The organism is Rhodococcoides navarretei (genome assembly GCF_038069675.1).
GTDB lineage: Bacteria > Actinomycetota > Actinomycetes > Mycobacteriales > Mycobacteriaceae > Rhodococcoides > Rhodococcoides navarretei.
The window spans coordinates 1773545-1888887 of record NZ_JBBPCN010000001.1; the positions used below are offsets into that span (position 1 = coordinate 1773545).

A 115343-nucleotide genomic window follows, 5' to 3' on the forward strand; every position below is an offset into this window, starting at 1 on the left:
GCTCACCACGGCGCGAATGACTGCCGCCGACGCCATCGCGGTCGGATTCGCCGATCACTACATTCCGTCCGACAAGTTGGACGACTTCTACTCGGCACTCGAGACGGTCGGCGTCGGCGAGGCCGTAGCGACGTTCAGCGAGCCTGCACCGGAGTCCACGGTCGAAGGCCAGCAGGAATGGATCGACGAGTGTTACGCCGGCGACGACGTTCAGGGCATCGTCGACGCTCTTGCCGCCAGCACAGTGCCCGAGGCGCAGCAGTCGGCGGAGGACATTGCGTCCAAATCGCCTGTGTCGCTGGCAGTGACACTGAGATCGCTGCGCCGGGCAGCGACGCTGCCGACGCTCGAGGCGGTACTCGACGAGGAATACCGCGTGTCGGTCGCGTCGCTGTCCAGCCACGACCTCGTCGAAGGAATTCGAGCACAGGTGGTCGAAAAGGACCGCAATCCGCAATGGCAACCGCGTACGTTGGCAGACGTCACGCCCGAGGACATCGACCGGTACTTCCTACCTCTCGGGGACGCGGAACTGGGCCTGTCGAACGCACACACAGAAGGTGAGCAGTCATGAGCGAGAAGACGATCGGCTTCATCGGCCTCGGCCACATGGGTGGGCCGATGGCCGCCAATCTGGCTGCGGCCGGCTACACGGTGCAGGGCTTCGACCTGGTGCCCGCCGCGCTGGAGCAGGCCGCGAAGGACGGCGTCACCGTGGTGGAGTCGGCCGTGGCCGCCGTCGCCGATGCCGACATCGTCATCACGATGCTGCCCAACGGCAAATTGGTTCTCGGGTTGTACGCGGACCTGCTGCCCGAGGCGGCACCGGGAACGTTGTTCATCGACTCCTCGACCATCGATGTCGCCGACGCGCACGCCGCGCACACGCTGGTGCACGAGGCCGGCCACAGAAGTCTCGACGCGCCGGTCTCGGGCGGTGTCGGGGGAGCCGCCGCGGGAACGTTGACCTTCATGGTCGGCGGATCGGAGGAGGATTTCGCCTCTGCTGCAGCAGTTCTCGACGTCATGGGCCGCAAGGTGGTGCACTGCGGCGCGGCGGGCAACGGTCAGGCCGCCAAGATCTGCAACAACATGATTCTCGGCGTGTCGATGATCGCCATCAGTGAGGCGTTCGTGCTGGGGGAGAAGCTCGGTCTGAGCAACCAGGCGCTCTTCGATGTGGCGTCGACTGCGTCCGGTCAATGCTGGGCACTGACGACCAATTGCCCGGTGCCCGGTCCCGTTCCGACGAGCCCGGCCAACAACGACTACAAACCCGGGTTCGCGGCAGCGCTCATGGACAAGGACCTGAGCCTGGCTGCCAATGCACTGCGGGACAACGGCGTCGAGGGTGTTCTCGGCCTCCAGGCTGCCGAGCTGTACGCACGATTCAAGGGAACCTCCGGGGGCGGCACCGACGTCGACTTCTCCGGCATCATCAACGACATTCGCGAACGCTCGAACGGAGCAGGCCTGTGAGTGACTACCAGACAATTCTGCTCGAGCGTCGAGGCCGCGTCGGCATCATCACGCTCAACCGTCCCAAGGCGTTGAACGCGCTCAACTCCGAGTTGATGCGCGAGGTCGTCTCGGTGGTCGAAGAACTCGACGCGGACACGGGCATCGGTGCAATCCTCATCACCGGTTCCGAGCGGGCCTTCGCTGCCGGTGCCGACATCAAGGAGATGCAGCCCAAGTCCTACATGGACGTGTACCTCGACGATTTCTTCGCGGCATGGGATCGACTGGCCTCGGCGCGAACGCCGTTGATCGCGGCGGTGTCCGGTTACGCACTGGGCGGTGGGTGCGAACTCGCGATGCTGTGCGATGTACTGATCGCATCGGACACTGCGGTGTTCGGACAACCCGAGATCAAGCTCGGCGTCATCCCGGGAATCGGCGGGTCACAGCGCTTGACGCGAGCGGTGGGCAAGGCCAAGGCCATGGAGATGTGCTTGACCGGTCGCAACATGAAGGTCGAGGAAGCCGAGCGGGCAGGGTTGGTCTCACGCATCGTGCCGGTCGCGGATCTCCTCGACGACGCCATCGCGACCGCAACCACCATCGCCGAGATGTCGCTGCCGGTCGCCATGATGGCGAAGGAGGCAGTGAACCGATCGTTCGAGTCGAGCCTTCGTGAAGGTGTTCTGTTCGAACGCCGCGTGTTCCACTCGACGTTTGCCACGGAGGACCAGAAGGAAGGAATGTCGGCCTTCATCGAGAAGCGGACGCCGAACTTCCAACACCGGTAGGGCTCCGCTCCCGGGGTCGCCCTACCTGTCGGGGGACAGGAGGGCGGCACCGCGGGCCGAGACCAGTTCCGGCATCGGAGGCACCAGGGTCGTCAGGCCGGTCCGCAATTCGAGCGACCGCGCGATCGAGGTCATGTTCGCACCGCCGCCCACCACGACGATCGACTGCGGTCTGGCACCGGACAATTGGATGGTCTGCTCCACCAGCATGCCCGCGTACCGCACCGGTCCGGCGATGAGATCGTCCACGTCGCGTCGCGTCAACACATGTCGCGCAGTGCCGGATGGATCAGTGGTGCTGACGACGGAGTCGACGCTCAGCTGCTCCTTGATGGATCGGCTGGCATCGATTCCGATGCGTACACCGTGGGACGAGAGCAGCCTGCGAACCGAATGATCGAGGTCGTCGCCGCAGAACGTGGCAGTGCGCCGCGTCATGAGAGTGCGAGTGGACGCGAGATCGATGACGGTAACCGTGGTTCCGGTGCTGCCGATATCGCACAACACGGTGACGCCGTGATTGGGTACAAGCCCGATGAAACGCAGATAGCGCACTTGCGCAGCGGTTTCCGGAACGAGCGACGCCGTGCGGGCCGTACCGCGGGTGGCTACCGTGCCAGGATCGGTGGTCACTCGGTACGCGATGGCGGAGAACTGCACCGGCAGTGACATCGTCGCGGCGATGGAATGGATGGCGTCGACGCCGGTGGCGATCGTGGTGGACAACGACTGCCCCGGGGCACGGCGCACCGTCCGCGATACGATGGGTGTGCGGTGGGGGCTGTCCAGATACGTCAATATCGCGCGTGCACCGTGCGCACCCGCCCCGACCCCCAACACCAGCACCCCGCCCCGCCCTTCAGCAGATCGACTCCGCCTTGCTCGCAGAGCAATTGCACCACGAACGGTACGGGTGTGCCATTGTCTTGTGACGAGTCACCATCGAACTCAGAACGATGTGGTGATGTCATCACTGTCGAAATCGCCTGCATCCGAACGCAGTTCCGCCAGGATTCGGACGAGCGCCAGCAACTTGTCGCGTGCCAGCCCGGGGCGCGCGAACACCAGCGAGTTCAAGCGCTCGGTGGCCTCGACGGCCAACGTGCGTCCCTCGTCGGTGATTTCGACCAACGTGGTGCGTCGATCGCTCGGATGTGGGATGCGTCGAACGTATCCGACGGATTCGAGGCGGTCGACAGCATTGGTCACGCTCGTGGGATGCACCTGCAGACGCGCACTCGCCTTCGCCATCGGCAGAGCGCCGTTCTTGGTGAACGTCAACAAGGTGAGTAATTCGTAGCGCGAGAAGGTCAGTCCCGTCGGCTTCAACGCTTCCTCGACCCGGGCCAACATGATCTGCTGCGCGCGCATCAACGACGTGACTGCGGCCATACCGTCGGCGGCATCGGACCACCCGTGCTCGGTCCACTGGCGGTGTGCCTCTGCAATGGGATCGAGGGGAAGCGGAGACGGTGCTGGCATACCGACCATCCTCCCACGGTGTCCGGTTCGTGCGTCTACCGAATCTCCACGCGAGGTACGGCAAGTGGAACCCGATCGGTGATCGCCGCGCGGGCGCGCGAGATCTGCTCTCGGGCTTCGGCCGTACGCACAGAGTCCGTGTCGCCGGTTGCCAACGCACTGTCCAGAAGCGTCAGTTGGGTCAGTACGGCATCGACGTTCTCGGTTGTCCGGGCGGCACGGCCCACTCGCTCGGCGAGGCGAATGCCGGCCTGCACCACCATCGGGCTACCGGTGCCGTAGATCCGCACCGCGTCGAGGGCATGATCGATCAGCGGCGGAACGGCCACGCGGCGAACGATCACGCGCACGGTCCCGTCGGTGTCACAGCGTGCGCGGTGGGGCCTTGGGCGCTGGACGACCGCGACGAGCCCGACCGAGAGATCGTCGAGCGCGTTGCGTGCGGTGTACGGGTCGTTGACTCCGGTCGACAGCGCACGCACCGCCATTTCCGTCATCTGTTCGACGGCGAACGCAATATCGTGCCGAGGTGTTCGACTGGTGCCGATAGCGAACGAGCCTCGAATTCGATCGACCGCGTCCTCTGAGATGTCTGCGGAGCGGTCGGCGAGGATATCGGCGAGCGGCTCTCCCGCGACGACGTGCTCACCTGGTGCGCGATGAATTTCGACCAAGGTGCCGCTGTCGGTGGCGATCTCGAGCACCCCGCGTTCGTCGATGTCGATGATCACCCCGGACTCCTCGGCGAGGATCGTGGTGTAGACGGGCGGCTTGACGACACCCTCCGCCGAGGCGGCGTCGTCGGGTTGTTCGAGTGGGTACAGCTCGTCGACAGTTTCGGAGAGCTCGTCGCGAACCCGACCGGACAGCGTTGCCACCTGAATCGACTGGGCGATGTGATGAATGAAGTAGACGAGCACACCCACGTCGACCACCGCGAGCGCGACGGCAACGTTGACGGCTATGTCCGGCACGAAGACCGACCCGTCGGATTCGATCGAGCGAATCGACCGCAGCACCATCAGTGAGTACAGGAACGTGGCACCGAAAATGCCGAGCACCACCTGGTTGCCGCGATCCGCCATGAAGTTGCGCACCAGGCGGGGGCCGTACGAGGAGCTGGCCGTGGCGAGAACGGAGATGGTGATGGAGAACGACGTCGCGGCCACACCGAGCATGGACCCGCCGATGGCACCGAGGATGTCCCGGCTGCCGCTGGCACCCACGCGATAGAGCAGCGAACCCGTCAGTTCCATGCGGCTGTCCAGCAGATAGCGATCGAGACTCACCAAGGCCTGCGCGAGCACCAGTGCGACAACTCCGAGGACAGCGGGGATGAACCAGAACGATTCCCGTAGCTTCGCCATGTGTTCCTTCATGACGCACAGTCTTCCCTCGGGCGTCCGAATCAACCCTCGACACTCGAATTACGATGATCGCTGGGTTGTTTCCCTCGGTTCAGGCGAGCAGAGCCGGCTTGCGTGCCACGGTCACAGCCCAGTCCGCATCGGCGCGCCATGGCCGCAGATCCCACGTGGCGAATCGGTGCTCGAGGACGAAGCCGACCGCCGCCAGATCCTCGTCGAGCATGCCGACGGTGTACTCGCGATCGGTGGCGAACCCGGTGACGAACACACCGCCGTCGGTCAGGTGTGCCCAGATGCGTTGCAGCGCTGCACGTTCGGTACCGGGCTCCATGAAGACGAGGACGTTACCTGCCGCGACAGCCGCGTCGAACGTTCGTCCCAGATCGAACGTCGTCAGGTCGGCGACATGCACGTCGAGTTCCGGGCGCGCTCGGGCGGCTTCCACCAGAACCGGATCGAGATCCACCGCAGTCACTCGATGGCCGCGGCGGGCGAGTTCGGCACCGAGCCGGCCGGTGCCGCATCCGGCGTCGAGGATGCTCGACGCGGGGGAGACCACCGCGTCGAGCATGCGGGCCTCGCCGTGGAGATCGACGCCGCGTTCGGCCAGGCGGTCGAATCGCTCGATGTATCGCTTGGAATCGTCTGCGGAGTTCTCGGCTTGCCAGCGTGTGGTCACTCCGTGAGGGTAGGTCAGGACAGGGCGTCGAGGGCCGACCGGGCTTCCACGACCCGCGCGCGGGCGGCCTCGAGTGCCTCCGCTGTCGACTCCGCCTGTTCGACGCTGGTCTCGTTTGCTTCTCGCGCAGCCTGCGCTCTGGCTCTGGCAGCCGCCAGTTCGGCCTCGATCTGCTCCACTTCCGCTGCAGCGCTGCGTAGTTCGGACGCCGTTCTGTCGGTGTCGGCCCGAGCGTCGTCGGCTTCGGTTCGAGCGGTATCGAGGTCGGATTCGGCCGATTCGAGTTCTGCTAGCAGTCGGTTCCGTTCGGCTTCGGTGAATTTCTGCCCGTCGGCCTCGGTCTCCGGGGGCGCCGGGTCGGACTCGTCTTCGTCGTCGGGCGGGTCGGGAACAAGGGAGAGCAGTGCAGGCCCGAAGCCGCTGTAGGTTTCGGCCGTAACGGTGCGGCCCGCTCGTACGCGGTCGCGAATCTCGGGATCGGCCATCGCCGCGTTCAGGGTGTTGGAGATCTCGCGCGCAGCGTTGTCGCCGACGGTCGCCCCGAGGTCGCGTCCCAGCGAGACGGCTCGATCAGACAGGGCGCGTATCGAAGTGCTTCGAGCAGTGGACAATTCACGCAGTCGGGGGCCGTCGCCGCGCTGCTGGGCTCGTTCGAGCTGTTCACCGAGGTCGAGCAGTTCCGCCACGGCCGATTCGTCTCGCCGAGCGAGTGTGTTCACCAACCAGGCCACGACAGTGGGCTTGCGGAGGGCACCGATGCTGGCGGCACCGGACTTGTCTCCGGCCTTCTTGAACCGAGTGACGTATGCGGCGCGATGCGAGACGAAATCAGCGGGAGGGAGCGAATACAGATCGTCGACGACGGTCTCGAAAGGGGGGAGATTCTCGGACATCGAAGTCCACCGTCTCGTTCGAGCAGCCACCGTACGTCGATGACATGCGTGAAAGATGTGTGCCCCCGGCAGGATTCGAACCTGCGGCCTTTCGCTCCGGAGGCGAACGCTCTATCCCCTGAGCTACGGGGGCGCACCGGCTTCAGCCGATGTGCCTGTTGGGCTGTACGAAAGACTAGCGCATGCGTGACCGGAGTCGAAATCACCCCTCGGGCAGCGGCTGCGCACCCTTCTCGGCGAGCATCTGCTTCATCAGCGTCGACTCGCTGGTCTGAGTCGCAACCATGGACTCGGCCAGGTTGATCACCGCGGGCGACTGCGCGTGAGTCTGCGCGTACTCCATCATCGCCAGGCCGCCCTCGTGGTGGCGCAGCATGAGCTGCAGGAACATCACGTCGACATCCGTGCCCGTCGCCTGCCGAAGCGCGGCGAGCTCCGTCGAACTGGCCATGCCGGGCATTGCCCTGGTGGGATCCGATGATCCGGGGTCCATGGACATCCCGCCCATCGAGTGCCCGTGCGAGTCGTCCTCGGTCATCCAGGTCATGTAGCCGTCGGTCGATATCGGTGCGCGGTCCCACAGAGCCAACCAACCCTGCATCTGGCCCACCTGATTCTGCTGCGAGGTGAGCATGTCGAACGCCAGGCTCTTGACGGCCTGATCGGGAGCATTGGTCAATGCCACCGCCGCCATCTCGATGGCCTGGTTGTGGTGCACGGTCATGTCCTGTGCGAAACCGACATCGACCGAGTTCGCGGCAGGCGAGCTGTCATCGTCGCGGAACGGATTCCCCACCAGAAAGCCCAGCGCGAACCCGATCGCCAGGACGGCGATCAGGGCCAGCGCCACCAGCGCGGTGCGCTGACTCGGCTTCGTCGTGGACATGGTGTGTGCCGCATCCTCGGTCGGTGTCGGTGCGGTCATCAGCTGGCGGGGATCTGGAGATCGCTGGGCAGCTGCATCCCGCCCGCTCCACCGGTCTCGCTGGCGTCGGGAGTGATCCCGGCACCGTCCATCGGCACCGCGTCCGGGCCGGGCGCGGAGGCGTCGAACAGCGGCGGGTTGTCCGGATCGAAGGCATTGTCACCCGTGCCCGGTACCGATGCGCAGCTGGCACCGACCTCCGGGTAGGCGAAGCGGTTGAGGCGCAGTGCCGAGATGAACTGGCTGATGCGCTCGTCGTCCACGCTGTCGAGCTTGAGCTGGTGGCCCCAGGATTGCAGCGAGACCGGGGAGTCGAGGCCCGGGTACGGCGACATCATCATCTGCGTTTCACCGTCGACGCGATCGGCCAGTGACTGGACCTGGTCCGCGTTCAGATCGTCGGGGTTGTACGTGACCCAGACGGCACCGTGCTCGAGGGAGTGCACGGCGTTCTCGGTGCGAATGGCCTCGGGGTAGACGATTCCCGTGCAGGTGGCCCACACGGCATCGTGCGGTCCACCGAACGGCGGCGTCTGGTCGTAGGCGACCCGTTGCGTGCGCCCGACGTGCAGCGCCGCGGGGTATTCCTGCACGGTCACGCCCTCGATGCCGGTCGACGGATCCTGATTGGCCTCGCTGGGCGCGAACTTCTGCGCCTCGGCTCGATCCTGGTACTTCGGATACAGATTGATGCCGAGGCCTGCGACGAGACCGACGACCACTACGACACCGGCAACCGTCAGCCAGGGAATCTGCCTGCCCGTGGCGGTGGGCACGCCACCCTTCTTCTTGCGAGCTGACTTCTTGTTGGCTGCGTTGATGGCTTTGTCCGCCTTCGCAGCCGACTTGTTCTGACTGCCTTTGTCGGGACCCGTTGGCATCGCTGTAGTTGCTCTCTCAGTCGAGGAAAGGTGGTGGTCGTTGGCGCTGGTGAAGCGTATCTGCTGGTGACGGCGTTGATCGAGGGCCGTCGGTGCAGAGCGCCCTCACTGTACGTTCTCAGTCTGAGAGCGCGCTCAGAGCCCGCGTGGACCGCATCGACCGAGGGGGCTCGCGGGCAGACGGGCAGTGGATGCGAGTTCGCCGCGCACCAGCCAATAGGATAGCTACCTGTGACTCCCGCCGATCTTGCCGAACTGCTGCACGCGACCGCCGCCAAGGTGCTTGCCGACCGCGGCCTGGACGCATCCGTTCTCCCTGCGAAGCTGACCGTCGAGCGTCCCCGCAATCCCGAGCACGGTGATTACGCAACCAACGTGGCCCTGCAGGTCGCGAAGAAGGCCGGAGCCAATCCCCGGGACTTCGCCGGCTGGCTCGCCGAGGCGCTCGCAGCCGATGCCGCGATCGCCGACGCCGACGTCGCGGGCCCCGGATTCCTCAACATCAGGCTGGCCGCTGCAGCGCAGGGCGAGATCGTTGCCCGCGTCCTCGCCGCAGGATCGGCATTCGGCAACGGATCCTCGATGGCAGGCAAGAAGGTCAACCTCGAGTTCGTCTCGGCCAACCCCACGGGTCCGGTGCACCTCGGTGGAACCCGATGGGCAGCCGTCGGCGATGCACTCGGTCGCATCCTGACCGCCCACGGGGCAGAGGTCACCCGCGAGTACTTCTTCAACGATCACGGCGCTCAGATCGCGCGCTTCACTCACTCGCTCATCGCCGCCGCGAAGGGTGAGCCTGCACCTGACAACGGCTACGCGGGCGAATACATCGCGGAAATCGCAGCGCACGTGCTTGCCGAGCGACCCGACGCGCTCGCGCTGGACACCGAGGCACAGGAAGAGGCGTTCCGGTCCATCGGCACCGAGCTGATGTTCGATCGGATCAAATCGAACCTGCACGAGTTCGGCGTCGACTTCGACGTCTACTTCCACGAGAACTCGCTGTTCGAGTCCGGAGCCGTCGACAAGTCGGTCGAGTACCTCAAGACCTCGGGGAGCCTCTACGAGGACGACGGGGCCTGGTGGCTGCGGTCCACCGATTTCGGTGACGACAAGGATCGCGTCGTCATCAAGAGCGACGGCAACGCCGCCTACATCGCGGGCGACATCGCCTACTTCCAGAACAAGCGCCAGCGCGGCTTCGACCTGTGTATCTACATGCTGGGGGCCGACCACCACGGATACATCGGGCGGCTCAAGGCGGCCGCGGCTGCGTTCGGTGACGACCCCGAGACCGTCGAGGTGCTCATCGGACAGATGGTCAACCTGGTCCGCGACGGCGTTGCCGTGAAGATGAGCAAGCGCGCCGGAACCGTCATCACCCTCGACGACCTGGTCGACGCCATCGGCGTCGACGCCTCCCGCTACGTCATGATCCGCTCGTCCGTCGACTCCAGCATCGACATCGACCTGGCCCTGTGGGCGAGCGCGAGCAACGAGAACCCGGTGTACTACGTCCAGTACGCCCACGCCCGCCTTGCCTCGCTCGCGCGCAACGCCGCCGAGCTGGGCATCAGTGCGGAGCAGCCGGATCTGAGCCTGCTCACCCACGAGCAGGAAGGCGAGCTGATCAGGACGATCGGCGAGTACCCACGAGTGGTGGCCAGTGCCGCCGAACTTCGCGAACCACACCGGATCGCCCGCTACCTCGAAGAGCTGGCGGGGGCCTACCACCGTTTCTACGGTGCGTGTCGAGTACTTCCACAAGGAGACGAGGAGCCCGGACCTGTGAACACCGCACGACTGGCGTTGGGGAACGCGACCCGGCAGGTCCTGGCCAACGGCCTCGAACTGCTCGGGGTCAGCGCACCGGAGCGCATGTGAGCGCACATCCGGCAGGACCCAAGCATGCCGATGCCCCCGCGAAAGAGTCGATGTCCCATCGCCCAGCCGACGCGTCGGAGATGACGACGCTGCCCGAGCAGGTGTGGCCCCGCAACGCCGAGCGCGACGAGGACGGCACCGTCCGTCTCGCCGGAGTGTCGGTCACCGATCTCGCGGAGCAGTACGGCACACCGTTGTTCGTCATCGACGAGGACGACTTCCGTTCGCGCTGCCGTGAAATGGCCGCCGCCTTCGGGGCGCCCGAACGAGTTCACTACGCCTCCAAGGCTTTCCTGTGTGGAGAGATCGCGCGGTGGGTGGCCGACGAAGGGCTCTCCCTCGACATCTGCTCCGGAGGCGAGTTGGCCATCGCGTTGGCCGCCGGATTCCCGGCTGACCGAATTGCCATGCACGGCAACAACAAATCGGTCGCCGAGCTCGAGGCGGGCGTGCGCGCGGGCGTCGAGCATGTGGTGCTCGACTCCAACATCGAGATCGACCGTCTCGACGGCGTTGCCGGCGCGGCCGGTGTGGTGCAGGACGTTCTGATTCGGATCACCGTCGGCGTCGAAGCCCATACGCACGAGTTCATCGCCACCGCACACGAGGATCAGAAGTTCGGCTTCTCGCTCGCCGACGGCTCGGCCCTCGAGGCGGTGCGGCGCGTGTTCGCTGCCGACAACCTTCGCCTCGTGGGACTGCACAGTCACATCGGTTCGCAGATATTCGAGGTCGACGGCTTCGAGCTGGCTGCGCACAAGGTCATCGGATTGCTGCGAGACATCGTCTCGGAGTTCGGCGTCGACAAGACCGCACAGATCTCGACGCTGGATCTCGGTGGCGGCATGGGTATCTCGTACGTGCCGAGCGACGATCCGCCCCCGGTGGAGCAGCTCGCGGCGAAGCTGACGGCCATCGTGAAGACGGAGTCCGCCGCAGTAGGACTGCCGGTGCCGACGATCGCCGTCGAGCCCGGCCGCGCCATCGCCGGACCGGGCACCGTGACGCTCTACGAGGTCGGCACGATCAAGGATGTCACCGTCGACAAGTCGACGCGCAGGCGCTACATCAGCGTCGACGGCGGAATGAGCGACAACATTCGCACCTCTCTGTACCAGGCCGAATACGACTGCCGACTGGTCTCGCGGTCGAGCGATGCCGAGGCCGTCGTGGCTCGGGTGGTCGGAAAGCATTGCGAGAGTGGCGACATCGTCATCAAGAACACATGGATGCCGGCAGACGTCGGTCCGGGTGACCTGCTCGCCGTAGCGGCCACCGGGGCCTACTGCTACTCCATGTCCAGTCGCTACAACCTGCTCACGCGGCCCGCTGTGGTTGCGGTCAAGGACGGGCATTCGCGCCTGATCCTGCGGCGGGAAACCATCGAAGATCTGCTCAGCTTGGAGGTTCAGCCATGACATCGAAGCCGATAGGCGTCGCCGTACTCGGACTCGGAAACGTCGGTAGCGAGGTCGTCCGTATCCTCACCGAGAACGCCGAGGACTTCGAGGCGAGAATCGGTGCGCCGCTGGCGATTCGAGGAATCGCTGTGCGTCGAATCGACGGCGATCGTGGAGTGCCGGCCGAGTTGCTCACCGACGATCCGGCCGAACTGGTCGGCCGCGACGACGTCGACATCGTCGTCGAGGTGCTCGGTGGGATCGACATCCCCCGCAAGCTGGTGCTGTCGGCCCTCGAGAAGGGCAAGTCCGTCATCACGGCGAACAAGGCTCTGCTGGCCGAGTACACCGGAGAGCTCGCCGACGCGGCCGAGAAGTCCCGCGCGGACCTCTACTTCGAGGCCGCGGTGGCCGGAGCGATTCCGGTTGTTCGCCCGCTGATGCAGTCCCTCGCGGGTGACCGCGTGAACAAGGTCGCGGGCATCGTCAACGGCACCACCAACTTCATCCTCTCGGCCATGGACGAGACCGGAGCCGATTACGCCGAAACTCTCGCCGAGGCAGGGCGTCTGGGCTACGCCGAGGCCGACCCGACCGCCGACGTCGAGGGCTACGACGCTGCATCGAAGGCTGCCATCCTGGCGTCCATCGCATTCCATACTCGGGTCACGGCCGGCGACGTCTACCGCGAGGGCATCAGCAAGATCACCTCGGACGATCTCGAAACCGCGAAATCCCTTGACTGCACCATCAAGCTGCTGGCCATCTGCGAGCGGATCGTCACGCCCAAGGGCAAGGAGCGGATCTCCGCTCGGGTCTACCCCGCGCTCGTTCCGCTGAACCACCCGTTGGCGTCGGTGAACGGTGCGTTCAACGCCGTGGTCGTCGAAGCAGAGGCCGCCGGACGCCTGATGTTCTACGGCCAGGGTGCAGGCGGTGCTCCGACGGCGTCTGCGGTGCTCGGGGATCTCGTGATGGCCGCACGCAACAAGTTCTACGGCGGACGGGGCCCGCTCGAATCGAAGTACGCCAAGCTCAAGGTGGCCCCCATGGGTGACATCCTCACTCGCTACTACGTCAGCATGCAGGTCGCGGACAAGCCCGGCGTTCTCGCCACGGTGGCGGCCGAGTTCTCCAAGCGCGACGTCAGCATCTCCACGGTGCGTCAGCAGGGCTCGGGTGACGGAGCCAGGCTCGTCGTCGTCACGCACCTCGCGGCCGATTCCGCACTGTCCGACACCGTCGCATCCCTCGAGCAGCTCGACGTCGTCGTGCACGTCGCCAGCGTTCTCCGATTGGAAGGCACCACCGTATGAGCGTCCACACCCCCTGGCCCGGCCTGATCGAGGCGTACCGATCGCGTCTGGCGATCGGCCCGGATTGGAAGACCGTCACGCTGCGCGAGGGCGGCACCCCGTTGCTGCCGGCCGGTCACCTGTCCGAACTGACCGGGTGCACAGTGCATCTGAAGGTGGAGGGTCTCAACCCCACCGGCTCCTTCAAGGACCGCGGGATGACCATGGCCGTCACCGACGCGCTCGCCCGAGGCCAGGAAGCCGTTCTCTGTGCCTCGACCGGCAACACCTCGGCCTCCGCAGCCGCCTATGCGGCCAAAGCCGGAATGAGCTGTGCGGTACTTGTTCCGCAGGGCAAGATCGCCATGGGCAAGCTGGCCCAGGCAGTCATGCACGGAGCCAAGATCATTCAGGTGCAGGGCAACTTCGACGACTGCCTCGAACTGGCTCGCAAGACCACGGCCGAGTTTCCGACCATCGGTCTGGTCAACTCCGTCAACCCCGTCCGCATCGAGGGCCAGAAGACCGCGGCCTTCGAGATCTGCGACGCCCTCGGCAACGCACCGGACATCCATGCACTGCCGGTCGGAAACGCAGGCAACATCACCGCGTACTGGCGCGGCTACTCGGAGTACTTCCGTGACGGTCTCACCACGCGCACGCCACGGATGCTCGGAGTCCAGGCCGCAGGTGCCGCTCCTCTGGTTCACGGTGCACCGGTGAAGGATCCGGAAACGATCGCCACCGCAATCCGGATCGGTTCGCCCGCATCCTGGAACGGTGCCGTCAACGCCAAGGAAGAATCCAACGGTGCATTCCGCGCGGCGACCGACGAGGAGATTCTCGAGGCGTACCGATTGATCGCGAAGACCGAGGGCGTGTTCGTCGAGCCCGCCTCCGCGGCCAGCGTCGCCGGGCTCCTCGCAGCCCGAAAGGAAGGGTGGCTCGAGCCAGGGCTGACCGTCGTGTGCACCGTGACCGGGAACGGACTCAAGGATCCCGATACAGCACTCTCGGGAATGCCTGTCGTAGAACCGATTTCGGTCGATCCCGTCGCTGTCGCGGCTGCGCTCGAGCTGGCCTGAGTTGACGGAATCCCCGGCAATGACGACGACACTCCCCATCGGGCTCACCGTGACCGCGCGCGTCCCGGCGTCCAGTGCCAATATCGGACCCGGATTCGACAGTCTCGGAATAGCTTTGGGGCTGTACGACGAGATCGAGGTCACGACCACCGCGTCGGGACTGCGGATTCACGTCGACGGTGAGGGTTCGGCGGACGTGCCGTGGGGTCCGACGCATCTGGTGGTGCGCGCCATCGAGCGAGGGCTCGAAGCTGCCGGAGTGTGGGCCGATGGCCTGGATATCCACTGCCGCAACGTGATTCCACACTCGCGCGGGCTCGGTTCCTCGGCCTCGGCTGTGGTCGGTGGGCTCGCTGCCGCGAACGCGCTCGCCGCGAAGGTGGATCCGGCGCTCGCGCTCTCGGAGAGTCAGCTCGTCCAACTGTCGTCGGAGTTCGAGGGTCATCCGGACAACGCGTCGGCGAGTTGCCTCGGTGGTGCCGTGGTGTCGTGGAGCGAACCGCCCAATGCCAGTGTGACGGCGCGGAAGTACGCAGCCGTTCGGCTCGAGGTGCATCCGAGTATCAAGGTTGTCGTGCTCGTACCGTCCGAGCGCTCGTCGACCTCGCATACCCGGGGTCTGTTGCCCGAGTTGGTGCCCCACCGTGACGCGGCCTTCAACGTGAGCCGCAGTGCACTCGCGGTGGTGGCGCTCACCGAACGGCCGGATCTGTTGATGTCCGCGACGGAGGACCTGCTGCATCAGGGTCAGCGCGCTCAGGCGTTACCGGACACCACACGGTGGATCGCCGCACTCCGCGCGCGGTCCATCGCTGCGGTCGTCTCGGGCGCTGGGCCGACGGTCATGGCGCTGTGCACCGAGGAGTTTCCGGCCGATCTGCGCGACGCCGCGTCGGCCGAGGGGTGGCGGGTACTCGACCTGGAGGTGGCCGACGGAGTGACCATCACCTGACAAACGCCGAGTAGGGTTCTTGCCGAGTGGGGACAACGGCGCTATGGTGAACCCTGTCCGTACATCGTGCGCTTCAGACGCCGGTTTCGTCAGGGCAATCAGGTCGCTGTATTCGGGGGATTCAAACGTCCGAGTGATGTGACGCTCCTGACTCGATCCTCCCCGTGGTTCTCCGCGGTCACGGATCGATGGTGTCGTCGACGGAGTGCGTCGAACATGAACGGCAATATCCGAGTTCGGCAGAACGTCGAACTGCGGAACGAACCCTCGGCTGCGCATCGAGCGAGCGAGGGAAGGAAAGGACCTCCGTGACCGATACGGAACTTATCTCTGCGCCCGAAACGTCACGACGACGTGCGGGCCTGTCCGGAATGGTTCTCACCGAGCTACGCAGCCTCGCTGGTGAACTCGGTATCAAGAGCGTTTCCGGTATGCGCAAGGGCGACCTGATCGCGGCTATCACCGAGCGCCAATCGGGCACCACGCCGGCCAAATCCGCTGCGCCGAAGTCCGACGCAGCCAAGTCCGACGCACCGAAGTCTCGACGCGCTGCTGCGTCGACACCGGTTGCCGACGCACGACCCGCAACCGAAGCTGCTCCCGAGCCTTCGGCTGCGGATGCGCCGGTTGCCGAGACGTCGGACGCAGCACCCGAAGCAGGCCGTCGCACCCGGGGCCGCCGTGCTGCGGGTCGCCGCGCAGGTGCGCCCGACCGGTTGCCATTGGACGGCAGCGCGGACACGGCCGCATCGGCCCCCGCGACCGCGGATTCGACCGTTGCAGCGGAGACCACCGATAAACCGGACGAGTCCGGCGACAACGCCGCGACGGAGCGGCCACGCCGCAGCCGCGGTGAGCGAAACCGTCAGGACGGTGCCGAGCGCGAACCGCGTGACACCGACAACGGCAACCGCAACCAGAACGACCGCAACCAGGGTGACCGCAACCAGGGTGACCGCAACCAGGGTGACCGCAGCCAGGGTGACCGCAGCCAGGGTGACCGGGACGGCGGCAATCGCGACAACGCGGGCCGCAACCAGGGCGATCGGGACAACTCGAACCGCGACTCCAACCGTGAGAACGGCAACCGCAACCAGAACGACCGTGGCGGGCGCAATCGCAATCAAGGCGACGGTCGCAACGACAACCGCAACGAGGGTCGCAACAACGGTCCCCGTGACAGCCGCGACAACGACCAGGACGACGACGGTGAAGGCCGCGGACGTCGGGGTCGTCGGTTCCGTGAGCGGCGTCGTGGACGCGATCGTGGCGAGGGCAACGACGGTGGCGGCGGACGCGAGCGCGACACCGAGATCCGCGAGGACGATGTTCTTCAGCCGGTAGCCGGCATTCTCGACGTTCTCGACAACTACGCGTTCGTCCGTACCTCGGGCTACCTTGCCGGACCGAACGACGTCTACGTGTCAATGAACCTCGTTCGCAAGAACGGTCTTCGTCGCGGCGATGCTGTGACCGGAGCAGTTCGAGTGGCACGCGAAGGTGAGCAGTCGAGCCAGCGGCAGAAGTTCAACCCGCTCGTGCGATTGGACACCGTCAACGGGGGAGAGGTCGAGGCCGCCCGCAAGCGTCCGGAATTCGGCAAGCTCACCCCGCTGTACCCCAATCAGCGGCTGCGTCTCGAGACCCAGCAGAACATCCTCACCACGCGCATCATCGACTTGGTGATGCCGATCGGCAAGGGCCAGCGTGCACTCATCGTCAGCCCGCCGAAGGCAGGTAAGACAAGCGTTCTGCAGGCTATTGCCAACGCGATCGCCATCAACAACCCCGAGTGCTATCTGATGGTCATCCTCGTCGACGAGCGTCCCGAGGAAGTCACCGACATGCAGCGCTCCGTCAAGGGTGAGGTCATCGCCTCGACGTTCGACCGGCCGCCGGGCGACCACACCGCGGTAGCCGAGTTGGCGATCGAACGTGCCAAGCGCCTGGTCGAAGCCGGCCAGGACGTCGTTGTTCTGCTCGACTCGATCACCCGTCTGGGACGTGCGTACAACAACAGCTCCCCGGCTTCGGGCCGAATCCTGTCCGGTGGTGTCGACTCGACCGCGCTGTACCCGCCGAAGCGATTCCTCGGTGCGGCTCGAAACATCGAGCACGGCGGATCGTTGACGATCATCGCCACGGCCATGGTCGAAACCGGATCCACCGGCGACACCGTGATCTTCGAGGAGTTCAAGGGCACCGGTAACGCCGAGCTCAAGCTCGATCGCAAGATCGCCGAGCGCCGCGTGTTCCCGGCCGTCGATATCAACCCGTCCAGCACCCGCCACGACGAGCTGCTTCTTGCTCCCGACGAGGCGGCAGTGGTGCACAAGTTGCGGCGCGTGTTGTCCGGACTCGACTCGCATCAAGCCATCGACCTGCTGGTCGATCGCCTGAAGAAGAGCAAGAACAACCTGGAATTCCTGATGGAGGTCTCGAAGACCGCGCCGGGCGGCAACAACGACTGATCGGGTGTTTCCCGGATCTTTCGCCCGGGGAACAAGTCGGCAGGTGCGTGCGTTGTAAGCATCTGTCGGCACAGAAGTACCGACGATTAGCAGGGCGGATGCACGCTCTGGCATAATCAACGGCCGAGTCCGGTTCCGGTTCACGTCTTCGATCGGCGAAGGCGACCCGGCGACCATTACAAAGAACGGTAAGGACACCATGAAGGCAGGAATTCACCCCGACTACACACTGACGACAGTCGTCTGTGGTTGCGGCAATACTTTCGAGACCCGAAGCACCACCGACAAAGAGCGCATCAGCGTCGAGGTCTGCTCGCAGTGCCACCCCTTCTACACCGGCAAGCAGAAGATTCTCGACACCGGCGGCCGCGTCGCTCGCTTCGAGGCTCGCTACGGCAAGCGCGCCGGCAAGAAGGCCGACGCAGACAGCTAGCTGTTCCGCCGACGCCCGTCCTGTGATTCACAGGACGGGCGTCGGCTTTTTTGTGTCCACATCCAGTTGCACCCGCGTTCGAGAGTGAGTCATCCCCATGGCGAGAACAGTGAAGCCTTCGGCCATCGACGACATCCTCGCCGAACACTCCGGGCTCGAGCAGCAACTGGCCGACCCAGCTCTGCACAACGACCCGTCCGCGGCCCGAAGAGCAGGCAAGAGGTTCGCCGAGCTGGCACCCATCATGTCTGCACACACCAAGCTGACGTCCGCGCAGGACGATCTCGAAGCCGCGCGAGAGCTGGCCGCCGACGATTCGTCGTTCGCGGCCGAGATCCCCGACCTCGAGGCGACCGTGGTGCAGCTCGAGCAGACGCTGACCGATCTGCTGGCACCACGTGACCCGCACGACGGCGACGACATCGTAATGGAGGTCAAGTCGGGTGAGGGCGGCGAGGAATCGGCGCTCTTCGCGGCCGATCTGGCGCGGATGTACGTGCGCTACGCAGAACGCCGCGGCTGGCGCGTCGAGGTTCTCGACGCAAACGTCTCGGACCTGGGTGGATACAAGGACGCGACGTTGTCGATCAAGACCAAGGATCCGCTCGACGGCGTGTGGGCGCGGCTGAAGTTCGAGGGCGGCGTCCACCGCGTGCAGCGAGTGCCGGTGACCGAATCGCAGGGGCGCGTGCACACCTCCGCGGCCGGCATCCTGGTGTACCCCGAACCCGACGAGGTCGAGGAGGTGCAGATCGACGAGTCCGACTTGCGCATCGACGTGTACCGGTCATCCGGCAAAGGCGGCCAGGGCGTCAACACCACCGACTCCGCAGTCCGGCTCACGCACCTTCCCACGGGCATCGTGGTCACCTGCCAGAACGAGCGCTCGCAGCTGCAGAACAAGGCGCGCGCGATGCAGGTGCTTGCCGCTCGTCTGCAGGCAGCAGCAGAAGAAGCGGCCGACGAAGAGGCCTCGGCCGGTAGGGCCAGTCAGGTGCGCACCGTCGACCGCTCCGAGCGAATCAGAACGTACAACTTCCCCGAGAATCGCATCACCGATCACCGGATCGGCTTCAAGGCCCACAACCTCGACTCACTTCTGGACGGTGAGATGGATGCGCTGCTCGACGCGCTGGCCAAGGCGGACCGAGATGCGCGAATGCAAGCAGAATAGTTGCGGCACATAGCTTTACAGAGTTCGCCGGGCTGATTCACCGATCGGTGCGATACCCTGGCGGCCAGGTTCGACACCGTACCAGCGCCCGAGAGGCACACCAGAGATGAACCAGGCCTTGACCCCCGCAGGCGAGAACGCCGTGTCCGAGCTGTCGTCGCGCTACGGCATCTCGACCGATGCCGTTCGTACGATGCTCGACGCCGTCAACAACGGCCGCGGCACCATGGCGCAGTTCAACATTCCCGAGCTCGGAGGCAGCGGGCAGTGGATGCGTGGCGGCATGACCATGGTCGGCAACATGTTCGATCACGGGCTCAAGAGCCGGGTCGACGGTCTCTGCCGCGATCTGTCTGCAGTGTTGGCGCAGCACCAGGTGTACCCGCCGAGGGAGGCCGGTAGTTCGTCCTTCGGTGGCAACTCGTTCGGTGGCGGCTCGTGGTGGCCCTCGGACCTCGGTGCGCCGAGTTCGAGCGGTGGCCAGAACGGCTCGCAGTACGCAGTGTTCCCGGGATCTCGACGCCTCGCCGTGTTGGTCGGCGGCGAACTGGCCGTGTACGACACTCTCGATCACTCCATCGGCGGAGTCCAGCAACAGCAGGGCGGCGGACCGGGATCACTGGAGTTCACCAGCCAGTACGGCACGTTCACCGCAGGCAGCCTCCCTCGCGTCGACCAGCAGTCGAGCGGAACGAACACGCAGAACCAGTCGGCACCGCAATCCGCTCCGCAGACGTACACGCAACCGTCCTCGCCGCAGCAGTCCTCGAATCAGTCGTCTCAGGGCAACCGGTCGGGCGTCGACATCTCCGACATCACGGCTGCGATCGAGGCACTCGCAGGGTTGCACGCCAAGGGATTCCTGACCGACGACGAGTTCTACGCCAAGAAGTCGGAGTTGCTGGGACGGGTGTGACCGCGCTGTCGGTGGCTCGTGGCAGTCTGTACGGGTGAGTCGCAAGCCGCTACGTCTGGCCATCCTGGAAGCAACATCGATGCTGGAGGCGGCCGGTGTGCCGAGCCCACGGGTCGACGCAGAACTGCTTGCCGCGCACCTCGTGGGCGTGGAACGGGGCCGTCTCGGTCTGGTGCCGCTCGTCGAGCCAGAGCTTGTCGAGGCATATTTCCGCACTGTCGAGCAACGCGCGAAACGCATTCCGCTGCAGTACATCACGGGCACGACCTCGCTGGGCAACATCGACGTCGAAGTAGGCCCAGGAGTCTTCGTACCGCGTCCGGAAACGGAGTTGCTGTTGGCCTGGGCTCTCGCGTTCCTCGAGAACGTCGACCACCATCCGCCCGTGATTCTCGACCTCTGCACGGGTTCGGGTGCCTTGGCGTTGGCGATCGCCAACGCTCGTCCGGACGCCGTCGTCCATGCCGTCGAGCTGGACCCGTCGGCGTTGGCGTGGGCCCGTCGCAACGCGGATCTTCGCAGCGGACACGGCGATACGCCGATCACTCTGCACCACGGCGACGTCACTGCTCGTGACCTGTTGACCGAACTCGACGGTGCAGTCGACATGATCGTCGCGAACCCGCCCTACATCCCGGAGGGCGCACATCTCGATCCCGAGGTGATCGATCACGACCCGCACATGGCGCTGTTCGGTGGCGCGGACGGATTGTCGGTCATCGAACCGATGATCGGCAATATCGCCCGCTGGCTTCGAATCGGGGGCGGTGTCGCGATCGAACACGACGACTCCAATGGACACGAGGTGGCGGCACTGCTGTCCCGACGACGGGTGTTCACCGAGGTCACCGCGCATCCGGATCTCGCGGGAAGGCCCAGGTTCGTCGTCGCCGCACGGGCCCACCCGGCCCAAGCCTGACGACAGGAACGGCAGGCGGGAGACACCTGACATCACTTCGTTATCGAAGGTGGAAGGATGGTCGCCGTGAGTACCGTCTACGACTGTCGTGAAGCCGATGCGCGCGCTGCCGGATTGACCGCGGCCCGCGGTGCCCTCAAGTCCGGTCGACTCGTCGTCATGCCTACCGACACCTTGTACGGGATCGCCGCCGATGCATTCGACGGCAGCGCTGTCACGGATCTGCTGCGTGCCAAGGGCAGGGGACGCGATATGCCGGTTCCGGTGCTCGTCGGTTCGTGGAACACCATCGACGGCTTGGTCCAGAGCGTCCGACCGCGGACCCGAGACCTGATTCGCGCCTTCTGGCCCGGCGCGCTGAGCATCGTGGTGCAGCAGGCTCCGTCCCTGGCCTGGGACCTGGGTGATGCTCAGGGAACCGTCATGCTGCGGATGCCTCTGCATCCGGTTGCGCTCGAGCTGCTGCGTGAGGTCGGCCCGCTCGCAGTCTCCAGCGCCAATATCTCCGGAAGTCCACCGGCCACCACGGTGACCGAGGCGCGAGACCAGCTCGGCGGCTCGGCCGCGGTCTACCTGGACGGGGGACCCGCCGATCACGCGGTGGCGTCGACCATCATCGATCTGACGAGCGATCGAGCACGAATCCTGCGGGTCGGTGCCATTCCCACCGACAAGATTGCCGAGGTTCTCGGGGTCACCGCCGAAAGCCTGGTCCCGGGAGCGTCCTGACATGCCCGTCCGTCCCGCATGAGCGTCGAGGTACTGGCTCAGTCGAATCTGGGTGCAGGCGTTCCGATTCGCGAACTGCTGCTGGTCTTTCTCACGGCCGCTGTGGTCACGTTCTTCGCCACCGGCGGAGTTCGGGTGGCGGCGATCAAGTTCGGTGCTGTCGCCGTTCCTCGTGATCGTGACGTCCACGTGCAGGCCACCCCGAGGCTCGGGGGAGTGGGGATCTACGCAGGAATGCTGGCTGCGCTGCTGTTCGCGTCGCAGTTGCCTGCGCTGGCTCGCGGGTTCGACGTCGCCTACAACCGCGACATTCCGGCCGCCCTGGTTGCCGGCTTCGTGATCGTGCTGGTCGGCGTCATCGACGACCGATGGGGTCTGGACGCCCTGACCAAGTTCGTGGGCCAGGTGACGGCGGCGGGAGTCCTCGTCATCATGGGTGTGAGCTGGGTCGTGCTGTATCAGCCGTGGGGCGGCGAAGAGGGACAGCCCGGAACCACGCTCGTACTGGACCAACTGCAAGCCGGACTGGTGACCGTTCTGATCACCGTCGTGATCGTCAACGCGATGAACTTCGTCGACGGGCTCGACGGGTTGGCCGCGGGCCTCGGGCTCATCTCTTCGGTGGCGATCTGCATCTTCTCGGTGGGGCTGCTGCAGGAGCAGGGTGGAGACGTCGGTGTCTACCCGCCCGCGCTGATCGCAGCAGCGCTGGCAGGTGCGTGCCTGGGATTTCTGCCGCACAACTTCCAACCCGCTCGCATCTTCATGGGCGATTCGGGATCCATGCTGATCGGGCTGACACTGGCCACGGTCTCGACGAGTGCCTCGGGGCGGATCCCGTTGACGGCGTACGGACCACGCGATCTGCTGGGTCTGTTGTCGCCGCTTCTGCTGGTCGGGGCCGTCATGCTCATCCCCATACTCGATCTGCTGCTGGCTGTGATTCGCCGCACCAGGGCCGGACGCAGCCCCTTCAGCCCGGACAAGATGCACCTGCATCATCGACTCCTGCAAATCGGTCACTCGCATCGACGGGTCGTGTTGGTGATCTACCTGTGGGTCGGTGTCCTCGCCTTCGGGGCCGTCGGATCGTCCCTGCTGGACCGGCGGATAGTGGTGCTCCTGGTGGCGGCCGGTCTGGTGTTCGCGCTGGTCGTGACCGCTGTGCCCACGTTGAGGGTGGATCGATCTCGAGGCTCGGCACCCCGACGCGAGGGACGGGGCGGCTGATCCCGTCGGCTGTTCGTAGTCGCGTGCTGGGTACCCTCGACAACTGTGACCTTCACTCCGCAGTCCATGCCCGACCAATTCGCGCCGCTTCGCGCCGCGGTTCGATACGGACTCATCGGACTGGTGGTGCTGACGGTGGTGAGCGTCGGCATTGCCGTCGCTGCAGCCGGAACGCCCGGCCTATGGGGATCGCTCATCGGTGTGGCCATCGGCGGAGGCTTCGTGATCACGACGGCATTGTCGGTTGCGCTCACCACACGTTTTCCGGCCTCGGCCGTCGGGGCACTGCTGCTCGGCGGTTGGTTGGTGAAGATGGTGATTGCGCTGATCGTGCTGGTTGCGCTGAAGGACGCCGACTTCTACAACCGCTATGCGTTGGGACTGACCATTCTGGGAGCGCTCGTCGTCGTCCTCGGCGCAGAGGTCTTCGGGGTCGTCAAGACCAAGGTCGCCTACGTGGATGCGGTTCCGGCGGAGGACAACACCGACAATCGGTAGTACGACAGGCTGTCGTAATCGGTTAAGCTGAGGGCCGCCTACACAACGTCGTAGTTCTGTTGATAAAGTTTGCATCAAGCGGCGGGCAAGACTGGGACGAAAGAGACTTTTTCCCCGGACTGGACCCCCGCAGGTAGCAGTCAGCGTGAGCTTCCTTACAGTAGGCCCGGAGTCATCGACTTCGGCAACGTAAGGTTCCGCCTGAGAGTTGCCGAGTCGACGTGAGTCGCCGACACCCGACAGACGCTTGGCCGATGAAGACCGGGCCTCAGCCTCTGACGATTGCGAGCCGATTTTCGTCGACTTGATAGATCGTCATTGTCCGATCGAACCGCAGTCGCTAGCCGGCTGCGGCCCGAACACGGGAGAGACCGCTGAGCGTCACCACCCTGGCTGCGGAATACAGTCCGCCGTCACTATCCGATTTCTTTCCTCCCGCGGTGCTGTTCGAGGGGACTCCGTTCGAGCTCGACAGACTGATGCTCATCCGCATCCTGATGTCGGCGATTCTGATCATCTTCATGGTGGTTGCCCTCCGCAGCCCGAAGATCGTTCCGCGTGGTCTTCAGAACGTCGGAGAGATCGCTCTCGATTTCGTTCGGATCCACGTCGCAGAAGATGTGCTCGGGAAAGAACAGGGACGCCGATTCCTGCCCGTCATCATGACCATCTTCTTCACTGTGTTCGCGGTGAATGCGAGTGCCGTCATTCCGTTTCTGAACATCTCGTCGAACGCACGCATCGGCCTACCGATCGTGCTCGCTGCGGTTGCGTACGTCGCGTTCATCTACGCCGGTGTGAAGAAGTTCGGTGTCGGGAAGTTCGTCAAGGGCACCATCGTCATTCCGGGCATTCCTCCGGCGATGCACGTGCTGCTCATCCCGCTGGAGTTCGTCTCGAACTTCGTGCTTCGCCCGTTCACGTTGACGGTGCGTCTGCTCGCCAACATGCTGGCCGGCCACATCATGCTCGTGCTGTTCTTCAGCGCGACCCAGTTCTTCCTCTTCGAGGCGTCGGCCGGGCTGAAGATCTTCGCGGCACCCTCGCTCATCATGGGCTTCCTGTTCACGTTGTTCGAGATGCTGGTGATCTTCCTCCAGGCCTACATTTTCGCGCTGCTCACGGCGATCTACATCGATCTGTCGCTGCACGCCGACTCGCACTGACCGACCAACTGACCGAACCAGCTACACCGCCACCTCCGACACCCGGATGTGGACCGAAGAAAGGGAACGGAAAACCCAATGAGCCTTGAAGTTCTGGCCCAGGCGCAGGAAATCACCGCAAGCGGATACGGCGCCATCGGCTACGGCCTCGCAGCGATCGGTGGTGGCATCGGCCTCGGCCTCGTCGTCGCCAAGAACATGGAAGCAACCGCTCGTCAGCCCGAGCTGGCCGGTCAGCTCCGCACCACCATGTTCCTCGGCATCGCATTCACCGAGTCCCTCGCCCTGATCGGCCTCGTCGCCGGCTTCATTCTCTGAGAGCGCGATGACAAACGCGATTACGTTGCTGGCGGCGGAGGGGGAGGAATACAACCCTCTTCTGCCCGCAACCTACGACATCGTTTGGTCGCTCGTCTGTGTCGCAGCAATCGGCTTCCTGTTCTGGAAGTACGTTGTGCCGCGCTTCACCAAGGTTCTCGCTGAGCGTTCCGAGCTCATCGAAGGCGGAATCAAGAAGGCAGAAGAGGCACAGGCCGAAGCCAAGGCGGCACTCGAGCAGTACCACGCTCAGCTGGCCGACGCCCGTTCCGAGGCCGCGCAGATCCGTGAGGAAGCGCGCACCCAGGGACAGGCAATTCTCGCCGAGATGAAGGAAAAGGCGCAGGAAGAAAGCGACCGGATCGTGGCCGCAGGCCACAATCAGCTCGTTGCTCAGCGTCAGCAGATCGTCACCGAGCTTCGGGGAGATCTGGGACGCACGGCCGTCGAACTCGCTGAGAAGGTCATCGGAGAGCAGTTGTCCGACGACGCGAAGCGTTCAAGTTCGATCGATCGCTTCCTCAACGAGCTGGATTCCGTCACCGCGGACTCCGCAGCCGGAAAGTGAGTCGAACCATGTACGCAACTTCTCGTGAGGCACTCGCCCGCACGCGGTCGGTTGCCCACGAAGCTCTGGGGTCCGCGTCGGCAGGCGAGGCAACAGCCGTCGCTGCTCAGACCGGTGCCGAGTTGTTCGCCGTCGTCGAGACTCTCGACGCGCAGCGCACGTTGCGTACCGCTCTCGCCGATGCGTCGGTCGAGGGCGTTCGGCGAAGCGATCTGGCCGGAGAGGTCTTCTCCGGCCAGGTGTCGAGTGCAACGGCGACGATCGTCAAGGCCGCAGCCGGCGAAAGCTGGTCCACCGCTCGTGACCTGCTGAACTCACTGGTCGAGCTGGGACGTGAAGCTCTGCTTCGCGCCGCTGCCGATCAGGATCAGTTGGACACGGTCGAGGACGAGCTGTTTCGGCTCGGGCGGATCGTGGCAGCCAACCCGCAACTCGAGCAGGCCCTGTCGGATCGCTCGAAGCCGTCGCAGGCCAAGCGGGAACTGCTCGGTCGCTTGTTGTACGGCAAGGTCACCGCGGTCACCGAAGCGCTCGCAGTTCAGGCTGTGACGCGTCCGCGGAAGGCGGCTCCCGCCGACGTGCTCAACGGATTGGCCGATCTGGCCGCCGAACAGCGCGACCGTGCGGTTGCACACGTTCGTAGCGCAGCCCCACTGAGCGACAGTCAGCTCGAGAAGCTGACGGCAACCTTGACCCGCACATACGGCAAGCAGGTCACGGTGCACGTCGAGGTCGATACCGAACTGCTCAGCGGACTTGTCGTTCGTATCGGCGACGAGGTCATCGACGGTAGCGGGGCAGGCCGCCTCGCTGCATTGCGAAAGACGCTCAAATAGTCCGACACGGACACAGTAACGAGAAGAAGCGTCTCGACTTTCGAGACATTTCACCCCGCGATCATTTGAAGGAAGAGCAGGAAACACTATGGCGGAGCTGACGATCTCCTCCGACGAGATCCGTAGCGCGATCGATAACTTCACCGCGAGCTACTCACCGGAGTCTTCCCGCGAGGAGGTCGGCACGGTTACGGACACGAGCGACGGAATCGCTCACGTGTCCGGATTGCCGTCGGCGATGTCCAACGAACTCCTGGAATTCCCCGGCGGAGTCCTCGGTGTCGCGCTGAACCTGGATGCGACCGAAATCGGTGCCGTCATCCTCGGTGACTACGAGCACATCGAAGAAGGCCAGGAAGTCAAGCGCACCGGAGACGTGCTGTCGGTCCCCGTGGGCGACGGCTACCTCGGCCGCGTCGTCGACCCCCTGGGCAAGCCCATCGACGGCCTCGGCGACATCGAGTCCTCCGAGACCCGCGCCCTCGAACTGCAGGCTGCCTCGGTGCTCGAGCGCCAGCCCGTCGAGGAGCCGCTGCAGACCGGCATCAAGGCGATCGACGCCATGACCCCGATCGGCCGCGGCCAGCGTCAGCTCATCATCGGCGACCGCAAGACCGGCAAGACTGCGGTCTGCATCGACGCGATCCTGAACCAGAAGGCCAACTGGGAGAGCGGCGACGACAAGAAGCAGGTTCGCTGCATCTACGTCGCCATCGGCCAGAAGGGCTCCACGATCGCAGGCGTCAAGGCTGCACTAGAGGAGCAGGGCGCACTCGAATACACGACCATCGTCGCGGCTCCCGCGTCCGATTCGGCCGGCTTCAAGTGGCTCGCCCCGTACACCGGCTCGGCCATCGGCCAGCACTGGATGTACCAGGGCAAGCACGTCCTCATCGTGTTCGACGACCTGACCAAGCAGGCCGAGGCGTACCGCGCCATCTCGCTGCTGCTGCGTCGTCCGCCGGGCCGCGAGGCATACCCCGGTGACGTCTTCTACTTGCACTCCCGTCTGCTGGAGCGTTCGGCGAAGCTGTCCGACGAGCTCGGTGGCGGATCGTTGACGGCACTGCCGATCATCGAGACCAAGGCCAACGACGTCTCCGCGTACATCCCGACCAACGTCATCTCCATCACCGATGGTCAGGTCTTCCTGGAATCGGACCTCTTCAACAAGGGCGTCCGTCCCGCCATCAACGTCGGTATCTCGGTTTCCCGAGTCGGCGGCGCTGCGCAGACCAAGGGCATGAAGAAGGTCTCCGGATCCCTTCGTCTCGAGCTTGCTCAGTTCCGTGAGCTCGAAGCCTTCTCGGCGTTCGCATCCGATCTCGACGCAGCCTCCAAGGCACAGCTCGAGCGCGGCGCACGTCTGGTCGAGCTGCTCAAGCAGGATCAGTACGCCCCGGTTGCCGTCGAAGATCAGATCGTCTCGATCTGGCTCGCCGGCCAGGGCACGTACGACTCGGTGCCCGTGGGCGATGTTCGCCGCTTCGAGACCGAGCTGCTCGAGGATCTGCACCGCAACGCCAGCGGCGTCTACGACAGCATTGCCGGTGGCAAGGCTCTCGACGACGACAACCAGAAGGCACTGACCGAAGCGACCGAGAAGTTCAAGGCCGGCTTCGTGGACTCGGACGGCAACCGTGTCGTCAACGAGGCCGAGGCAGACACTCTGAACGCCGACGAGGTCAGCCAGGAGCAGGTCAACGTCACCCGCAAGACAGTCAGCAAGTAGGCCGGCGATGACAGGTGACATGACGAGCACAGAAGGGAGCGTGAACAGCTAGATGGCAAGCATTCTCGAGCTTCGCTCCCGCATCAAGTCGGTCAACTCGACCAAGAAGATCACCAAGGCACAAGAGTTGATCGCGACATCGCGAATCACCAAGGCGCAGGCCCGCGTTGCCGCATCGAAGCCGTACGCGGAAGAGATCACCAAGGTGCTCTCCGCGTTGGCGAGTGCATCGAGTTCCCTCGATCACCCGCTGCTCAACGAGCGACCCGAGCCCAAGCGTGCAGCGGTTCTAGTCGTGACCAGCGACCGCGGTATGTGCGGCGGCTACAACTCCAACGTGCTCAAGGAGACGGAGGAGCTGTTCCAGCTGCTCCGCTCCGAGGGCAAGGATCCGGTCATCTACGTGCTCGGCGCAAAAGGCCTGGGCTACTACACATTCCGCGAGCGGGACGTGAAGGGTGCGTGGACGGGCTTCTCGCAGGAGCCCGGGTACGCCGACGCCGCCAAGGCGAGCAGGCACCTGGTCGAGTTGTTCATGGCCGGGTCTGGCACCGAGGTCGACGCTCCCAACGGTGAAGGCACCGTCGAGGGCGTGGACGAGTTGCACATCGTCTACACCCGCTTCGTGTCGATGCTCACGCAGAAGCCCGAAGTTCGCCGGATGGCACCTCTCGAAATCTCGTACACCGACGAGGAGTTCGAGATGGGTGCAGACGCGTTGAGCGACTCGCCGACCGCAGATGTGCAGGCACAGTACGAGTTCGAGCCGGAGGCAGGAACTCTGCTTTCGGCGCTGTTGCCCAAGTACATCAGCACCAGGATCTACGCGTCGTTGCTCGATGCAGCAGCGTCGGAGTCCGCGGCGCGTCGTACCGCCATGAAGGCAGCGACGGACAACGCGAACGAATTGGTCGAGACCTTGAGCCGTCAGGCCAACCAGGCTCGGCAGGCCCAGATCACCCAGGAAATCAGCGAAATCGTCGGTGGCGCCAACGCGTTGGCCGACAGCGCAGGAAGTGACTAAGCAATGACCGCAGCAGTAGCCCAAGAGAACGCGAGCGGAGCGGACACTCAGTCCGGCCGTGTCGTTCGGGTCATCGGCCCCGTTGTGGACGTCGAGTTCCCGCGCGGCTCGATTCCCGCATTGTTCAACGCCCTCAACGCAGAGATCACTCTGCCGACCGTGGCCAAGACCCTGACGCTCGAGGTCGCACAGCACCTCGGCGACAACTTGGTTCGCACCATTTCGATGCAGCCCACCGACGGACTCGTCCGCGGCACCGCAGTCATCGACTCGGGCAAGCCGATCTCGGTTCCCGTCGGTGACGTCGTCAAGGGCCACGTGTTCAACGCCCTCGGTGACTGCCTGGACACGCCCGGACTCGGCCGTGACGGCGAGCAGTGGGGCATCCACCGTAAGCCACCAGCCTTCGATCAGCTCGAGGGCAAGACCGAGATCCTCGAGACCGGTATCAAGGTCATCGACCTTCTGACCCCGTACGTCAAGGGCGGAAAGATCGGTCTGTTCGGTGGTGCCGGTGTCGGCAAGACCGTGCTGATCCAGGAAATGATCACCCGTATCGCACGCGAGTTCTCGGGCACCTCGGTGTTCGCAGGAGTCGGCGAGCGCACCCGTGAGGGCACCGACCTTCACCTCGAAATGGAAGAGATGGGCGTCCTCCAGGACACCGCCCTCGTCTTCGGCCAGATGGACGAGCCGCCCGGCACGCGTATGCGCGTGGCGTTGTCGGCACTGACCATGGCGGAGTACTTCCGCGATGTTCAGGGACAGGACGTTCTGCTGTTCATCGACAACATCTTCCGCTTCACCCAGGCAGGTTCGGAGGTGTCGACTCTTCTCGGTCGTATGCCGTCGGCCGTCGGTTACCAGCCCACGCTGGCGGACGAGATGGGTGAGCTCCAGGAGCGCATCACCTCGACCCGTGGACGGTCGATCACCTCGCTGCAGGCGATTTACGTTCCCGCCGACGACTACACCGACCCGGCGCCGGCCACGACGTTCGCGCACCTCGATGCGACGACCGAGCTCTCGCGTCCGATTTCGCAGATGGGTATCTACCCCGCTGTGGACCCGCTGAGCTCCACCTCGCGCATCCTCGAGCCCGGCATCGTCGGTGCGGAGCACTTCCGCGTCGCCAACGAGGTCAAGCGGATCCTGCAGAAGTACAAGGAACTGCAGGACATCATCGCCATCCTCGGTATGGACGAGCTTCAGGAAGAGGACAAGGTTCTGGTCGGCCGCGCACGCCGCCTCCAGAAGTTCCTCGGCCAGAACTTCATCGTTGCCGAGAAGTTCACCGGCGAGGCCGGTTCGGTCGTGTCGCTCTCCGACACCATCGAGGCGTTCGACAAGGTCACCAAGGGTGAGTACGACCACCTTCCCGAGCAGGCCTTCAACAGCTGTGGCGGTCTCGACGATGTCGAGGCAGCCGCGAAGAAGATGGCCGGAAAGTAGACCGACGTGACTTCTTCCGAGAAGAGCGGCATGGAGGTCTCCCTGGTCGCTGTGGAGCAAAAGCTGTGGTCCGGTACCGCGACCATCGTCAGCGCTCAGACCACCGAAGGTGAGATCGGCATCATGCTGGGCCACGAGCCTGTCCTCGGGCAGTTGATCGAGGGCGGTACGGTGTCGATCACGACCACGGACGGCGAGAAGCTCATCGCAGCCGTCCACGGTGGATTCCTGTCGGTGACGGGCAAGACGGTCACCGTGCTGGCAGAATCGGCCGATTTCGCAGACGACATCGATGTCGAAGCGGCACGGGCTGTAGTGACAGAGAACGGGGACGACCTCGAGGCCATCGCTGTGGCCAAGGGACGTATCCGCGCTGTCGAGCGGTCCTAGGTTCACGAGAAGCCGCGACGAGACCTGCGATGCACACCGGATTGATTGTTCTGATCATTCTGGTTGTGCTGCTCGCAGGGCTCGTCGCGGCTTTTGCGTACCGTCTGATGGTTCTCAGGCGTGGGGGCACCGCGGCGATCATGCGAGTGTTGCCGTCGGAGGGTGGCACCGGTTGGCGTCACGGCATCATTCGGTACGGCGACAACACGCTGGTGTTCTTCAAATTGTCGAGCCTGCGTCCCGGCCCCGATCATCGGTTGGGCCGGCAGGACGTTCACGTGGGGGATCGACGAGCACCACGGGACACCGAGTTCGACATCATGACCTCTGACATCGCAGTGTTGGAGCTGTCCGATGGCGGAAAGAACTACGAGATAGCGCTGGACAGAAGTGCGTTGACCGCTTTCCTGTCCTGGGTGGAGTCGCGGCCATCGGGCCGTTCGCGGCGCCGCCGACCGGCGGCCTGATCAATTCCCGTCGGTAGTCGGCTCGCTCGACGCGCGGCTCGATCCCGGAACCCACTGGACATCGCCTTGGGGGTTGGCGTGGCGGCTCAGAATGAACAAGAGATCCGAGAGTCGGTTGAGGTACTTCGCCGGCAACGCACTCGTCGTGTCCGGGCTTGCGTGCACAGCAGCCCAAGCCGATCGTTCGGCGCGGCGGGCCACCGTTCGCGACACATGTAGCAAGGCTCCCAAAGGCGTTCCACCTGGCAGGATGAACGACGTCAGTGCGGGCAGCTCCTCGTTGAATTCGTCGCACCAGCGTTCGAGGCGGTCGACGTAGCTCTGATCGATGCGCAGTGGAGGGTATTGCGGATCCTCGACGACCGGAGTGGAGAGATCGGCCCCCGCGTCGAACAGATCGCTCTGAATGGTTCGGATCACCGAATACACTGATTCGGGCGGGTTGCCCAGCGCGAGAACGACTCCGAGGCTTGCATTGGTCTCGTCGCAGTCGGCGTAGGCAATGAGGCGTTCGTCGTTCTTCGACACTCGCGAGAAGTCGCTGAGCCCGGTGGTCCCGTCGTCGCCGGTTCTCGTATAGATGCGGGTGAGGTGAACGGCCATGCGGGCTACGGTACCGCGCGGGTGTCGGTCGGTCCCGCTGGCTACGCTGTCGAAGTGAGTGAACGCTTTTTGGTCAACGGTGGTAACCGCCTCGTCGGTGAGGTGGCGGTCGGGGGCGCGAAGAACAGCGTCCTCAAGCTGATGGCGGCGGCGCTGCTGGCCGAGGGCACCAGCACGATCACGAACTGCCCCGACATCCTGGATGTACCGCTGATGGCAGAGGTCTTGCGCGGGCTCGGCTGTGAGGTCGAATTGGACGGTTCGGTCGTCCACATCACCACTCCGGCCATGCCGAAATATCATGCCGATTTCGCGGCAGTTCGCCAGTTTCGAGCCTCCGTGTGTGTGTTGGGACCGCTGGTTGCGCGGTGCAAGAGAGCCGTCGTTGCACTGCCCGGTGGCGACGCGATCGGTTCGCGACCCCTCGACATGCACCAGTCCGGTCTCCAATTGCTGGGCGCGCGTAGCGAAATTCAACACGGATGCGTGGTCGCAGAAGCAGACGAACTGCGCGGGGCGAACATCAGACTCGCGTTTCCGTCCGTGGGTGCCACCGAGAACATCTTGATGGCTGCTGTCCTTGCCACCGGGGAGACGGTGATCGACAACGCGGCGCGTGAGCCGGACATCGTCGACGTCTGCAACATGCTCAACGAGATGGGTGCCGACGTTCGCGGTGCAGGCACATCGACCTTGACCATTCGTGGTGTGAGCGCGCTGAAGCCGACGACCCACAAGGTGATCGGCGATCGTATCGTCGCCGCGACCTGGGGAATCGCCGCCGCGATGACGCGTGGGGACGTTCGAGTGCGCGGGGTCAATCCGAAGCACCTGTCGTTGGTGTTGGACAAACTGAGGTCGGCCGGGGCCGAGGTCACCAGTGAGCCTGACGGCTTTCGCGTCGTTCAGCACGAGCGTCCGCGGGCGGTCAATTTCGCGACGCTTCCGTACCCGGGGTTTCCGACCGACCTCCAGCCGATGGCCATCGGGCTTGCAACCGTCGCCGACGGCACGTCGATGATCACCGAAAACGTCTTCGAGGCACGATTCCGGTTCGTCGAGGAGATGATCAGACTCGGGGCCGACGCTCGCACAGACGGCCACCATGCCGTGGTCCGCGGTGTGCCGCAGCTGTCCAGTGCGCCGGTGTGGTCCTCCGACATTCGGGCGGGGGCGGGCTTGGTACTCGCAGGACTGGTGGCGGACGGCACGACCGAGGTGCACGACGTGTTCCACATCGACAGGGGCTATCCACGGTTCGTGGAAAATCTGACCGCTCTCGGAGGGAGCATCGAGCGGGTCAGCTGACCAGCCTGCTTTCGAGGACGTCGACCAGTACTCGCAGGGCACGATCGAATTGATCGTCCGCCACCGAGCCGTAGCCGACGACGATCCCACCCTCGGTGGTGGGCGACCGCGTCGAATGCTCGAGGGTGGGCAGGTCGATCCCGCTCGCTGCACAGTCCGACGCGACGTGGCGCGCCACGTCGGTGTCGAGCACGAGAACGGTATGCAGCCCGGCGCCGACTCCTCGAAGTTCGCCGAATCGAGAGAGCGCGGCGGCGACGACGCGGTCACGTGCCCGATAGATCCGACGCGCGGTGCGTACGGATCGGTCCCATTCGCCGTCGCGTAGCAGTGAGTTCATGGCGTATTGGATGGGAACCGATGGGTAGTCACCGATTGCGCCACGTGTGTCGGTGATGTGCTCGACCATCGACGGGGGAGCCACCATCCATCCCAGTCGCACGCCGGCACCCAACGTCTTCGATACGGTTCCCAAGTAGACGGCGCGGTCCGGAACGAGCTCGGTGATTGTAGGCAAAGGTGCTATGCCATAACGGAATTCGGAATCGTAGTCGTCTTCGATGATGGTCGATCCAGTGCTTCGTGCCCAGTCCGCCAGTGCACGCCTGCGACTGATGGGCATGAGCCCGCCGGTGGGGTACTGGTGTGAGGGGGTGACATAGATGGCAGGGGTCCTCGGAGGTGCAGATCCAAGCTCTTCGACTACTAGGCCTTCACGGTCGACAGGGACATCGTGAACGGACCACCTGCGGTGGGTCGCGAGGGCGGCGGCTGATCGATATCCCGGATTCTCCAGTGCGAGAACATGTTCGACACCGACGTTCGCTGACAGTGCGCCCAGTGCCAAGTCCAGACCGTGGATGCTTCCCGTGGTGACGACGATCGAATCCGCGGTGGTGTGCAGTCCACGTGCACGGCCCAGCAGGTCCGCGATGCGTGTTCTCAGGTCGAGCAAGCCTGCCGGATCGGGGTAGTCGCCGGGCGGGGGCGATACGCCGACATCTCGCCAGGCCCGCTTCCACGCTTCGGACGCGCGCGGGGGAGTCCACGGTGTTCCGGGTCGGAGCGAAATGCGCTGAGCAACCGGTGGGTTTTCTTGTGCTCGGCGTGGGCTGCGGCGCGATCGAACGGCATGCGGCACATCTCGGACGTAAGTGCCGGATCCGCGACGTGCATCGAGCCAACCTTCGGCCACGAGCTGCTGGTACGCCTTCTCCACCACCGCGCGAGCCAAGCCCACTTCGGTGGAAAGCGCTCTGGTGCTGGGCAATCGGGTGCCAGGCGCAAGCTCGCCGCGATCGATGGCCGCGCGGATACCGTCGGCTACTTGAACGGGCAACGTACGACGGTCGGCGCGATCGACCGTGATCGACAGCGAATTCGGCGGCAAGGTCATCGTGCATCACCTGTCGAGGGAGGTAAGTGGCCTAGCAAAGTCACCACTTATTGGACCATGACAGTGAGCCAACCGAGCGGGATCCTGTAGTCATGACGACCGACGAATCACTCCTGTCCCCGATGCCCAGAACCACGGTGATCCGTGGTCGGCAGCGCGCGCGAGCAGAGCGATCGGCATTGCTGGACGTTCTCCGCTCGGCTCGCCTCTGCCATCTGGGCGTAGTGGTGGAGAACGTGCCGCGTGTGCTTCCGACCGTGTTCGGCGTGGATCCGGACGGCCCGGACAGGGACGGAACTCTGTACCTGCACGGCTCGGTCGCCTCTCGCAGCCTGATCGAGGCAACGGCGCAGGACATCTGCGTGACGGTTACCGTCGTCGACGGGTTGGTCCTGGCTCGATCCGCGTTCCATCACTCGATGAACTATCGAAGTGCGGTCGTGGTTGGGCGGCCGCGTCGAGTAGAGGACGAGCAGGAGCGAATCCGCGCTTTGGACGCAATAGTCGATCAGGTCGTCCCGGGTAGAAGTGCACACCTGCGTGCGCATACGAGGAAAGAAGTCGCAGCGACCAGCGTGCTGGCGCTTTCGTTGTACGAGGCATCGGTGAAGGCACGTGCCGGCGGACCGGTCGACGATGTGTCCGACATTGTTGCCGGGGGAGTCTGGGCGGGTGTTGTGCCCATCGGTGACAGCGTCGGGCGTGCAGTACGTGCCGATGACGTGGAACCACACCTTGCAGAGCCGGAGCACGTAGTTGTGTTGTCTCGCTCCTGAAACCGGTGTCGACAGTAATTTCCGCAGATATGGCTGGCGTCACACGAAAGGATGTGTCGGCGGAACGGAGCAGGCTGGAGCATCCATGTGCTCGGACCTGCATGGATGCGTGCACAAGCTCGATCAACCAGCCGATTTGCGCGCATGGGGTTGGTGGCGTAGCTTTTGTCGAGTCAGAGCGACGGACACCGACCTGGTCTTCACGGACTGGGATACGAGGTTGGACGTGTGGCCTGGCAGGTTTTATCCCCCAAGAGTCGGGCCTTGTGTCCGAGACCAAGCTGGGATAGGCTGGAACAGTTGCCCTGGAGGCCTTCGGACAGTGTGTCCGTGGGTCGAGAGTGTGTGCGTGTTCTTTGAGAACTCAACAGTGTGTCGATGAATGTCAGTGCCGAATTTTATTTGGTGAAAGCATTCGATGTATCAGCCATCCGCTTGTGGTGGTTGTTGTCGGGTGTTGTTTTGAAATGCTAGTTGAGTTTTTTTGCTAGTGATTTGACTTGATGTCTTTGACTGATTCGCAGCCCTTTTCGGGGGTTGTTGTTTCGCAGGTCTTTTACGGAGAGTTTGATCCTGGCTCAGGACGAACGCTGGCGGCGTGCTTAACACATGCAAGTCGAGCGGTAAGGCCTTTCGGGGTACACGAGCGGCGAACGGGTGAGTAACACGTGGGTGATCTGCCCTGCACTCTGGGATAAGCTTGGGAAACTGGGTCTAATACCGGATATGACCGCATGCCGCATGGTGTGTGGTGGAAAGATTTATCGGTGCAGGATGGGCCCGCGGCCTATCAGCTTGTTGGTGGGGTAATGGCCTACCAAGGCGACGACGGGTAGCCGACCTGAGAGGGTGACCGGCCACACTGGGACTGAGACACGGCCCAGACTCCTACGGGAGGCAGCAGTGGGGAATATTGCACAATGGGCGGAAGCCTGATGCAGCGACGCCGCGTGAGGGATGAAGGCCTTCGGGTTGTAAACCTCTTTCAGCAGGGACGAAGCGTGAGTGACGGTACCTGCAGAAGAAGCACCGGCTAACTACGTGCCAGCAGCCGCGGTAATACGTAGGGTGCGAGCGTTGTCCGGAATTACTGGGCGTAAAGAGTTCGTAGGCGGTTTGTCGCGTCGTTTGTGAAAACCCGGGGCTCAACTTCGGGCTTGCAGGCGATACGGGCAGACTTGAGTGTTTCAGGGGAGACTGGAATTCCTGGTGTAGCGGTGAAATGCGCAGATATCAGGAGGAACACCGGTGGCGAAGGCGGGTCTCTGGGAAACAACTGACGCTGAGGAACGAAAGCGTGGGTAGCAAACAGGATTAGATACCCTGGTAGTCCACGCCGTAAACGGTGGGCGCTAGGTGTGGGTTCCTTCCACGGGATCTGTGCCGTAGCTAACGCATTAAGCGCCCCGCCTGGGGAGTACGGCCGCAAGGCTAAAACTCAAAGGAATTGACGGGGGCCCGCACAAGCGGCGGAGCATGTGGATTAATTCGATGCAACGCGAAGAACCTTACCTGGGTTTGACATACACCGGAAAACCGTAGAGATACGGTCCCCCTTGTGGTCGGTGTACAGGTGGTGCATGGCTGTCGTCAGCTCGTGTCGTGAGATGTTGGGTTAAGTCCCGCAACGAGCGCAACCCTTGTCTTATGTTGCCAGCGCGTTATGGCGGGGACTCGTAAGAGACTGCCGGGGTCAACTCGGAGGAAGGTGGGGACGACGTCAAGTCATCATGCCCCTTATGTCCAGGGCTTCACACATGCTACAATGGCCAGTACAGAGGGCTGCGAGACCGTGAGGTGGAGCGAATCCCTTAAAGCTGGTCTCAGTTCGGATCGGGGTCTGCAACTCGACCCCGTGAAGTCGGAGTCGCTAGTAATCGCAGATCAGCAACGCTGCGGTGAATACGTTCCCGGGCCTTGTACACACCGCCCGTCACGTCATGAAAGTCGGTAACACCCGAAGCCGGTGGCCTAACCCCTCGTGGGAGGGAGCCGTCGAAGGTGGGATCGGCGATTGGGACGAAGTCGTAACAAGGTAGCCGTACCGGAAGGTGCGGCTGGATCACCTCCTTTCTAAGGAGCCTCTTCGCTCGGATGCACTGCTGAACAGTCAGCAGACGATCCAGCGACAGAAACCGTTTAGTCCTCATATGTAGGGCTGCGGTGCTCACGGGTGGAACACTGACAACCAGATCCTGTAGAACGCGAAACCATGTTTCGCCGGCAGGAACTATATCGATGCACTGTTGGGTCCTGAGAGAACACGCGAGTGTTTCTTTCAAGGCAAGACATATGCAGGCTGTCATGGCTGGTTCTATCGGCTGAGGGATGAAAGTTTCTCGGTGTCTGAGGGTGGCGTGAACATGGTGGTGTGTGTGTTGTTTGAGAATTGCACAGTGGACGCGAGCATCTTTGTTGTAAGTAATGAAGAGCGTACGGTGGATGCCTTGGCACCAGGAGCCGATGAAGGACGTAGGAGGCTGCGATAAGCCTCGGGGAGCTGTCAACCGAGCTGTGATCCGAGGGTGTCCGAATGGGGAAACCCAGCACGAGTGATGTCGTGTTACCTGCACCTGAATATATAGGGTGTGTGGAGGGAACGTGGGGAAGTGAAACATCTCAGTACCCACAGGAAGAGAAAACAATAGTGATTCCGTGAGTAGTGGCGAGCGAAAGCGGATGAGGCCAAACTTTGTGCGTGTGATACCCGGCAGGGGTTGCGTATGGAGGGTTGTGGGGTTTGCATTGTCGATTCTGCCGGATCGGCCGACAGTGAGAAATTGTGGTGTTAGTCGAAGTGGTCTGGAACGGCCTGTCGTAGAGGGTGAGAGTCCCGTAGACGAAAACACTGCAACTGTCGTTGTGAATACCCAAGTAGCAGCGGGCCCGTGAAATCTGCTGTGAATCTGTCGGGACCACCCGATAAGCCTGAATACTCCCTGGTGACCGATAGCGGACTAGTACCGTGAGGGAAAGGTGAAAAGTACCCCGGGAGGGGAGTGAAATAGTACCTGAAACCGTGCGCTTACAATCCGTCAAAGCTGGTGAACAGTTTGTTCTGTTGCTGGTGATGGCGTGCCTTTTGAAGAATGAGCCTGCGAGTTAGTGGCATGTCGCGAGGTTAACCCGTGTGGGGTAGCCGTAGCGAAAGCGAGTCCGAATAGGGCGTATCCACGTTTGTGGTGTAGTGGCGTGTTCTAGACCCGAAGCGGAGTGATCTACCCATGGCCAGGTTGAAGCGACGGTAAGACGTCGTGGAGGACCGAACCCACTTAGGTTGAAAACTGAGGGGATGAGTTGTGGGTAGGGGTGAAAGGCCAATCAAACTCCGTGATAGCTGGTTCTCCCCGAAATGCATTTAGGTGCAGCGTCACGTGTTTCTCGCCGGAGGTAGAGCTACTGGATGGTCTAGGGGGCCTACAAGCTTACCGAAATCAGCCAAACTCCGAATGCCGGTGAGTGAGAGCGTGGCAGTGAGACTGCGGGCGATAAGGTTCGTAGTCGAGAGGGAAACAGCCCAGATCGCCAGCTAAGGTCCCTAAGCGTGTACTAAGTGGAAAAGGATGTGGGGTCGCGAAGACAACCAGGAGGTTGGCTTAGAAGCAGCCACCCTTGAAAGAGTGCGTAATAGCTCACTGGTCAAGTGATCCTGCGCCGACAATGTAGCGGGGCTCAAGTACACCACCGAAGCTGCGGCACTCACACAACAGCCCCATGCAAGTCTGCGGATTTGTGTGCAGGTGTGTGGGTGGGTAGGGGAGCGTCGTGCAGCCATGGAAGCATCGGAGTGATCCAGGTGTGGAGGCTGCGCGAGTGAGAATGCAGGCATGAGTAGCGAAAGACGAGTGAGAAACTCGTCCGCCGAATGACCAAGGGTTCCTGGGCCAGGTTAATCCGCCCAGGGTGAGTCGGGACCTAAGACGAGGCCGACAGGCGTAGCCGATGGACAACGGGTTGATATTCCCGTACCCGTGTAACCGCGCCCATGGTGAATCAGTGACACTAACCACCCTGAATCCATATGACTTGCCACCTTCGGGTGGCCGGCGTGTGGTGGATGCGTGGGACCTGATCTGGTAGTAGCCAAGCGATGGGGTGACGCAGGAAGGTAGCTGGGCCAGTCAGTGGTTGTACTGGTGTAAGCCTGTAGGGCGAACGGTAGGCAAATCCGCCGTTCATCAAGCCTGAGAGGTGATGCGTAGCCGATTGAGGCGAATTCAGTGATCCTATGCTGCCGAGAAAAGCCTCTAGTGAGTTGTTACACGGCCCGTACCCCAAACCGACACAGGTGGTCAGGTAGAGAATACTAAGGCGATCGAGATAACTATGGTTAAGGAACTCGGCAAAATGCCCCCGTAACTTCGGGAGAAGGGGGGCCCTGTCCGGTGACGGAATTTACTTCCTGAGCTGGGTGGGGCCGCAGAGACCAGTGAGAAGCGACTGTTTACTAAAAACACAGGTCCGTGCGAAGTCGTAAGACGATGTATACGGACTGACGCCTGCCCGGTGCTGGAAGGTTAAGAGGACCGGTTAGCCAGTGATGGCGAAGCTGAGAATTTAAGCCCCAGTAAACGGCGGTGGTAACTATAACCATCCTAAGGTAGCGAAATTCCTTGTCGGGTAAGTTCCGACCTGCACGAATGGCGTAACGACTTCTCAGCTGTCTCAACCATAGACTCGGCGAAATTGCATTACGAGTAAAGATGCTCGTTACGCGCGGCAGGACGAAAAGACCCCGGGACCTTCACTACAGCTTGGTATTGGTGTTCGGTTCGGTTTGTGTAGGATAGGTGGGAGACTGTGAAGCGGTGACGCCAGTTACTGTGGAGTCGTTGTTGAAATACCACTCTGATCGTATTGGATACCTCAACCTCGGACCATGATCTGGTTCAGGGACAGTGCCTGGTGGGTAGTTTAACTGGGGCGGTTGCCTCCTAAAATGTAACGGAGGCGCCCAAAGGTTCCCTCAGCCTGGTTGGCAATCAGGTGTCGAGTGCAAGTGCACAAGGGAGCTTGACTGTGAGACTGACAAGTCGAGCAGGGACGAAAGTCGGGACTAGTGATCCGGCACCGGCAAGTGGAAGCGGTGTCGCTCAACGGATAAAAGGTACCCCGGGGATAACAGGCTGATCTTCCCCAAGAGTCCATATCGACGGGATGGTTTGGCACCTCGATGTCGGCTCGTCGCATCCTGGGGCTGGAGTAGGTCCCAAGGGTTGGGCTGTTCGCCCATTAAAGCGGCACGCGAGCTGGGTTTAGAACGTCGTGAGACAGTTCGGTCTCTATCCGCCGCGCGCGTAAGAAACTTGAGGAAGGCTGTCCCTAGTACGAGAGGACCGGGACGGACGAACCTCTGGTGTGCCAGTTGTTCCACCAGGAGCACCGCTGGTTGGCTACGTTCGGAAGGGATAACCGCTGAAAGCATCTAAGCGGGAAGCCTGTTCCAAGATGAGGTTTCTCACCCCCTCGAGGGGGTAAGGCCCCCGGCAGACCACCGGGTTGATAGGCCAGAACTGGAAGTCGGGTAACCGATGCAGGTGACTGGTACTAATAGGCCGAGGACTTACCACAAAGAAGCTACGCGTCCACTGTGCAATATCTGAAACAACACACGTTTCAGCACAACAATTGAATGAACCAGTACGTCACCTATCCCGACCAGGTGACACCGCTGATGTTCCGTGTGTAACTGTTTCGTAGAGTTACGGCGGCCATAGCGGAGGGGAAACGCCCGGTCCCATTCCGAACCCGGAAGCTAAGCCCTCCAGCGCCGATGGTACTGCACTCGACAGGGTGTGGGAGAGTAGGACACCGCCGAACACAAACAAACGGAATGCCCCCGACCTCACGGTCGGGGGCATTCCGCATTTCGAAACCACCCACGACCGCAACAGGATTCAGGCTTTCCAGTTGGATGCGCAGGTGCCGGAATGCGCAGGCGTCGACATCTGCACCTGCAGTCCCATCCCTCGCCGCGCGCGCCGCCTGCCTCGTCCCCCTCACCCAGAAGGCAAACGCGAGCGCAGTCGCCAGACGCGAGCAGAACAGCGAGACCAGACTGCGCGCACCTGACGAACGCGCGCGCGTTCGCACAATCCAGAGGTGCCAGCACCACGTCGCCGCCCATAGTGCCGACCGTCGACTCGTTACCGTCACCCCCCCCCACCCTGGTCGCAAACGCGAGCGCGTTCGCCAGACGCGAGCAGAACAGCGACACCAGACTGCGCGCACCTGACAAACGCGCGCGCATTCGCACAATCCAGAGGTGCCAGCACCACGTCGCCGCCCATAGTGCCCATCGTCGACGCGTTACCGTCACCCCCCCACCCTGGTCGCAAACGCGAGCGCGTTTGCCAGACGCGAGCAGAACAGCGACACCAGACTGCGCGCACCTGACAAACGCGCGCGCATTTGCGGGCCGCCGAACTGGACTGAACCCCAACAACTCGATTACTGCTATCGAAGCGTGGCGGTGAGGGTAAGCGGGCTTACGCAACATCTGGATTCTGCAGACGCGCTCGCCTTCGCGAGGCGCGCGCAGAATCGTCAGCGATTTCGTGAGCGTTCGACAAACGCGAGCGCGTTTGCGAGGGGGGCCGGGCAATAGAAGGCCGAGTCGTCAGTGATGAAAACGGCAGGGACGCAGGGCACTACACCTACTGAGCCCAACGATCGGGTCAGGCGTGAACAGCTTCCGGCTTATCCGCCGCGACCTTGACGTCCTTCGGATTTGCGAGAACCGTTTCCGCAGACCGTCCGCGCAGGGTGACTGCATCACCGAATTCCCAACGATGCGCCTCGTCGTCGGCGGCACCATCTACTGCGGTCTTGGAAGCAAGGATCGCCCCTGGAGCGTTCTTCGCCAGCTCGGAGAGGCGAGCGGCCTCGTTCACCGGGTCTCCGATGACCGTGTACTCGAATCGGGATTTTGCACCGACGTTGCCGGCGACTGCGCGTCCAGCGGCAACGCCCACTGCAGCACTGCATTCGGGTACTTCGACCAGCAGCCGTCGGGCAATGGCTCGTGCTGCGGCCAATGCGGAGCCGCAGTGGTCGGCAATTTCGTTGGGAGCTCCGAAGATTGCCAGCGCAGCGTCGCCCTCGAATTTGTTGATGAAACCGCCGTGGTCGTCGACCTCGTCGACGACCACGGCGAAGAATCGATTGAGTAGGTCCACGACCTCGGTAGGGGGCCGGGATGCTGCCAACTCGGTCGAACCCACGAGGTCGATGAAGAACACCGCAATATCGCGTTCCTGTCCGCCGAGTTCGCTGTCGGACTGCAGTGCCTTCTCGGCAACCTCGTGGCCGACGTGCCTACCGAACAGGTCGCGGATCTTCTCCCGGTCGCGCACCCCGTCGGCCATCCGGTTGAACCCGCTCTGGAGCTCACCGAGTTCGGTGCCGTCGTACACCGCGAGGCGGACGTCCATGTTGCCCTTTTCCACCTCGGCCATCCCCGCCCGTACGTTGTTGATGGGCGAGGTAGTTGCGAATCCGCCGAGGACAGTCAGTGCGAAACCGAAGATGATGGTGATTCCGCCGAGGGCAAGGATGGAGACGGCGAGCTGGTTGGCGCTCGTCTCGGGTCTGAGGAATCGGAAGACCGCGATCATCATCAGTCCGGAGACAGGAACGCCGGTCCCCAACAACCACGACAGGATCGACCGTCCCATGACACCGGCGATTCGGATACGACGTGGATCGCCCGCCTCGAGCGCACGAGCGGCGATGGGCCGCAGCGCGAACTCACTGAGCAGGTAACTGAACGCGCACACGACTGTGCCGCCCGCGGCAATGGTGAACGCCACCTTGGGGATCGCCTGGGGGTCGATGATGCCGTCGATCGTCGTCAGCAGGATCAGTCCACCGGTCCACAATGCGACCTGCATGCGCGTCAGACGCCACGGCATGGCGAGAGTCGCGACCTGCTCGGATCGTGTCGGTCGACGATCCTCGATGCCCCACCGCAGACTGCTCAGCGCGCTTGTGGTTCCCCAGACGACGCCGACCAGGAATGCGAGAAAGACGTAGACCGGCACGACGATGAAATTGACCCACCAGTAGCGATCCATGTCCAAGACGTCCGGGCCCGGAACCACGACACTGATCAGAACGCCCACGATGACCGCGCCGATCAAGTTCGACAGCACCAAGAAGACGGTCAGCAGCAGCTGAATTCGGATCCGTCGTCGACGTGGCGACTCGGAGGTGTCGCCGAGCAGTCGGGAACCCAGGGGAGCGGCAGATCGTCTCAGTTGCGGCATGGTCGTCACAGACTAACGGGGGGTCCTGCCTTAAGGTGGTCGAGTGCGTCTAGTTATTGCTCGTTGCCAAGTCGACTACGTCGGCCGCCTCACCGCACACCTCCCGTCCGCTCGTCGCCTGCTCCTCGTCAAGTCCGACGGATCGGTGAGCGTGCACGCGGACGACCGGGCCTACAAGCCGCTCAACTGGATGTCTCCGCCCTGCTGGACGGTCGAGACCACCGAGGGCGAGACGATCAAGTGGATCGTCACCAACAAGGCCGGCGAGGAACTTCGTATCACCATCGACGACGTCGAGCTCGACTCGAGTCACGAGCTCGGCATCGATCCCGGGTTGGTGAAAGACGGTGTGGAGGCCCATCTTCAAGAGTTGTTGGCCGAGCACGTCAGCACCCTGGGCGATGGCTACACGCTCGTACGTCGTGAATACATGACGGCCATCGGACCGGTGGATCTGCTGTGCCGCAACGCCGACGGCGGAACAGTGGCAGTGGAGATCAAGCGGCGCGGCGAGATCGACGGCGTCGAACAGCTGACTCGCTATCTGGAACTGCTCAATCGTGATCCCCTGCTGGCTCCGGTCAGCGGAGTGTTCGCTGCGCAGGTCATCAAGCCGCAGGCGAAGACACTGGCCACCGATCGCGGCATTCGTTGTCTCACACTCGACTACGACGTCCTACGGGGGACCGACAGTACCGAGTTCCGTCTTTTCTGACGACTGTCGGTATCGGTCGACCCGTTCTCTACACTGGACGAGTGCCTCGTCGTAATCAGCCCCGCAGACCGAATCGGAGCGGTCCGAGTGATATCGGTCCGGCTACCGATTCCGTGCTGGGTGGCAACCGGGTCGAGGTCGGTCCGGACGGAGACACCTACACGACGCGCATGGTCCCGGGCGCCAAGGCGGTCAAGACCTATCGCTGTCCCGGCTGCGACCACGAGGTGCGGCCGGGCGTCGCGCACATCGTTGCGTGGCCGTCGGACGACTTCGGCGGTGCAGACAATCGTCGGCATTGGCACACCGGGTGTTGGTCGGGCCGAAACACGCGAGGCCTCACCCGCAGGTGGTCGTAGCGGGGGAGGCCAGGCGCAGGACGACACGAGTCAGGACGTGGAGTCAGCCGATTCCTTCTCGTCCTCGGCCTTCGCTGCAGCTTTCTCTTCTTCCTTCTTCAGGATCGCGGTCGGGTCGGGATTGTCGAGCAGTTCGCTCTCTCGATTGACCGAGGCGAGCATCGCCGGTACCGAATCGAGCTGACCGCGAATTCCGAGCAGCTGGGCCAGCACTCGACTGCGCAGTACACGCAGTTCCTCGGCCAGTTCCTTGGAGTGCGCGATCCGCCGCTCGGCCTGTTCGCTGGCGGACTGAAGCCGTCGCGCAGCCTCGGTCGTCGCCTCTTCGATGCGGCGGGCGGCATCGGACTTGCTCGACGCTTCGAGCTCTTCGAGGGCAGAGAGGACCTTGGTGCGGCGCTCGGCCATCGTGATCTCGAAGTCCTCCTGAACCTCGGCGCGCTTGGCCTCGGATTCGGCGGCCAGCTTGTCGCGTTCGGCCTGCGCGGCCTCGACCACGCGAGCCGCCTCGGTCCGCGCCTGGGCCATGGTCTGCTCGTGCTCGGCCTCGAGTGCCGTCCGACGCTCTTCGAGTTCGGCCACCAGCGACTCGTGCCGTCCGCGCAGACGTGCACTCTCCTGCTGCGCAACCGAGATCATTTCCTCGGACTCCGAGTGCGCTTTCGCGCGGACCTCGGATGCCTCGTCCGACGCCAGCCGCAGCATGCGCGAAATTCGGTCGCTCATGCCCTCCGCGGTGGTGGGCGGAACCGACAGGCGATCGATGTCCTTGCGGAGTTCGTCGATCTCGTCTCGAGCGTCGTCGAGTTGCTTCGCCAGATCACGCGCCTGCGCTGCAGCCGCATCACGATCGGCGGTCGTCAGCCGTAGTTCGGCGTCGAACCGCTCGAAGTAGTTGGTGACTTCGTCGCGATCGAACCCCTTCCGGACGATGGAAAAGGGAAGTTGCACCGCGGAGGTGCGCTCATGATCGATGGCCATGGCCGTCAATTTACCGGTGAGTCAAGTAGAGAGCCATACGGCTGATTCACAGAGTTCGATCAGTGCGCGTCGGGGTTCGGTTCGACGAGTTCGATGAGCACGCCGCCGGCGTCCTTGGGGTGGACGAAGTTGATCCGAGAATCGGCGGTGCCGCGGCGCGGGGCGTCGTACAGCAACCGAACGCCGCGAGCGCGCAGCTCGGTCGAGATCTCGTCGATGTCGGTGACGCGGTACGCCAGCTGCTGCAGTCCCGGGCCGTTGCGGCCGATGAACTTGGCGATGGTGGACGACTCGTCGATCGGCGCGAGCAACTGCAGTGCAGCGGACTTCTCCGGTGCTCCGGGGAACGAGAGCATCGCCTCCCGGACGCCCTGTTCCTCGTTGATCTCTTCGTGCACCGCAACCATCCCGAGGTGATCGGTGTACCAGGCGATGGCGGCGTCGAGATCGGGCACCGCGACACCCGCGTGGTCGATAGCCGTCACCAGGTCGGAGCGCAGCGGGGCTCCCGTGTAAGACTGCGTGCTGGAGGTCATGGCCATGACGTTAGCGCCAGCTGCGTTTCGGTGCTTCGCCCGGCCGGTATCGGCAGGCGGCGTCGGAGCGTTGATCTCGACAAGGCCGTCTTCACACTTTCGGAGGAAATCGTGACCACAACAGTCATCGTCGCCGGTGCTCGCACGCCGGTCGGGCGCTTCTCGGGCGCACTCAAGGACTTCTCGGGATCGGACCTCGGCGGGATCGCCATCAAGGGTGCACTCGAGAAGGCCGGTGTTGCTCCGGATCAGGTCGATTACGTCATCATGGGGCAGGTTCTCACCGCCGGAGCCGGCCAGATCCCGGCACGCCAGGCAGCTGTTGCTGCCGGCATTCCGATGACCGTGCCCGCATTGACGATCAACAAGGTCTGCTTGTCCGGTGTCGATGCCATCGCGCTGGCCGATCAGCTCATCCGCGCCGGAGAATTCGAGATCGTCGTCGCCGGTGGCCAGGAGTCGATGACCCAGGCTCCGCACATGCTCGAGAAGTCGCGCGCGGGATTCAAGTACGGCGATGTGACGATGCGGGATCACCTGGCGTACGACGGTCTCTACGACATCTTCACCGACCAGGCCATGGGTGCGCTCACCGAGCAGCGCAACCAGAACACCGAGGTCATCACTCGCGAAGAGCAGGACACCTTCGCCGCCGCGTCGCATCAGAAGGCCGCTGCGGCCTGGAAGAACGGCGTCTTCGACAACGAAGTGGTCCCGGTGTCGATTCCGCAGCGCAAGGGCGAGCCGATCCAGTTCACCGCGGACGAAGGCATTCGCGCCGACACCACAGTCGACTCCCTGGGCAAGCTTCGCCCTGCCTTCGACAAGGCCGGCACCGTCACCGCGGGTTCGGCGTCGCAGATCTCCGACGGTGCTGCCGCCGTCGTGGTGATGAGCAAGGAGAAGGCGGAGTCGCTCGGTCTGACGTGGCTCGCGGAGATCGGTGCACACGGTGTGGTGGCCGGTCCCGACTCCACGCTGCAGTCGCAGCCGGCTCGCGCGATCGCCAAGGCATGCGAGAAGGACGGCATCGATCCGAAGGACCTCGACGTCGTCGAGATCAACGAGGCGTTCGCGGCGGTCGGAATCGCGTCGACACGAGAACTCGGCATCGATCCGGAGATCGTGAACGTCAACGGTGGGGCGATCTCGATCGGGCATCCCCTCGGCATGTCGGGAGCTCGCATTGCTCTGCATCTGGCTCTCGAGCTGCAGCGACGCGGCGGCGGAGTGGGCGCGGCCGCGCTGTGCGGCGGCGGTGGACAGGGCGACGCCCTCATCGTTCGAGTACCGAAGCAGTAGGACTCGTAGTGGCTCTGGAGAAGAACTGAGACCAGAGCCACTACGTTCTGTCGTAGCAAACCGGGCACAATAGCGGGCATGACCAATTTCTTCGACCTGAGCAGCACAGCAAAACGCTTCCGTTTCGTCGCCGTGCTCGAAGCGTTCACCTGGCTCGGACTGCTGATCGGAATGGCCTTCAAATACATCCCCGCCGACGGCAACGAGATCGGCGTCAAGATCTTCGGGCCGATCCACGGCGGCGTGTTCGTCGTGTACTTGGCCGTCGCCGTGCTGACGGCAGTGAAGCTGAAGTGGGACGTCAAGGCGACCTTGCTCGCACTCGTCGCGGCGTTTCCCCCGTTCGGCACCGTCGTCTTCGAGATCTGGGCCGCGCGCACCGGACGCCTCGCCGAGCTGAGCACCGGCCGGCCCTTCGCCGACGCGAAGGTTCCGTCCTGACTGCCCGCCAGTGGATGACGCATCGGGTTAGTGACAAACTGTAGGACGTGACTCGACCCGGTTCCCGTCCTCCCGTCCGCCCGTCAGCTGCCGTCCCCGCCTCGATTGCCGGTGCTGTCGACTTGTCCGTTCTCAAGGACCGTCCGGCACCTGCTCCTGCGGCCGAGCCCGCCGGTGAAGCCGGGGGACTGGCACCGATCGTGGATGTGACCGCGGCGACGTTCGAGGCCGAGGTTCTGCAACGATCCACACAGGTCCCGGTGATCGTCGATCTCGGTTCCGCCCGGTCCCCGCAATCGCAGGCGTTGACGCGACAGCTCGGCCAACTGGCCGTCGAGGCCGCAGGTACGTGGGTTCTCGCCCGAGTCGACGTCGATTCCAATCCGCAGATCGCGCAGGCGTTCGGTGTGAAAGCCATTCCGACGGTGGTAGCCGTTGCAGCCGGTCAGCCGCTGGCCGACTTCGAGGGAACGCAGTCGGACGAGCAGCTGCGTCAGTGGCTACAGGCCGTCGAGCAGGCGATTGCGGGAAAGCTCACCGGGCCTCCCGGGGCGGCCGCTGCAGAACCGGAACCCGAAATCGAGGACCCCAGAATCGTCGCCGCCGAAGAGGCCATCGACGAGGGCGATTTCGACAAAGCAGCGGCTGCCTACCAGGCCATCATCGACGCCGAACCGAAGAACACCGACGCCGTCGCGGCGCTGCGTCAGGTCAAGTTCCTGGCTCGGGTGCAGAACGTGGCACCGGACGCCGTCGAGATCGCCAACGCAGATCCCGCGAACATGCAGGCCCGGATCGACGCCGCGGACGCCGAGATGGCCGGTCAGCAACCGGAGCAGGCCTTCGCTCGTTTGATCGACGGAATCAAGATAAGTGCAGGCGACGACCGAACTACGCTGCGCACCCGTCTGCTCGAGTTGTTCGAGTTGTTCGACTCGGCCGATCCGCTGGTCGTCTCTGCACGGCGTAAGCTCGCTTCGGCGCTGTACTGACCGGTCAGTTGTAGCGCGCGTCGCACCGTTCCTTGCCGCCGAGAACTCCCGAACGGAACGCATCGACCCGGGAGAAGCCGGACGGCAGCGTCGTACCGTTGATGTCGCTGGCGGCGAGGCCGTCGCTGAGCAGTCCCGATACGGCTTCGTCGAGATCGCCGGGGGACAGCACTATGTCGAGGCCGGTGTCACCGTTCTCGGCGCTCATCGCCGAGGTGATGACTCCGGACAGACACGCCGATCGTAAGGCGGTCTGTGGGTCGTCGAGCCGATGGCCTGCTTCCTTCTGCACCGCGAGCGTGTAGCGCGAGGCGAAGAGCACGTAGGCGCTGTAGTCACCGGAGACGTTGAGCGGCAAGATATCTCCGCGTTGTGGGGTCTCGGGTTGTCCGATTTCGGCCAGGTCCTCGACGTCGACACCGATGGTATTGGTCGACGGGCAGTACGACACCGGCGCGGTCGCCTCGGCGTCGGGACACCCGGTGTCCGACCCGGAGTAGTCGACGGTCGGCGGATCGGCGACGGGCAGCACCGCTTCGAAGGACCGAGTGAACAACCCGAGGGTGTCCTCGGTGACCGGTAGCTCACCGGAGTCGTCCGGGTCACTGAACTTCTGCGGCAACGATGCTCGACGCGAATCTATCTCGGCTTCGTCGATGCCGATGCAGGCTGCCGCGCCGTCGGTGAACCCGATCTGCACTGCGGTGACGCGCTCGAAGGCCGAACCGTGCACCGATTCGGGATCGTTGGGATCGACGTCGCGCACGGCAACGGTTGCTGCGAGAACGCCGTTGAGTCCGTCGGAGGTGTTGATGGTGAAGTGCGGCACATCGTCTTCGGCGACGTGGCGGATGAACGCACCGGCGAAACAGTCGGCCTGTTGTTCGGCGACGATGGTCGGGGTGTCGTCGCCGACGAGACCCGACTGGTGCTGAATGGCATGGCCGTATTCGTGGGCGATCACCATCACCACCGACATCGGCCCGAAGGCATCGACCAGAGCCGGCAGCAGAATGGTGCGATCCCAGCCGATCGAGTCGTCGCGGGTGCAGTAGGCGGCGTTGGGGATACCGCCGGTGCGGTCTCCGCAGAATCGGACGCCCGATCCCTCGTCCTCGGACGCGTCCCACGAGACGATCTCGGACACCGGGGTGAACGAACCTTTGAACAGGTTCGGATACTGCTGTTCCCAGAATCGTTGGATGTCGTCGACCGCGTTCGTGGCGAGGATGTCGGAGTCGGTGCCCTCGGCGTTCTCGACTGTGATGGTCGAATCGGGGACACCGGGACGCGGCCCGCTCGGGCCGCTGGTGACCGGAAGTCCTGCGACGCTGAACGGATTCTCGTAGATCGATACGGCGGTTCCGCTGACGGTCTGCGCGCAGGCGGTCAGCACGAGCAGCCCTGCGGTGGCGGCCGCGGCCAGAAGTCGGGGTGTGCGGCCGCCACTCATCTACTGCTCCAGTTTGATCCAGATCGCCCCGTTGGCAGGTAGGGCGACCTGGCCTGACGCCGGTCGACCGTGCCACGAGTGCGATGTTGCCGTCACTTCACCCAGGTTGCCCACACCGGAGCCACCGTATTCCGATGCATCGGTGTTGAGAATCTCGATCCAACGGCCTGGTTCCGGTAGTCCCACACGATAGCTGCCGTGCTCGGTCCCGGAAAAGTTGAAAATACACGCGATGACCGAACCGTCGGACCCGTACCGCAGAAAGCTCAGCACGTTGTTCTCGGTGTCGTTGGCGTCGATCCACGAGTACCCGCTGGGGGAGGTGTCGAGTGTCCACAGTGCCGGATGTGACCGGTAGGTCGAGTTGAGATCGGACACAAGGGTTTTGACGCCGTTGTGCAGTGGCTCCTCCTCGATCTGGTACCAGTCCAGACCACGTTCCTCGGACCACTCACGAGTCTGTCCGAACTCCTGTCCCATGAACAGCAGTTGCTTACCGGGGTGCGCCCACATGTAGGCGAGCATGCCGCGCAGACCGGCCGCCTTGGCGTAGTCGTCGCCGGGCATCCGAGTCCACAGCGTGCCCTTGCCGTGCACCACCTCGTCGTGGCTGATGGGAAGCAGATAGTTCTCGCTCCACGCGTAGACGAGAGAGAAGGTGACCTCGTGGTGGTGGTAGCTGCGGTGGATGGGATCACGCCCGAGGAAGCCAAGCGTGTCGTGCATCCAACCCATGTTCCACTTCATGTTGAACCCGAGTCCGCCGACATTCGTCGGGCGGGTGACGCCGGGCCATGCCGTCGACTCCTCCGCCACGGTGACCACACCGCGGTGCTTCTTGTGCACCGTTGCGTTCATCTCCTGCAGGAAGGTGACGGCCTCGAGGTTCTCACGGCCCCCGTAGATGTTCGGCGACCAGCCGCCCTCGGGCCGGGAGTAGTCCAGGTACAGCATCGACGCCACCGCGTCGACCCGCAGCCCGTCGATGTGGAACTCGTCGATCCAGTACAGCGCGTTCGCGACCAGAAAGTTGCGAACCTCGCGTCGTCCGAAATCGAAAACGAGTGTGCCCCAGTCGAGTTGCTCGCCGCGCTGCGGGTCGCCGTGCTCGTAGAGCGGGCCACCGTCGAACCGGGCCAGGGCCCATTCGTCCTTGGGGAAGTGCGCGGGAACCCAGTCGACGATCACGCCGATTCCGGCGCTGTGCAGGTGGTCGACGAAGTAGCGGAAATCGTCGGGGCTGCCGAACCGCGAAGTCGGTGCGTAGTACGCCGTGACCTGGTAGCCCCAGGAGCCGCCGAACGGATGCTCGGCGACCGGGAGCAGCTCCACGTGGGTGAAGCCGGTCTCGGTGATGTACTCGGCCAGTTGCTCGGCGAGCTCGCGATACCCGAGGCCCGGTCGCCAGGACGCCAGGTGGATCTCGTAGACGCTCATCGGTGCCTGCGTCGGCTCGATGCCGGCCCTGGTATCGAGCCAGGCGTCGTCGTTCCAGGTGTACGAGGATGCGGTGACGACCGAGGCCGTCGACGGGGGGATCTCGGTGGCGAAGGCCATCGGATCGGCCTTGTCCTTGACCGAGCCGTCGGAGCCGTGGACGCGGAACTTGTACAGCGCGCCCGGCGCGATGTCGGGAGCGAAGACTTCCCACACGCCGGTCGATCCGAGTGCTCGCATCGGCCAGCTTCGCCCGGTCCAGCCGTCGAAGTCGCCGACGAGCGTGACGCCCTGGGCAGCGGGAGCCCATACCGCGAACGACGTGCCGGTGACGGGGCCGTCCGGTGTCGCGTAGGACTGCTGATGTGCGCCGAGGATGTCCCAGAGCCGTTCGTGCCTGCCCTCGCCGAACAGGTGGAGATCGAGTTCGCCGAGAGTGGGCAGGAACCGGTACCCGTCGGCGGATTCGGAGACGTGTCCACCGGGCCAGGTCACCACGAGCCGATAGTCGATCAGGTCCTCGAACGGCAACAGCACCGAGAAGAGCCCGTGCGCGACGTGGGTCAATTCGTGGTCGACGCCACCGATGCGGGCGACGACCTTCTCGGCGTCGGGTTTGAGCGCTCGAATCGCCGTTCCGCCCGGCATCGGGTGAGCGCCGAGTACGGAATGCGGGTTGTAGTGCCGCCCCGCGGCGATGAGTTCGAGATCGTTGTCGGACGGGGCTGCGACGGTGTCTTCGGGCGTCGTCGGATTCTCGGTCACGTTGAATCCCTTCACTTTCGGTTGCCGCGGTAGGCCAGTTCGATTCGTGCCGGGTAGGGGATGTGGGGGAGCGTGAAGATGTGCGCCACCGACGTCCAGGGCTCGAGCCGGACGAAATTGGTGTGGCCCCAGTCGTAGTGGACGCCGCTCACTTCGTCCTTGATCGTGAGGGTGTCCTGCCAGTCGTGGCCCAGAGCCGGCATGTCCAGGTGGATGGTGCCTTCCTCGGCCCCGAAGGGATTGAGGTTGATCACCACCAGGATCGAGTCACCGGTCTGCGGGTCGAACTTGGAGTAACCGATCAACGCCTCGTTGTCGATGCTGTGGAAGTGGATGTTGCGTAGCTGCTGCAGCGCCGGATGTGCACGTCGAATCGCGTTCAGCGTGGTGATCCAGGGCTCGAGCGACTCGCCGCGGGCGAGTGCACCCTCGAAGTCGCGTGGACGCAACTGGTACTTCTCCGAGTCCAGGTATTCCTCGCTGCCTTCGCGCACGGCCTGGTGCTCGAACAGCTCGTAGCCGGAGTAGACGCCCCAGGTCGGAGCCATCGTTGCTGCGAGAGCTGCTCGGAGAGCGAACATTCCAGGCCCGCCGTGCTGCAGGCTCTCGTGCAGGATGTCCGGTGTGTTGACGAACAGGTTCGGACGTGCGTCGTCGGCGCGTCGTGCATGCTCTTCGGCGAACTCGGTCAGCTCCCATTTCGCAGTACGCCAGGTGAAGTACGTGTACGACTGGGTGAAGCCGCGCTGCGCCAAGCCGTACATCCGTACCGGACGGGTGAAGGCCTCGGCGAGGAACAATACGTCCGGGTCGGTCTTCTTGACCTCGGCGATGAGCCATTCCCAGAAGTCCGGCGGCTTGGTGTGCGGGTTGTCGACTCGGAAGACCTTGACACCCAGCGAGATCCAGTATCGGACCACGCGAAGCACTTCTTCGTAGATGCCACGGCGGTCGTTGTCGAAGTTGACCGGGTAGATGTCCTGGTACTTCTTCGGGGGGTTCTCGGCGTACGCGATAGTGCCGTCCGGCAGCACCGTGAACCACTCGGAATGGGTTGCAGCCCAAGGGTGGTCGGGAGCGGCCTGGAGGGCGAGGTCGAGTGCCACCTCCAGGTTGTGCTCCTGTGCGGCGGCGACGAAGGCGCGGAAATCGTCCTCGGTGCCCAGCTCGGGATGGATGGCGTCGTGTCCGCCGTCCTTCGATCCGATGGCCCACGGTGACCCGACGTCCTCCGGGCCCGGGGTCAACGTGTTGTTCGGGCCCTTGCGGTTGATGGTGCCGATCGGGTGGATCGGCGGCAGGTAGACGATGTCGAATCCCATGCGCGCGACGCGAGGCAACTGCTCGATCGACGTCGCGAACGTGCCGTGCCGCGGTGATCCGTCCTCGTTCCACCCCCCGGTCGACCGGGGAAAGAACTCGTACCAGGCACCGTTGAGAGCGAGATTGCGATCGACCCAGATGTTGACGGCACGCGAGCGGGTCACCAGCTCGCGCAGGGGGTGCGCGAACAACAGGTCGGCGACCGACGACGCGAACGCCGAGGACACGCGGGCCGGGAGCGGGCGGTCGGTGTCGCGCAGCGCGGCGGCGACGTCGGCCAGCAGTTGTCTGCTCTCGGCAGGCACTCCGGTGGCAGCGCGCAGGAACAGCCGTGCACCGATCTCGAGGTCGTTCGCGAGTTCGTGAGCACTCTGGCCCACTCCGAGCTTGGCTTCGACAGCATGGCGCCAGGTGCTGATCGGGTCGCTCCATGCTTCGATGCGGCAGATCCAGTAACCCGGCCGAGAGGGGACGAACACCGCGTCGAACGTGTCGGGTTCGCGGCCCGGTGTCATCGGGATGCGTTCGAGCTTGCCTCCCGGTCCCCGCACCGACAGTGTGGCGGCCACCGCGTCGTGACCCTCGCGCCAGACGTCGGCGGAGACCGGAAAGGTCTCGCCCACCACCGCTTTCGCGGGGTACTTCCCGGTCGTCGTATCTGGAAGGACATTGTCGATACCAAGTCGACCTGTCACTTCACACTCCATTCTTCGCTAGAGGTATGGCTGCGCGGGCGCAACCTCTTGTCGAACCGATATTGGTGTGCTTCTACTCGTCAACCGTAGTGCAGCAGCGCAGATGGCGCGTGCGCCGACGCATACTTGCCGCGCCTTACGCAGCAGAGCAGATTTCACGTAAGACACCCATCGACACCGGTGTCCGTGGGTAGGGTTCGACTCTGTGAAAGCTTTGCGCCGATTCACCGTCCGAGCCCACCTTCCCGCCCGCTTGAATGCCCTAGCCGAGCTGTCGACAAACCTCAGGTGGTCGTGGCACTCGTCGACGCAGGATCTGTTCGAGCACATCGATCCACTGTTGTGGACCGAACTGGAGCGCGATCCGGTGGCCGTACTGGGAGCCGTCGCCCCTGCGCGCCTCGAGGAACTCGCGGTCGACGATCGCTTTCTGGCCGATCTGGATGCCGCCGTGGCGGATCTGCACGACTACCTCGCCCGTCCGCTCTGGTACCAGAACCAGCTGTCCGAGGGTCGGGCTCTGCCGTCGGGTATCGGGTACTTCTCGATGGAATTCGGCGTCACCGAGGTGTTGCCCAACTACTCCGGCGGCCTCGGAATCCTGGCCGGTGACCACCTCAAAGCCGCCTCCGATCTGGGTCTGCCGTTGATCGGCGTCGGGTTGCTCTACCGCTCGGGATACTTCCGCCAGTCCCTGACGGCCGACGGCTGGCAGGCCGAGCGCTATCCGTCCCTCGATCCACACGGTCTCCCGCTGCGGTTGCTCACCGACGACAGCGATTCTCCGGTGTTGATCCACGTGTCGATGCCGGGATCGAGGGTCCTGCGGGCGCGCGTGTGGATCGCCCAGGTGGGACGCGTCCCGCTGCTGTTGCTCGATTCCGACATCGCCGACAACGACCCGGAGCTGCGCGGGGTCACCGACCGGTTGTACGGCGGCGACCAGGATCACCGCATCAAGCAGGAGATACTCGCCGGTATCGGCGGAGTTCGTGCGATCCGGGCATACACGCGTGCGCACGGATTGCCCGACCCGGAGGTGTTCCACATGAACGAGGGCCACGCCGGTTTCCTCGGCGTCGAACGCATTCGCGAACTCGTCACCTCGGGCGCGCTGGACTTCGACGCGGCGCTGGCCGCGGTGCGAGCCGGAACTGTCTTCACCACCCACACCCCTGTCCCCGCCGGAATCGACCGGTTTCCGGCGGATCTGGTGCGGCACTACTTCGGTAGTACGGACGGAGGGGCGGACTCGGCGCTGCTGCCGGGGTTGCCGATGGACCGAATTCTCGCCCTCGGCGGCGAGAGCGACGCCTCGGTGTTCAACATGGCGCACATGGGATTGCGTCTGGGGCAACGCGCCAACGGAGTCTCGAAACTTCACGGCATCGTCAGCCGTGAGATGTTCAACGACCTGTGGCAGGGCTTCGACGCCTCCGAGGTGCCGATCGGGTCGGTGACCAACGGGGTACACGCGCCGACGTGGTCTGCCCGGGAGTGGGCACAGGAGGGGGAGCTGTCCTCGGAGCGTGTGTGGTCGACACGTAACGCTCTGCGTGCGCAATTGGTGGACGAGGTGCGGCGTCGGGTTCGGCGTTCGGCACTCGAACGCGGCTCCACTCAGGCCGAGATCAGCTGGACCGCGAATGTTTTCGATCCGAACGTACTCACCGTCGGATTCGCTCGGCGGGTGCCGACGTACAAGCGCCTGACCTTGATGCTCCGCGAACCCGAGCGACTGCGCGCGATGTTGCTCGACCCGGTTCGCCCGGTCCAGTTGGTTGTCGCGGGCAAGTCGCACCCCGCAGACGACGGTGGAAAGGCGCTCATCCAGCAGATCGTCAAGTTTGCCGATCAAGCCGACGTACGGCACCGCATCGTGTTCCTGCCCGATTACGACATGTCCATGGCGCGCTTCCTGTATTGGGGATGCGATGTGTGGCTGAACAATCCGCTGCGACCGCTCGAAGCGTGCGGCACCTCGGGCATGAAGTCCGCACTCAACGGTGGCCTGAACCTGTCGATTCGCGACGGGTGGTGGGACGAGATGTACGACGGGGAGAACGGCTGGGCCATTCCCACTGCGGACGGCGTCACCGACGACAACCGCCGCGACGATCTCGAAGCCGCCGCGCTGTACGAACTGCTCGAACAGGCTGTGCTACCCAAGTTCTACGACCGCGGGGACGACGGAGTGCCGAGTCGCTGGATCGAAATGGTGCGGCACACCCTCGAACAGCTGGGCCCGAAAGTGTTGGCCTCGAGGATGGTTCAGGACTACACACTGGGCTACTACGCGCCTGCTGCCGAATCCGCCCGTGCGGCCTCGGCCGAGGATCATCGCGGTGCCACGGACGTCGCGTCGTACCGCCGCCGCGTCGAACAGGCTTGGGGCGCAGTGAAAGTCACCCGCGTCGACAGTGACGGCCTGCCGGACACCCCGGTGATCGGTGCGGAGCTTTCGCTGCGCGCCAACGTCGATCTCGGTGGACTGGACGCGTCGGACGTCGTAGTGCAGGCAGTGGTGGGCCGGGCCGATGACGAGGAGAACCTCACCGACATCAGAACGACGGCCATGTCGCATGTGGGAACCGAGGGCGGTGAGCACATCTATGCCGGCCAGACGTCGCTGCCGCACAGCGGTGCGGTGGGGTACACGGTGCGCGTGTTACCTCATCATCACGGTCTCGCCTCGGATGCCGAACTCGGCTTGGTGGCGACGCCGTAAGGGCAGCTACTTTCCGGCCAGGCGGGTGAGCGCCTTGCGGACCACCTCCGGGTCCGAGGTCTCCCAGAACGGCGGCAGCGAGGCACGCAGGTACCCGCCGTAGCGGGCGGTGGCGAGCCGCGAATCGAGAACGGCCACAACACCTTTGTCGTCGACGCTACGGAGCAGTCGGCCGACACCCTGCGCCAGCAGCAGGGCCGCGTGGTTGGCGGCGACCGCGAGAAAGCCGTTACCGCCGCGGGATTCGACGGCCTGCTGCCGGGCCACCAGCAGTGGATCGTCGGGCCTCGGGAACGGAATACGGTCCAGGATGACCAAACTCAGCGACGGGCCAGGGACGTCGACACCCTGCCACAGCGACAGTGTCCCGAACAGGGAGGTGGCCTCGTCGTCGGCGAACTTCTGCACCAGTGCGCCGGTGGAGTCGTCGCCCTGGCACAGGATCGGTGTGTCGAGGCGTTCGCGCATCTCCTCGGCGGCTGCCTTGGCGGCACGCATCGACGAGAAGAGTCCGAGCGTTCGGCCGCCTGCGGCGCTGACCAGGGACTCGATCTCGTCCAGGGATGACTTCGACAGGCCGTCACGTCCGGGCGGCGACAGATGCTTGGCGATGTACATGATGCCGGCCCGCGCGTGGTCGAACGGCGAGCCGACGTCGAGCGAATTCCACCTGATCGACCCGGTGTCGGACGGCGGTTCGACGCCGGACGCCATCGCGGTGTCACTGCGCGACGGCTTCTCTGCCGGCAGCCCCCAGTTGACGGCCAACCCGTCGAACGATCCACCGACGGTCAAGGTCGCGGAGGTGAGTACCACGGTGGACTCGGCGAACAAGCGCGCTCGCAGCAGTCCGCCCACCGACAGCGGAGCGATGCGGACGGTGCGTTTGACGTTGCCGCGGAAATCGTCGACGGCATGCCAGACGACGTCCTTGCGTTTGGCCGGATCGGGTTCGTCGAACGCCGTGAGAACACGGACAGCGCTGTCGTGCACCTCGTCGACCGCGACGAGTGCGGCGCTGCGAGCCGCGGCGGCCTCGGGATCGCTGGCCGCCATGCCCTGCTTGTTGGGGCCGATCGCGGTCCGCACCGCCCAGGCGGCGTCGCGGATGGAGGCGAGTGCGGGGCCGACGCCGTCGGGGAGGGACTGCCAGCGGCTCGGGGGTAACTCGTCGAGAATTGCGGCCCAGTTCTCGGCAGCTCCCTCGAGCTGGTCGACCGTCTCTTCTTCGATCAGTTTGGCGCTACGACGCGCCGCGGCGGTGACGGTTGCGGCCGACAGTTCCTCGGTGGCCACCCCGGTCACCCGATCGACCAGTTCGTGGGCCTCGTCGACGACCACGACGTCGTGCTCGGGCAGGATCTGGATGCCGGTGATCGCGTCGATCGCCAGCAGGGCATGGTTGGTCACGACCACGTCGACCTGGGCGGCCTCGGTGCGGGCGCGCTCGGCGAAGCAGTCCTCGCCGACCGGGCAACGTGATTTGCCCAGGCATTCCCGCGCGGTGACGCTGACCTGACGCCAGGCTTGATCGCTGACCCCTGGCACCACGTCGTCGCGGTCACCGGTCTCGGTCTCGGACGACCACTTCGTCAGCCGGACCACCTCTCGTCCCATGCGGGAGACGGCGAACGGGTCGAACAGTTCCGCGTCCGGTGCCTCCTGCGCAGCGCCGGTATGGATCTTGTTCATGCACAGATAGTTGTTGCGGCCCTTGAGGATTGCGAACTTCGGGCGACGGCCGACTGCCTCGGTCAGGGCGTCGGACAGGCGGGGTAGATCGCGGTCGACCAGCTGCCGCTGCAGCGCGATGGTGGCCGTCGAGACGATGACCGTCTTGCCGGATTCCACCGCGTGCCGAATGCTCGGCACCAGGTAGGCGAGGGACTTGCCGGTGCCGGTGCCCGCCTGCACCGCGAGATGCTCACCGGTATCGATCGAGTGCGCTACGGCCGAGGCCATCGTCAGCTGATTGCTGCGTTCCTTGCCGCCGAGCGAGTGCACCGCGACCTGCAGTAGAGCGGGAACGGTTGGCAACTCGGTCTTCGACGGCACCGAAGCAGACTACTGCCGATCGCCCACCCGGTTCGGTATCGACACCGCAGTTACCCCTCGACGAAGCGGGTGGGGATCGCCGGCTCGCCCTGGGACAGTTTCAAGCCCTCCCAGGGGAGGCTGACCAGCCGTCGGGCCAGCAGGTCACGGCCGTCGGTGAGCGTCGGAAGATCGGCGACCCGTTCTCCGCCGCGGACCAACGGGGTGGTCAACGTCTCCACCGTCAGATCGCTCTCGACGGTCGGGGGAGCGTCGAACGGATGCACGATCTCCTCGATCGCGGTGCCTGTGCTCCGCGCCGTCCGCACAGCGGCCTTGGTACCCCCACGCGATTCCTTGTGGCTGCTCCGCTTGGCGACGGGGATGCCGTCGACGGTGACCAGCTTGTAGACCATGCCCGCCGTCGGAGCACCGGAACCGGTGACCAGTGACGTGCCGACGCCGTAGGAGTCGACCGGCTCGGCCCGCAGTGCGGCGATGGCGTACTCGTCGAGGTCGCCGGAGACGACGATCCTGGTCTTCGGCGCACCCAGTGCGTCCAGTTGGTCGCGAACCTGGCGCGCGAGTACGCCGAGGTCGCCGGAGTCGATGCGCACACCGCCGAGTTCGGGCCCGGCCACCTCGATGGCGTTGGCGACGCCCTGGGTGATGTCGTAGGTGTCGACGAGCAGGGTGGTGCCCACGCCGAGCGCGCGCACCTGAGCCGCGAAAGCGGACCGTTCGTCCGGGCCGTCGGCGGTGGTGTGCAGCAGCGTGAAGGCGTGCGCCGACGTACCAGCGCCAGGGACACCGTGGCGTCGGACGGCTTCGAGATTCGATGTTGCGGTGAATCCGGCGAGGTATGCCGCCCGCGAGGCAGCGACGGCGGCCTCCTCGTGGGTGCGCCGCGATCCCATCTCGATGATCGGACGGGACTTGGCTGACGCCACCATCCGCGCAGCCGCGGAGGCGATCGCACTGTCGTGATTGAGGATGGAGAGCACGAGCGTTTCGAGGACGACGCACTCGGCGAAGGTGCCGCGGACGGTCAGGACGGGAGAGCCGGGAAAATACAGCTCGCCCTCGCGATAGCCGTCGATGTCGCCCGTGAACCGGTAGTTGCGCAGCCATTCGACGGTGTCGGCGTCGAGGAATTCGGCGACGATCCGCAGCTCGTCCGGGCCGAACCGGAACCGCGTGATGGCGTCGAGAATGCGTCCGGTGCCCGCGAGAACTCCGTATCGCCTGCCACCAGGTAGGCGTCGCGCGAACACCTCGAAGCTGCAGATGCGATCGGCGTAGCCGCTGGCCAGAGCCGCGGACAGCATCGTGTACTCGTACTGATCGGTCAGCAGCGCGGTGCTGGCACCGTCGCTGGAATTCGCGTGATCCGTGGTCGCGTCGTTGCTCACCTCGCCCACACTACGAGCGAAGGGGCGAGCGTGGGAGGCTGGCCCGACACGCCGTACCCTGTTGCCATGCCTTGGTTGACGGTGGATGGAACGCTTCTGCCCGTGGACGGCTTCTCGGCAGGTGAGGTGGTCGCCGCGTCACCGCAGGCGGTTCCGGCGCAGTCCGAGGCCGTTGCAGCGGACGAATCGCACGACACCCCCTGGGTCACCATCGTGTGGGACGACCCGGTCAACCTGATGCACTACGTGACCTACGTGTTCCAGAAGCTGTTCGGCTACAGCAAGGCCAAGGCCACCGAGCTGATGATGCAGGTGCACTCGGAGGGCAAGGCCGTCGTGTCCAGCGGTGAGCGCGACGCGATGGAGAACGATGTTCGACGGCTGCATGCGGCGGGTCTGTGGGCCACCATGCAGCAGGACAAGTAGTAGCTCGCCCCCTCTTCGTCAGATAAGGACATCAGCAACAGTGCGCACGTGGACGAGACGTAATTCGTTGTCCGGGGTCAAGATCAAATCCGAGATCGATGCTCGTGAGGCCGCCGTGCTCCGGTCGCTCGTCGGCTCCGTTCTCGGATTGCTGCGCGACCGCTCCGCCGCCGCCCCCACCGACGAGCTCGCCGCGCTGACCGGTCTGCGTACGGGCCACAACAGTCCGCCCGAGGATGCCGCGCTGGCGCGGTTGCTGCCGGACTTCCATCGCGCCGACCCGGGCCGCGACGAAGAAGATCCGGCCGACCTCAACGGTGCGCTGCGCGGACTTCACGAACCCGAGATCATCGACGAGAAGATGGCCGCGGGATCGATGATCCTGGCCACGCTGCCCGAATCCGGTGGCAAGATCGTGCTGACCCAGGAGCAAGCGGACGCATGGTTGACCGGACTCAACGACGTGAGGCTGGCGCTCGGCACGACGCTGGGGATCGATGCGGACACACCCGACGTCCTCGACGAGGGTGATCCTCGTGCTCCACATCTCGATGTCTACCACTGGCTGACCTGGATGCAGGATTCACTCGTACAGGTCCTCACTCCCTAGGACGCCCGCGTGCCCGCTGCCTTCCAGACGCCCGGACCACGGGACAGTTTGACCGACGTCGCAGGTCTGCTGGTCGGTCATCATCACGAACTCGACGACGCCACGATGGGATCCGGTTCGGCCACCGGGTGCACCGTGGTGCGCGCCCTCGGAGGTGCGACGGCCGCCGTCGACGTCCGCGGCGGCGGGCCGGGAACACGCGAGACCGACCTGCTCGATCCGAGCCACTCCGTCCAGCACGTCAACGCGATCCTGCTGACCGCGGGGAGCGCCTACGGGCTCGCGGCCGCCGACGGTGTCATGCGGTGGCTGGAAGAACACGGCCAGGGCATTCCGATGGGCAGTCCCGACCACGTCGTTCCGATAGTGCCGGCGGCGGTGATCTTCGACCTTCCGGTCGGCGACTGGGCAGCGCGTCCGACGGCAGAGTTCGGCTATCTTGCCGCGGCAGCGGCGGCGACCGAATTCGCGACGGGATCGGTCGGTGCGGGTGTCGGTGCCCGCGCCGGCGTGCTCAAGGGTGGTGTCGGTACCGCCAGCACGGTGATCGAGGGCGGCCCTGCCGACGGGGTGACCGTCGCTGCGCTGATGGTCGCCAATCCGGTCGGCGCAGTGTTCGACCCACGCACCGGTCTGCTGTGGGGTGTCGGCACGCTCGGGCCTGCGGCGTTCGGCATGCGCACGCCCGACGTGAACCAGCTGTGGGCCGCGCTGGCCCTCGAACCCAAGGGCACTGCCCTGAACACCACGATCGGGGTCGTCGCCACCGATGCCGCGTTGTCGTCGGCGTCGTGCAAGCGGATTGCCGTTGCCGGTCACGATGGTCTGGCACGGGCCATTCGACCCGCACACTCGCCACTCGACGGCGACACGATCTTCGCCGTGTCCACCGGCACCAGACCCGTCACCGCAGAGTCCACGGTGCCCGCGGCGTTCTCGGCGGAACTTCCGGTACTGGCCGCGGTCACCGAGGCCGCAGCGATCGTCGTCGAAAAAGCAATCGTCCGGGCCCTGCTCGACGCCACCTCGGTGGCGGGCATCCCCACGTACCGCCAGATCTTCGCGTCCGCGTTCGGCGTATAGGGAGCTTGAGCGCAGCTCACGTGATACCTCTGCCCGGTACCGTGGAGGTACCGAATCCGGAGGCGATCATGAGCGAGATCAGTAACCGTCCAGCCGAGCGTGAGCGGCCGATCTGGATGCAGGCCGCCATGCTGGTGGGAGCTTTCACCGTGCTGCTGTGGGTCATCGAGTTCATCGATGTGGCCAGCGGATCGAGACTCGAACGCAACGGCATCGAGCCGCGCTCGATCGAGGGGTTGTGGGGCATTCTGTTCGCGCCCGTGTTGCACGACGACTGGCAGCATCTGATCGCGAACACCGTGCCCATCGTCGTGCTCGGATTTCTGGTGTTGCTGTCCGGACTCGCGCGCGGTCTGGCTGCCACCGGGATCATCTGGGTGGTCGGCGGATTCGGCACCTGGCTCATCGCCGGTTCCTACACGAACACGATCGGCGCGTCGATTCTGATCTTCGGCTTCATCGCGTACCTACTGGTTCGAGGGTTCTTCACCCGCAAGCTCGGGCAACTCGCGATCGGCGTCGTGGTGTTCGTGCTGTACGGCAGCGCGCTGTGGGGTGTGCTCCCCAGCGAACCGAACGTCTCGTGGCAGGGGCATCTGTTCGGCGCGGTGGGCGGAGTGGTTGCAGCTCGACTGCTCTCGGCCGACGCCAGAGCCGAGCGAGCGCGCGCGAAATCGCTCGATCGGCCCACTCCGTAGTCACGAGGTAACTGCAGACACATCTGTGGTCGGCGGTGAATTTCGCCGACTCGCGCTGTGAATACTGCCCGAACGTTTCGAGTGACGCACTCGGCGTGGCAGCATGGCTTTCATGCGAATTACCGTCCTGGGATGTTCGGGCAGTGTGTCCGGACCCGATTCGCCCGCGTCGGGCTACTTGCTGGAAGAAGAGGAGACCTCTCCGGTCGTCCTCGACTTCGGTCCGGGCGTTCTCGGGGCGTTGCAGCGCTACGCCGACCCGGGCGATGTGAGCGTTCTGCTCTCGCATCTACACGCCGATCACTGCCTCGACGTTCCGGGTCTGCTGGTGTGGCGTCGCTACCATCCCTCTCCGCCGGAGGGGCGCGCGATCGTCTACGGACCGAAGGACACAGCGTTCCGGCTCGGAGTGGCCTCGGCCGAGTGCGGTGGCCAGATCGACGACATGTCCGACACGATCGATCTGCGTCGCTGGGTGGACGGGCGCACCGTCGAATTCGGCAAGCTCTCGATTCTGACTCGGCAGGTGTTCCACCCGCCGGAGTCGTACGGCATGCGAGTCACCACGGGCGCGGGCCGCACGTTCGCCTACAGCGGCGACACGGGAATGTGTCAGGCGGTTCGGGATCTGGCACACGGGGCAGACGTGTTCCTGTGCGAGGCGTCGTGGACCGACAGTCCGGAGCGACCCGAGGGCGTGCATCTGTCCGGAACCGAAGCCGGCCGAATCGCTCGCGAGGCCGGAGTCGGGGAATTGTTGCTCACCCACATCCCGCCGTGGACGTCCCGCGAGGACGTCATCGCCGAGGCCAAAGCGGAGTTCAGCGGACCGGTTCATGCCGTTCTTCCGGGGGACGTATTCACCGTCTGAGGACGCGCTAGGCTTCGAGTCGTGTCCAGACGAGAAGACGGCAGAGCGGACGACGAGCTCCGCAACATCAAGATCACCCGCGGATTCACCAGTCACCCGGCAGGGTCGGTGCTGGTCGAGTTCGGCAATACCAGGGTGATGTGCACGGCCAGCGTCGAGGAGGGCGTCCCGCGCTGGCGGAAGGGATCCGGCCTCGGTTGGCTCACCGCGGAGTACGCGATGCTCCCGGCCGCGACGCACACCCGCAACGGTCGCGAATCCGTCAAGGGCAAGGTCGGCGGACGAACGCAGGAAATCTCCCGCTTGGTAGGACGTTCGCTGCGTGCCTGCATCGACCTCGCCGCCATCGGTGAGAACACCATCGCACTCGACTGCGACGTGCTGCAGGCCGACGGTGGTACCCGAACCGCAGCTGTCACCGGGGCGTTCGTGGCGCTCAACGATGCGGTCACCTACTTGCGTGCAGCAGGACGACTGGCCGATCCGCAGCCCATCTCGTGCATGATCGCCGCGGTCAGCGTTGGCGTCGTCGACGGTCGAGTGCGTCTCGATCTGCCCTACGAAGAAGACTCACGCGCCGAGGTCGACATGAACGTCGTCGCCACCGACACCGGCACGCTGGTGGAAATCCAGGGAACCGGAGAGGGCGCGACGTTCCCACGCACCACCCTCGACAAACTGCTCGACTCCGCATTCGTCGGTATCGAGAAGTTGTTCGACGTGCAGAGGGAAGCTCTGGCGTTGCCGTACCCCGGCGATCTGCCCGAGCCCGCGGCCGCGGAATCGAAGAAGAAGTTCGGTGCCTGATACCAAGCTTCTGGTAGCAAGCCGGAACGCGAAGAAGCTGCGCGAACTCCGGCGGGTGCTCGATGCCGCCGGAGTGGTCGGAATCGAACTGGTCGGCCTCGACGAGGTGCCGCCGTTCCCGGAGGCTCCCGAGACCGGAGCGACCTTCGAGGACAATGCGTTGGCCAAGGCGCGCGACGGCGCGGCGGCCACCGGATTGCCCTGTGTGGCAGACGATTCCGGTATCGAAATCGATGCCCTGAACGCGATGCCCGGAGTGCTGTCGGCACGCTGGTCCGGTACACACGGGCAGGACGAGGCCAATACCGCGTTGGTTCTGGCGCAGCTGAGCGACACCCCGGACGAGCGTCGCGGAGCCGCCTTCGTCTCGGCGTGTGCCCTGGTGATTCCCGGCGGCACCGAGACCGTGGTCCGCGGCGAGTGGCGCGGTGCGGTTGCCCGAGAGTCACACGGGGAGAACGGCTTCGGTTACGACCCCATCTTCGTGCCCGAGGGGGACGGCCGCAGCGCAGCACAGCTGAGTCCCGAGGAGAAGGACGCCGCCTCGCATCGTGGTCGCGCGCTACGCACGCTGATTCCGGCGCTCGAAGAACTGGCAGGGACGTAGCTCGTGGTTGCGCGCGTGATTCTGAGGCGTACTGCGGTGGTGATCGCCGCCGCCGCGGTGTGCCTGGCGGGTACGCCTGCCTCGGCGGCACCTGTGTCAGGCTCCTTCGTCGAGGCTTTCGCCTACTCGATCGCGCACCCGGGAGTGACGCCTGCCGGCTCGAACGACTTCTCGTGCGTTCCGAGCGCGCAGCATCCCGAGCCGGTGGTGCTGGTGCACGGATTCCTGGAGAACTCCTACGCCAACTGGGCATCCCTGTCGCCGAAGCTGGCCGCTGCCGGATACTGCGTGTTCGCGATCGACTACGGCAACACCGGACCGGTTCAGGCTCTCGGTGCGCTCGAACCCATCCCCGAGAGTGCTGCGGAACTGTCGACGTTCGTCGATTCCGTGCTCGCGGCGACGGGCGCGCAGAAGGTGTCGATCGTGGGCCACTCGAAGGGCGGCACGGTTCCGCGCTACTACGCCCGTTTCCTCGGTGGAGACCGCACCGTGGCGCGGATCGTGGCGTTGTCGCCGCCGAACTACCCGACGGCAGGTCCGCCGGTGCAGGACGACGTGCTCGAGCGACTGAACGAGGGGAGCGACACCGTCTCGGGAATCGACTACACCACGATCGTCACCCGATACGACCAGGTCGTCGTTCCGTACACGGCCTCGCTGCTCAGCGGAGCGGGAAACACGAACGTGGTGCTGCAGGACGTGTGTCCGTCCAATGCCGTCGAGCACACGGGAATTTCGTACGATCCGCTGGCTCAGCGGCTGGTGCAGAACGCATTGGATCCGGCGAACGCGCAGCCGATCGGCTGCTGACGTCAGACGGCGAAGTCGGCTTTGACCTGCTCGGTGCGCTTGTGCTCGACGTAGAAGGACAGGAACGGGATGGTCCCGGCGAGCAGTGTGCCGATCGTGCGGGCGGCGGGCCACCGAACCTTGATGGCGAGATCCACCGTGAGCACGAGGTACACGAGGTAGACCCAACCGTGCACGACGGCAATCCAATTGGGCACGTTCTCGACCTCGAAGATGTACTTCGCGACCATCTCGGTCACGAGAACGAGCAGCCAGATGCCAGTGGCGTACGCCAGAACGCGGTAACGCAGCAGCGCGGACGCGATCTTCCGATTCTTGTCGGTGGACGCCTGTGTCTTGTCCGGTGCCGAACTCACGTGGTGCTCCTGTCGGTCCCGCGGGATTCGTTCAGCTCCGCGAGGTAGTTGTTGTACTCGAGTAGTTGCCTGGCCTCGGGGTCGTCGAGGTCCGCAGCGTCGGTTGCCGGGGCACCCCGCTGGGGGAGCAGGTCGAGCGGCACCTCGGTGGGCCCGTCGGGCCGAGCCGCCGCCGCCTCCTCGGGGTCCTCGTCCTCGAGGCGGACGAACTTGCGGTAGGCATAGACCACGAACACAGCGAACAGGGGCCATTGGAACGCGTAGCCGAGGTTCTGGCCGTTGCCATCGACTGCCTCGAAGCGTTCCCATTGCCACCAGCCGAGGCCCAGGCACACCGCCGCGGACACGATGACCAGCGCGATCAGTGCTGGCCGACGGTTCGGGCGGGATGACGTCACCCCTCGACGGTACCGGAGGTACTACTACTGGAGGTAGTCGCGTGCTGCGGCCCGGCGGTGATTCTCACCATGGACGGTTCGGGTGCGACTCACGCTCGACGACGGTTCGCCCGTGCTCGGGCGAGTTGCTCGGCTCCGGGGCCGGTGACGTCGGCGAGAGCGCTGCTGCGCCCCGTCAGCACCAGCGCCAGGGTGCCGGCCGATCCCTCGATGAGGGGTCCTTCGCCGCGACTCCAGTCCAGATCGGTTGCTCGCCACTGCAGTCGAAGCTCTGGACCTTTGAATGGTGCTGCGCCGCTCGCGGGCACCAGGAAATCGAGCATCGTGATCATGCGGTGGTCGGGAACATGGTGCTCGATTCCCAGCGGCCTGCACACGTCCAACCCGTGCACGATGACATCGGACAAGGGGGCCAACGGACCGTGGCCGGGCGGGGTGAACTTCTTGTCTGCGTGAGCTGTCAGGAGCGCGGGTAATTCGTCGCCGTGCTTGCGCCTCACACGCTGGGTCATCAGCTCATTGGCCCGGTCGAAGTTGCCTCGGGTACGTGCCATGGCAAGGCCGAATTGCCAGAGCGGGACGATCAACGGGACCACCAGATGGGCGGCGACGTCGCGCACCGTCCAGGCCTCGCACAGCGATGGGGTGTCCCATTGATCGGGGGTCAATGCATCGAGAGTTCTTGCGAGAGAACATCTCTCGTCCGAAATCTCGGCGAAGATCGCGTCGTTGTCAGGGTTTCTGGACATTCGAGCCGCCTTCACACGTCGGAACCTGCAGAAGTCTGGAGAAAAGCCGGGTCGAACGACCGTGGTGCGCGAGGGGGGACTTGAACCCCCACGTCCTGAGACACTGGAACCTAAATCCAGCGCGTCTGCCAATTCCGCCACTCGCGCGTGCCGGTGAAGTCTACAACCGATGCTCCGGTGCGCGCGACGCGGTTCTTCGAGCCAGGTCGACCTCCGATTAGGCTCGCCGGGTGGTGAAGAAGGAGAACTCGTTCGACCCAGCGCGCATCCTCGAGTTGCTGTGGCGAGTCGATGCCAAGCCGAGTCGAACCGGACTGAGCGTGGATGCGATCGTCGACGCCGCGATCGAACTGGCCGATGCGAGCGGTCTGGACTCGGTATCGATGCGGAACGTGGCAGAGCATCTCGGTGTCGGTGCGATGTCGCTCTACACGCACGTGCCGGGCCGGGAAGAGTTGGCCGATCTGATGATCGATCGAGCACTCGCGGGCCTCTATTCGGACGTCGACGAGCCGTCCTCCGTCGCCGGCGGCTGGCGTCCTGCTCTGCGGTTCGTCGCCGAGCGCAATTGGTCTCTGTACCAACGGCATTCGTGGCTACTGGAAGCAGAGGGGGCACGCCCTGTGCTCGGTCCGCACACCAACGACAAGTACGAGGCAGAGTTGCGCGCCCTTGTCGGCATCGGCCTGGACGACGTCGAGATCGATTCCGTTCTCACGTTGGTTCTGACCCACGTCTCCGGTACCGCGCGAGCCCTCGCAGGCGTGAGGCGTGTGAAGGAGCAGTCGGGCCTGACCGATGCCCAGTGGTGGTCGGCCACGGCTCCGATCCTCGAACGGGTGATGGACCGCGAACGCTTTCCGGTGTCGTCTCGGGTCGGGACGGCCGCGGCGACGTCGTACGACGCCGCCAGCGACCCCGTGCACGCCTACCGGTTCGGGTTGGAGTGCATTCTCGACGGTGTGGAGGCGCTGATGTCGCGCACTCAGCCCACCGACCGGAGCGCTGCCCCGGAGTGACGCCGCTTGGGCCTGCGCAACTTGTGCTGGTATCGCCATACGGCATGCTCGAGTGAGGCGAGGTCGGTGCCGAGTGCGTTCGCTGCCGCGGTGAGGATCACAGGGGAGCGGTCTTCGGCGATTCCGGCGGCGAGGTTCTGATGGAGGGGTTCGAGTGCGTCGGCGACGAAGGAGTTCAGATGTGCGGCCGCTGCGTCGGTGCGCACCCCGAGATGCATGAGCATGCATTCCCAGGTGGTCTCGCCGAGACCGGGAATCGCGCAGAACGCCTCGAATTGTTGCTCGGTGTGCTGCTCGAAGTCGCTCGATCGGCTCAGCCCCACCGCCACCAGCGTCTGTGCTGCCACGGCTGCAGCTGCTGCCTTGGTTCGGCTGTTGCCCGGAACGAACTGACGGTTGGACAGAATTTCGACGAGTACGTCAGGATCCGAATTCAGTTCGGCGAGCGTTGTCAAATCATCGAGTCGGTTGTCGCCACGATGCGATCGCCATCGCGCGAGCACTGCGCGGACCCCGCTGCTGGGTCCGCCGTAGGGTGCGCGAGCAGAGAAGATCGCATCGAGTAACGCGACCTCGCTCTCGCCGCGCCATCCGGGCGTCCAGTGCGGCGAACGTGATTGTGACGCAACAGATTCGATATGCGTCAGCACTGCGTTCAGTTCGTTCTCGGTGCAGATATCTGTAACCGATGAATACATGAATTCCCCCCGGAGTTCGTCGACCACTCTCCCGAGGAGTGGTTCGATCGCTCACGGTAGAGGGCGTCACCGACATGCTTTGCGGATGACAAACTGTGCTCGACATCACATCACGAAAAGATAACGAAAAATGCGAGGGTTTCCTCATGTTTTTCGCTACCGGGCGATGCTCTCGCCAGCGTGGATACGGGTTACCGGCGGGTCGGGTAAACAAAAAGTAAAGCCGCTTTTAGTGGCGTACTCGCTGGTAGCACTCGGACGTCCGAGCAAACCTGAGGATTTCCTCATGATTTTGTGTCAACCTTGAGCAGCGCGGAAGAGATCTGTCGACGAGGACCGGCTCACCGCTTCGCCCATGTAGCCCACGACGCACCCGGGCGGCCATTACAGCGAACGCCCCGACCCCCGAGGCGTCCACGAGAGGAATCTTCAGCCTTGACGATCAACGAGAGCACACCATCACACGGACGAGGCTCGCGAAGCACCGGCAACGCAGACAAATCCCCTAGAAGCAATGGCGGCTCTCGGACTCTGGCAGATCGTTTCGCCGCGGGCGAGCCGTACGCACTGGCCTTCGGTGGCCAGGGTGCACCGTGGCTCAGCTCCCTCGAAGAACTCGCTCGCGACTCCGCACTCGAGCCCGAACTGACCGATCTGGTCAACGAGGCTGCAGCCACTCTTGCGCCCGTTGCCGACGAGCTGCTGGTCGTCCGGTCTGTCGGCTTCGATCCGATCGCCTGGATGCTCGAGCAGGACCTCGCCGACGACGACACCGTCGGTTCGTACGGCCCGTCCGAGGCTGCACTGACCTCCGCTGCCGTCTCGCTTCCCGGAGTGTTCCTCACTCAGGTCGCAGCACTGCGCGCGCTGAAGCTGCAGGGACTCGATCCCGCCCAGACCCCGCCGGTCAAGGTGGTCGGACACTCGCAGGGGCTCATCGCCGCCGAATCCGTCGCAGCCGACGGCGCACAGGACGCGAGCTTCCTCGCGATCGCCCAGCTCGTGGGTGCTGCTGCAGGCCTGGTCGGCCGCCGCCGCGGCATCATCGGTGCCGGTGACCGCGCGCCGATGGTCTCGGTCGCCAACGTCGAACCCGCACGACTGCAGGCGATCATCGCCGATCTCGCAATCGATGGAGCGCCGGAGCGATCCGCCGCCCTCGCCATCCGCAACGGCCGTCGTCGCGTCGTACTCTCGGGACCGCCGGCCCAGCTCGCCCGCGTGCAGGAGAAGTGCGAGCAGATCGCTGCCGAGGAAGAGCGTGACCGTGACGCGAAGAAGCGCGGCGGTGCCGTGTTCGCTCCGGTCTTCGAGCAACTTCCCGTCGAGATCGGTTTCCATCACCCAGCCCTGGAAGACGCGGTCGAACTCGTCAGCGCGTGGGCACAGCGGTGTGGACTCGACGTCGAGCTCGCTCGCGGCCTCGCACAGAAGATCCTCGTGGACTCCGTGGATTGGGTCGACGCCATCGACGGTGTCGTCGACGCAGGTGCCGACTGGATCCTCGATCTCGGCCCGGGCGACCTGCTCACCCGCATGACCACTCCGGCGCTGCGTGGACAGGGCGTGGGCATCATCGCCGCGTCTTCTCGCGGGGGCCACCGGAATCTGCTCACCCCGGGAGCTGCACCCGAGGTTCAGCCCGCATGGTCGGCGTTCGCACCTACCCCGGTCACGTTGCCCGACGGCCGCGTCGTGGTCGAGACGTCCTTCACCAAGATGACCGGACGTTCACCGATCCTGCTGGCCGGCATGACGCCGACCACGGTCGACGCCAAGATCGTCGCCGCAGCTGCCAACGCAGGCCACTGGGCCGAGCTCGCCGGTGGCGGCCAGGTCACCGAGGACATCTTCACCGATCGTGTCGCCGAGCTGTCCACTTTGCTGGAGCCCGGCCGCGCCATCCAGTTCAACTCGCTGTTCCTCGATCCCTACCTGTGGAAGCTGCAGCTCGGCGGACGCCGCATCGTGCAGCGCGCTCGCGCAGCAGGTGCAGCCATCGACGGCGTCGTGGTCACCGCGGGCATCCCGGAACTCGACGAGGCAGTGGCCCTCATCGAAGAGCTGTCCGAGGCAGGCATCAGCTACGTCTCGTTCAAGCCCGGCACCGTCGCGCAGATTCGCGCCGTCATCCGCATCGCCAACGAGGTTCCGTCCTACCAGGTCAACGTGCACATCGAGGGCGGCCGCGCAGGCGGACACCACTCGTGGGAAGACCTCGACGACCTGCTGCTGACCACCTACGCGGAGCTGCGGTCACGGCCCAACCTCGTGGTCTGCGTCGGCGGCGGCATCGGCACCCCCGAGCGCGCAGCGGAATACCTCACCGGAACCTGGTCGGCAGTGCACGGCTACCCCAAGATGCCGCTCGACGGCATCCTCGTCGGCACCGCTGCCATGGCCACCCTCGAAGCCACCACGGCTCCCGAGGTCAAGCAGCTGCTCGTCGACACACCCGGAACCCCCGACTGGGTCGGTGCCGGTACCGCCAACGGCGGAATGGCCTCGGGTCGCAGCCAGCTCGGTGCCGACATCCACGAGATCGACAATGCGGCATCGCGGTGCGGTCGACTGCTCGACGAGGTCGCCGGCAACGCCGACGCCGTGGCCGAGCGTCGTGAGGAAATCATTGCCGCACTCGACGGCACCGCCAAGCCGTTCTTCGGTGACGTAGCCGAGATGACGTACCAGCAATGGCTCGCTCGCTACCTCGACCTCGCCATCGGAACCGACTCGCGCAGCGACTTCGATTGCGGCGGTGAGTTCACCGATGCCGTGTCCGAGGCACGCGAATCGGTGTGGCTCGATGTCACCTGGCGTACCCGCTATCTGGAGATGCTCCAGCGCGCCGAGGCTCGGCTGCACCCGGTCGATCGCGGACCCATCCCCACCTTGTTCGCCGACGCCGAGGTTCTCGAGCGTCCGCGCGCAGCACTGAAGTCTCTGCTCGCGCAGTTCCCCGACGCCGCCGACGTGGTGCTGCACCCGGCCGACATCACCTTCTTCACCTCGCTGTGCCGCATGCCAGGCAAGCCGGTCAACTTCGTCCCCGTCGTCGACGGTGACGTGCGCCGCTGGTGGCGCAGCGACTCGCTGTGGCAGGCACACGACGCTCGTTACTCGGCCGATCAGGTCTGCGTCATCCCCGGAACCGTTGCCGTCGCAGGCATCACCCGCGTGGACGAGCCGGTCGGCGAACTGCTGAACCGATTCGAGAAGGCCACTGCGGACCAGCTTCTCGCCGAGGGCATCGAGCCCGCGGCCATCGCGAGCCGTCGCCACGCCGAGATCGCGCCCGGACTGCTGGGCATCGTGCTGGCAGCTCCCGACGTCACCTGGGCCTCGCGGATGACGCAGAACCCCGTTGCACGCCTCGGCGATCCAGCCGACTGGACCGTCGATTCCGATTCGGTTGCCTCGCATCCGCAGACCGGCTCCTCGCTGACCGTGCTCGATGCCGAGCACGTGGAGCTGCTGGTTCCGCTCGCTCCGGGCAAGGAAGTGCGCATCCGTCTGACGGTGCCTTCCTCCACGATCGACGGCGGCGCTCCCGTCGTCACCGCACAGGACGCCCAGCAGGCCATGTCGGCTCTGCTCGGAGTTGCTGCCGGCCAAGAGCTTCCGGCCGTCAAGAGCGGTGTCGCACGGCTGAACATCGCGTGGATCCCCGACCTGATCGCCGACCACGCAGGCGTCACCGGATCCGGACTGCCGGACTCGCTGACCGTCAGCGGGAAGGCGGTTCCCGACGTTCTGGTCGGTGCCTGCTGGCCCGCCGTGTTCGCCGTGCTCGGTGCAACCAGAACTGCAGATGGCATCGACGTCATCGAAGGCATGCTCGATCTGGTGCACCTCGATCACAGCGTCAACCTGGTCGGCGAATTGCCTACTGAAACCTCGATTCTCGTCGTCAAGGCGGCTGCCGGAGAGGTGCTCGACACCGACCTCGGTCGCGTCGTCGAGGTCACCGTCGAGATCGGTGCCATGCTCGGCGAGGGGCTCGATGCTCCCGCCGTCGCAACTCTCGTGGAGCGCTTCGCCATTCGTGGACGCACCGGCAAGGGCGAGCTCGTCGACCCGGCTCGTGCAGGCGGCTCCGTCGGTGCCGACGCCAAGGACACCCCGCGTCGTCGCCGTCGTCAGGCCACCATCGTGGCCCCGCGCAACATGGCTGCGTTCGCTCAGGTCTCGGGTGACCACAACCCGATTCACACCTCCGACGCCGCGGCGATGCTCGCCGGTCTCGGCAGCCCGATCGTGCACGGCATGTGGCTCTCGGCCGCAGCACAGCAGACGGTCACCGCAGTCGACCACGCGGACACCAAGATTCCGCCGCGTCGCCTTACCGCCTGGACGGCACGCTTCCTCGGCATGGTTCGCCCCGGAGCCGAGATCGACGTTCGCGTCGATCGGACCGGATTCGACCAGGGTGCCGAACTGATCGAGGTCTCCTGCCGTGTCGCAGGAGAACTGGTCATGGTCGCCACTGCTCGAACCGCAGCGCCGAAGACCGTCTACGCCTTCCCCGGCCAGGGCATCCAGCGCCCGGGTATGGGACTGGACGCACGGGCTCGGTCGAAGGCCGCCCGCAAGGTGTGGGAGCGTGCCGACAAGCACACCCGCAGCGCACTCGGATTCTCCATTCTCGCTGTGGTGCGCGACAATCCGACAACCCTCAAGGCACGCGGCGTCACGCACAAGCATCCGGACGGGGTGCTGCACCTGACCCAGTTCACCCAGGTCGCGATGGCCGTTCTCGGTGTCGCACAGGTTGCCGAACTGCGTGAATCCGGTGCGTTCGTGGAGAACTCCATCCTCGCCGGCCACTCGGTGGGTGAGTACAACGCACTCGCCGCCGTCGCCGGTGTGCTTCCCCTCGAAGCCGTCCTCGAGGTCGTCTTCCAGCGTGGCTCGGCCATGCACGCACTCGTTCCCCGTGACGAGAACGGCCGCAGCGACTACCGCATGGCCGCCATTCGCCCGTCGCAGATCGGCCTGGCCGACGAGGACGTGCAGGGCTTCGTCGCCGGTGTCGCAGCAGAATCCGGTGAGTTCCTCGAAATCGTCAACCTCAACCTGCGCGGTTCGCAGTACGCCATCGCAGGTACGGTCGCCGGTCTCGGCGAGCTCGAGAAGAAGATCGCCATTCGCCGGGCAGAGTTCGGTGGCAAGGCCGCCTACATCATGGTTCCCGGCATCGACGTGCCGTTCCACTCCACGGTGCTGCGCGGGGGCGTCGACGACTTCCGAAACCGCCTCCAGACCTTGCTGCCCGAGCAGCTCGATCCGGCGATCCTGGTGGGGCGCTACATCCCCAACCTGGTGCCCAAGCCGTTCTCGCTGAAGCGTGAATTCGCGCAGGAAATCGCCGATCTCGTGCCGTCCGAGCCGCTGAACACCGTTCTCGCGGACTTCGATTCGTGGGCCGCACGACCGAGCGATCTGTGTCGGGTGATTCTGACCGAGCTGCTGGCATGGCAGTTCGCCAGCCCGGTGCGCTGGATCGAGACCCAGGACCTGCTGTTCGCAGACGAGTCCGATGGCGGCATGGGCGTCGAGCGCTTCGTCGAGATCGGCCTCGGTGCAACGCCGACCGTCGCCAACCTCGCGTCGCAGACCCTCAAGCTGCCGGGTCGCTTCGGCCACCCGGTCGAGGTACTCAACCTCGAGCGTGAGGCCGCGATCGTCTACGGCACCGACATCGACCCGGCTCCGGCCGACGAGGAAGAGTCGACGCCCGTGGAATCTGCCGCTCCGGTAGCAGCTTCGGCACCTGCCGCGGCTCCCGCTCCGGCCGCAGCACCGTCCGGCGGACCTCGCCCCGACGACATCGCGTTCGTCGCGGCCGACGCGACCAAGATCCTCATCGGGCTGTGGACCAAACTGCAGCTCGATCAGATCGGGCCCGCCGACACCATCGAGGCACTGTGCGACGGCGTGTCCTCACGCCGTAATCAGCTGCTCGTCGACCTCGGTTCCGAGCTCTCGCTCGGTGCCATCGACGGTGCCGCCGATGCCGACATGGGCGCGCTCTCGGGCACGGTCAACAAGCTGGCTCGTACGTACAAGCCGTTCGGTCCGGTGCTCAGCGACTCCATCAACGACCACCTCCGCAAGGTCTTCGGCCCCTCGGGTCGACGCCCGGCCTCGATCGCCGATCGCGTCAAGAAGACCTGGGAACTGGGCGACGGCTGGGCGCACCACGTCACCGCCGAGGTCGCCCTCGGTACCCGTGACGGTGCTTCGGTCCGTGGTGGCGCGCTCGGCGGTCTGGCCGACGGCGCTCTTGCCGACGGCACTGCCGTCGACAACGTCATCGACGCAGCGGTTGCCTCGGTTGCCGCTCGTCGCGGAATCGCTGTGTCGATGCCGCAGGCAGGCGGTGGAGCCGGTGGAACCGTCGACGCTGCTGCTCTCGGTGAGTTCACCGAGCACATCACCGGCCGCGACGGCGTTCTCGCCTCCGCAGCCCGGTTGGTGCTCGAGCAGCTCGGACTGGCGGATGCACCCAACGCACTGCTGGCCGAGGATCCCGACGCCGCTCTGGTGGAGCTGGTCTCGGCCGAGCTGGGATCCGACTGGCCTCGCCTCGTCGCCCCCGCGTTCGACGCCAAGCGCGCCGTCCTGATCGACGACCGGTGGGCCACCGCCCGTGAGGACCTGGCCCGGTTGTGGCTCGGTACCGCAGGCGATATCGCTGTCGAGTCCTTCGCCGGCGCAGGCAATGCCGTTGCGTCGCAGGCACAGTGGTGGAAGGCCAAGGCCGACTACGAGAACAAGACGGTCCTGGCCGAAACCTTCGGACGCATCGCGGACATCGCGGTCGCGTCCGAGGACAAGGGCCAGTGGACCGATGAGGTCGCAGTCGTCACCGGCGGCAGCAAAGGCTCCATCGCAGCTGCGGTGACAGCCAAGCTGCTGGCCGGGGGAGCGACGGTCTTCGTCACCACCTCCAGGCTCGACGACGAGCGGCTCGGCTTCTACCGCTCGCTGTACCGCGACAACGCACGCAGCGGAGCGTCGCTGTGGGTGGTTCCGGCCAACATCGCGTCGTACACCGACGTCGATGCACTCATCGAGTGGATCGGCAGCGACTTCATCGACACTGCCGGTGGCGCAAAGACTCTGGTCAAGGCCGGCGTCACACCGACAATGCTGTTCCCGTTCGCCGCACCCCGGGTCATGGGCGAGATGTCCGACGCCGGAGCTCGCGCCGAGATGGAAATGCGCGTGCTGCTCTGGTCGGTCGAGCGTCTGATCACCGGACTGTCGAAGGTCGGCTACGACACCGACATCGACACCCACCTGCACGTGGTGCTGCCGGGATCGCCGAACCGCGGAATGTTCGGTGGCGACGGTGCCTACGGCGAGTCCAAGGCTGCACTCGATGCGGTTGTCGCCAAGTGGGGCTCGGAGAAGAACTGGGCCGAGCGGGTGTCTATCGCCCACGCTCACATCGGGTGGGTGCGCGGCACCGGCCTGATGGGTGGCAACGATCCCATCGTCGAGGCCGTCGAGGCCGAGGGTGTGCGCACCTGGTCGACCGAGGAGATGGCGACCGAGCTGCTTCAGCTGTGCACACCTGCCGCTCGCCGTCAGGCTGCGCAGGAGCCCATCGTCGCCGATCTCACGGGTGGCTTGGCCAACACCAAGCTCAACCTCGTCGAGCTCGCTCGGGATGCAGCTGCGGCCGCTGCCGAGAAGACCGAAGAGGCAGTGGACAACTCGGTGATCGCGGCACTGCCCGCACCGCCGCGGCTGTCGACGTCGACCACCGCTCCGGCCTGGCCGACACTCGATGTGGACCCGAAGGACCTGGTCGTCATCGTCGGTGCAGGCGAGCTCGGACCGTACGGTTCGGCGCGTACCCGCTTCGAGATGGAGGTCGACGAGCAGCTCTCTGCCGCAGGCGTTCTCGAACTCGCATGGAACACCGGCCTCATCGCTTGGGAGAACGATCCCAAGCCGGGTTGGTACGACATCGAGTCCGGTGACCTGGTGCCGGAGGAGGACATCGCCGACAAGTACCACGACATCGTGGTCGAGAAGTGCGGTATCCGCACCTACGGCGACGACGGCGCGATGGTCGGCAACACCGCTCCGCTGATGACCTCGATCTTCCTCGACAACGACCTCACGTTCGTGGTCGGAACCGAGATCGATGCCCGGTCGTTCGCGGCAGCGGATCCCGAGCACACGCTGATCACGCCGGTCCCGGATTCGAGCGACTGGCAGGTCACCCGCAAGGCGGGCACCGAGATTCGCGTCCCGCGCAAGATGAAGCTCACCCGCACCGTGGGTGGACAGATTCCGACCGGATTCGATCCCACCAAGTGGGGCATCTCGCCCGACATGGCCAGCTCGGTCGACCGAGTTGCCCTGTGGAACATCGTCACCACGGTCGACGCGTTCATCTCCTCGGGCTTCAATCCGTCGGAACTGATGCGCTGGGTGCACCCCACGCTGGTGGCCAACACACAGGGCACCGGCATGGGCGGCATGGAATCCATGCGCTCGCTGTACATCGACACCCTGCTCGGTGATGCTCGTGCGAACGACATCCTGCAGGAGGCTCTGCCGAACGTCGTTGCCGCGCACGTGGTTCAGTCGTACATCGGTAGCTACGGCGCGATGGTTCACCCCGTCGCTGCCTGTGCCACCGCTGCAGTCTCGGTCGAGGAAGGCGTCGACAAGATCAAGCTGGGCAAGGCGCAGCTCGTGGTCGCCGGCGGCTTCGACGACCTGAGCACCGAGGGCATCATCGGCTTCGGTGACATGTCGGCCACTGCCGACTCCGCAGCGATGACCGCCAAGGGCATCAGCGATCGCCGGTTCTCGCGAGCCAACGATCGCAGACGCGGTGGATTCGTCGAATCCCACGGCGGCGGAACGATTCTGCTCGCTCGCGGCGACCTGGCACTCGAGATGGGCCTACCGGTCCTCGGAGTGGTGGCCTACGCACAGTCGTACGGCGACGGAGTGCACACGTCCATCCCGGCTCCGGGACTCGGCGCGCTCAGTGCCGGTCGCGGCGGCAAGGATTCGGCGCTCGCGCTCTCGCTCAACGCGCTCGGCGTCAGTGCAGACGATGTGGCCGTGATCTCCAAGCACGACACCTCCACCGCAGCGAACGACCCGAACGAGGCGGAACTGCACACCCGCCTCGCCAAGGCCATCGGCCGTTCGGACGGCGCTCCGCTGTTCGTCGTCTCGCAGAAGAGCCTCACCGGACACTCGAAGGGCGGAGCGGCTGCCTGGCAGCTGATCGGCCTGTGCCAGGTGCTGGCCAACGGAGTCATCCCGCCGAACCGCAGCCTGGACTGCGTCGACGACAAGATGACCGCGTTCGAGCACCTGGTGTGGGCACGGGAGCCGCTGCGCTTCGGCGACTCGGTGCCGCTCAAGGCAGGTCTGCTCACCTCGCTGGGCTTCGGGCACGTGTCCGGACTCATCGCGCTGGTGCACCCGCAGGCATTCCTCGAGGCCGTTCCGGCGGATCGACGTGCCGCGTACATCGCCAAGGCGAACGAGCGGCGCATCGCCGGTCAGCGCAGGCTGATCTCCGCGATGGTGGGAGGAGATTCCCTCTACGAGCGGCCCGACGATCGGCGGCTCGGACATGACGGGACGCCGTCCACGGCGTCACGCGAACTGGAGGCACACGTGTTGCTCAACGAGTCCGCTCGCCTCGGCGAGGACGATGTCTACTCCTCCGGTCTGCCGGGTGCCATCTGATGGCGATCCTGGGAGTGGGTTTCGACCTGGTGACGGTGTCCGACTTCGCCGAGCAGATGGAGAAGGTCGGCACGACGATGATCCGCGACAGCTTCACCGCGGGCGAGCGCCGCCATGCCGCAACGAAGAGTTCCGATCCGACCCGCCACTACGCAGCACGGTGGGCCGCCAAGGAAGCAGTGCTGAAGGCATGGGCGACATCACGATTCGCTCGGCCGCCGCAGATCGGTGACAACCCGTATCCGTTGATCGAGGTCGTCAACGATGCGTGGGGCCGGCCGTCCATCAAGTTGCACGGCATGGCGCAAGAGTTCCTGCCGACGGTGAAGATCCATCTGTCGCTGACGCACGACGGCGACATCGCCGCCGCGGTGGCGATTCTGGAGGAGTGAGTTCGCTCCGAAAACGAGTCAGGCCCGTCCGATCCAGGTGATCGGGCGGGCCTGTCGTTTGTGCGGGGTCGGGTTGGTCAGGCTCGCTCGGTATCGCTCGCCGAGCCGCCGGAGCGCCTGCTCTCTTTCTCGGCGACGAGCAGATACGCCATCATGATGCGTTTGAGCTCGGCGACGGCGTCCTCGTGGCTCTGGCCGTCCTGCACCGAGAAATTGAGCATCGAGTAGACGATGTGCACCAACACCTGAGCCATCAGGTTGCGTCGGTGCCGGGGTGTGCGTGGAGTGAGTGGACCGAGCATGCGTGAGACCTGGTCGGCGAATTCTCGCTCGTGGATCACTCCGGTCGCGCGTGTCGAGGGCGTCGACTGCATGGCGAGCCACACTTCACGGCGCGAGGGATCGGTCATCCACATGCCGGCCATATGGTCGACGAAGTTGTTGAGGAACCGCACCCAGTCCAGGGACGGGACCTCGCCGTCGAACTCGGCGAGCTCTTGCTGGACGCCGACGAGGTCCTGCCGATTGAGCTCACAGACGATGACGTACTTGTTGGCGAAGAATTGGTAGAGCGTCCCGATCGGGAGTTCGGCTCGTGACGCGACTTCCTCGCAGGTGAAGGACTCGAACCCCACGTCGCTGAGCAACTCGCGGGAAGCCTGAAGCAATGCGTCGAACTTGCGTTGGCTGCGTTCCTGCGTGGGACGCCGCCGCGGCATGAGCTCCTGAGTCTGTGCCGTCGACTCGAGCGCGGCGTCGAGACGGCGCGAGGACTGGGCACGAGCAGAGGATTCCACCCGGTCAGGCTATCCGGCGCAGGTGCTCGGTATCCACAACTGGGTCCGACACGCGCGCCACGGCTGGAGGTCTCGGAAGTAAACCTGGGTTCGACGACAATTTCTCGTTCCCCATACTGTGACAAACTCCAAGCCCGATCCGGACCGATTTAACCGTCAACAGGTATGGTTTGGTAGAGAGAATCAAATTCCGTGCAGGGTGATCGTTATTCGGAACAACCGAATGACGTTCATGGTCGGGTGCCTCCACCCTGAGCACAGGGAGACTGCCATGGCAACCATTGGTGTAGCGATCGAATCTGGCTCGATGCAGACAGTTCTACTCGAGCCGACCTCGGGCGTGGTGCTGGCCGACCGGACCGCCCCTCTCGATCCCGACGTGGCCTCCGTATTGGCGACTGCGATCGAGACCATGCGCGCCGAGGCCGCGGCGCTCGACACCGACGTGGACGCAGTAGGCGTGGTGTACCGAACCGAGGACGAGCGCGCCGAGTTCGCAGCCACGCTGGTCGACGAGCCCGTAGTTCTGTCCTCCGCGGCCGAGTCGTTCCTCGGTTGGCTCGAGCGCTCGAAGGAATTCGCCGACGCGAAGACCGTGCTGCTGTATTACATGGGGGGCACGGGTGTCTCGATATCTCTCGCCGACGCAGCCGAAGCCTCGCTCACCCCGACCAAGACCACTGCGCTGGACTCGATGTCGCCCGAGCGCATTGGCAGCACCATCCCGCTGGCATGGGAAGTGGTCGATCAGTCCGGCAAGAAGCCCGAGTTCGTGGCGCTGTTCGGCGACTCGTCGAGCAATCGCGATCTCCTGGACATCCTGTCGCTCGGACTCGGCGTCCCCGTCGTGCGCGTGAGTCACGCGGACCAGGTCGCAGCGCGAGGAGCTGCGCTGCTGGCGCACGAGGGCGAGTCGGTGGCAGTGAGTACAGCGCCAGTGGCCGCGGATTCGGAGCCGGTCGAGACCGGCTACGTCGATGCCGGGTCCGAGGAGACCGTCGAGGTCGAGAAGGTTCCGGATCTCGTTGTGGTGCCAGCGCCGCTTCCGCCGTCGGCAGTGCCGCCCGTTGTGGGTGCACACCCGGCCCGGTCGGGAGGCTCGGGGCGCAAGCTCGTGTTCGCCGCTGTGCTGCTGGCCGGTGTGCTGTCCGCAGGCGTGGCCCTTGCTGCGACGTTGCCGGGTGAGTCCGAGTCGACCGCCGAGCAGAGCGTGGATCGGCGCGATGCCGGGGCGGATCTGGTGGGGGCAACCCGGCCGGCGGATCCGACGATCCCCGACCCGGTTGCGATCGCGGTTCCGCCTGCGCCGGTGATTGCGCCCCCGCCCGAGACGATTCCTCCGACAGTGGACCCATCGACAGTTGTCGAGTCTGCACCGACGACCGAGGCGTGGGCGACCCAGGATCCACCTCGCCAGGCGGTGGCGGCACCGGCGCCAACACGGGTGGACCCGCCACAGTTCACCGTTCCCGTTCCCGTTCCGGAGCCGGGCAAGTCGCCCGAACAGCTCGAGCAGGAAGCGTGGGATCGGCACTGGCAGCAGACGGGTCAGTGGTTCGAGCAGGAGTTCTCCGGCCGCTGACGGTGACGAGTGATGACAGACTGGCGAGAGCCCGTCTGTCATTTTCTCGTATGGAGGATTCATGCCCGCCGATCCGCGACCCGTCGACGTTCGATCTGCAATCGCATCGCAGATGCCCCGAGCGAAATCGGAGTTGGCAGAGCTGGTTCGATTCACTTCGGTGCACGATCCCCGGCAGTTTCCGGTCGAGGAATGCACCGGTGCGGCGCAGTGGGTGCAACGGGCCTTCGTCGACGCGGGCATTCCCGACGTCCAACTTATCGAGACGGTCGACGGCTCACTGGCCGTGGTCGGTTCGCGGCCGGCTCGCGCGGGAGCGCCGACCGTACTGCTTTACTCGCACTACGACGTTCAACCTCCAGGTGACGAAACGCTGTGGGACAGTGGACCTTTCGAGCTGACCGAACGGGACGGCCGTTGGTACGGGCGGGGTTCGGCGGACTGCAAGGGCAACGTGATCATGCATCTGCTGGCGCTACGGGCACTGGGGGAGTCGCTCGACGTCGGCGTGCGCGTTGTCTGCGAGGGTTCGGAAGAGATGGGCACCGGCGGATTGGAAGCGCTCGTGGAGCAGCGCCCCGAACTGTTCTCCGCAGACATGGTGGTCATTGCAGACACCGGCAACGCTCGCGTGGGTTCGCCGACGGTCACGACCACGCTCCGCGGCATCGCGAATGTCGTCGTGCACGTGGAAACCCTTGCCGGCGAGGTGCACTCGGGCATGTACGGTGGGCCGGCACCCGACGCGCTCGCCGCGTTGGTGCGGGTGCTCTCCACGTTGCGCAACGAACAGGGCGACACCACGATCGACGACTTGGACGGCATGCAGAACTGGGACGGGGTCGAGTACGACGCCGAGCAGTTCCGCTCCGATGCCGGGGTGCTCGACGGCGTCGGGCTGGCGGGCTCGGGCTTGGTGGCCGAGGCGGTGTGGGCGCGGCCGGCGCTGACGATTCTGGGGATCGACTGCCCACCCGTCGTGGGGTCGGCAGCGGCTATCTCACCGCGTGCGTCGGCGCGGCTCAATCTGCGGGTGCCGCCGGGAATGGATTCGCTGCGGGCTCAGGATGCGTTGGTGGCTCATCTGGAGGCGCGTACGCCATGGAATGCGCGGGTCACCGTCGAGCGTGAGGCGATCGGGTCGCCGTTTCGGGCCAGAACCGACGGGCCGGGTTACGCGGCGCTCTCCGAGGCGTTGCAGGAGGCATTCGGGCACCAGATGGGGACGGCGGGGCAGGGCGGGTCGATTCCGCTGTGCAACGCGCTGGCTCAGGTGTTGCCGGACGCCGAGATCGTGCTGATGGGCGTCGAGGAACCTCGGTGTCGGATCCACGCTCCCAACGAGAGCGTGGACCCGACGGAGATCGAGAAGATGGCCGTCGCCGAGGCGTTGTTCCTGCAGCGACTGGCCGGCTCGGGTAGTGGGGACTCAGACAGCTAGATCGCGACGGAGCTTGGCGACGTGGCCGGTGGCGCGGACGTTGTACTGCGCCACCTCGATCTTGCCGTCCTCGTCGACGAGGAACGTGGAGCGGATGACACCCTCGTAGACCTTGCCGTAGTTCTTCTTCTCCCCGAATGCGCCCCACGCCTGCAGCGTCGACTTGTCTTCGTCGGCGAGCAACGGAAACGTCAGCTCTTCTTTGTCGCGGAACTTGGCGAGCTTGGCAGGCTTGTCGGGGGAGATGCCGATGACCTCCAGGCCTTCGCCGTTGAGCTCGGCGAGGCTGTCGCGGAAGTCGCAGGCCTGCTTGGTGCAGCCCGGGGTGCTCGCAGCGGGGTAGAAGTACACGATCACCTTCTTGCCTGCATAGTCGGCGAGAGAGACGTCGTTGCCGTCGGCATCGGGCAGGGTGAACGCCGGAGCGGTGTCGCCCGGCTCGAGCTTGCTGTATTCGGTCACGGCACGAGAGTATCGAAATGTCGTCGTGCTCTAGGCTCGACTGCGACCGAGACTATTTGCAACAAGTTGGAGGACACGTGGCCAAGGACACCGACCGAATCGAGCGCGAGATCGAGGCCGCTCGCAATCAGCTCGCCAGCACGCTGGACGAGCTGAGCGTCCGTGCCAGCCCCAAGAACATCGTCGCCAACACCAAGCAGTCCGTGGTGGCCAAGCTCAACGAGCCGGCAGTGAAATTCACCCTCCTCGGAGTCGGCGCAGTGGTGGCAGTTCTCGTGGTTCGCAGGATCTTCAACTGACGCGGCAGGTGCTCCGACCAGCCGATTTCACATCTGGCGGCATCTGCTGTTAATGTTTCTCCCGCACCGCAGAGAACACGCGGTGCGGATCGGCGCCATTAGCTCAGTTGGTTAGAGCAGCTGACTCTTAATCAGCGGGTCCGGGGTTCGAATCCCTGATGGCGCACAACAGATGCCCTTGCCAGTGGAAACACCGGCGAGGGCATCTTTGTGTCGTACCCACGTGTCGAACGAGCTGTGGACGTCGACGGCTGTACCAGTGCTGACAATCGCCACGCCGAGTGAGTTCGGGGGAGCGGATCCAGTGCTCGCGCTGTTCGCTGACTGCGAGTGCGCGATCGCTGCTGTCCAAGCGACCTGATCACTTGACGCCCGAAAAACATGGTGGCCGCGTGGGTTGCCGAGCACAACAATGACACCGTCGGGCATGTCGTCCTCGTCGATAAGCTGGGTGCCCTCTTGGTGTCCCAGCTCTTCCTGATACCGGGACAACGGGGCTCACTCGTCGGAGATTCGCTGTTGTGGCAGGCACGAATTGGAGGTGAGTCGATGCTCGACGCCATCGAGCACTCCAGCAAGGCAATCGAACTGTACGAACGCACCGGCTGGACGCTGATCGATCTCGTGGACAGTGCATCCGAGATTCGCGCAGGAAAAGCGTCCCCGCGGGGACGCCTGTACAAGCGTTACCCGATCCGATGTCCTGTCCGATACTTCCGGGATCACCGTCGCAGGGAGGTCGGTATTCTGCACTCGCGTCAAGAACGCTCACAGACAATTGGCATGGGCTACACCGGCCGATTTTCTCAGTCAGCTTTCGGTAGTCGCTCTCAGGTGAGTCGCCGGACCGCCAACATTCCCACCCCACTTGCAACGAAACCGAACGAAAGCATGAGGCCGGTTTCGATGGCTTGGAATTGCCAGAACTTGTCTTCGGTGTAGTAACGGATGTCGAATCGGTCGACGCCTTGCTCGCGCATGCAGTCGTCGAATCGTGCGGCACGGTCGAGGTTGTCGAGTCGCATTCGCTCCGAACGCTCTCCGTCCGTCTCCCCGGTACGCGGACTCCAGTAGTCGTCCGGATACGGCTGCCGGCAACGATCTACTCGAGGCCTGACCTCCGCGCCGCTGGTGTCGACGTACCCGGCGTCGACTACCCACGTTCCGTCGGTGGTGTAGTACGGGTCGGGGGGATATTCCGATTCGCGATACAAGCCGCTGATCGGCTCACTCACGACGGCGGGTGATCCGTAGTGATCGCGCGCGATCCACGTGAATGCCACAGGAACGATGAACAGGAATATGAAAAAGGTAGCGAGCATGGACACGACTGTGCTGCGGAATGCCAGCACCACGGTGCTGCCGACGAGCAGCATCAGCAGCGTGTAAGCGCCCAGAACGACCCCGGCTGTTTCGAAGTGGGGGAAATCGAACAACGAGAAACTGACGGAAGGCCCATAGTCAGCGATCGAGGAATTCCGCGACAGGCCTGTGGCCCATTTCAGTGCCAAGCCCAGCCCCGTCATGGCAGCCGAGATAGGCAGGAAGACAACGACGACGGTCGCGAGGTACCACGTGATTCGACTCGCGGACTGTGTCAGCGCCAGTACATGGGTACGTGTGTCCAGTTCGCGGGCAAATGCGGGGACTCCGACGAACATCCCGAGCAGCAACGGTAGAAGCAGCGCACACAACGTCGACAAGGTCAGTGCGGTCTCCGGCCTGCACGGCCCGACATCGTTCCATCGAGAACACATTCGCAGGAACGACCAAGACATCTGCGGATAGCGTGGAACGTAGAACCCAGCCGTCAAAGTTGTCGTGATCAGGATTGCGATGGCGCTCAGCGAGATCAGCAGCGGTGTTCGGTTCAGCCGCCACGCCGAGCGCATCACGGCCGCAACCGCCGAACCATGAGCGCCGACTTCGATGCGCGTGTGTCACACAACGGCGAACCGCACTGTGTTTGCCAACGGATCGAGATATGTCGTACTCACCGCGTTGGGTGCGACGGTCATAGAACCACCACCCGACGGCATCGGAAAGGTAATTTCTCCTGTCAGCGGCTCGAACGCCCGAGAAACGAAGGGCAACAGAATCAAACGATTGCCGCTGCCCTGTCCGTTCTCTCCGACGGCAGACCAATAGTTCACGAATATCGCGTTGTGACACTCGCCGGTGAAGAAGGGAAGCCACGACACGGACACCGTCACCTGCCCCGGCTTGTCGTGCGGTGTGTGGACAGCACCTGTCAATTGTCCACTGCACGGGGCCGAGAAGTTCTCTCCCAGTGAGTAAGCCACCGGCAGAGGCGTAAATTCAGAGTGGTGCGCATGTGCCGGCACCGGCACACAGACGGTCGACGCGATGGCGGCGCCCGCGACAACCGCCGATCTCGCCGCAGTTCGCTTGATCATGATCGGCGACACTACAGGCCGGACAATTGCGGCCACCCAGTTTCTTTGGAGCCGCCGTCGAATGTCCGAACCATGGGACATGATCGCCGGGCATCGGATACTCAGGTCGAAAGGAACCCGTCATGCCAGCTGAACCCGAGGACGTGCTCGGTGTCACCGTGGTCGTCACCCACAAGACCCTGCCGAATCAACGCGACGCCGTTCGGGCCCTGTGGGAAAAGCACTTGGCACCAGCCGTGCTGGACAATCCTGGGCATCTCGCCTACTACTACGGTATCGATTCCGACGATTCCGATGGCATCACGGCGTTCCAGCACTACCGCACTGCCGAGGACGCGCGCACATTTCTCGAGCATCCCGCCTACCGAGCGTACGAACGCGAAGTAGCTCCACTTTTGGCCGGCCCACCGGAGGTGAGCAGGCTCGTCCCGACGTGGATCAAGCGGGGTAAATAGGAGGCCGACCGTGATGGCGATCCACCTGGCACCGCCACCGTATTGCCTGTGGTGAAACACGGAATGCGGAACCGTACTCGGGGCCGCATACTTGCTCGCGAGATGAGACTCCCTTCCGTCGCCTTCGCCGTGTTCGTCATTGTTGCGTCCTGCGCTCTGTCGGTCGCACCCGTATCGGCGGCTCCCGTCGCTGCCGACTTCTACGGCGCGCCCGTCGTCGGCCTGGAGGCATACGCACCCGGGTCCATCGTGCGCCGAGAACCCGTGCCGCAACTCGACGTTCTGGGATCGCACACCGAGCGCATTCTGTACCGATCGGCCGATCCTCGTGATCGTGCGGTGGCGGTGTCGGGGCTGCTGGTCACACCGATCCGTGCGTGGCCAGGCCCCGGACCGCGGCCCGTGATCGCTTACGCGCCAGGCAGTTACGGGGTTGCCGATCGTTGCTCGGGGTCCTCCGAGTTGGGACTGGCAACCACGATGCCGGCATTGCTGCCACTACTGGCCCAGGGGTACCAGGTGGTCACGACGGACTATCAGGGGCTGGGAACCCCTGGCGAGTACGAGTTTCTGGGGCGGACCGCCAGTGCCCGCGCCGTGCTGGACGCGGCGCGGGCTGCGGCACGGGAGTCCGACGCGCCTGTCGTGCTCTACGGATACTCGGCGGGCGGTGTCGCGTCGGCCGCTGCCGCGGAACTCGCTTCCACCTACGCGCCCGACTTGTCCGTGGTCGGGGCCTTCGTCGGTGCCGCCCCGGCCGATCCGGTGGTCCGCGTCGACGGTCAGGACGGCTCCGCGTGGGCCGCGACGATGCTGTACACGATCGGCGGCCTGATCGGCGCGCACCCCGACCGAGCCGACCGGATCCGCGCCCTCTTCAACGCCCGCGGGCGGGCGTCTCTCGATGCGGCACAGGACTTCTGCACTACCGACGCGCTCGCTCACGGATCATTTCGGTCCGAGGATCTGACGGCCGACGGCACGTCGCTGAGCGCACTGATGACGGGACCTGTGCTGGGTCCGCTGACGGAGGAGAACACCATCGGGTTCACCGCGCCCGTCGCACCCGTGATGATCGTGCACGGTGTCCACGACACCTCCGTCGAGATCGAGCAGAGCCGGCTCCTTGCGCAGCGTTGGCGCGCTGCAGGTGCCGTGGACATCACCGTCCGCGAGTTCGATTTCGGAACCGATCTGATACCTGCGTTCGACCACACGGCCTCGAACGTCGCTGCCTATCCTGGGTCGCTCGAGTGGATCGACCGACTGGTCGCGCGGGCGTAACTCGATGCCCAGCACATTGCCGGTGATGTAGATCACGCGTGACCGATGTGTGTTTGCTCCTGCTCGATTCGACTCATAAGGCGCAGCTAGCAGGTACACGTTGGTACCGAAATGCCCTGCTGCCTACGAGAAAGGATCAAGCCAATATGAACAGCGCTGAGAACGAGGTCACCGCATGAGCGGCCGCAGGAGTCTTTCCAGCCGACTCTTCGAGGGTCTGGGCCGCATCACATGGGGTTACGGCAAGCGAAAGCTGGAGGAACGGCGCGCACACAAGCGCGGACGGCGATAAGCCGAACGGTGGGCGTCCGATTTCGGCACCCTCGATCGGTACGGTGCAGGGATGGACGGATTCGAGGTAGGCGACGGAGTCACACCGCTGAGCGGGCCCATGGCAGGTATGTACGGAACCGTGGTCTGGTTCTACGAGGAGAAGCAGCAGTTGCTCGTTCGTTTCGGCGCGTCGCAGCAGATGTACTACGCGGCCGGCGAGTTGAAGCGATGGGGGGAGTAGCCCGCGCCCTGTGTCCCGCGCATCGGAATAATTGAATCTTCATCGATGCTGATGGAGGCGACCATCCCGAATCGAAAGGCCCCACCATGCATCTGGGCGTAGACAGCTTCGTCTCTTCCGTGACCGATCCGACCGACAACCAGGTGATCGCTCCCGAGGAGCGAATGGGCCATCTGCTGGAGGAGATCGCCCTCGCGGATCAGGTCGGGCTGTACTCGTTCGGCATCGGCGAGCATCATCGCAGCGAGTACTACGACTCGGCCCCGTCGATCATTCTGGCCGCCGCAGCCGCGCGCACCGAAAACATCCGACTCGGCAGCGCGGTCAAGGTACTCAGCGCAGACGATCCGGTCCGGGTGTTCCAAGAGTTCGCCACCCTCGATCTGATCTCCAAGGGCCGGATCGACCTGGTCGTGGGCCGCGGATCGTTCACCGAGTCGTTCCCGCTGTTCGGCCTGGATCTGGCCGATTACGACTCGCTCTTCGCCGAGAAGCTCGACCTCCTGCTCCAGATCCGCGACAACGTCGAGGTCACCTGGTCGGGTCGACACCGCCCGGCACTGAACCGTCAGGGTATCTACCCGCGTCCGCTGCAGGATCCGTTGCCGATCTGGGTCGGCGTCGGCGGGACGCCTGAATCCTTTGCTCGCGCAGGGCTTCTGGGACTGCCCCTGATGATTGCCATCATCGGCGGAGAGCCGCGCCAGTTCGCCCCGCTCGTCGATCTGTACCGTCGCGCCGGAGCGCAGGCGGGACATCCGCCGGAGCAGCTGAAGGTGGGCCTGCACGTGTTCGGCTTCGTCGCCGAGACCACGACGGCCGCGGCAGACACCATCTACCCCGGCTGGAACGAGATGTTCACCAAGATCTCTCGGGAGCGTGGATTCGCTCGGCCCAGCCGCCAGCAGTTCGACGCCACGTCCGGCCCCAACGGTGCGTTCTTCATGGGAGACCCGAAGACGGTGGCAGACAAGATCCTGCGGGTGAGCGAACAACTGGGCGGTGTGGACCGATTGTCGCTGCAGATGACCAATCCACGGCTGGCCCACAGCGACCTACTGCGCGGGATCGAACTCCTCGGCACCGAAGTTGCACCTCTGGTGGCTCGGGCATAGGTCACAAGCCCGAACTACCCGTCATACCGGTGGCCAAATGCCCTATTGGTGTGCCGAGGAAGCGGCGATCGTAGAAGACGACGCAGAAACCGTCTTCGGCCAACGGAGGAACGATGGACCACACGATCGCGGCAACCACATTCGACGGACCGCTAGCGGTCGTGGTCGACGGTTCACCCACGGACAAGGGGGTGGCCGAGTGGGCGGCGCACTTCGCTCGAGCGGCATCGACATCGGTGCACCTCGTTCACGGTGCACCGAAAGACGAGTGGAGTGCAGCGGTCGCCGCCGAGCTCGACACCACCGACTTCCCGACGCGGCTGCGGCAGGAGAGCGAAGGCGTACTCGCCCGCGCCGTAGACGTCGTGCACGGGGTCGATCCCCAGGTGACAGTGGAATCGGAGGTGTCCGAGCTGTCGGCTGCGCGGATGGCGAAGGCGCTGTCTGCGGACTCGGCGATGCTCGTCGTGGGCGCGTGCGAGTCGGGTCCGTTGCGCGACATCGTCTTCGGGTACTCGACGACGGCAATCGTCAATGCCGCGACCTGCCCCGTGCTCGTGTGGCACGAACGTGGCGATTCCGGGGGCGTGTCGGCCCCCGTCGCGGTGGGGGTGGATGGATCCGAACCGTCGAAGCGCGCACTGTCGGCAGCATTCGAACTGGCGAAAATTCTCGGTGCAGAGCTACTCGCCGTCCACGTGGGTGCCGTGCACGAAACCGACCAACTCGACTACGGCACGCCGGTCGACTGGCAGCACCTTCGTGAGGCAGAACGACAGTGGTTGCAGGCCAACGTTGATACCTACCGGGACAAGTATCCGTCGGTGCCGGTTCGGGCAGTGTCCGTCGGTGCTTCGGCGGCACACGAACTCCGGTCGATCTCCGCGACGTCCCGGGTGTTGGTAGTGGGCAGTCGCGGTCGAAACCGTTTCACCGCAGCGATTTTGGGATCGGTGAGCCAGAACCTGGTGCATCACGCCGAATGTCCGGTCCTGGTGGTGCACTGACAGCACCGCCTAGTTCGAGACCCATTCCATCTCGTCGACGCCTGCGACAGGCGTCAGCAGGGAGCGAATCTCACTCGCGTACATTGTGCGTTTGATGTCGCCCAGAACATCACCGCGCGTACCGACCAACGCAGCTGCGCGGGCGAGGGCGTCGTCGCGCAGACGCTCCGCAGTCGACACCGCGTCGACCAGTCCGAGCGCCATGGCGTCGCCACCGCCGTAGCGACGCCCGGTCGTCAGCGCCTCGTGGAAGGCATGCGGAGCCAATCTCGCCCGCACCATGTCGACGGTTCCCGGGCTGTAGGTCGCCCCGATGTTGACGCCGGGGAAGCACAGGAATCCGCGATCCGATCGCATGATGCGGTGATCGTGTGCCATCACGAAGAATGCTGCACCGCCGTAGGTGTGCCCCTGCATGGCCGCGACGGTCTGCATCGGGAAGGTCAGAAAGCGCACCAACAGCTCCTGAACAGTGCCGATGAACCGGTTGATCTGATCGAGATTTTCGGCCCCCCATGACAGATCGACGCCCGTGGAGAAGTACTTGCCCGTTGCGGTGGTCACCAAAGCGGCCGGGCCGGAGGACGCCTCGACCTCGTCCAGAAGCGCGTTCATTTCGGCAATCCAGTTCGGACCGATGCGGTTCTCGGTGTCGTCGACCCCTCGATTGCCGAGACTCAACACGAATACGTCGTCAACGCGATCCAGATATGGCATGTTCTGAACGTACCCAGCTTTTCTTGTTCTCACTCACAACGAGACAGGTTCGAGGGAGCGTCACGACGACGTGGCCGACTGCCGACGAATCAGTTCACGGTGACCATAGGTGGCATCGAGTATGTCCTCGCGATCGGCGACCGACGAGCCCACTGCGCCCGCAACCGTACCGAGCGACGCGGCCAGCCAAGCGAGGGAGAAGTAGTCACCGATCGACGCCGGACGACCGATCTGCTCGGTCAGGAACTCCGGTGAGATAACCACCGCAGCCGAGCACAATACGACTACGAACAGTAGCGCGTACATGCACAGCGCACCGGTGATGACCGTTCCCACGGTGGCTGCGTTGTACATCCAACGATCGATCGTGGAGGGGCGGAACGTCCGCTTCTCCCACAGGCCGTTGGGAAGAATCACCCACACCGTCATGGCGATCACAGCCGTGACCCCGATCATCGCCAGTCGACCCAGACTCATCGATGCCGCCATCTGCCAGATGCTCGCGTAGAACACGCCGAAGGCGGAGGCGGCACTGGCTGCAGCAAGCGCACTCGACAGAGTCGGCACCAATCGCCACGGTCGATTACATCGAATCATCCCCGACACCAACCTGATTCGGCCGAAGATGCTCGACGTCAGCAGCACTTCGTCACCCTCGCCGGAGTCACTGGATGCCCAGCGGGACTTGAAGTACCTCCTCGGAAGACGAGACGAGTCGTCGGCTTCGATCAATTCGTGCAGTACGGCCAACGCAGCCGCGACAGCGCGTCGTCGCACCGCCAGGGTGCCGAAGGAGGGTACGTACAGCGCTCCGGTCGTGCCGTCCCGGGTCTCGGCGATCACCGGGCGTGAACCCTGGCGGCGAGGTACCTCCGACACACACAACACGATGTCGTAATTGGCATCTGCCTTCACGGATGCAAGCCACTGTCCCAGCGGGGCCGCACCTGTCGCCGTGGGCGGAAGCGGAACCGATGCCCCTGATACGCGTATCTCGCGCCGCTCCCCGTCGATCATCGCGTGATCGGGCAACTTGGCGACGATGGCAGACGCGACCGTCGACGCGAATCCGTCATCACTGACCACACCGACCGAGAGCGGCTCACCTTCCGCCTCGGTGTTGGCGCGGTCGTCGGGTGCATCCCGGTCCGCTGGTTGCGATCGATCGGATTTCATCCCGTTCGCATACCCGATGACGCTCGTTGCACACCAACTCGCGGACCTCGGGGAGCGTGATTAGTCGTCGCGCAGACCGGGTAGCGCTCAGAACATCGAAGTAGTCCAGCTATGGGAGTTCCGATGCCGTCGAAGAAGAACGAGACCGAGGACCAGCCGCAGTTGAAGGACCAGGGCTTGTACGAGAAGCTCCGCGAGGAAGGCAACTCCAAGGAGAAGGCTGCTCGCATCTCCAACGCGGCCGCGAACAAGGGGAGGGGGCAGGTCGGGAAGAAGGGCGGAGAGTCCGGATCCTACGAGGACTGGACGGTCGACGAACTGACCGACCGAGCCAAAGAATTGGGCCTCGAGGGCTACTCGAAGCTGAAGAAGGACGAGCTGATCGACGAGCTTCGCAACCACTGACTCAATTCGGGCGCAGTGATGCGTAGTACTGCTGCTGTGACGGGTAGTAGTCGTCGAAGCTCGGCAACGGAGTGCCGTCTCTGGACGCGACGAGCATGTCCAGGTAGTACTCCCATCCCGGGCCGATGTCGCCCAGGCCGTCGGTGCTCTCGCAACTGTGTACCAGGATCAGGACCGTCGAACCATCCTTCTCGTCGAGGCGAACCTCGAGCTGCCACTGCATCTCGTCGATGGTTCGCACGGCCAGTCGGCTGGGCGGCTCGCATGCTTCGACGGCCATGTCCGAGGCCGGCTCGCCCTCCTCGAAGCGCATCGTGACGCGAACGGTGCTGTCCGAGATACGCTCCCACGGCCCGAACCACAGCGCCGTTCGAGGCGATTCTGTGAGGCTGGCCCACACGTCCTCGCGCGGAGCGGCGATGGTCCTGGTCAATTCCAGAGCGAAGCCGCTGTCGCTGCTGCGCAGCGTGCCCGTGGGTGTCGGTTCCATCGACTGATTATGCGACTCCGGCGTGGCTGCCGTCGAGTAGGACTTTGTTCGTCGAAGGTCGGTGATCAACTCGGGTCGTAGAGCTGCTCCACCAACCTGAGGGTCCACAGCGCGGTCAGTGGTCCGCCGTCGTTGGTGAACTTGTCCGTCCTGACGATGCGGTCGTTGCGTACAGCCGGTAATCCGGTCCAGAGCGGATTGGCGTTCATCGCCTGCAGATCCTTCTCCGACGTGATTGCGGCAATCATCGCCACGGCGTCGGATGCGGCGGTGACGTTCTCCGGTCCGTACTCGATTTCCGGAGTGGCGGCGGTCCAGGCGGATCCGAAGCGGGCTCCCACATCCTCTAGCGCGATGGACGTCACCCGGTCACGTCCGATCGAGATCCCGCCGTTCTCCGATGTGCTGACCGGCAGGACGGCGGTATCGGCAATCGAAGCGGCGTACTGCGTCGTGAGTTCGTCCACGCGAGTGGTGTATTCGTCGACTATCGCTCGTGCTTCGTCCTGGCGATTCAGTGCTGCACCGATCGATGCGACATCCTGCTGCCAGCTGACCCCGGTGCCGGTGGAGCCGACCGGCAACACCGGCGCGATCGCACTCAGCTGATCGTAAATTTCTTCGACCACCTCGTCGCGGCCGATGATCAGGTCAGGATCGACGCGTGCGATGGCTTCGAGGTCGACGGTGTTCCGTGGATACAGCTCGGGCACTCCGGCTGCAAGCAGGATCCTCGTGGGCTCGGTCAGCGGGCCGGGAATTTCGGGCGGGGCCTCGGTTTCCACCGGAATCCCGACGATGGGCAAGTCGAACGCGAGGGCGATGTCGAGGTCGCGTCGGCCGTCGATCACGACGACCGACTCGATTCGATCGGGTACCTCGACGGTGTCGAACTGCGTGGTGACCGAATGCGTCGCCGAGTTCGTCGCCGCCGGTTCTGTGCCGGCACCGCAGGACGAGACCAGGGATGCGACAAGGACCGCGCCGAGGGTGACCGACAAGTGGGGGAGCGTCTTCACAACTTAAGTAAAGCAAACCTAATTTTTGGGCAACATCCAGGTCAGTCGTCGAACTCCACCCGAACCGAGATCGGGTCGGTCTGCAACGCGCGGAAGCCTGCTTCGATCAAGCGTCCGAGAACCGCATTGTTCGAGAAGGTTCGCGCTCGGAGGGCGACGTCGTCGTCGGGCACGAAAGTCGCTGTGCCGGTGAGCCATCGGGTGCCCACACGTAGTCGGATCCTGGGTTCGTCGGTGATGTTCGCTCCCCAGCCGGATCGGGTTCCGTGCTGGGAGATCAGCCAAGCTCCGGTGTCGTCGAACACTGCCGACACCGGTACCTGCCGGCGCAGACCGGACTTGCGGCCGACGGTCTCGATATCGGTGACCAGAGAGGTCCGGACACCGATCGATGTGAGTCCGTTGACGATCGGATTCGCAATGTGCTTGCCGATCCAGCGCTCGCGGCGGAATTTTGCCACTGCAGCGGAGGTGTCGGTCCGAGCGGCGCTTCGGCGGTTGCGGAACGCGTCCCAGCCGTTGCGCTGCATCATCGTTGCCGCAGTCTTCCATGCCGGACGGCTCGAATTCGGTTGCTGCCCAGCTCCGATGAGCTGCAGCTGGTCGGTGTGCCATTGCAGATCGAGAGCGCCGTTGATCTGCTTGAACGCGCCGGCCTTCGACGGGACGCGCAGGGCCACGCGCGGAGATTCGACCCGATCCAGCGTGCCGTCGACCAGCGAGCTCGCGACGGCCGGGGCGAGGGCAGTCGGACGGCCCAGGCCGACCATGTCGCACTCGCCCGATCGCACTGCCGAACTCATCACCGAGCGGGTGCGGAAGCCTCCGGTGACCGCGAGCGGCACCGCTCCGGCCGCGTCGCGCACCGTTCGCGCGTACTCCAGGAAGTACGCCTCCCGATCGCGGGTGCTCGCGGTACCCATCATTGCGGGTGATTCGTAACTGCCACCGCTTATTTCGATCAGATCGATCGATTCTCGAACGAGATGCTCGACGGTGATGCGCGATTCTTCCTCGCTGAACCCGCCGCGCTGGAAGTCCGCCGAATTCAGTTTGATTCCCACCGCGAAACTCGGAGACACCGCTGCTCTGATTGCGCGGACCACTTCGAGGACGAATCGCATCCGTCCGTCGAGGTCGCCGCCCCAGGTGTCGTCGCGCCGATTGGACAGAGGCGACAGGAACTGCGACACCAGGTAGCCGTGCGCCCCGTGAATCTGGACGCCGTCGAAGCCGGCCGTCTCGGCCACGGCCGCTGCGGTGGCGAATCGTCCGATGATCTCGTGAATCTCGTTCTCGCTCAATGCCCGAGGTGCAGGAATTCCCGGGATGTTGGGGGCGATGGCAGACGGTGCAACGGGCTTGGAGCGGGTGACGAGCGGGTTGGCCTGTCGACCGGGGTGATTGAGCTGCATCCAGATGGGGGCACCGCCGTCGGATGTTGCCTTCGCCCAACGGGCCAGCGCATCGCGGTCGCGGTCGTCCTCGATGACGACATTGCCCGGTTCGCCGAGATGGGACCGGTCGACCATCACGTTGCCGGTCACCACCAGGCCGTAGCCGCCCGCGCCCCACTGGCGGTACAGCGTTTCCAGGCGGGAGTCCGGGCCGTGCTCGGCGGTGGACAGTCCTTCGCTGAGAGCTGCCTTCATCACACGATTCGGCAGGATCTGCCCGCAGGCGAGAGTGAGCGGGCTGTGCAGATCGATCACGTCGGTGTCGAGGGACATGGCGTTTCTCCGGTCTCGGGACTGCTGTTCCAGCTATGCTCAACAGCATAGCTACAGGGTGACTGTAGATGTAACGCGACGTCACGTCAACGATAGTGACTTTCTCACGGGAGGTTCGGATGGCGAGTCGAAGCAGCGCTCGGGATGACATGCTGCGCAGCGCTGCGTACCTGTTTCGCAGACGCGGCGTTGAAGCGACGTCGCTGGCCGACGTCATCGAACACGCGGGCGCACCCCGTGGCTCGATTTACCACCACTTTCCGCGCGGCAAGCCCCAGCTCGTGGAAGAGGCGACGCGCACTGCGGGAGCCACCATGGGCGCGATGATCTCGGCCGGCCTCACCGCGGCAGGCCCCGCTGCCACCGTCCGCGCCATCATCGAAGGGTTTCGCGGAGAGTTGCTGGCCACCGACTTCGTAGCGGGGTGTCCGGTCGCTCCCGCCGCGCTCGAGGGGCTCAATGCTCCCGGTGCCGTGACGGCGGCGGGTGAGTCGTTCTCCTCCTGGGAAGACACCATCGCAGCGTCGCTGTGGCAGCGCGGTGTCGCCCGCGAGCGATCTCACGCGTTGGCCACCTTTGCGATCGCGGCCATCGAAGGCGCGTTGATCGTGGCCAAGGCGCAGCGATCGATCACCGCACTCGATCGGACGGAGCAGGAGCTGCTGGCCCTGCTCGAGGCGGTCGTGGAGGTGTCGGCCGGTCGCTGACGCAGGCGGTGGTGCGGCCATTGGTATTGCTATTACTACGAGTAACAGCTAACTTCCCATCAGAACTATGCCGAACGTCATAGTCGAAGGGGAGTGTCATGTCGTCACTTACTACCTCGCGTCATCGAACAGGCAAGCCGCATATCCGTCGGCGATACCTCGCACTGCTCGTGATCTGCGTGGCCGAGTTGCTCGTCGTGCTGGACAACACCGTCGTCAACGTCGCGCTGCCTTCCATGGGACTGCAGCTCCGTGCCGACATCAGCGGGCTTCAATGGGTCGTCGACGCCTACACACTGACGTTCGCGGGGCTGCTGCTGGCATTCGGGCACCTCGGTGATCGCTACGGCCGCAAGAAGGTCATGATCGTCGGGCTCGCCGGTATCGCGGTGATGTCGATCGGCGGCGCTGTCGCTGCCGATCTGGGGCAGGTGGTCGCTGCCCGAGCGGCAATGGGCGTGTGTGCGGCTGCGGTCTTCCCGGCGACCCTTGCCCTGATCATCAACATCTTCACCGACGCCAAGGAGCGGGCGCTGGCCATCGCGGCCTGGACGGCCATGGCCGGGTTCGCCATCGCCATCGGCCCCACCGCGGGCGGATTTCTGCTCGAGCACTTCTCGTGGCACTCGGTGTTCTGGATCAATGTTCCTGTGGCACTGCTCGTTCTGGTGGCCGCACTGGCCTGTGTTCCGGGATCGAAAGCGGAGCATGTCGCCAAGTACGACCCCGTCGGTATCGCATTGTCGTTGGCCGGCATCACCGTGCTGGTCTGGGCGATCATCGAAGCGCCGCACAACGGTTGGTTGTCTGCCACCAGCATCGGTGCATACGCGGCCGGCTCGGCAGCGGTCGTTGCATTCGTCTGGTGGGAGCTGCGAACACCGTCTCCGGTGTTGGACCTGAACCTGTTCCGAAACCGGAGATTCTCACTGCCCGCCTTGGCCATTGCTGTGGCGTACTTCAGTATGTTCGGCTTCCTGTTCATGATCACCCAGTACTTCCAGGGCGTGATGGAGCTGACCCCGCTGCAGTTCGGTGTGCACTCGCTGCCTTTCGCGATATCCATTGCAATCGGTGCACCGCTGGCCACGATCATCGCGCAACGCATCGGAACCACGGCCGTGATCGTCTTCGGGCTCGTGGTGATGAGCATCGGCATGTTCATCGCAGGTCAGGTGAAGGTCGAAACGCCTTATCTGGGGCCGGTTCTCGTGTCGATGATTCTGATGGGCCTCGGCCTGGCGATCGTGCAGGGCCCTGCCACCGAGTCGATCATGTCCTCGGTGACGCTCGGCGAAGCAGGGGCGGGCTCGGCGGTGAACGACACCACCCGCGAGGTCGGCGGAACCCTCGGAGTTGCGGTGCTCGGATCGATCGTCGCGTCGATCTACACCGCGCAGGTCGGTCCGAAGATCGACGCGATACCCGACGCGATCATGGAGCCGTACCAAAAAGCGTTTGCTCGCGAAACTGTCGTCAGCGTCATCGAGATCGTGAAAGCGCCCACCAATCCGATCTTCGCGTCGCAGAAGGCCGACCTCGTCTATGCGATGAAGGCGGCCTCACTCGAAGGCTTTCAGCTCGCGTCGTTCGTCACCGTCGGGGCCGCTATGGCATGTGCGCTGACCGTCGCGCTGTTTCTGCCGTGGCGACGCCCCGAAGGAGACGGCGTGCTTCTCGCGTGGCGCGGATCGGAGAACGGCGACACGATCAGTTGAAGGGCGTTCCGCCGGTGACGGCGATGGTCTCGCCGGTGATGTAGCTCGATTCGTTCGATGCCAGGAACACATAGGACGGAGCCAACTCCGCCGGCTGGCCGGGTCGTCCGAGCGGAACGGTCTCACCGAACTTCTCGTACTTCTCGGCCGGCATCGTCGCGGGAATGAGCGGCGTCCAGATCGGGCCGGGTGCAACAGCATTGACGCGAATGCCGCGCTCTGCAAGGTCGCCGGCGAGGCCCTTGGTGAAGGCTACGATTCCCGCTTTGGTGGTCGCGTAGTCCATCAATTCCGGAGACGGATTCGACGCCTGAATCGAGGTCGTGTTGATGATCGTCGATCCTGCGTCCATGATTTCGGCGGCGCGTTTCGAGATCCAGAACAAGGCGTACAGGTTGGTCTTGAGCACCCGATCGAACTGCTCGGTGGTGATGTCGGCGATCCCGCCCATCTGAGCCATCTGAAACGCGGCGTTGTTGACGACGATGTCGAGACCGCCGAGTACCTCGGATGCGGTGTCGACCAGTTTCACGCACTGTGACTCGTCGGTGAGATCGCAGGCGATGGCTCTACCCGCGCGGCCTGCTCCCTCGATGAGGTCGACGGTGGCCTGCGCGTCGGGGCCTTCGGATTCGAGGTGTGCGATGACGACGTCGGCACCCTCGCGGGCGAACGCAAGTGCAACAGCACGGCCGATGCCCGAATCGCCGCCGGTGATCAATGCCTTGCGGCCGTGCAGTCGATCCGATCCGCGGTACGAATTCTCGCCGTGATCGGGCGCAGTGACCATGTCGCGTGTCAGGCCCGGGTGGTCGAGGCGACCCTGCTCGGCCCGATCGGGCAGTGGAAAAGCGGTGGTCGGGTCGGCTTTGCTGAACTGGTCGGACATTGTCGATCCTTGCCTCGGTGTGCGTGAGATGCTCCACGCGGCAAGTCGAACGAGCCGCTTCGGTCCAGTGGAGGCGGCTCGCGGCAGAACATGCCGTCGGGAGTCGCTGTCCACCTGGGGTTTGCCGAATCGGGCGGTCCGCAAACCTCTACCGGTCAGGCAGCGCGCGGATCCGCCACGATGGTCGCCGCGCCCAAGGCCTCGAGGACGAGACGAGCGGGCCGCGTCGGCGCGAACACCTCGAGACGTCCTGCACTGCGTGCCGCTGCGTCGAGGACCACGCACCCTGCGCCCGAGTACATGAAGGTGACCTCCGACAAGTCCAGTAGCACAATTGTTTCCGTGTGCAGGGCATCGTCGAGCACCTGCGCGAGAACGGAACGAGACTTCAGATCGAGTTCACCCGTGACGCGGACGACGGTCAGGTGAGGAGAGTAGAGCTCGGTGGATACCGAGTAGTGAGCGTTGCCGCGCCCGACGGGTGCGAAGGGGGAATCGAGGTGGTCGGTGACAGTCACGATGCGAACCTCTCAGTTCGGATGGCCTAACGACCGACATGCACTGGGTAGAACCCGAGGGCTACAGGTTCCGTTGCATGCCGTGCGGTAATCCTGACAGCGCAACGTCACTGTATCGAGGCCTGTTCATCACGGAGTGATGGCTAGTCGATAACGATGAGGTAACGGCAGATGTGACGTGGCTGAGCATCGTTCACGGCAGTGTGTGACCGGCAGTCCGGAACAGTCGGTACCACTCCTGCCTGGTCAGGCGGACGTCCGAACCGCGGGCGGCGTCGACCACACGATCGGGATTCGTGGTGCCGAGCACTACCTGGATGTTGGCTGGGTGTCGGGTGATCCACGCAGTCGCCACCGCCGACGGGGTGGTGCCGTGTGAATCGGCGATCTCGTCCAATGCGACATTGAGGTCGGCGTAATTCTCGCGGTCTCCGACGAAGACGCCGGAGGGTGTACCGCTCTGGAACGGAGACCATGCCTGCAGGGTGATGCCGTGCGTTCTCGCGTAGTCCAGCAATCCGTTGTCGCGGTCGATCGATTGCTCTTCGGCGCTCATGTTGGCGGTCAAGCCGGCCGCGATCACGGGCGAATGCACGATGCTCAGCTGTACCTGATCGAACAGAATGGGCTGGGTGACAGCAGTTTTCAGCAATTCGATCTGACCGGGAGTGTGATTGGAGACTCCGAAGCCCAGCACCTTGCCCGACGCGTGCAGTCGGTCGAATGCCGCCGCGACCTCCTCCGGCTCGACAAGGGTGTCCGGGCGGTGCAGTAGCAGCGTGTCCAGATGATCGATACCGAGTGCGCGGAGTGACCCTTCGACCGTCGTGACGATGTGATCCTCGGAGAAGTCGAACCAGCCCTCGCGAATACCGACCTTGCTCTGAATGGCGATGCTCTCGCGCTGCGACGGGGTCAGTGTCACTGCGTCACCGAATCGCTTCTCGCACGTATGCGGGGCTCCGCCGTAGATGTCCGCATGGTCGAACACCGTGACGCCGACGTCGAGGGCGGTGTACACCAACCGCCGTATCCGGTCGTCGTCGAGATCGGTGATGCGCATGAACCCCAGCACAATGCTCGAGACGTCCGTCCCGATGTGGGGGAGGGGAAATGTGCGCACTGTGAATCTCCTGTTCGTCCGCCGACGGTTCGCTCGATGTTGCACCCGTCATCACAGCGGACTACCCAGTCGTCCAGGCGCTCGATGCGTTCGCACTCGTCGCCGATGCGTCCCGGTCGAGCAAAGTCCTGCTGACGTTCTGACGGAACCTGTCGGGTACTACTCGAATTCCGTTCGAATCGACTGTGTCGTCAGTTGCAACATCAACACGAAACCGGTCAGTGTCACGACGATCGGGGCCCACAGAACCACCGCGACGAAGGTGTCGACGTCCCGCTCCAGCACTATGTACACCGCGACGATGGACGTTCCCAGCAGGCACGCGGCGATGTGAGCAGCCAGTCGCCACTTGTCGAAGAAGAATCCGGCCAGCATTCCCATCGGGATGAGAAAAGTGCACTTGCCGAGGGTGACTTCCGGCGCGAAGTTAGCGGTGATGGTGGCACCGAAAATCGCCAGATCGGCGATGATGACGAAGGCGAACGCTTGCCCCAGCGTCGGCCACGGACCGAACCACCAGAACGCGCCCATGATGTAGGCGGCGATCATGCAGGTCCACTGGACGATCGAGGGGATGGGTGTGGTCGCGCCGTAACCGAACGCGAGCTCGAGGGTGACCACGACGGCCATGGCCAGAGCGGCGGCCGAGACGATTCGCTTGACGAGGGTGGTGACAGCGAGTGACGTCATCACGCCCATGCCCCATTGGTAATGCTCGTTCGACCTCGTCAGTGCGCGAGTCACAGTGCCCCCTCGTTCCAGTCGGGACACGATTGAAACACAGCCGTGCTAGTCGATGTTCGAATATCACCGAGTTCGAGCCGCCGGTGGGGCGCGCTCAGCTGGTCAATCGATGCAGCAGCTCCGGCAGCGTGTCGCCGATGTCGTGTCGGCTGGCCACCCGGTATCTGGCAGTCTCGCCGAGTAGGCGTCGTCGGTCGTCGTCGTCGATGACGGCCGACACAGCAGCGGCGAGCGCCGCGGAGTTACCCGGCTCGACCAGAACCCCGGCACCGTCGGCGAGAAACTCGTGTGTACCGCCGTGGTCGGTTCCTATCACCGGCAGCCCGTGCGACATCGCTTCCAGGACCGACAACGGGCCGGCTTCCGGAGACGTACTTGCCGAGACGACGATGTCCCATCTGCGTAGAGCGGACTCGGCGTCGATGTGCCCGAGAAACTCGACACGGCCGGCGAGATCCGGTTCGGCGGCGCGCGCATGGAGTTCGTCGACGTAGTCGCGATCGCCGGGGAAGCTACCCCCGGCCAGTTCGACCCGGACATCGGGAAGTGTGGCGACGGCGTCGAGCAGAACGCGATGTCCCTTCCACGGCGTCAACAACGCCAGCATTCCGACTACCGGCGGAGAGTGCAGCGCACCGCCGAACCGCGGAACCGGCCACGGCACTCCGTTGTGTGACACCACCACAGGGAGGCCGGCTCTACGAAGAGGTACTGCGGTGGCCTCGGACACCGAGACTGCGACGCGAACGGCTGGACGGGCGAACCGGACCACCACGCGCTGCTTGAGAGACGTCATCGTGTCGTGTACGAGCCACGACGCCCCGCGGGCGGGTCGCGCAAACCGTGCCACAGGGAGCGCGAACAGTGAGTTCACGACAGTGGCGGTGCCCGGTGCGCGGGCGATCGTGCGCACCGCGCGTGCCGCACCGACCCAACGAGCGATCATCCGGATCGCCGCGACACCGCGAGCGGCACCACGTTGTCCACCCAATCCGAGCTCGTGGATGCGGACGTGCCGCGTCGTGTCGGGTAGACGATCTGCCAATGGGCCTGCAGGGCAGGCGATCACGGTGGCCTGGCCGCGACGGGTGGCCTCGTCGATCAAATCCAGCAGCACCTTCTCGGCACCCGACACCTGGCCGGTGTGTGCAAGGAAGAGAACTGTCGACTCGTCGGTCATGTGTCGGCCCGTCTGTGCGGCAAAGGTGGTTCCGGCGGATCAGTGCGCATCGCGGAGGAGTGCCACTGGGTCTTCACACATTCTGCGTAGCGCTGCATCCATGACGGCGACCTCGACCATCTTGCTGCAGAACGAGGCCGTATAGGTACGCCCACCGGCGATTTCGGCGATGAGCATCGTGCAGCCGTCCGGACCGTCCGGTTCGAGCGACGCGGCCATTTGCGGGGGCCTGCCGTCGTCGACCCAGTCGAGGTGGTCGAACACCCGCACTCTCCCGAGGTCGCTCACGGCCAACCGCAAGGTCTCGGGTACCTCGACGACCGAATTCTTTTCCTGCGACTGTGCCGAAGGCCGAATCCGTGACGCCACATCGCGAAGTTGCGACATGCCCAGTACTGCGATGGGCCAACCGGATTCGATCACCTCACGCATCGTTGTGGTGATTGCGACGGGTGTCGTGTCGGCTGGGAGGTGAAGTGGAATGCCCACGGCGAAATTTCCGTGCGCACTCTGCTGGGCCGGGTCGAGATAGCGTCTGCTGTTGAACAACACCATGACGTGATCGTCGACGTCGACGGCTTCTGCTCGTAGCGCGGCGCTCCAGAGGGCAATGGATACCGACGCGGCGGTCGCTCCGGGCAGGTTCTCGGCCGTCCAGTGCTTGAGCTCGTCGACTCGGGCCCTGCTCATGTACCCGACTCGGCTGACTTTGTCGGCTTCCCAGTTCTCGATCCGGCGACGAGGACCGGAGGCGTCCGATACGGGCCGATGGCGCGAGCGCAGTGTCCAGAAGTCCGCCAATGTTTTCGGATTTCGAGAATAGTGACGCCACAGGGCTTTCCATGTCGTGCTCGGAGGTAAGCCTGCGGCGAGTCCGGGAACCAGAGACCCGTCGGCATCGTCGCAGAACGCCGCCAACATCATCACGCCGATCTGACCGTCACCGATTCCGTGCGAGTAGTCGAGGGCGAGATGCTCGTCGAACACGACCACTTCGAGTGGACCACGCGCGCCGTTCCTCGATCGAATATCGGTGAGCATCTGTCCCAGATCGTCGGTGGGACCGGTATCGGAGGTGACATTGTCGCCGGCGATGTCGGTGCGGTATCGCCATAGTCGAGCATCCGAGCGTGGTTCCAGCGCGATGTGCGGTGACGCATCGACATGTTCGGCGGCGGTGAGCGTGTGTCGCGTTCGCTCGATGTCGAGGCCTCGAACGGGACCGACCGCGGTCACTATCCGGGTGTCGGCGAAGACGCGATCCAGCGCAGTCGAGCGGTACCTTCGCTCAGCGGACGGCATCGACGATCTCCTGCATTCGACTGCGGAAGTTGGCTCGTGAGAAGCCCTCCGCCCACGTGCGAATGGCGACGCGATCGTAGTCGGCGGGATCGAACGAGCGCATGGCCTCGGCGAACCCGGCGACGACTTCTTCGTCCGAGCCAGGGCTCACATGCAGGCCGGTCCTACCGGGAACCACGGAGTCCATGGCACCACCGTCTCCCAAGGCGATGACCGGTGTCCCGGTCGCCATGGACTCGACGGGGACGATGCCGAAGTCCTCTACTCCCGGCATCAGCAATGCACGCGTCGTTCTGTGCAGTTCGAGGAGCTTCTCGTGTGAAACCCGTCCGAGGAAGGTCGTTTTCGGTCCGGCCAGTTCCCGGCAGGCGTTCATGGCACGACCGTCTCCTGCGACCACGAGGGGAACGTCGGCCTCGGCGGCAGCGCGCACCGCGATGTCCGGCCGCTTGTAGGGAACCAGACGCCCCGCGAGCAGGAAGAAGTTCTCCCGCTCGACGGACGGATCCGGAGTGAAGCCCTCGGTGTCGACGGGAGGATGGACCACCACGGCGTCGTCTCGACCCCACCAGTCGTCGATCCGACGTGCGACTGCAGACGAGTTGGCCACCACCGTGGTCAATTTCGGTGCGGCAGCGATTTCGCACCGACGGGCAACCGCGGACAGCGCCGTCAGTATCGCCGCTCCGGCTCGGCCGCCGCCTTCGCCTGCACGGAGTTCGGGGTCCCAGGCCCACCGTGCGGGGCTGTGCACGTAGGCGATCACCGGGGAGTCCGTAGCGAACACGGCCTGGGTCGCGAATGCGTGGTGGCTCACCACGACCGCATCGAAACCGCGGAGCGGCATGCGACGAAAGGCCAACGGCATCATCGGAAGAACGGGCGCGTACGACCGTTGGCCCAACGCCCTGTACACCCGATCGAGGCCGGACGTGTGCGGCCCATGGCTGATTCCCGCCGGAACCCCGGACGGCCTGGCGATGGGCGCGAACACCTCGGCCGCGGGCCAGTGCAGTGCGAGTTGTTCTACGACATGCTCGGAACCGGCGATCTCGGTGAATCTCTCGTGTACGACGGCAATTCTGTCAGCTGGCATCGCGTTGGCCTTCCGGCGCGATCGTCTGCGCGGTCTGTTCCACTCGTCGGGTCGAGTTCTTGTTCTGCAGTACGAGGTGTACGGGAATGGCGAAGTCGTTCAGCCGCCGCAGCGCTGTGGTTGCGGCTTTCTTGTCCCGTCCACGTTTCGACACCAGCACCACGACGGTCTCGACGTCACCGACGTCGGTGTAGTGCCACCACTGTTCCGACAGTCCGAATTCGGCGGTGGCTCTGTGATGTCCGGCTGTCGGGCCCGGCCCGCGAGTCGACTCGAAGTCCGCACCTTCGCCGACCAACAGCAGAACGACGCTCTCACCTTTGGGAGCAGCGTGTCGTGCACCCCTGGACGCGGGTCGGTCGCCGCGTTCGAGGGCGGCGATTCGTGACGCGACAGCGGGTGGCATCGTGTCGCCGGTCGCGGGGTCGAAGTGTGCACCGTATTTGCGCGAGACTCGGCGGGCCCAGGAGCGAGAGGGCTTGCGGCCGAATCGGCCTCGGAGCAGCACGATCAGTTCGGCCGCGACGATCAGAGCGGCGAGTGCTGCGACCAGTGCCTCCGAGACCGGTTTCGGTGAGACCGGAGTGGTGCTCTGCTCGGGGTTCGACAGCACCACCAGCCGATCTCCGCTCGCAGTGGCCTCGAGTTCGCTCTGCCGGGTGCGTAGTTCGGCGAGCTCGGACAGAGCAGCAGGCCGACTCGGATCGTCGACGGGGAGAGCGTCCACCCGCGACTGTTGCGCGTCGATGGCGGACTGTCCCTCGTCCGTTCGCTCCTGCGAGTCACGGATCGCATTGGCAGAGGAGGTAGTTGCCATGGTCGACACCAGTGCTTCGGCCAGATCTGCGGCCAATTCGGGAGATCGGGTCGTCACCGTCACGGTCAACAGCGCCGGTGAGGTACCGGGCGAGAGCTCTACGCTCGAGGCAAGTTCCGCGGCGTCCATTCCTCCGGCATCGACCTGTGAGAGGACCTGATCGAGCACGCCACGATCGGTGGCCAATTCGATGAACGGCGCGCGCATCTGTTCGATGAACGCGTCACCGGGAACGAGGGTTTGGACAGGTTCGATCTCGGTGACGATCGACGCGGCGTACTGCTTCTCGGTGAGTTCGCTTCTGAGGTAGAACACGCCTGCACCGACCAGGGCGGCAATGATCACGGCGGGGAGAAGTGCTCGGCCCAGTTCACGCATGTGGCCCGCGAGGTCGATCGGTGGGGGCACGTCACCCCGGTGGACGGCATCGTGGACGGACATCAACCGCGTACCCTTCCGTCGTCGATGCGAGCGGACGTACCGCTTCGGTGTTCAGTGGAGCCAACGGTCTCGATGATAGCGGGGTGCGCGCGCTGTACGCGTAGCCGTGCCGTTCGTGAATGGAACTGTATGTCAACAACATTGGAATAACATGTGTATCGGTCCGTAATGATCGCGAAACCGAACTTCGACTCCGCCGGGTGGGGCTCGAATCGGGCGATATGTCCGTTCGTTCCGTAGTCCTCACTGGGTGCGTGCACGGTGTCGTCCTTTCTCGGCTGATCCCGGAAACGGTGACTCGGCGAGTCCGATCGCGACGAACGCATACAGCAAGGCCGCGACCGTCAGGGCCGCCGCAACGGACACGAGCAGCCACACGCCGGGATAGTGCTGCACCAGGAACCAACCGCCGACCGTCGTGCCCGCGGTGATGACAAAGATCACCGAAATGGATTGCAGCGGAAACAGTCTGGAAACGGGCATACTCCTCGCGATCACGATCCACAACAGGACGAGGGTGGTTCCGATCGTCACGACGGTGGACACTGCAGCTCCGTCGTACGACATCCGCGGGATCAGAACGAGGTTCAACCCGATGTTCAGGACCAGACCGACCATCGCCACCAAGGGGTAGTGACGCTGCATTCCGGCCGATGCGAGCAGGAATATCCCCAGCATCACCAACGACATGAGCGCTGCGCCGATCACCAGCAGACGGGCTGCATGAGCTCCGTCGACGAAGCTGTCGCCGTAGAGCAGGCCGATCAACGGCTCCGCCGAAGGTACGAACGCCGCGACAGCCATTGCACCGAAGAGTGCGAACAGCAGTGCGGCCGAACGGGAGCGTGCGCGAAATGCTGTGGTGTCATGGGGCCACGACGCGACGAGCAGGGTGCTGATCGGGGCCACCGCAGCCAATACGAAAGTGTCGATCATGTCCGAGAACTTGTAGCCGATGGAATACATGCCCACCGCTTCGAAGGTGTCGAGCAGGCTGAGCATCAACATGTCGATCTTGAGCATGGCAATGGTGAGGGCGAAGCCGATCGCGAGTGGCACGGCCTCCTTCAGATAGGGCCCCCAGCGGCGGATTTCGATGTGCTTCGACGGCCGCAGCCCCATCGAACGGTTGCCGATGCCGAAACCCTTGGTGATCAGCTTGAACACTTCGTTGGCCACGGCGGGGAGAACGAAGATCAACAGGGTGGGGGCCAGTACGGCAGCCAGTACGGTCAACGCCAATTGGATTGCCTGACCAGAGCTTTCGGCAACAGCCACGAGTACCAGACGGTGACGGCTCTGGAAGAGCACGCTCAAGGCGTGCCCCGGCGTCGCGAACACGACCACCAGTCCGCCCACCACCGTCGCCAGGACCACCTCGCTCGGATACTGCAGCAGGAGAACGTATGCCACGGCCAGCACGTACCCCACCAATCCGAGTACGGTACGCAGAGCCAGAAACGACGACGCAGTTCGACCGATTTCGTCGGGGTCGTCGTCCATCAGCTTTGCCAGCACGACGCGTCCGACTCCGAGATCGGTCACGACGGACATCAAGCCGAGCAGTGCGAAGACGAAGCTGAACTGGCCCCAGTCGTCGGGTCCGAGGGATCTCGCGACGATGACGCTGCCCCCCCAGCCCAGGGCCGCGATGACGACTCTGCTGATCAGAACGGCAATCGTCGCTTTGGCCGCAGCCTTCGGATCCGCTGCGACAGCGCGGTAGTCCGGGGGCTGCTCGGTGCCGTCGAGCGCGAGGTCGTCGGACATCAGGTCACGCCCGCAGCGCGATACGCCTCGGCGGTGAGCTCCGCCGTTCGACGCCAGCTGATCTCACGGGTGGCAACGGCCGCCGAGGCGACGAGAGCCGCGCGCGCGTCCGCGTCGAACACGATGGGTTTCATCGCCTGCACCCAGTCGTCGACGTTCTCCGATCCGACGAGTACGGCACCGTCACCGACGACGTCGGGGAGGGCACCGACGGCACTGGCGACCACCGCGCCGCCCGAGGCCATGGCCTCGACCGGCGGTAGTCCATAGCCCTCGTAGCGAGAGGCGTACGCGGTGACGGTCGCGGCAGCATAGAGAGCGGGCAGATCCTCGACATCGACGTACCCGAGACCCCGGGAATTGCGTGGCGCGTCGCGGCCGGTCGAGCCGGCTCCGGCCAGCAGGCACGGGATGCCGAGACTCTCGGCAGCGTCGGTCACCAGCTGAACGTTCTTGCGCGGCTCCACTGTTCCGACCTGCATCACGAAACGTTCCGGTAAGTCGTACTTGGACCGAACACCGTCTATTCGGCCCGCGGTCGGGACGGTTGCCCACGCTGCCGGTGCCAGTCCGACCACGGTGGCGTCGCGCCCGCTGACAGCCTTGATCCGATCGGCGGTGAACTGCGAGACCGCGATGAGCAGATCGGCACGGCGGAGGGCGCGCCGCACCAGTCTCTGCTCACCCAGCGCGCGAAATCTGCTGGAGGCCGACGGCATGTCGATCACCGAAAGGTCGTGCACCGTCGCAACGGTGAAGGCCTTGGTGAACAGTGGGAGGTCGACATCGAGGCCGTGCACTACGTCGCAGTCTCCGACGGGGAGGGCACCGAGCAGCGCGCGAGCAGCACCGCCGGCGACCGGCCGCTCGACAGCCCGAACCGAGGGTGGGAGCTCGCCGACGGCGTCGCGCTGCACCACCGCGGCGAGATCGGCATCGGTCAGACAATCCGGTAGTTCGTTCAGGAGCTCGCGAATGTAGGTCTGTACTCCGCTTCCGCCCGGCCGGAGGGCGAGCGCCCCGAAGACGATTCGTGTTGCGCTGCTGCGCATCCCACCACTCCTAACAAGAGCCAGAAATAGACATCGATCGGAAAGATCTCGAAATACGTGGAGACGAGACTGGCGAACATGGCTGCGACGATCGACGCGCCGACGCCGAGGGCAAGCGCGCCGTCGTCACCTCGCAGTGCACGTGCGAGGCGCGTGCACCACAGCAACGACGTCACCAGCAGTGCCACCACCGCCCAGAGCCCGATCGGCCCCAGTTCGAGCAGGGCCTTCACGTAGTAGTTGTCGGGCTGGTAGTTGGTCGAGAGTCCCGATTCCGTGAACGCGGCGCCCTCGGCGGTGGAGATACGGTCCGCCGCCGAACCACTCGATCCCAGGCCCGTCCCGAACGGATGGATCAGGATACTGGCAATGATGTTGGCCCAGCCGTCGCCGCGTTGGCCCAGGCTGCTCGACGAGAAGAAGACCGAGGTGACCTTGGGTACGAAGGGAATGGCAACCGCAACCGCGACCGCAGCAAGCGCGAGCGGCGCGGCGAGGTAGCGGAAGCGCACAGCGATCAAGTAGATGGCTCCGACCGCGAGCCCCAGAATTGCTCCTCGCACGATCGAGCTGGACATGGCGACCACCATCATCGGAGTCGCGCACAGGAACAACATGTTTCGACGACGGCGTGGGTCGGCCAGCGCGACCGCACCACCGACGAGCAACGCCAGCATCACGTACAGCCCGAACGGGAACGGCAAGTTGAACGTGCTGAACGTACGGAGCAATCCACCCGAGGTTCGGACCTGCGTGTCGTATTCGTACCCCAGCGCCACCAGTGCTGCGGGTCCTGCCACGAGTTGCGCAATGCCCACCACCGAGGTGAACACACCCATACCCATGAGAACGGAGACGAGGTGGTCGCGGTCCTCGGCGTCGAAGGGCGCAAGCCACATGACGACCACCAGCAGGATGTAGAAGAAGGTCACCTTGATGCCGAACACACCGACGATCCCGAACGTGGCGAAGGCCGACACGGTGCCGAACACGACGTAGACGACGGCCGCGGGCCACCACGGCACGAACACCCGAGGTGTCGAGCCACGGACGTGCCGGGGTCGGCGTAGCCACGCACACAGAACCGTGAACACGACGAGGCCTTCCTTCCAGCCGGACACCACCCCGGGCAGAGGCACCAGAACCAGAAGGCCGTGTAGCGGAACGAGTGCAGCGAGCAACAGCACTCCGCGCTGCGGGCGGCGGTAGATCGCCGACGCCACCGCGCAGCCCAGCGCAAGCACCACCGCCGCACCGAAAGCGAGTGCTACGTACGTGATCACGGGATGACCCGAACGTGGCCGCGTTCGGCGTAGATCACGATCAGTCCTCGGCGCGCTTCAGCACGGCCAGGACTGTGAGGAACAGGATCTTGACATCGAGCCACACGGACCAGTTCTCGATGTAGTAGTTGTCCCATTCGGCGCGGTCCGCGATGGAGGTCTGGCCGCGAAGGCCGTGAACCTGAGCCCATCCCGTCACACCGGCCTTGACGCGGTGTCTCTCTCCGTACCGACGGATCTGCATCTCGAACAGGTCGACGTACTCGGGACGCTCGGGGCGCGGACCGACCAAACTCATGTCGCCGCGAAGTACGTTGAGCAACTGTGGAAGTTCGTCCATCGAGGTCTGGCGCATGATCTTTCCGATGCGCGTTCGTCGATCCACACCTTCGACACCGCCGGGTGCGTCACCGGCCTTCCGCTCGAATTCGGCGTCGGATGCCCGCGGCGGTCGCATGGAGCGGAACTTCAGGCAGTCGAACGGCAGTCCGTCGCGGCCGATTCGCTCCTGCTTGAAGAAGATCGGGCCGGGGGAGCTCAGGCGTACGAGCAGCATCAGCGTCAGGAAGACGGGGGAGAGCAGGAGGAGTCCGAATGCGGTCAGGACTCGATCGATAAGTCCCTTGAGGGCGAATTGCCACCCCTTGGGGTTCACGTGCGGAAGCACCATCAACGGCAGACCGCCGATGTGCTCGACGCGAGTGTTGACGCCCACGGCGTCGTACAGCCTGGGCACCACCCACACTCGCATACCGAGGCGGTGCGCAGTCCTGATGGCGCCGAGCAACTCTCGGTCCTCGGTCGGTGCGAATGCGACTATCAGCTCCTCCGCTCCGGTTCTCCGCGCAACTGCCTCGAAATCGCTCGGGAGCCCCAGGTGCGGGAGATCGGGCACCTCGCCGGCGGGCGAGACGTCTGCGACCGGTGCCGCACCGACGTAGCCGACCGGTGCGAGACCGTACTCGGGGAACTGGCGTGTCCTCGAAACAAGTTGGTGCGCAATGGGATCGTTGCCCAGCACGATGGTCGGCGCGGCAGATCCGAACTTGGTGCGAAGTGTGCGCTGGACGACGACACGGATCAAGCGGGCGAGCGCGACCGTGATGCAGGCCAGCAACCACAGGCGTAGTACGACTGTGCTGGGCCGATAGTCGGTGTCGGCCAGAAACATTGCGACCAACAGCGCGAGCGAAGCGAACGCGACAGCAGTTTCGGCCGGACCGATCTCGTCGAGGAAGTTGCGCCGAAGGCCGCGTCGGTACATCGACTTGCCGGCCAGGACTCCGATCAGCAGCGGCAGGAACAGCCATGGGAGCCAGCCGGTGTCGGTGAGACTGCCCGAATACCAGAGCAAGGCTCCGATCACAGCGACGGCTGCAGCAAGCACATCCACCGCAACGGTGATCACGGTGTTGAGGGGATCGACTCGAAGCCGATCGACAAGGGGGCGACGGGCGGCAACGGTGTCGGCCTCGGCAGCCTGCGGGCGAGTGCGCGGTGAATCCAGTGTCTTCGGCACAGCTACTTCCGGTGACTAGTTCGGATCGGTTGGTCCTATAAATCCCATTCAATGTATACCGGCACGAAAGGGACTACCCGGTCGACATATCGAAAAAGACCTGAAGTCGGTTGTGGGTTGAAAATGCTTATTTCCGTCGGGTAAAAGCCCTCTTATTCGAAAACACGCTCGCGAATTATCCACGCCAGATCTTGCAGTATCTGTACGTGGCCGGTCGTCCACTGGCGCGGCTGCTGATCCCATACACACAGGGTGCCCACGGAGTGCCCGGCGTCGTCGGTGAGCGGAACTCCGAGGTAGGAGACGAGAAGGTTGGCCTGTACGGAGGGGTGATCCTTGAGGATGTCGTTGAGTCGAGCGTCCTCGACCACCAAGGGTTGACCGAGATCGATCGCATAGCGGCAGATGGACCCGTCGAGGGGCACCTCCTGCGCGCCACCGAGTTCCGCGGGAAGCCCGAGGGCGCTCTTGAAGTACTGACGCTTGTCGTCGAGAAGGGAGAACGCAGCCGACGGGGCGTTCAGTGCATCGGCCACCATGGTGACGATCCGGTCGTATCCCGCGTCGGATCCGGTGTCCATCAGTCCAGTTCGCGCGACGGCGGCCAGCCTGTCGGGATCGTCGATCGGGGTGCCGAACGCTCGCGTGACCTCGGCGGGGCCGACGCCTTTCTCCGAACCCTCCTGCAGAGCGCGAAGCAATGCGCCCACTTCGGATTCCTGATCCTCGGACAGTTCCCGTACGAGCCGGTCGACCACCGCACCGCGAACGAATTCGTCGGTGGAAAGACCGGATTTCTCCGCCTGCCTGGCGAGCAGCTCGTTCAGGCGGTCGTCGAAACCGGGAAATCCTGTCGTCATTGTGCAGATGGTAGTACAGGCCGAGTTCTCGTACCGACGCTCGGGCGGTGCATCCCGCATTCTCGCGCCTGTCGTGAGTTATTCGGGTTCGGTGAGACAAAGCAGGAAACAACGGGGTAATGCCGATACACCGATATCGCGTTCCCGGTCGTTGCTAGCATCTGCCGATGAGAATGAATCCGACGCGACGAGCGAGTGCAGCCCTGTTGGTCGTGCTGTTGTCGTTCGCGGCCGGGGCGGTACCCGCAACTGCATCTGCTCTGCGAACGCAGCAAGCACCCGCAGGAGATCCAGGATGTGCGCGGCAATCGGATGCAATGCGGATCGGAGTCTCACCCGGAGCGACGATCGGTGCGCTGTCTCCTGCGGATCTGGATCGGGAGCTCACTCTTGCCCGTGACGCCGGATCTTTCGCGGTTCGTCTCGACATCGATTGGTCTGCCATCGAGTCGACACGGGGCAGATTCGATTGGAGCCGCACCGACCGGGTCATCGATGCCGTTGTGGCCCACGGCATGTGCGTGCACGGCATCATCGCGTACACCCCGAGATGGGCACGAGTGGCCGGTGCCGTCGACGATTCGCACTCACGACCTGCGAACCCATCCACCTTTGCGGCGTTCGCCAAGACCGTGGTTCAGCGGTACCAGAGCCGAATCAAGATCTGGGAGGTGTGGAACGAGCCGAACATCGTGACATTCTTCAAGCCCGTTCCCGATGTGGCGGCGTACTCGGCGCTGCTCAGAGCGACCTATACGGTGATCAAGCAGGTGCAACCGAATTCCACCGTGCTCGCCGGCGGGATGGCCCCCGCCGAGGACGCGAACGGCAACATCGCGGGTACGACGTTCCTGTCGAAGATGTACGCGCAAGGATCGAACAGGTACTTCGACGCCTTCAACGTTCACCCGTACACGTGGCCGTATCTCCCCAACGACCCGAGCACAGCGTCGTGGAACACCGCCATGAAGATGTGGTCCATGCGAGACACCATGGTTGCCGGCGGTGACAGCGGCAAACAGATCTGGATCACCGAGTTCGGAGCCCCCACCGGCACGGCCCCCAACAGTGTCAGTGAGCAGGTGCAGTCGGACAGCATAGGGATCGTGCTCGATGCTGTCCTCGGCAGCGACTGGCTGGGGCCGGCCTACGTCTACAGCCTCCGCGACGCCGGCTCGAACACCGCAGACACCGAACAGAACTTCGGGTTG

At 64.5% G+C, this 115343-nt stretch carries 99 protein-coding genes, 3 tRNA genes and 3 rRNA genes (2 of these 105 running past the window's edge); 60 read left to right on the forward strand and 45 right to left on the reverse strand.

What is annotated here, in order from left to right; all coding sequences use genetic code 11:
* The 3 genes in view from AABD04_RS08600 to AABD04_RS08610 are tightly spaced (each overlapping or abutting the next) and all read left to right on the forward strand, a layout consistent with a single transcriptional unit that may run on beyond the window.
* On the forward strand, positions 1-574 hold the 3' portion of the coding sequence (locus AABD04_RS08600; protein WP_341440897.1) for an enoyl-CoA hydratase/isomerase family protein. Its footprint begins 485 nt before the window's first position; 574 of the gene's 1059 nt are visible here — the last part of the coding sequence; the start codon falls outside the window, past its left edge; it ends in the stop codon at positions 572-574.
* Entirely contained in the window at positions 571-1479 is a 909-nt protein-coding gene (gene mmsB / locus AABD04_RS08605) for a 3-hydroxyisobutyrate dehydrogenase (RefSeq protein WP_243597110.1), read from the forward strand. Before AABD04_RS08600 ends, mmsB begins: the two co-directional genes overlap by 4 nt.
* Positions 1476-2252: an enoyl-CoA hydratase gene (locus tag AABD04_RS08610; RefSeq protein WP_335742774.1), complete on the forward strand. Its 777-nt coding sequence runs from the start codon at positions 1476-1478 to the stop codon at positions 2250-2252. The genes mmsB and AABD04_RS08610 overlap by 4 nt, the downstream gene beginning before the upstream one ends.
* Positions 2253-2273: 21 nt before the next feature.
* Here the strand turns inward: AABD04_RS08610 and AABD04_RS08615 are convergent, their stop codons facing one another.
* The 8 genes from AABD04_RS08615 to AABD04_RS08650 form a co-directional block, all read right to left on the reverse strand.
* On the reverse strand, positions 2274-3098 hold the full coding sequence (locus tag AABD04_RS08615; RefSeq protein WP_341440898.1) for an Hsp70 family protein: 825 nt from the start codon (positions 3096-3098) through the stop codon (positions 2274-2276).
* Between the two features lie 102 nt (positions 3099-3200).
* The gene (locus tag AABD04_RS08620; RefSeq protein ID WP_341440899.1) at positions 3201-3734 is read right to left on the reverse strand and encodes a MarR family winged helix-turn-helix transcriptional regulator; all 534 of its coding nucleotides are present in this window, start codon (positions 3732-3734) and stop codon (positions 3201-3203) included.
* 35 nt (positions 3735-3769) lie between these two features.
* A complete protein-coding gene (locus AABD04_RS08625) occupies positions 3770-5113 on the reverse strand; it encodes a DUF2254 domain-containing protein (RefSeq protein WP_341440900.1) in 1344 nt (447 codons plus the stop codon).
* 79 nt (positions 5114-5192) lie between these two features.
* Positions 5193-5780: a class I SAM-dependent methyltransferase gene (locus AABD04_RS08630; RefSeq protein WP_341440901.1), complete on the reverse strand. Its 588-nt coding sequence runs from the start codon at positions 5778-5780 to the stop codon at positions 5193-5195.
* Between the two features lie 14 nt (positions 5781-5794).
* Entirely contained in the window at positions 5795-6673 is an 879-nt protein-coding gene (locus tag AABD04_RS08635) for a hypothetical protein (protein ID WP_341440902.1), read from the reverse strand.
* A gap of 60 nt (positions 6674-6733) precedes the next feature.
* Positions 6734-6806 (reverse strand) — tRNA-Arg (locus AABD04_RS08640).
* 69 nt (positions 6807-6875) lie between these two features.
* Positions 6876-7559, reverse strand: coding sequence for a DUF305 domain-containing protein (locus tag AABD04_RS08645; protein ID WP_341440903.1), 684 nt, complete (start codon positions 7557-7559; stop codon positions 6876-6878).
* A 38-nt stretch (positions 7560-7597) separates the two neighbouring features.
* Entirely contained in the window at positions 7598-8479 is an 882-nt protein-coding gene (locus AABD04_RS08650; RefSeq protein WP_341440904.1) for a DUF3105 domain-containing protein, read from the reverse strand.
* 231 nt (positions 8480-8710) lie between these two features.
* Between AABD04_RS08650 and argS the strand changes: the two genes are divergently transcribed.
* The 22 genes from argS (at position 8711) to AABD04_RS08760 (ending at position 31418) form a co-directional block, all read left to right on the forward strand.
* Positions 8711-10363 (forward strand): arginine--tRNA ligase, encoded by a 1653-nt coding sequence (gene argS / locus AABD04_RS08655; RefSeq protein WP_341440905.1) that lies wholly within the window; start codon positions 8711-8713, stop codon positions 10361-10363.
* The gene (gene lysA / locus AABD04_RS08660; protein ID WP_341440906.1) at positions 10360-11781 is read left to right on the forward strand and encodes a diaminopimelate decarboxylase; all 1422 of its coding nucleotides are present in this window, start codon (positions 10360-10362) and stop codon (positions 11779-11781) included. Before argS ends, lysA begins: the two co-directional genes overlap by 4 nt.
* Positions 11778-13079 (forward strand): homoserine dehydrogenase, encoded by a 1302-nt coding sequence (locus tag AABD04_RS08665; RefSeq protein WP_243597121.1) that lies wholly within the window; start codon positions 11778-11780, stop codon positions 13077-13079. Before lysA ends, AABD04_RS08665 begins: the two co-directional genes overlap by 4 nt.
* The gene (gene thrC / locus AABD04_RS08670) at positions 13076-14143 is read left to right on the forward strand and encodes a threonine synthase (RefSeq protein WP_341440907.1); all 1068 of its coding nucleotides are present in this window, start codon (positions 13076-13078) and stop codon (positions 14141-14143) included. The genes AABD04_RS08665 and thrC overlap by 4 nt, the downstream gene beginning before the upstream one ends.
* Before the next feature lie 19 nt (positions 14144-14162).
* Positions 14163-15095 carry a homoserine kinase gene (gene thrB / locus AABD04_RS08675; protein WP_243597123.1) on the forward strand — a complete coding sequence of 311 codons (933 nt, stop codon included), beginning with the start codon at positions 14163-14165 and terminating at the stop codon, positions 15093-15095.
* Positions 15096-15403: 308 nt separating this feature from the next.
* Complete coding sequence (gene rho, locus AABD04_RS08680; protein ID WP_341440908.1) at positions 15404-17566, forward strand: transcription termination factor Rho; 2163 nt, start codon at positions 15404-15406, stop codon at positions 17564-17566.
* A 199-nt stretch (positions 17567-17765) separates the two neighbouring features.
* On the forward strand, positions 17766-17999 hold the full coding sequence (gene rpmE / locus AABD04_RS08685; RefSeq protein WP_008715081.1) for a 50S ribosomal protein L31: 234 nt from the start codon (positions 17766-17768) through the stop codon (positions 17997-17999).
* Positions 18000-18096: 97 nt separating this feature from the next.
* Positions 18097-19173, forward strand: a complete 1077-nt coding sequence (gene prfA, locus AABD04_RS08690; RefSeq protein WP_243597125.1) for a peptide chain release factor 1 — start codon at positions 18097-18099, stop codon at positions 19171-19173.
* A 106-nt stretch (positions 19174-19279) separates the two neighbouring features.
* Entirely contained in the window at positions 19280-20089 is an 810-nt protein-coding gene (locus AABD04_RS08695; protein WP_341440909.1) for an SHOCT domain-containing protein, read from the forward strand.
* Between the two features lie 34 nt (positions 20090-20123).
* On the forward strand, positions 20124-21008 hold the full coding sequence (prmC, locus tag AABD04_RS08700; protein ID WP_341440911.1) for a peptide chain release factor N(5)-glutamine methyltransferase: 885 nt from the start codon (positions 20124-20126) through the stop codon (positions 21006-21008).
* Between the two features lie 66 nt (positions 21009-21074).
* Positions 21075-21737 (forward strand): L-threonylcarbamoyladenylate synthase, encoded by a 663-nt coding sequence (locus tag AABD04_RS08705; protein ID WP_243597140.1) that lies wholly within the window; start codon positions 21075-21077, stop codon positions 21735-21737.
* A gap of 18 nt (positions 21738-21755) precedes the next feature.
* On the forward strand, positions 21756-22967 hold the full coding sequence (locus tag AABD04_RS08710; RefSeq protein ID WP_243610893.1) for a glycosyltransferase family 4 protein: 1212 nt from the start codon (positions 21756-21758) through the stop codon (positions 22965-22967).
* Positions 22968-23033: 66 nt separating this feature from the next.
* Positions 23034-23465 carry a hypothetical protein gene (locus AABD04_RS08715; RefSeq protein ID WP_341442988.1) on the forward strand — a complete coding sequence of 144 codons (432 nt, stop codon included), beginning with the start codon at positions 23034-23036 and terminating at the stop codon, positions 23463-23465.
* A 440-nt stretch (positions 23466-23905) separates the two neighbouring features.
* Complete coding sequence (atpB, locus tag AABD04_RS08720) at positions 23906-24631, forward strand: F0F1 ATP synthase subunit A (RefSeq protein WP_243597129.1); 726 nt, start codon at positions 23906-23908, stop codon at positions 24629-24631.
* A 78-nt stretch (positions 24632-24709) separates the two neighbouring features.
* The gene (locus AABD04_RS08725) at positions 24710-24949 is read left to right on the forward strand and encodes an ATP synthase F0 subunit C (protein WP_008715092.1); all 240 of its coding nucleotides are present in this window, start codon (positions 24710-24712) and stop codon (positions 24947-24949) included.
* A gap of 7 nt (positions 24950-24956) precedes the next feature.
* Entirely contained in the window at positions 24957-25517 is a 561-nt protein-coding gene (locus tag AABD04_RS08730; RefSeq protein WP_243597130.1) for a F0F1 ATP synthase subunit B, read from the forward strand.
* Between the two features lie 8 nt (positions 25518-25525).
* Positions 25526-26353, forward strand: a complete 828-nt coding sequence (locus tag AABD04_RS08735; protein ID WP_243597131.1) for a F0F1 ATP synthase subunit delta — start codon at positions 25526-25528, stop codon at positions 26351-26353.
* A gap of 88 nt (positions 26354-26441) precedes the next feature.
* Positions 26442-28085 carry a F0F1 ATP synthase subunit alpha gene (gene atpA / locus AABD04_RS08740; protein ID WP_032365581.1) on the forward strand — a complete coding sequence of 548 codons (1644 nt, stop codon included), beginning with the start codon at positions 26442-26444 and terminating at the stop codon, positions 28083-28085.
* A 52-nt stretch (positions 28086-28137) separates the two neighbouring features.
* Entirely contained in the window at positions 28138-29109 is a 972-nt protein-coding gene (locus AABD04_RS08745; protein WP_037193379.1) for a F0F1 ATP synthase subunit gamma, read from the forward strand.
* 3 nt (positions 29110-29112) lie between these two features.
* Positions 29113-30561 (forward strand): F0F1 ATP synthase subunit beta, encoded by a 1449-nt coding sequence (gene atpD / locus AABD04_RS08750; protein WP_094638681.1) that lies wholly within the window; start codon positions 29113-29115, stop codon positions 30559-30561.
* A gap of 30 nt (positions 30562-30591) precedes the next feature.
* The gene (locus AABD04_RS08755; protein WP_341442989.1) at positions 30592-30951 is read left to right on the forward strand and encodes a F0F1 ATP synthase subunit epsilon; all 360 of its coding nucleotides are present in this window, start codon (positions 30592-30594) and stop codon (positions 30949-30951) included.
* Between the two features lie 29 nt (positions 30952-30980).
* Positions 30981-31418 carry a DUF2550 domain-containing protein gene (locus AABD04_RS08760; RefSeq protein WP_341440913.1) on the forward strand — a complete coding sequence of 146 codons (438 nt, stop codon included), beginning with the start codon at positions 30981-30983 and terminating at the stop codon, positions 31416-31418.
* Here AABD04_RS08760 and AABD04_RS08765 read toward each other — a convergent pair whose 3' ends face one another.
* The gene (locus tag AABD04_RS08765; RefSeq protein ID WP_341440914.1) at positions 31419-32021 is read right to left on the reverse strand and encodes a cob(I)yrinic acid a,c-diamide adenosyltransferase; all 603 of its coding nucleotides are present in this window, start codon (positions 32019-32021) and stop codon (positions 31419-31421) included.
* 54 nt (positions 32022-32075) lie between these two features.
* Between AABD04_RS08765 and murA the strand changes: the two genes are divergently transcribed.
* A complete protein-coding gene (murA, locus tag AABD04_RS08770) occupies positions 32076-33329 on the forward strand; it encodes a UDP-N-acetylglucosamine 1-carboxyvinyltransferase (protein ID WP_243597135.1) in 1254 nt (417 codons plus the stop codon).
* Here murA and pdxR read toward each other — a convergent pair.
* The gene (gene pdxR / locus AABD04_RS08775; protein WP_341440915.1) at positions 33322-34725 is read right to left on the reverse strand and encodes a MocR-like pyridoxine biosynthesis transcription factor PdxR; all 1404 of its coding nucleotides are present in this window, start codon (positions 34723-34725) and stop codon (positions 33322-33324) included. The genes murA and pdxR overlap by 8 nt on opposite strands.
* 92 nt (positions 34726-34817) lie before the next feature.
* Here pdxR and AABD04_RS08780 point away from each other — a divergent pair, with 92 nt between their 5' ends.
* From AABD04_RS08780 to rrf, 4 genes are all read left to right on the forward strand, one after another.
* Positions 34818-35501, forward strand: a complete 684-nt coding sequence (locus AABD04_RS08780) for a pyridoxamine 5'-phosphate oxidase family protein (RefSeq protein ID WP_341440916.1) — start codon at positions 34818-34820, stop codon at positions 35499-35501.
* A 555-nt stretch (positions 35502-36056) separates the two neighbouring features.
* Positions 36057-37574: ribosomal RNA gene (locus tag AABD04_RS08785) — 16S ribosomal RNA — on the forward strand.
* 342 nt (positions 37575-37916) lie between these two features.
* A 23S ribosomal RNA gene (locus AABD04_RS08790) occupies positions 37917-41072 on the forward strand.
* Between the two features lie 132 nt (positions 41073-41204).
* Positions 41205-41321: ribosomal RNA gene (gene rrf, locus AABD04_RS08795) — 5S ribosomal RNA — on the forward strand.
* Together the 16S, 23S and 5S rRNA genes form the textbook arrangement of a ribosomal RNA operon.
* A gap of 857 nt (positions 41322-42178) precedes the next feature.
* On the opposite strand, the gene AABD04_RS08800 is transcribed toward rrf, so the two are convergent.
* Complete coding sequence (locus tag AABD04_RS08800) at positions 42179-43768, reverse strand: adenylate/guanylate cyclase domain-containing protein (RefSeq protein WP_341440917.1); 1590 nt, start codon at positions 43766-43768, stop codon at positions 42179-42181.
* 43 nt (positions 43769-43811) lie between these two features.
* On the opposite strand from AABD04_RS08800, the gene nucS reads away from it, so the two are divergent.
* Both nucS and AABD04_RS08810 read left to right on the forward strand, forming a co-directional pair.
* Positions 43812-44483, forward strand: coding sequence for an endonuclease NucS (gene nucS / locus AABD04_RS08805; protein ID WP_243594195.1), 672 nt, complete (start codon positions 43812-43814; stop codon positions 44481-44483).
* Between the two features lie 41 nt (positions 44484-44524).
* Positions 44525-44842: an ATP/GTP-binding protein gene (locus AABD04_RS08810; protein WP_341440918.1), complete on the forward strand. Its 318-nt coding sequence runs from the start codon at positions 44525-44527 to the stop codon at positions 44840-44842.
* 30 nt (positions 44843-44872) lie between these two features.
* Here AABD04_RS08810 and AABD04_RS08815 read toward each other — a convergent pair whose 3' ends face one another.
* Together AABD04_RS08815 and mce are read right to left on the reverse strand one after the other, a co-directional pair.
* Entirely contained in the window at positions 44873-45823 is a 951-nt protein-coding gene (locus AABD04_RS08815; RefSeq protein ID WP_243609753.1) for a coiled-coil domain-containing protein, read from the reverse strand.
* 59 nt (positions 45824-45882) lie between these two features.
* On the reverse strand, positions 45883-46365 hold the full coding sequence (mce, locus tag AABD04_RS08820) for a methylmalonyl-CoA epimerase (RefSeq protein ID WP_374230246.1): 483 nt from the start codon (positions 46363-46365) through the stop codon (positions 45883-45885).
* A gap of 105 nt (positions 46366-46470) precedes the next feature.
* Between mce and AABD04_RS08825 the strand changes: the two genes are divergently transcribed.
* From AABD04_RS08825 to AABD04_RS08835, 3 genes are all read left to right on the forward strand, one after another.
* Positions 46471-47661, forward strand: coding sequence for an acetyl-CoA C-acetyltransferase (locus AABD04_RS08825; RefSeq protein WP_243594191.1), 1191 nt, complete (start codon positions 46471-46473; stop codon positions 47659-47661).
* A gap of 78 nt (positions 47662-47739) precedes the next feature.
* A complete protein-coding gene (locus AABD04_RS08830) occupies positions 47740-48102 on the forward strand; it encodes a DUF3817 domain-containing protein (RefSeq protein WP_423228126.1) in 363 nt (120 codons plus the stop codon).
* Positions 48103-48149: 47 nt separating this feature from the next.
* Positions 48150-49094 carry a tetratricopeptide repeat protein gene (locus AABD04_RS08835; RefSeq protein ID WP_341440919.1) on the forward strand — a complete coding sequence of 315 codons (945 nt, stop codon included), beginning with the start codon at positions 48150-48152 and terminating at the stop codon, positions 49092-49094.
* A 4-nt stretch (positions 49095-49098) separates the two neighbouring features.
* Here AABD04_RS08835 and AABD04_RS08840 read toward each other — a convergent pair whose 3' ends face one another.
* The 3 genes from AABD04_RS08840 to AABD04_RS08850 are packed head-to-tail and all read right to left on the reverse strand — an operon-like array spanning position 49099 to position 54767.
* Positions 49099-50547, reverse strand: coding sequence for a neutral zinc metallopeptidase (locus AABD04_RS08840; protein WP_341440920.1), 1449 nt, complete (start codon positions 50545-50547; stop codon positions 49099-49101).
* The gene (gene glgB / locus AABD04_RS08845; RefSeq protein WP_341440922.1) at positions 50548-52749 is read right to left on the reverse strand and encodes a 1,4-alpha-glucan branching protein GlgB; all 2202 of its coding nucleotides are present in this window, start codon (positions 52747-52749) and stop codon (positions 50548-50550) included.
* A gap of 11 nt (positions 52750-52760) precedes the next feature.
* Positions 52761-54767: an alpha-1,4-glucan--maltose-1-phosphate maltosyltransferase gene (locus AABD04_RS08850; protein WP_341440923.1), complete on the reverse strand. Its 2007-nt coding sequence runs from the start codon at positions 54765-54767 to the stop codon at positions 52761-52763.
* Positions 54768-54972: 205 nt separating this feature from the next.
* On the opposite strand from AABD04_RS08850, the gene glgP reads away from it, so the two are divergent.
* A complete protein-coding gene (gene glgP / locus AABD04_RS08855) occupies positions 54973-57495 on the forward strand; it encodes an alpha-glucan family phosphorylase (protein WP_341440924.1) in 2523 nt (840 codons plus the stop codon).
* A gap of 6 nt (positions 57496-57501) precedes the next feature.
* Here glgP and AABD04_RS08860 read toward each other — a convergent pair whose 3' ends face one another.
* Positions 57502-59550 carry an ATP-dependent DNA helicase gene (locus AABD04_RS08860; protein WP_243609749.1) on the reverse strand — a complete coding sequence of 683 codons (2049 nt, stop codon included), beginning with the start codon at positions 59548-59550 and terminating at the stop codon, positions 57502-57504.
* Between the two features lie 50 nt (positions 59551-59600).
* Positions 59601-60950, reverse strand: coding sequence for a nicotinate phosphoribosyltransferase (locus tag AABD04_RS08865; RefSeq protein WP_341440925.1), 1350 nt, complete (start codon positions 60948-60950; stop codon positions 59601-59603).
* 57 nt (positions 60951-61007) lie between these two features.
* Between AABD04_RS08865 and clpS the strand changes: the two genes are divergently transcribed.
* The 8 genes from clpS (at position 61008) to AABD04_RS08905 (ending at position 66856) form a co-directional block, all read left to right on the forward strand.
* Positions 61008-61367, forward strand: a complete 360-nt coding sequence (gene clpS / locus AABD04_RS08870) for an ATP-dependent Clp protease adapter ClpS (RefSeq protein WP_243594183.1) — start codon at positions 61008-61010, stop codon at positions 61365-61367.
* A gap of 40 nt (positions 61368-61407) precedes the next feature.
* Positions 61408-61977, forward strand: coding sequence for an oxidative stress transcriptional regulator AosR (gene aosR / locus AABD04_RS08875; protein ID WP_335742565.1), 570 nt, complete (start codon positions 61408-61410; stop codon positions 61975-61977).
* A gap of 9 nt (positions 61978-61986) precedes the next feature.
* Entirely contained in the window at positions 61987-63060 is a 1074-nt protein-coding gene (locus AABD04_RS08880; RefSeq protein ID WP_341440926.1) for a P1 family peptidase, read from the forward strand.
* Between the two features lie 68 nt (positions 63061-63128).
* Entirely contained in the window at positions 63129-63758 is a 630-nt protein-coding gene (locus tag AABD04_RS08885) for a rhomboid family intramembrane serine protease (protein ID WP_341440927.1), read from the forward strand.
* A gap of 112 nt (positions 63759-63870) precedes the next feature.
* Positions 63871-64629, forward strand: coding sequence for a cyclic nucleotide-degrading phosphodiesterase (locus AABD04_RS08890; RefSeq protein ID WP_179276143.1), 759 nt, complete (start codon positions 63871-63873; stop codon positions 64627-64629).
* A 21-nt stretch (positions 64630-64650) separates the two neighbouring features.
* Positions 64651-65436, forward strand: a complete 786-nt coding sequence (gene rph / locus AABD04_RS08895; protein WP_243594178.1) for a ribonuclease PH — start codon at positions 64651-64653, stop codon at positions 65434-65436.
* Positions 65429-66043: an RdgB/HAM1 family non-canonical purine NTP pyrophosphatase gene (gene rdgB, locus AABD04_RS08900; protein ID WP_341440928.1), complete on the forward strand. Its 615-nt coding sequence runs from the start codon at positions 65429-65431 to the stop codon at positions 66041-66043. Before rph ends, rdgB begins: the two co-directional genes overlap by 8 nt.
* A 15-nt stretch (positions 66044-66058) precedes the next feature.
* The gene (locus AABD04_RS08905; RefSeq protein ID WP_341440929.1) at positions 66059-66856 is read left to right on the forward strand and encodes an esterase/lipase family protein; all 798 of its coding nucleotides are present in this window, start codon (positions 66059-66061) and stop codon (positions 66854-66856) included.
* 2 nt (positions 66857-66858) lie between these two features.
* Here the strand turns inward: AABD04_RS08905 and AABD04_RS08910 are convergent, their stop codons facing one another.
* The 4 genes from AABD04_RS08910 to AABD04_RS08925 all read right to left on the reverse strand — a co-directional run bounded on the left by AABD04_RS08910 (position 66859) and on the right by AABD04_RS08925 (position 68506).
* A complete protein-coding gene (locus AABD04_RS08910; RefSeq protein WP_341440930.1) occupies positions 66859-67212 on the reverse strand; it encodes a DUF3817 domain-containing protein in 354 nt (117 codons plus the stop codon).
* Complete coding sequence (locus AABD04_RS08915; RefSeq protein WP_341440931.1) at positions 67209-67610, reverse strand: transcriptional regulator; 402 nt, start codon at positions 67608-67610, stop codon at positions 67209-67211. Before AABD04_RS08915 ends, AABD04_RS08910 begins: the two co-directional genes overlap by 4 nt.
* Before the next feature lie 89 nt (positions 67611-67699).
* Complete coding sequence (locus AABD04_RS08920) at positions 67700-68359, reverse strand: maleylpyruvate isomerase family mycothiol-dependent enzyme (RefSeq protein WP_341440932.1); 660 nt, start codon at positions 68357-68359, stop codon at positions 67700-67702.
* A gap of 62 nt (positions 68360-68421) precedes the next feature.
* Positions 68422-68506: transfer RNA gene (locus tag AABD04_RS08925), tRNA-Leu, on the reverse strand.
* An 83-nt stretch (positions 68507-68589) separates the two neighbouring features.
* On the opposite strand from AABD04_RS08925, the gene AABD04_RS08930 reads away from it, so the two are divergent.
* A complete protein-coding gene (locus tag AABD04_RS08930) occupies positions 68590-69378 on the forward strand; it encodes a TetR/AcrR family transcriptional regulator (protein ID WP_341440933.1) in 789 nt (262 codons plus the stop codon).
* Here the strand turns inward: AABD04_RS08930 and AABD04_RS08935 are convergent.
* Positions 69345-70076, reverse strand: coding sequence for a hypothetical protein (locus tag AABD04_RS08935; protein WP_341440934.1), 732 nt, complete (start codon positions 70074-70076; stop codon positions 69345-69347). The two genes, AABD04_RS08930 and AABD04_RS08935, sit on opposite strands and share 34 nt — an antisense overlap.
* A gap of 435 nt (positions 70077-70511) precedes the next feature.
* On the opposite strand from AABD04_RS08935, the gene AABD04_RS08940 reads away from it, so the two are divergent.
* Complete coding sequence (locus AABD04_RS08940; RefSeq protein WP_341440935.1) at positions 70512-79811, forward strand: fatty acid synthase subunit beta domain-containing protein; 9300 nt, start codon at positions 70512-70514, stop codon at positions 79809-79811.
* A complete protein-coding gene (gene acpS, locus AABD04_RS08945; RefSeq protein ID WP_008715184.1) occupies positions 79811-80203 on the forward strand; it encodes a holo-ACP synthase AcpS in 393 nt (130 codons plus the stop codon). Before AABD04_RS08940 ends, acpS begins: the two co-directional genes overlap by 1 nt.
* Positions 80204-80280: 77 nt before the next feature.
* On the opposite strand, the gene AABD04_RS08950 is transcribed toward acpS, so the two are convergent.
* On the reverse strand, positions 80281-80922 hold the full coding sequence (locus tag AABD04_RS08950; RefSeq protein ID WP_279393272.1) for a TetR/AcrR family transcriptional regulator: 642 nt from the start codon (positions 80920-80922) through the stop codon (positions 80281-80283).
* A gap of 349 nt (positions 80923-81271) precedes the next feature.
* On the opposite strand from AABD04_RS08950, the gene AABD04_RS08955 reads away from it, so the two are divergent.
* Complete coding sequence (locus AABD04_RS08955; RefSeq protein WP_341440936.1) at positions 81272-82582, forward strand: hypothetical protein; 1311 nt, start codon at positions 81272-81274, stop codon at positions 82580-82582.
* Between the two features lie 61 nt (positions 82583-82643).
* Positions 82644-84023, forward strand: coding sequence for a dipeptidase (locus AABD04_RS08960; protein WP_341440937.1), 1380 nt, complete (start codon positions 82644-82646; stop codon positions 84021-84023).
* Here the strand turns inward: AABD04_RS08960 and bcp are convergent.
* Entirely contained in the window at positions 84012-84485 is a 474-nt protein-coding gene (bcp, locus tag AABD04_RS08965) for a thioredoxin-dependent thiol peroxidase (protein WP_341440938.1), read from the reverse strand. The two genes, AABD04_RS08960 and bcp, sit on opposite strands and share 12 nt — an antisense overlap.
* A 77-nt stretch (positions 84486-84562) precedes the next feature.
* Here bcp and AABD04_RS08970 point away from each other — a divergent pair, with 77 nt between their 5' ends.
* Both AABD04_RS08970 and AABD04_RS08975 read left to right on the forward strand, forming a co-directional pair.
* Complete coding sequence (locus AABD04_RS08970) at positions 84563-84784, forward strand: DUF3618 domain-containing protein (protein WP_032375974.1); 222 nt, start codon at positions 84563-84565, stop codon at positions 84782-84784.
* Between the two features lie 92 nt (positions 84785-84876).
* Positions 84877-84950 (forward strand) — tRNA-Lys (locus AABD04_RS08975).
* 664 nt (positions 84951-85614) lie between these two features.
* Here AABD04_RS08975 and AABD04_RS08980 read toward each other — a convergent pair.
* On the reverse strand, positions 85615-86679 hold the full coding sequence (locus tag AABD04_RS08980) for a hypothetical protein (RefSeq protein ID WP_341440939.1): 1065 nt from the start codon (positions 86677-86679) through the stop codon (positions 85615-85617).
* 45 nt (positions 86680-86724) lie between these two features.
* Positions 86725-87237 (reverse strand): hypothetical protein, encoded by a 513-nt coding sequence (locus AABD04_RS08985; RefSeq protein WP_341440940.1) that lies wholly within the window; start codon positions 87235-87237, stop codon positions 86725-86727.
* Between the two features lie 86 nt (positions 87238-87323).
* On the opposite strand from AABD04_RS08985, the gene AABD04_RS08990 reads away from it, so the two are divergent.
* The 5 genes from AABD04_RS08990 (at position 87324) to AABD04_RS09010 (ending at position 91576) form a co-directional block, all read left to right on the forward strand.
* Positions 87324-87656: a putative quinol monooxygenase gene (locus tag AABD04_RS08990; RefSeq protein WP_341440941.1), complete on the forward strand. Its 333-nt coding sequence runs from the start codon at positions 87324-87326 to the stop codon at positions 87654-87656.
* A 102-nt stretch (positions 87657-87758) separates the two neighbouring features.
* On the forward strand, positions 87759-88940 hold the full coding sequence (locus AABD04_RS08995) for a lipase family protein (protein ID WP_341440942.1): 1182 nt from the start codon (positions 87759-87761) through the stop codon (positions 88938-88940).
* Positions 88941-89283: 343 nt separating this feature from the next.
* Positions 89284-89454, forward strand: coding sequence for a KOW domain-containing RNA-binding protein (locus AABD04_RS09000; RefSeq protein ID WP_243594138.1), 171 nt, complete (start codon positions 89284-89286; stop codon positions 89452-89454).
* 86 nt (positions 89455-89540) lie between these two features.
* Positions 89541-90569 (forward strand): LLM class flavin-dependent oxidoreductase, encoded by a 1029-nt coding sequence (locus AABD04_RS09005; RefSeq protein WP_341440943.1) that lies wholly within the window; start codon positions 89541-89543, stop codon positions 90567-90569.
* Positions 90570-90682: 113 nt separating this feature from the next.
* Positions 90683-91576 carry a universal stress protein gene (locus AABD04_RS09010; RefSeq protein ID WP_341440944.1) on the forward strand — a complete coding sequence of 298 codons (894 nt, stop codon included), beginning with the start codon at positions 90683-90685 and terminating at the stop codon, positions 91574-91576.
* Between the two features lie 9 nt (positions 91577-91585).
* On the opposite strand, the gene AABD04_RS09015 is transcribed toward AABD04_RS09010, so the two are convergent.
* On the reverse strand, positions 91586-92293 hold the full coding sequence (locus tag AABD04_RS09015) for an enoyl-CoA hydratase/isomerase family protein (RefSeq protein ID WP_243594135.1): 708 nt from the start codon (positions 92291-92293) through the stop codon (positions 91586-91588).
* A gap of 60 nt (positions 92294-92353) precedes the next feature.
* Complete coding sequence (locus tag AABD04_RS09020; protein WP_341440945.1) at positions 92354-93469, reverse strand: hypothetical protein; 1116 nt, start codon at positions 93467-93469, stop codon at positions 92354-92356.
* Between the two features lie 123 nt (positions 93470-93592).
* Between AABD04_RS09020 and AABD04_RS09025 the strand changes: the two genes are divergently transcribed.
* Positions 93593-93874, forward strand: coding sequence for a DUF7218 family protein (locus AABD04_RS09025; RefSeq protein WP_243594133.1), 282 nt, complete (start codon positions 93593-93595; stop codon positions 93872-93874).
* Position 93875: 1 nt separating this feature from the next.
* Here AABD04_RS09025 and AABD04_RS09030 read toward each other — a convergent pair whose 3' ends face one another.
* The 3 genes from AABD04_RS09030 to AABD04_RS09040 form a co-directional block, all read right to left on the reverse strand.
* On the reverse strand, positions 93876-94364 hold the full coding sequence (locus tag AABD04_RS09030) for an SRPBCC family protein (RefSeq protein WP_341440946.1): 489 nt from the start codon (positions 94362-94364) through the stop codon (positions 93876-93878).
* A 65-nt stretch (positions 94365-94429) separates the two neighbouring features.
* On the reverse strand, positions 94430-95383 hold the full coding sequence (locus AABD04_RS09035; RefSeq protein WP_341440947.1) for an ABC transporter substrate-binding protein: 954 nt from the start codon (positions 95381-95383) through the stop codon (positions 94430-94432).
* 41 nt (positions 95384-95424) lie between these two features.
* Entirely contained in the window at positions 95425-97113 is a 1689-nt protein-coding gene (locus tag AABD04_RS09040) for a nitroreductase family deazaflavin-dependent oxidoreductase (RefSeq protein WP_341440948.1), read from the reverse strand.
* Between the two features lie 119 nt (positions 97114-97232).
* Between AABD04_RS09040 and AABD04_RS09045 the strand changes: the two genes are divergently transcribed.
* On the forward strand, positions 97233-97820 hold the full coding sequence (locus tag AABD04_RS09045) for a TetR/AcrR family transcriptional regulator (protein WP_341440949.1): 588 nt from the start codon (positions 97233-97235) through the stop codon (positions 97818-97820).
* 98 nt (positions 97821-97918) lie between these two features.
* Positions 97919-99538 (forward strand): MFS transporter, encoded by a 1620-nt coding sequence (locus tag AABD04_RS09050; protein ID WP_341440950.1) that lies wholly within the window; start codon positions 97919-97921, stop codon positions 99536-99538.
* On the opposite strand, the gene AABD04_RS09055 is transcribed toward AABD04_RS09050, so the two are convergent.
* The 13 genes from AABD04_RS09055 to AABD04_RS09115 all read right to left on the reverse strand — a co-directional run bounded on the left by AABD04_RS09055 (position 99531) and on the right by AABD04_RS09115 (position 114132).
* Positions 99531-100427: an SDR family oxidoreductase gene (locus tag AABD04_RS09055; protein ID WP_335741753.1), complete on the reverse strand. Its 897-nt coding sequence runs from the start codon at positions 100425-100427 to the stop codon at positions 99531-99533. The two genes, AABD04_RS09050 and AABD04_RS09055, sit on opposite strands and share 8 nt — an antisense overlap.
* 155 nt (positions 100428-100582) lie before the next feature.
* A complete protein-coding gene (locus tag AABD04_RS09060) occupies positions 100583-100945 on the reverse strand; it encodes an STAS domain-containing protein (RefSeq protein ID WP_341440951.1) in 363 nt (120 codons plus the stop codon).
* Positions 100946-101138: 193 nt separating this feature from the next.
* Positions 101139-102068 (reverse strand): aldo/keto reductase, encoded by a 930-nt coding sequence (locus AABD04_RS09065; protein ID WP_341440952.1) that lies wholly within the window; start codon positions 102066-102068, stop codon positions 101139-101141.
* Positions 102069-102227: 159 nt separating this feature from the next.
* Positions 102228-102812, reverse strand: a complete 585-nt coding sequence (locus AABD04_RS09070) for a giguanylate cyclase (protein ID WP_243594124.1) — start codon at positions 102810-102812, stop codon at positions 102228-102230.
* A gap of 94 nt (positions 102813-102906) precedes the next feature.
* Positions 102907-103992, reverse strand: coding sequence for a glycosyltransferase family 4 protein (locus AABD04_RS09075; RefSeq protein ID WP_341440953.1), 1086 nt, complete (start codon positions 103990-103992; stop codon positions 102907-102909).
* Positions 103993-104031: 39 nt separating this feature from the next.
* The gene (locus AABD04_RS09080; RefSeq protein ID WP_341440954.1) at positions 104032-105294 is read right to left on the reverse strand and encodes a hypothetical protein; all 1263 of its coding nucleotides are present in this window, start codon (positions 105292-105294) and stop codon (positions 104032-104034) included.
* Complete coding sequence (locus AABD04_RS09085) at positions 105281-106390, reverse strand: glycosyltransferase (protein WP_341440955.1); 1110 nt, start codon at positions 106388-106390, stop codon at positions 105281-105283. The genes AABD04_RS09080 and AABD04_RS09085 overlap by 14 nt, the downstream gene beginning before the upstream one ends.
* Positions 106380-107648 (reverse strand): YveK family protein, encoded by a 1269-nt coding sequence (locus tag AABD04_RS09090; protein WP_341440956.1) that lies wholly within the window; start codon positions 107646-107648, stop codon positions 106380-106382. Before AABD04_RS09090 ends, AABD04_RS09085 begins: the two co-directional genes overlap by 11 nt.
* Positions 107649-107891: 243 nt before the next feature.
* A complete protein-coding gene (locus tag AABD04_RS09095) occupies positions 107892-109418 on the reverse strand; it encodes a flippase (RefSeq protein WP_341440957.1) in 1527 nt (508 codons plus the stop codon).
* Positions 109418-110470, reverse strand: coding sequence for a glycosyltransferase family 4 protein (locus AABD04_RS09100; RefSeq protein WP_341440958.1), 1053 nt, complete (start codon positions 110468-110470; stop codon positions 109418-109420). Before AABD04_RS09100 ends, AABD04_RS09095 begins: the two co-directional genes overlap by 1 nt.
* On the reverse strand, positions 110380-111753 hold the full coding sequence (locus AABD04_RS09105; protein ID WP_243594117.1) for an O-antigen ligase family protein: 1374 nt from the start codon (positions 111751-111753) through the stop codon (positions 110380-110382). The genes AABD04_RS09100 and AABD04_RS09105 overlap by 91 nt, the downstream gene beginning before the upstream one ends.
* A 40-nt stretch (positions 111754-111793) precedes the next feature.
* Positions 111794-113272: a sugar transferase gene (locus AABD04_RS09110; RefSeq protein WP_341440959.1), complete on the reverse strand. Its 1479-nt coding sequence runs from the start codon at positions 113270-113272 to the stop codon at positions 111794-111796.
* 152 nt (positions 113273-113424) lie between these two features.
* Complete coding sequence (locus AABD04_RS09115; RefSeq protein ID WP_341440960.1) at positions 113425-114132, reverse strand: GAF domain-containing protein; 708 nt, start codon at positions 114130-114132, stop codon at positions 113425-113427.
* A gap of 167 nt (positions 114133-114299) precedes the next feature.
* Here AABD04_RS09115 and AABD04_RS09120 point away from each other — a divergent pair, with 167 nt between their 5' ends.
* Positions 114300-115343: the 5' portion of an endo-1,4-beta-xylanase gene (locus AABD04_RS09120; RefSeq protein WP_341440961.1), read on the forward strand. Its footprint extends 75 nt past the window's final position; 1044 of the gene's 1119 nt are visible here — the first part of the coding sequence; its start codon is at positions 114300-114302; the stop codon falls past the right edge of the window.

Coding starts and splice junctions, on each gene's coding strand:
- AABD04_RS08645 (WP_341440903.1), bottom strand. CDS start 7,559: ATGTCCACGACGAAGCCGAGTCAGCGCACCGCGCTGGTGGCGCTGGCC.
- AABD04_RS08755 (WP_341442989.1), top strand. CDS start 30,592: ATGGAGGTCTCCCTGGTCGCTGTGGAGCAAAAGCTGTGGTCCGGTACC.
- AABD04_RS08840 (WP_341440920.1), bottom strand. CDS start 50,547: ATGAGTGGCGGCCGCACACCCCGACTTCTGGCCGCGGCCGCCACCGCA.
- AABD04_RS08730 (WP_243597130.1), top strand. CDS start 24,957: ATGACAAACGCGATTACGTTGCTGGCGGCGGAGGGGGAGGAATACAAC.
- AABD04_RS08815 (WP_243609753.1), bottom strand. CDS start 45,823: ATGGCCATCGATCATGAGCGCACCTCCGCGGTGCAACTTCCCTTTTCC.
- thrB (WP_243597123.1), top strand. CDS start 14,163: ATGACGACGACACTCCCCATCGGGCTCACCGTGACCGCGCGCGTCCCG.
- pdxR (WP_341440915.1), bottom strand. CDS start 34,725: ATGACCTTGCCGCCGAATTCGCTGTCGATCACGGTCGATCGCGCCGAC.
- AABD04_RS08760 (WP_341440913.1), top strand. CDS start 30,981: ATGCACACCGGATTGATTGTTCTGATCATTCTGGTTGTGCTGCTCGCA.
- AABD04_RS08935 (WP_341440934.1), bottom strand. CDS start 70,076: ATGTATTCATCGGTTACAGATATCTGCACCGAGAACGAACTGAACGCA.
- AABD04_RS08800 (WP_341440917.1), bottom strand. CDS start 43,768: ATGCCGCAACTGAGACGATCTGCCGCTCCCCTGGGTTCCCGACTGCTC.
- AABD04_RS09115 (WP_341440960.1), bottom strand. CDS start 114,132: ATGACGACAGGATTTCCCGGTTTCGACGACCGCCTGAACGAGCTGCTC.
- AABD04_RS09080 (WP_341440954.1), bottom strand. CDS start 105,294: ATGCCGTCCGCTGAGCGAAGGTACCGCTCGACTGCGCTGGATCGCGTC.
- AABD04_RS09055 (WP_335741753.1), bottom strand. CDS start 100,427: ATGTCCGACCAGTTCAGCAAAGCCGACCCGACCACCGCTTTTCCACTG.
- AABD04_RS09050 (WP_341440950.1), top strand. CDS start 97,919: ATGTCGTCACTTACTACCTCGCGTCATCGAACAGGCAAGCCGCATATC.
- AABD04_RS09085 (WP_341440955.1), bottom strand. CDS start 106,390: ATGCCAGCTGACAGAATTGCCGTCGTACACGAGAGATTCACCGAGATC.
- AABD04_RS09095 (WP_341440957.1), bottom strand. CDS start 109,418: ATGTCCGACGACCTCGCGCTCGACGGCACCGAGCAGCCCCCGGACTAC.
- rpmE (WP_008715081.1), top strand. CDS start 17,766: ATGAAGGCAGGAATTCACCCCGACTACACACTGACGACAGTCGTCTGT.
- AABD04_RS08885 (WP_341440927.1), top strand. CDS start 63,129: ATGAGCGAGATCAGTAACCGTCCAGCCGAGCGTGAGCGGCCGATCTGG.
- AABD04_RS08995 (WP_341440942.1), top strand. CDS start 87,759: ATGAGACTCCCTTCCGTCGCCTTCGCCGTGTTCGTCATTGTTGCGTCC.
- AABD04_RS09015 (WP_243594135.1), bottom strand. CDS start 92,293: ATGCCATATCTGGATCGCGTTGACGACGTATTCGTGTTGAGTCTCGGC.
- clpS (WP_243594183.1), top strand. CDS start 61,008: ATGCCTTGGTTGACGGTGGATGGAACGCTTCTGCCCGTGGACGGCTTC.
- AABD04_RS09010 (WP_341440944.1), top strand. CDS start 90,683: ATGGACCACACGATCGCGGCAACCACATTCGACGGACCGCTAGCGGTC.
- atpA (WP_032365581.1), top strand. CDS start 26,442: ATGGCGGAGCTGACGATCTCCTCCGACGAGATCCGTAGCGCGATCGAT.
- thrC (WP_341440907.1), top strand. CDS start 13,076: ATGAGCGTCCACACCCCCTGGCCCGGCCTGATCGAGGCGTACCGATCG.
- AABD04_RS08725 (WP_008715092.1), top strand. CDS start 24,710: ATGAGCCTTGAAGTTCTGGCCCAGGCGCAGGAAATCACCGCAAGCGGA.
- AABD04_RS08780 (WP_341440916.1), top strand. CDS start 34,818: ATGACGACCGACGAATCACTCCTGTCCCCGATGCCCAGAACCACGGTG.
- AABD04_RS08625 (WP_341440900.1), bottom strand. CDS start 5,113: ATGAAGGAACACATGGCGAAGCTACGGGAATCGTTCTGGTTCATCCCC.
- AABD04_RS09030 (WP_341440946.1), bottom strand. CDS start 94,364: ATGGAACCGACACCCACGGGCACGCTGCGCAGCAGCGACAGCGGCTTC.
- AABD04_RS08735 (WP_243597131.1), top strand. CDS start 25,526: ATGTACGCAACTTCTCGTGAGGCACTCGCCCGCACGCGGTCGGTTGCC.
- AABD04_RS08650 (WP_341440904.1), bottom strand. CDS start 8,479: ATGCCAACGGGTCCCGACAAAGGCAGTCAGAACAAGTCGGCTGCGAAG.
- AABD04_RS09005 (WP_341440943.1), top strand. CDS start 89,541: ATGCATCTGGGCGTAGACAGCTTCGTCTCTTCCGTGACCGATCCGACC.
- AABD04_RS08950 (WP_279393272.1), bottom strand. CDS start 80,922: ATGCCGCGGCGGCGTCCCACGCAGGAACGCAGCCAACGCAAGTTCGAC.
- AABD04_RS08955 (WP_341440936.1), top strand. CDS start 81,272: ATGGCAACCATTGGTGTAGCGATCGAATCTGGCTCGATGCAGACAGTT.
- AABD04_RS08665 (WP_243597121.1), top strand. CDS start 11,778: ATGACATCGAAGCCGATAGGCGTCGCCGTACTCGGACTCGGAAACGTC.
- AABD04_RS08830 (WP_423228126.1), top strand. CDS start 47,740: ATGACCAATTTCTTCGACCTGAGCAGCACAGCAAAACGCTTCCGTTTC.
- AABD04_RS09040 (WP_341440948.1), bottom strand. CDS start 97,113: ATGTCCCTCGACACCGACGTGATCGATCTGCACAGCCCGCTCACTCTC.
- AABD04_RS08635 (WP_341440902.1), bottom strand. CDS start 6,673: ATGTCCGAGAATCTCCCCCCTTTCGAGACCGTCGTCGACGATCTGTAT.
- AABD04_RS09075 (WP_341440953.1), bottom strand. CDS start 103,992: ATGACCGACGAGTCGACAGTTCTCTTCCTTGCACACACCGGCCAGGTG.
- AABD04_RS08710 (WP_243610893.1), top strand. CDS start 21,756: ATGAGCGTCGAGGTACTGGCTCAGTCGAATCTGGGTGCAGGCGTTCCG.
- mmsB (WP_243597110.1), top strand. CDS start 571: ATGAGCGAGAAGACGATCGGCTTCATCGGCCTCGGCCACATGGGTGGG.
- prfA (WP_243597125.1), top strand. CDS start 18,097: ATGGCGAGAACAGTGAAGCCTTCGGCCATCGACGACATCCTCGCCGAA.
- atpD (WP_094638681.1), top strand. CDS start 29,113: ATGACCGCAGCAGTAGCCCAAGAGAACGCGAGCGGAGCGGACACTCAG.
- AABD04_RS09100 (WP_341440958.1), bottom strand. CDS start 110,470: ATGCGCAGCAGCGCAACACGAATCGTCTTCGGGGCGCTCGCCCTCCGG.
- AABD04_RS09025 (WP_243594133.1), top strand. CDS start 93,593: ATGCCGTCGAAGAAGAACGAGACCGAGGACCAGCCGCAGTTGAAGGAC.
- AABD04_RS08695 (WP_341440909.1), top strand. CDS start 19,280: ATGAACCAGGCCTTGACCCCCGCAGGCGAGAACGCCGTGTCCGAGCTG.
- AABD04_RS09090 (WP_341440956.1), bottom strand. CDS start 107,648: ATGTCCGTCCACGATGCCGTCCACCGGGGTGACGTGCCCCCACCGATC.
- AABD04_RS08890 (WP_179276143.1), top strand. CDS start 63,871: ATGCGAATTACCGTCCTGGGATGTTCGGGCAGTGTGTCCGGACCCGAT.
- AABD04_RS09000 (WP_243594138.1), top strand. CDS start 89,284: ATGGACGGATTCGAGGTAGGCGACGGAGTCACACCGCTGAGCGGGCCC.
- AABD04_RS08715 (WP_341442988.1), top strand. CDS start 23,034: ATGCCCGACCAATTCGCGCCGCTTCGCGCCGCGGTTCGATACGGACTC.
- AABD04_RS09020 (WP_341440945.1), bottom strand. CDS start 93,469: ATGAAATCCGATCGATCGCAACCAGCGGACCGGGATGCACCCGACGAC.
- AABD04_RS08990 (WP_341440941.1), top strand. CDS start 87,324: ATGCCAGCTGAACCCGAGGACGTGCTCGGTGTCACCGTGGTCGTCACC.
- AABD04_RS08745 (WP_037193379.1), top strand. CDS start 28,138: ATGGCAAGCATTCTCGAGCTTCGCTCCCGCATCAAGTCGGTCAACTCG.
- AABD04_RS08920 (WP_341440932.1), bottom strand. CDS start 68,359: ATGTCCAGAAACCCTGACAACGACGCGATCTTCGCCGAGATTTCGGAC.
- AABD04_RS08620 (WP_341440899.1), bottom strand. CDS start 3,734: ATGCCAGCACCGTCTCCGCTTCCCCTCGATCCCATTGCAGAGGCACAC.
- AABD04_RS08960 (WP_341440937.1), top strand. CDS start 82,644: ATGCCCGCCGATCCGCGACCCGTCGACGTTCGATCTGCAATCGCATCG.
- mce (WP_374230246.1), bottom strand. CDS start 46,365: ATGGCCATGACCTCCAGCACGCAGTCTTACACGGGAGCCCCGCTGCGC.
- AABD04_RS08765 (WP_341440914.1), bottom strand. CDS start 32,021: ATGGCCGTTCACCTCACCCGCATCTATACGAGAACCGGCGACGACGGG.
- AABD04_RS09045 (WP_341440949.1), top strand. CDS start 97,233: ATGGCGAGTCGAAGCAGCGCTCGGGATGACATGCTGCGCAGCGCTGCG.
- acpS (WP_008715184.1), top strand. CDS start 79,811: ATGGCGATCCTGGGAGTGGGTTTCGACCTGGTGACGGTGTCCGACTTC.